Annotated in this window: 96 protein-coding genes and 1 tRNA gene (1 of these 97 running past the window's edge); 45 read left to right on the top strand and 52 right to left on the bottom strand. The window is 43.0% G+C overall.

Annotation, left to right across the window (positions count from 1 at the left end; translation table 11 throughout):
* From D1614_RS15755 to D1614_RS15745, 3 genes are all read right to left on the bottom strand, one after another.
* Window positions 1–3,000 carry the 5' portion of a T9SS type A sorting domain-containing protein gene (locus tag D1614_RS15755; RefSeq protein ID WP_119438924.1) on the bottom strand. It extends 696 nt beyond the left edge of the window, so the window shows 3,000 of its 3,696 coding nt (coding positions 1–3,000); it begins with the start codon at window positions 2,998–3,000; its stop codon lies beyond the left edge, outside the window.
* Window positions 3,001–3,721: 721 nt separating this feature from the next.
* On the bottom strand, window positions 3,722–6,724 hold the full coding sequence (locus tag D1614_RS15750) for an Ig-like domain-containing protein (protein ID WP_119438923.1): 3,003 nt from the start codon (window positions 6,722–6,724) through the stop codon (window positions 3,722–3,724).
* 466 nt (window positions 6,725–7,190) lie between these two features.
* Entirely contained in the window at window positions 7,191–10,112 is a 2,922-nt protein-coding gene (locus D1614_RS15745; RefSeq protein ID WP_119438922.1) for an FAD-binding and (Fe-S)-binding domain-containing protein, read from the bottom strand.
* A 570-nt stretch (window positions 10,113–10,682) separates the two neighbouring features.
* On the opposite strand from D1614_RS15745, the gene D1614_RS15740 reads away from it, so the two are divergent.
* Both D1614_RS15740 and D1614_RS15735 read left to right on the top strand, forming a co-directional pair.
* Window positions 10,683–10,979, top strand: a complete 297-nt coding sequence (locus tag D1614_RS15740) for a LysO family transporter (RefSeq protein ID WP_119438921.1) — start codon at window positions 10,683–10,685, stop codon at window positions 10,977–10,979.
* The gene (locus D1614_RS15735) at window positions 10,969–11,574 is read left to right on the top strand and encodes a LysO family transporter (protein ID WP_119438920.1); all 606 of its coding nucleotides are present in this window, start codon (window positions 10,969–10,971) and stop codon (window positions 11,572–11,574) included. Before D1614_RS15740 ends, D1614_RS15735 begins: the two co-directional genes overlap by 11 nt.
* 7 nt (window positions 11,575–11,581) lie before the next feature.
* Here D1614_RS15735 and D1614_RS15730 read toward each other — a convergent pair whose 3' ends face one another.
* The 5 genes from D1614_RS15730 to acs form a co-directional block, all read right to left on the bottom strand.
* Window positions 11,582–12,715: a hypothetical protein gene (locus D1614_RS15730; RefSeq protein ID WP_119438919.1), complete on the bottom strand. Its 1,134-nt coding sequence runs from the start codon at window positions 12,713–12,715 to the stop codon at window positions 11,582–11,584.
* Window positions 12,716–12,974: 259 nt separating this feature from the next.
* The gene (locus D1614_RS15725) at window positions 12,975–13,718 is read right to left on the bottom strand and encodes an SIR2 family NAD-dependent protein deacylase (RefSeq protein WP_119438918.1); all 744 of its coding nucleotides are present in this window, start codon (window positions 13,716–13,718) and stop codon (window positions 12,975–12,977) included.
* A gap of 34 nt (window positions 13,719–13,752) precedes the next feature.
* On the bottom strand, window positions 13,753–16,458 hold the full coding sequence (locus D1614_RS15720; protein WP_119438917.1) for a bifunctional acetate--CoA ligase family protein/GNAT family N-acetyltransferase: 2,706 nt from the start codon (window positions 16,456–16,458) through the stop codon (window positions 13,753–13,755).
* Between the two features lie 304 nt (window positions 16,459–16,762).
* Window positions 16,763–18,013, bottom strand: a complete 1,251-nt coding sequence (locus D1614_RS15715; protein WP_119438916.1) for an L-lactate MFS transporter — start codon at window positions 18,011–18,013, stop codon at window positions 16,763–16,765.
* A 205-nt stretch (window positions 18,014–18,218) separates the two neighbouring features.
* Entirely contained in the window at window positions 18,219–20,141 is a 1,923-nt protein-coding gene (acs, locus tag D1614_RS15710) for an acetate--CoA ligase (protein WP_119438915.1), read from the bottom strand.
* Window positions 20,142–20,773: 632 nt separating this feature from the next.
* On the opposite strand from acs, the gene D1614_RS15705 reads away from it, so the two are divergent.
* The 5 genes from D1614_RS15705 to D1614_RS15685 all read left to right on the top strand — a co-directional run bounded on the left by D1614_RS15705 (window position 20,774) and on the right by D1614_RS15685 (window position 26,254).
* Window positions 20,774–21,676 (top strand): phosphate acyltransferase, encoded by a 903-nt coding sequence (locus D1614_RS15705; protein WP_119438985.1) that lies wholly within the window; start codon window positions 20,774–20,776, stop codon window positions 21,674–21,676.
* A 1-nt stretch (window position 21,677) separates the two neighbouring features.
* Complete coding sequence (gene buk, locus D1614_RS15700) at window positions 21,678–22,757, top strand: butyrate kinase (RefSeq protein WP_119438914.1); 1,080 nt, start codon at window positions 21,678–21,680, stop codon at window positions 22,755–22,757.
* A 474-nt stretch (window positions 22,758–23,231) separates the two neighbouring features.
* Complete coding sequence (locus D1614_RS15695; RefSeq protein ID WP_147384260.1) at window positions 23,232–24,866, top strand: amidohydrolase family protein; 1,635 nt, start codon at window positions 23,232–23,234, stop codon at window positions 24,864–24,866.
* A gap of 36 nt (window positions 24,867–24,902) precedes the next feature.
* A complete protein-coding gene (locus tag D1614_RS15690) occupies window positions 24,903–25,415 on the top strand; it encodes a holin family protein (protein WP_119438912.1) in 513 nt (170 codons plus the stop codon).
* Entirely contained in the window at window positions 25,412–26,254 is an 843-nt protein-coding gene (locus D1614_RS15685) for an N-acetylmuramoyl-L-alanine amidase (RefSeq protein WP_119438911.1), read from the top strand. The genes D1614_RS15690 and D1614_RS15685 overlap by 4 nt, the downstream gene beginning before the upstream one ends.
* 62 nt (window positions 26,255–26,316) lie before the next feature.
* Here D1614_RS15685 and D1614_RS15680 read toward each other — a convergent pair whose 3' ends face one another.
* Complete coding sequence (locus tag D1614_RS15680; protein ID WP_119438910.1) at window positions 26,317–26,640, bottom strand: hypothetical protein; 324 nt, start codon at window positions 26,638–26,640, stop codon at window positions 26,317–26,319.
* Between the two features lie 10 nt (window positions 26,641–26,650).
* Complete coding sequence (locus D1614_RS15675) at window positions 26,651–27,070, bottom strand: hypothetical protein (protein ID WP_119438984.1); 420 nt, start codon at window positions 27,068–27,070, stop codon at window positions 26,651–26,653.
* A gap of 289 nt (window positions 27,071–27,359) precedes the next feature.
* On the opposite strand from D1614_RS15675, the gene D1614_RS15670 reads away from it, so the two are divergent.
* The 3 genes from D1614_RS15670 to D1614_RS15660 all read left to right on the top strand — a co-directional run bounded on the left by D1614_RS15670 (window position 27,360) and on the right by D1614_RS15660 (window position 30,232).
* Window positions 27,360–28,439, top strand: a complete 1,080-nt coding sequence (locus D1614_RS15670; protein WP_119438909.1) for a mannose-1-phosphate guanylyltransferase — start codon at window positions 27,360–27,362, stop codon at window positions 28,437–28,439.
* A gap of 112 nt (window positions 28,440–28,551) precedes the next feature.
* Window positions 28,552–29,871 carry an L-fucose:H+ symporter permease gene (fucP, locus tag D1614_RS15665; RefSeq protein ID WP_206610045.1) on the top strand — a complete coding sequence of 440 codons (1,320 nt, stop codon included), beginning with the start codon at window positions 28,552–28,554 and terminating at the stop codon, window positions 29,869–29,871.
* Between the two features lie 13 nt (window positions 29,872–29,884).
* Window positions 29,885–30,232: an L-rhamnose mutarotase gene (locus D1614_RS15660; RefSeq protein WP_119438908.1), complete on the top strand. Its 348-nt coding sequence runs from the start codon at window positions 29,885–29,887 to the stop codon at window positions 30,230–30,232.
* Between the two features lie 88 nt (window positions 30,233–30,320).
* On the opposite strand, the gene D1614_RS15655 is transcribed toward D1614_RS15660, so the two are convergent.
* Both D1614_RS15655 and D1614_RS25580 read right to left on the bottom strand, forming a co-directional pair.
* Complete coding sequence (locus tag D1614_RS15655) at window positions 30,321–31,811, bottom strand: OmpP1/FadL family transporter (RefSeq protein WP_119438907.1); 1,491 nt, start codon at window positions 31,809–31,811, stop codon at window positions 30,321–30,323.
* A 48-nt stretch (window positions 31,812–31,859) separates the two neighbouring features.
* Entirely contained in the window at window positions 31,860–33,311 is a 1,452-nt protein-coding gene (locus D1614_RS25580) for a DUF3300 domain-containing protein (protein ID WP_147384258.1), read from the bottom strand.
* Window positions 33,312–33,408: 97 nt separating this feature from the next.
* Here D1614_RS25580 and proS point away from each other — a divergent pair, with 97 nt between their 5' ends.
* Both proS and D1614_RS15630 read left to right on the top strand, forming a co-directional pair.
* Complete coding sequence (proS, locus tag D1614_RS15635) at window positions 33,409–34,884, top strand: proline--tRNA ligase (protein ID WP_119438903.1); 1,476 nt, start codon at window positions 33,409–33,411, stop codon at window positions 34,882–34,884.
* Window positions 34,885–34,979: 95 nt separating this feature from the next.
* Window positions 34,980–35,666: a hypothetical protein gene (locus tag D1614_RS15630; protein ID WP_119438902.1), complete on the top strand. Its 687-nt coding sequence runs from the start codon at window positions 34,980–34,982 to the stop codon at window positions 35,664–35,666.
* A gap of 92 nt (window positions 35,667–35,758) precedes the next feature.
* Here D1614_RS15630 and D1614_RS15625 read toward each other — a convergent pair whose 3' ends face one another.
* Complete coding sequence (locus D1614_RS15625) at window positions 35,759–36,169, bottom strand: hypothetical protein (protein WP_119438901.1); 411 nt, start codon at window positions 36,167–36,169, stop codon at window positions 35,759–35,761.
* 249 nt (window positions 36,170–36,418) lie between these two features.
* Here D1614_RS15625 and pepT point away from each other — a divergent pair, with 249 nt between their 5' ends.
* From pepT to D1614_RS15610, 3 genes are all read left to right on the top strand, one after another.
* Window positions 36,419–37,642: a peptidase T gene (pepT, locus tag D1614_RS15620; RefSeq protein ID WP_119438900.1), complete on the top strand. Its 1,224-nt coding sequence runs from the start codon at window positions 36,419–36,421 to the stop codon at window positions 37,640–37,642.
* Window positions 37,643–37,657: 15 nt separating this feature from the next.
* A complete protein-coding gene (tilS, locus tag D1614_RS15615) occupies window positions 37,658–38,995 on the top strand; it encodes a tRNA lysidine(34) synthetase TilS (RefSeq protein WP_119438899.1) in 1,338 nt (445 codons plus the stop codon).
* Window positions 38,996–39,178: 183 nt separating this feature from the next.
* Window positions 39,179–39,811 (top strand): histidine phosphatase family protein, encoded by a 633-nt coding sequence (locus D1614_RS15610; RefSeq protein ID WP_119438898.1) that lies wholly within the window; start codon window positions 39,179–39,181, stop codon window positions 39,809–39,811.
* Window positions 39,812–39,919: 108 nt separating this feature from the next.
* On the opposite strand, the gene D1614_RS15605 is transcribed toward D1614_RS15610, so the two are convergent.
* The 4 genes from D1614_RS15605 to D1614_RS15590 form a co-directional block, all read right to left on the bottom strand.
* On the bottom strand, window positions 39,920–40,555 hold the full coding sequence (locus tag D1614_RS15605) for a trimeric intracellular cation channel family protein (RefSeq protein WP_119438897.1): 636 nt from the start codon (window positions 40,553–40,555) through the stop codon (window positions 39,920–39,922).
* A gap of 335 nt (window positions 40,556–40,890) precedes the next feature.
* Complete coding sequence (locus D1614_RS15600; protein ID WP_119438896.1) at window positions 40,891–42,360, bottom strand: sialate O-acetylesterase; 1,470 nt, start codon at window positions 42,358–42,360, stop codon at window positions 40,891–40,893.
* Between the two features lie 240 nt (window positions 42,361–42,600).
* The gene (locus tag D1614_RS15595; RefSeq protein ID WP_119438895.1) at window positions 42,601–42,948 is read right to left on the bottom strand and encodes a DUF488 domain-containing protein; all 348 of its coding nucleotides are present in this window, start codon (window positions 42,946–42,948) and stop codon (window positions 42,601–42,603) included.
* A 167-nt stretch (window positions 42,949–43,115) separates the two neighbouring features.
* Entirely contained in the window at window positions 43,116–44,138 is a 1,023-nt protein-coding gene (locus D1614_RS15590) for an META domain-containing protein (RefSeq protein WP_119438894.1), read from the bottom strand.
* A 298-nt stretch (window positions 44,139–44,436) separates the two neighbouring features.
* Here D1614_RS15590 and D1614_RS15585 point away from each other — a divergent pair, with 298 nt between their 5' ends.
* Together D1614_RS15585 and D1614_RS15580 are read left to right on the top strand one after the other, a co-directional pair.
* Window positions 44,437–45,906 (top strand): glycoside hydrolase family 130 protein, encoded by a 1,470-nt coding sequence (locus tag D1614_RS15585; protein ID WP_119438893.1) that lies wholly within the window; start codon window positions 44,437–44,439, stop codon window positions 45,904–45,906.
* Window positions 45,907–45,909: 3 nt separating this feature from the next.
* Complete coding sequence (locus tag D1614_RS15580; RefSeq protein ID WP_119438892.1) at window positions 45,910–46,554, top strand: CPBP family glutamic-type intramembrane protease; 645 nt, start codon at window positions 45,910–45,912, stop codon at window positions 46,552–46,554.
* A gap of 4 nt (window positions 46,555–46,558) precedes the next feature.
* Here D1614_RS15580 and D1614_RS15575 read toward each other — a convergent pair whose 3' ends face one another.
* Window positions 46,559–47,284, bottom strand: a complete 726-nt coding sequence (locus tag D1614_RS15575; protein WP_119438891.1) for a DUF6320 domain-containing protein — start codon at window positions 47,282–47,284, stop codon at window positions 46,559–46,561.
* 9 nt (window positions 47,285–47,293) lie between these two features.
* Entirely contained in the window at window positions 47,294–48,592 is a 1,299-nt protein-coding gene (locus D1614_RS15570; protein WP_119438890.1) for a condensation domain-containing protein, read from the bottom strand.
* Window positions 48,593–48,936: 344 nt separating this feature from the next.
* On the opposite strand from D1614_RS15570, the gene D1614_RS15565 reads away from it, so the two are divergent.
* From D1614_RS15565 to D1614_RS15500, 14 genes are all read left to right on the top strand, one after another.
* Window positions 48,937–50,838 (top strand): PAS domain-containing protein, encoded by a 1,902-nt coding sequence (locus D1614_RS15565; protein ID WP_119438889.1) that lies wholly within the window; start codon window positions 48,937–48,939, stop codon window positions 50,836–50,838.
* A gap of 88 nt (window positions 50,839–50,926) precedes the next feature.
* Window positions 50,927–51,553, top strand: a complete 627-nt coding sequence (locus tag D1614_RS15560) for a response regulator transcription factor (protein WP_119438888.1) — start codon at window positions 50,927–50,929, stop codon at window positions 51,551–51,553.
* A 371-nt stretch (window positions 51,554–51,924) separates the two neighbouring features.
* A complete protein-coding gene (locus tag D1614_RS15555; RefSeq protein ID WP_119438887.1) occupies window positions 51,925–53,148 on the top strand; it encodes a T9SS type B sorting domain-containing protein in 1,224 nt (407 codons plus the stop codon).
* Window positions 53,149–53,206: 58 nt separating this feature from the next.
* Window positions 53,207–54,241 carry a PorP/SprF family type IX secretion system membrane protein gene (locus tag D1614_RS15550; protein ID WP_119438886.1) on the top strand — a complete coding sequence of 345 codons (1,035 nt, stop codon included), beginning with the start codon at window positions 53,207–53,209 and terminating at the stop codon, window positions 54,239–54,241.
* Window positions 54,242–54,313: 72 nt separating this feature from the next.
* Window positions 54,314–55,978 carry a phage tail-like protein gene (locus D1614_RS15545; RefSeq protein ID WP_147384256.1) on the top strand — a complete coding sequence of 555 codons (1,665 nt, stop codon included), beginning with the start codon at window positions 54,314–54,316 and terminating at the stop codon, window positions 55,976–55,978.
* A gap of 434 nt (window positions 55,979–56,412) precedes the next feature.
* Window positions 56,413–57,807 carry a TlpA family protein disulfide reductase gene (locus D1614_RS15535; RefSeq protein ID WP_119438883.1) on the top strand — a complete coding sequence of 465 codons (1,395 nt, stop codon included), beginning with the start codon at window positions 56,413–56,415 and terminating at the stop codon, window positions 57,805–57,807.
* A gap of 102 nt (window positions 57,808–57,909) precedes the next feature.
* On the top strand, window positions 57,910–62,445 hold the full coding sequence (locus D1614_RS15530; RefSeq protein WP_162304524.1) for a phage tail-like protein: 4,536 nt from the start codon (window positions 57,910–57,912) through the stop codon (window positions 62,443–62,445).
* A gap of 17 nt (window positions 62,446–62,462) precedes the next feature.
* A complete protein-coding gene (locus D1614_RS15525; protein WP_119438881.1) occupies window positions 62,463–65,462 on the top strand; it encodes a phage tail-like protein in 3,000 nt (999 codons plus the stop codon).
* Between the two features lie 256 nt (window positions 65,463–65,718).
* Window positions 65,719–66,255, top strand: a complete 537-nt coding sequence (locus tag D1614_RS15520) for a phage tail-like protein (protein ID WP_147384254.1) — start codon at window positions 65,719–65,721, stop codon at window positions 66,253–66,255.
* Between the two features lie 694 nt (window positions 66,256–66,949).
* Window positions 66,950–67,114 carry a hypothetical protein gene (locus D1614_RS25960; protein WP_175579286.1) on the top strand — a complete coding sequence of 55 codons (165 nt, stop codon included), beginning with the start codon at window positions 66,950–66,952 and terminating at the stop codon, window positions 67,112–67,114.
* A gap of 2 nt (window positions 67,115–67,116) precedes the next feature.
* Window positions 67,117–67,314: a general stress protein CsbD gene (locus D1614_RS15515; protein WP_119438879.1), complete on the top strand. Its 198-nt coding sequence runs from the start codon at window positions 67,117–67,119 to the stop codon at window positions 67,312–67,314.
* 36 nt (window positions 67,315–67,350) lie between these two features.
* Window positions 67,351–68,217 carry an SPFH domain-containing protein gene (locus D1614_RS15510; protein ID WP_119438878.1) on the top strand — a complete coding sequence of 289 codons (867 nt, stop codon included), beginning with the start codon at window positions 67,351–67,353 and terminating at the stop codon, window positions 68,215–68,217.
* Window positions 68,214–68,690, top strand: a complete 477-nt coding sequence (locus tag D1614_RS15505; protein WP_119438877.1) for a universal stress protein — start codon at window positions 68,214–68,216, stop codon at window positions 68,688–68,690. Before D1614_RS15510 ends, D1614_RS15505 begins: the two co-directional genes overlap by 4 nt.
* Window positions 68,691–69,121: 431 nt before the next feature.
* Window positions 69,122–69,313 carry a cold-shock protein gene (locus D1614_RS15500; RefSeq protein WP_119438876.1) on the top strand — a complete coding sequence of 64 codons (192 nt, stop codon included), beginning with the start codon at window positions 69,122–69,124 and terminating at the stop codon, window positions 69,311–69,313.
* A 54-nt stretch (window positions 69,314–69,367) separates the two neighbouring features.
* On the opposite strand, the gene D1614_RS15495 is transcribed toward D1614_RS15500, so the two are convergent.
* The 7 genes from D1614_RS15495 to D1614_RS15470 all read right to left on the bottom strand — a co-directional run bounded on the left by D1614_RS15495 (window position 69,368) and on the right by D1614_RS15470 (window position 74,013).
* Entirely contained in the window at window positions 69,368–71,614 is a 2,247-nt protein-coding gene (locus D1614_RS15495) for a glycosyltransferase family 4 protein (protein WP_119438875.1), read from the bottom strand.
* Window positions 71,611–71,826: a hypothetical protein gene (locus D1614_RS15490; RefSeq protein WP_175579285.1), complete on the bottom strand. Its 216-nt coding sequence runs from the start codon at window positions 71,824–71,826 to the stop codon at window positions 71,611–71,613. The genes D1614_RS15495 and D1614_RS15490 overlap by 4 nt, the downstream gene beginning before the upstream one ends.
* A gap of 33 nt (window positions 71,827–71,859) precedes the next feature.
* Window positions 71,860–72,126, bottom strand: a complete 267-nt coding sequence (locus D1614_RS15485; RefSeq protein ID WP_175579284.1) for a hypothetical protein — start codon at window positions 72,124–72,126, stop codon at window positions 71,860–71,862.
* A 106-nt stretch (window positions 72,127–72,232) separates the two neighbouring features.
* The gene (locus tag D1614_RS26375; protein ID WP_262707217.1) at window positions 72,233–72,358 is read right to left on the bottom strand and encodes a hypothetical protein; all 126 of its coding nucleotides are present in this window, start codon (window positions 72,356–72,358) and stop codon (window positions 72,233–72,235) included.
* A 10-nt stretch (window positions 72,359–72,368) separates the two neighbouring features.
* The gene (locus D1614_RS15480; RefSeq protein WP_119438872.1) at window positions 72,369–72,713 is read right to left on the bottom strand and encodes a cupin domain-containing protein; all 345 of its coding nucleotides are present in this window, start codon (window positions 72,711–72,713) and stop codon (window positions 72,369–72,371) included.
* A 158-nt stretch (window positions 72,714–72,871) separates the two neighbouring features.
* A complete protein-coding gene (locus D1614_RS15475) occupies window positions 72,872–73,432 on the bottom strand; it encodes a helix-turn-helix domain-containing protein (protein ID WP_241558118.1) in 561 nt (186 codons plus the stop codon).
* Between the two features lie 507 nt (window positions 73,433–73,939).
* Window positions 73,940–74,013, bottom strand: a tRNA-Pro gene (locus D1614_RS15470).
* A gap of 171 nt (window positions 74,014–74,184) precedes the next feature.
* Here D1614_RS15470 and trxB point away from each other — a divergent pair.
* Entirely contained in the window at window positions 74,185–75,183 is a 999-nt protein-coding gene (trxB, locus tag D1614_RS15465) for a thioredoxin-disulfide reductase (RefSeq protein WP_119438870.1), read from the top strand.
* 54 nt (window positions 75,184–75,237) lie between these two features.
* Here the strand turns inward: trxB and D1614_RS15460 are convergent, their stop codons facing one another.
* Window positions 75,238–76,191 carry a DUF4412 domain-containing protein gene (locus D1614_RS15460; protein WP_119438869.1) on the bottom strand — a complete coding sequence of 318 codons (954 nt, stop codon included), beginning with the start codon at window positions 76,189–76,191 and terminating at the stop codon, window positions 75,238–75,240.
* Window positions 76,192–76,374: 183 nt separating this feature from the next.
* On the opposite strand from D1614_RS15460, the gene rhaB reads away from it, so the two are divergent.
* Window positions 76,375–77,844, top strand: a complete 1,470-nt coding sequence (rhaB, locus tag D1614_RS15455) for a rhamnulokinase (protein WP_119438868.1) — start codon at window positions 76,375–76,377, stop codon at window positions 77,842–77,844.
* 117 nt (window positions 77,845–77,961) lie between these two features.
* On the opposite strand, the gene trhA is transcribed toward rhaB, so the two are convergent.
* Window positions 77,962–78,621, bottom strand: a complete 660-nt coding sequence (gene trhA, locus D1614_RS15450) for a PAQR family membrane homeostasis protein TrhA (RefSeq protein WP_119438867.1) — start codon at window positions 78,619–78,621, stop codon at window positions 77,962–77,964.
* A 225-nt stretch (window positions 78,622–78,846) separates the two neighbouring features.
* On the opposite strand from trhA, the gene D1614_RS15445 reads away from it, so the two are divergent.
* Both D1614_RS15445 and D1614_RS15440 read left to right on the top strand, forming a co-directional pair.
* The gene (locus D1614_RS15445) at window positions 78,847–79,248 is read left to right on the top strand and encodes a hypothetical protein (protein ID WP_147384252.1); all 402 of its coding nucleotides are present in this window, start codon (window positions 78,847–78,849) and stop codon (window positions 79,246–79,248) included.
* Between the two features lie 276 nt (window positions 79,249–79,524).
* The gene (locus D1614_RS15440) at window positions 79,525–80,046 is read left to right on the top strand and encodes an outer membrane beta-barrel protein (protein ID WP_119438982.1); all 522 of its coding nucleotides are present in this window, start codon (window positions 79,525–79,527) and stop codon (window positions 80,044–80,046) included.
* Between the two features lie 73 nt (window positions 80,047–80,119).
* On the opposite strand, the gene D1614_RS15435 is transcribed toward D1614_RS15440, so the two are convergent.
* The 11 genes from D1614_RS15435 to D1614_RS15385 all read right to left on the bottom strand — a co-directional run bounded on the left by D1614_RS15435 (window position 80,120) and on the right by D1614_RS15385 (window position 95,024).
* Window positions 80,120–80,569: a hypothetical protein gene (locus D1614_RS15435; RefSeq protein ID WP_206610044.1), complete on the bottom strand. Its 450-nt coding sequence runs from the start codon at window positions 80,567–80,569 to the stop codon at window positions 80,120–80,122.
* A 123-nt stretch (window positions 80,570–80,692) separates the two neighbouring features.
* Window positions 80,693–81,532, bottom strand: a complete 840-nt coding sequence (locus tag D1614_RS15430; protein ID WP_119438865.1) for an N-acetylmuramoyl-L-alanine amidase-like domain-containing protein — start codon at window positions 81,530–81,532, stop codon at window positions 80,693–80,695.
* Between the two features lie 215 nt (window positions 81,533–81,747).
* Entirely contained in the window at window positions 81,748–82,827 is a 1,080-nt protein-coding gene (locus tag D1614_RS15425; RefSeq protein ID WP_119438864.1) for a VOC family protein, read from the bottom strand.
* 21 nt (window positions 82,828–82,848) lie between these two features.
* Entirely contained in the window at window positions 82,849–83,643 is a 795-nt protein-coding gene (locus tag D1614_RS15420; protein WP_119438863.1) for an SDR family NAD(P)-dependent oxidoreductase, read from the bottom strand.
* Between the two features lie 343 nt (window positions 83,644–83,986).
* Window positions 83,987–85,450: a sodium/proline symporter gene (locus D1614_RS15415; RefSeq protein WP_119438862.1), complete on the bottom strand. Its 1,464-nt coding sequence runs from the start codon at window positions 85,448–85,450 to the stop codon at window positions 83,987–83,989.
* Window positions 85,451–85,763: 313 nt separating this feature from the next.
* Window positions 85,764–86,690, bottom strand: coding sequence for a YitT family protein (locus tag D1614_RS15410; protein WP_119438861.1), 927 nt, complete (start codon window positions 86,688–86,690; stop codon window positions 85,764–85,766).
* A gap of 116 nt (window positions 86,691–86,806) precedes the next feature.
* Window positions 86,807–87,862 carry a cell envelope integrity protein TolA gene (gene tolA / locus D1614_RS15405; protein ID WP_119438860.1) on the bottom strand — a complete coding sequence of 352 codons (1,056 nt, stop codon included), beginning with the start codon at window positions 87,860–87,862 and terminating at the stop codon, window positions 86,807–86,809.
* Window positions 87,863–87,882: 20 nt separating this feature from the next.
* A complete protein-coding gene (locus D1614_RS15400; protein WP_119438859.1) occupies window positions 87,883–88,290 on the bottom strand; it encodes an ExbD/TolR family protein in 408 nt (135 codons plus the stop codon).
* A gap of 10 nt (window positions 88,291–88,300) precedes the next feature.
* The gene (locus tag D1614_RS15395; protein WP_119438858.1) at window positions 88,301–88,993 is read right to left on the bottom strand and encodes a MotA/TolQ/ExbB proton channel family protein; all 693 of its coding nucleotides are present in this window, start codon (window positions 88,991–88,993) and stop codon (window positions 88,301–88,303) included.
* Window positions 88,994–89,143: 150 nt separating this feature from the next.
* On the bottom strand, window positions 89,144–90,523 hold the full coding sequence (nhaD, locus tag D1614_RS15390) for a sodium:proton antiporter NhaD (RefSeq protein WP_119438857.1): 1,380 nt from the start codon (window positions 90,521–90,523) through the stop codon (window positions 89,144–89,146).
* Between the two features lie 148 nt (window positions 90,524–90,671).
* Window positions 90,672–95,024 (bottom strand): translocation/assembly module TamB domain-containing protein, encoded by a 4,353-nt coding sequence (locus tag D1614_RS15385; protein WP_119438856.1) that lies wholly within the window; start codon window positions 95,022–95,024, stop codon window positions 90,672–90,674.
* Window positions 95,025–95,293: 269 nt separating this feature from the next.
* Between D1614_RS15385 and tsaD the strand changes: the two genes are divergently transcribed.
* Window positions 95,294–96,322 (top strand): tRNA (adenosine(37)-N6)-threonylcarbamoyltransferase complex transferase subunit TsaD, encoded by a 1,029-nt coding sequence (gene tsaD, locus D1614_RS15380; protein ID WP_119438855.1) that lies wholly within the window; start codon window positions 95,294–95,296, stop codon window positions 96,320–96,322.
* Window positions 96,323–96,473: 151 nt separating this feature from the next.
* A complete protein-coding gene (gene sfsA, locus D1614_RS15375) occupies window positions 96,474–97,166 on the top strand; it encodes a DNA/RNA nuclease SfsA (RefSeq protein ID WP_119438854.1) in 693 nt (230 codons plus the stop codon).
* 27 nt (window positions 97,167–97,193) lie between these two features.
* Here the strand turns inward: sfsA and D1614_RS15370 are convergent, their stop codons facing one another.
* The gene (locus tag D1614_RS15370; protein ID WP_119438853.1) at window positions 97,194–97,718 is read right to left on the bottom strand and encodes a DUF4251 domain-containing protein; all 525 of its coding nucleotides are present in this window, start codon (window positions 97,716–97,718) and stop codon (window positions 97,194–97,196) included.
* Window positions 97,719–97,984: 266 nt separating this feature from the next.
* On the opposite strand from D1614_RS15370, the gene D1614_RS15365 reads away from it, so the two are divergent.
* The 4 genes from D1614_RS15365 (at window position 97,985) to D1614_RS15350 (ending at window position 100,085) form a co-directional block, all read left to right on the top strand.
* Complete coding sequence (locus tag D1614_RS15365; RefSeq protein ID WP_162304523.1) at window positions 97,985–98,602, top strand: B3/B4 domain-containing protein; 618 nt, start codon at window positions 97,985–97,987, stop codon at window positions 98,600–98,602.
* Window positions 98,603–98,615: 13 nt separating this feature from the next.
* Window positions 98,616–99,173, top strand: a complete 558-nt coding sequence (locus D1614_RS15360; protein WP_119438851.1) for a 1-acyl-sn-glycerol-3-phosphate acyltransferase — start codon at window positions 98,616–98,618, stop codon at window positions 99,171–99,173.
* 138 nt (window positions 99,174–99,311) lie between these two features.
* A complete protein-coding gene (locus D1614_RS15355; RefSeq protein WP_119438850.1) occupies window positions 99,312–99,893 on the top strand; it encodes a superoxide dismutase in 582 nt (193 codons plus the stop codon).
* An 18-nt stretch (window positions 99,894–99,911) separates the two neighbouring features.
* Window positions 99,912–100,085 (top strand): MarR family transcriptional regulator, encoded by a 174-nt coding sequence (locus D1614_RS15350; protein ID WP_119438849.1) that lies wholly within the window; start codon window positions 99,912–99,914, stop codon window positions 100,083–100,085.
* 62 nt (window positions 100,086–100,147) lie between these two features.
* On the opposite strand, the gene D1614_RS15345 is transcribed toward D1614_RS15350, so the two are convergent.
* The 4 genes from D1614_RS15345 to D1614_RS15330 all read right to left on the bottom strand — a co-directional run bounded on the left by D1614_RS15345 (window position 100,148) and on the right by D1614_RS15330 (window position 103,547).
* Complete coding sequence (locus tag D1614_RS15345) at window positions 100,148–100,459, bottom strand: hypothetical protein (protein ID WP_119438848.1); 312 nt, start codon at window positions 100,457–100,459, stop codon at window positions 100,148–100,150.
* Between the two features lie 928 nt (window positions 100,460–101,387).
* On the bottom strand, window positions 101,388–101,915 hold the full coding sequence (locus tag D1614_RS15340; protein WP_147384250.1) for a hypothetical protein: 528 nt from the start codon (window positions 101,913–101,915) through the stop codon (window positions 101,388–101,390).
* A 142-nt stretch (window positions 101,916–102,057) separates the two neighbouring features.
* Complete coding sequence (locus D1614_RS15335) at window positions 102,058–102,417, bottom strand: hypothetical protein (protein ID WP_119438846.1); 360 nt, start codon at window positions 102,415–102,417, stop codon at window positions 102,058–102,060.
* A 146-nt stretch (window positions 102,418–102,563) separates the two neighbouring features.
* Window positions 102,564–103,547: a hypothetical protein gene (locus tag D1614_RS15330; protein WP_119438845.1), complete on the bottom strand. Its 984-nt coding sequence runs from the start codon at window positions 103,545–103,547 to the stop codon at window positions 102,564–102,566.
* A gap of 755 nt (window positions 103,548–104,302) precedes the next feature.
* On the opposite strand from D1614_RS15330, the gene D1614_RS15320 reads away from it, so the two are divergent.
* From D1614_RS15320 to D1614_RS25575, 3 genes are all read left to right on the top strand, one after another.
* The gene (locus tag D1614_RS15320; protein WP_119438843.1) at window positions 104,303–105,037 is read left to right on the top strand and encodes a DUF6261 family protein; all 735 of its coding nucleotides are present in this window, start codon (window positions 104,303–104,305) and stop codon (window positions 105,035–105,037) included.
* A 512-nt stretch (window positions 105,038–105,549) separates the two neighbouring features.
* Entirely contained in the window at window positions 105,550–105,894 is a 345-nt protein-coding gene (locus D1614_RS15315; RefSeq protein ID WP_147384248.1) for a hypothetical protein, read from the top strand.
* 310 nt (window positions 105,895–106,204) lie between these two features.
* Window positions 106,205–106,453, top strand: coding sequence for a hypothetical protein (locus D1614_RS25575; RefSeq protein WP_147384246.1), 249 nt, complete (start codon window positions 106,205–106,207; stop codon window positions 106,451–106,453).
* A 75-nt stretch (window positions 106,454–106,528) separates the two neighbouring features.
* Here the strand turns inward: D1614_RS25575 and D1614_RS15305 are convergent, their stop codons facing one another.
* The 7 genes from D1614_RS15305 to crcB form a co-directional block, all read right to left on the bottom strand.
* Window positions 106,529–106,957 carry a hypothetical protein gene (locus D1614_RS15305; protein WP_119438840.1) on the bottom strand — a complete coding sequence of 143 codons (429 nt, stop codon included), beginning with the start codon at window positions 106,955–106,957 and terminating at the stop codon, window positions 106,529–106,531.
* Between the two features lie 433 nt (window positions 106,958–107,390).
* Window positions 107,391–108,692, bottom strand: a complete 1,302-nt coding sequence (eno, locus tag D1614_RS15300) for a phosphopyruvate hydratase (RefSeq protein WP_119438839.1) — start codon at window positions 108,690–108,692, stop codon at window positions 107,391–107,393.
* A gap of 263 nt (window positions 108,693–108,955) precedes the next feature.
* Window positions 108,956–109,414, bottom strand: a complete 459-nt coding sequence (locus tag D1614_RS15295) for a C-GCAxxG-C-C family protein (protein WP_119438838.1) — start codon at window positions 109,412–109,414, stop codon at window positions 108,956–108,958.
* A gap of 480 nt (window positions 109,415–109,894) precedes the next feature.
* On the bottom strand, window positions 109,895–110,887 hold the full coding sequence (locus D1614_RS15290) for a GGGtGRT protein (RefSeq protein ID WP_119438837.1): 993 nt from the start codon (window positions 110,885–110,887) through the stop codon (window positions 109,895–109,897).
* A 12-nt stretch (window positions 110,888–110,899) separates the two neighbouring features.
* The gene (locus tag D1614_RS15285) at window positions 110,900–111,592 is read right to left on the bottom strand and encodes an iron-sulfur cluster assembly scaffold protein (protein ID WP_119438980.1); all 693 of its coding nucleotides are present in this window, start codon (window positions 111,590–111,592) and stop codon (window positions 110,900–110,902) included.
* Window positions 111,593–112,067: 475 nt separating this feature from the next.
* Window positions 112,068–112,424 carry a DUF190 domain-containing protein gene (locus D1614_RS15280; RefSeq protein WP_119438836.1) on the bottom strand — a complete coding sequence of 119 codons (357 nt, stop codon included), beginning with the start codon at window positions 112,422–112,424 and terminating at the stop codon, window positions 112,068–112,070.
* A 109-nt stretch (window positions 112,425–112,533) separates the two neighbouring features.
* The gene (gene crcB, locus D1614_RS15275; protein ID WP_119438835.1) at window positions 112,534–112,914 is read right to left on the bottom strand and encodes a fluoride efflux transporter CrcB; all 381 of its coding nucleotides are present in this window, start codon (window positions 112,912–112,914) and stop codon (window positions 112,534–112,536) included.
* Window positions 112,915–112,952: 38 nt separating this feature from the next.
* On the opposite strand from crcB, the gene dacB reads away from it, so the two are divergent.
* The gene (gene dacB, locus D1614_RS15270; RefSeq protein WP_119438834.1) at window positions 112,953–114,380 is read left to right on the top strand and encodes a D-alanyl-D-alanine carboxypeptidase/D-alanyl-D-alanine endopeptidase; all 1,428 of its coding nucleotides are present in this window, start codon (window positions 112,953–112,955) and stop codon (window positions 114,378–114,380) included.
* A 64-nt stretch (window positions 114,381–114,444) separates the two neighbouring features.
* On the opposite strand, the gene D1614_RS15265 is transcribed toward dacB, so the two are convergent.
* On the bottom strand, window positions 114,445–115,343 hold an 899-nt coding region (locus D1614_RS15265; RefSeq protein WP_119438833.1), incomplete at its 5' end, for a T9SS type A sorting domain-containing protein.

Below are 115,343 nucleotides of genomic sequence, written 5' to 3'. Positions count from 1 at the left end.
AACTCCATCTAAAGTGCCATCGGGCTTATACCAACTACTCCATCTTATGGTCATTTTTCCTTGAGGATTTGTCTTTTTCTTGTTATAAGTAACATCAAACTGGAACCAGGTTAGTTCGTTATCAGCACCTTTTAATTGACCATTGGAATCTTCGTTTAACAAGTTTCCAGATCCAAAAATAGAACCTCCAGGTATTGGTTTGGCAACAGTTACCATCACAAAATCGTCACCATTGCCATTATAATAAGCACCAGATACTTCAACATATATTTCAAAGCTTTCTGCCTGTGAATTGCCAATGTCGAATTGAACATCAGCACTTGCGATACCTACAGTGCCATCAGTCATATCAACCAATCCAACTGGTAAATTTTTGGCACTTGGGATAGGTGTTTTTTTATCACCTTCAATTGTGTAAAAGGTAACTTTTGCACCACGTAAGTCTCCAGTTGGTGTGTGGCTGTCCTTAAGAACAGTTGCCAATGTGATGGTTCCTGTACTTGAGTTTTCTCCTGTTGTCCATGCCAGTAATGTACCGGTATAGAATCCTGTTTCAGAGTTGTAGGCATCAGCTGACCTTGCTAATATCAGAAATGAAGTTGGCTCGCTTGTACTTCCGTCGTAGTAGTTGGTGGATGGAGAGAATTTGGCAACAAGTTCATATTCTCCCGGCATTTCAGTAATCTTGTGAATTAGTGTTGCCCTGAGTTTTGTAGGATAACCTTCTTCGTCGTATGGAATTGGATAGGCCGGAGCCGAACCAACCGAAACATTATTCAGGAAGAATTCAACCTGACCTGCAAAATCATTTGATTGACAATTGGATTCTATTTCTGCATAGAAAGTGATGTCATCCATGTAACGGGCTGATTCAGCACTGATTTTGGCAACGGTTGTTGTCGGTACATACACGGTTACGGTTGCTGTTGCATTTGCGGAATTGTCACATTCGTCGGTTACGGTTAAGGTAACAGTGTTTTCTCCAATATTATCACAGCTAAATTCTGTTATATCTAATTCCATTAATGGATCAGAATCACAATTATCAGAAGAGCCATTGTCAATATCTTCCGGTGAAATGGTTACCGTTCCATCGGGGCCCAGACGAACTTCGATGTTTTGCGTGGCTACCGTTGGAGGAGTTTCGTCGCCTCCGCTAACCTTATAAACCTGACCGGCAAGTGGGTTTCCACATTTGTCCTGAACCTCAAAAGTGTAAGTGATAGTCCAGTCGCAATCATTTCCTGAAACCACAGCAGTTGATAAGGATACGGATAAATCACCTCCACAATTGTCAGTATAACCACTGACGGCAAGGTCAGAGTCAAATCCTGCGTCTGCTTCTTCCTGCGTGGGTTTGCAGTCGTTTACACCGCTAATGTCTGAAGGAGGAGTACCTGTTGGTGCGGTTAAATCACCACCCTGGTGTTGGTATGTCAGACCTTCCAGCGGATTGTTGCATTCATCAAACACAGTGTAATAATAGGTTACTGTCCAGTCACAATCATTTCCGGTTGTTTTTGTACTGTCAAGCGATGCCGAAACATTCTGTCCGCAATTATCCGTGTAACCAGTAATTGCATTGGTTTCACTCCATGCCGGGACTGTACTTTGAGCATCTGTCATGCAGGCATTGTATTCGGTAGGATCGCTGAATGGTGTTCCTGTTAAGGAAGGTGCTGTTTGGTCACTACCGGAGTAAGAAACAATTGGAGATGGATCAACATGATTCCCCGCATCGTCATAAACATCGTAAGTATAGGTTACTGACCAAGTGCAATTATCGTTATCTGGTGCTTCCTGCGTGATTTTGTCGACATTTACCACACCGCAGTTATCCGAGAAGTAGGCTTTTATTTCGTCGGCAGTCGGCCCGGCAGGCATGTCAGAATAACAAAGATTCATATCGGATTCTCCGGTTGGTAAAGAGCCGTTTGAAACGGGTGCATCATCGTCGGTAACTGTTATGGTAAAGCTACAGGTTGCATCATCGCCTACGCCATTGCTGGCTGTCAGCGTGACGTAGGTAAGACCTTTCTCAAATACGGAACCGCTTCCATCGCCGCTTCCGCTTCCTGTTGTTGCACCTGTAAATTCATAGCTAATGTCAGGTGTTGGGTTTCCGTCAACAGCTACAGCATAACTTACCTGCGTATTGCAAGCATCCGTATCTGTTCCGGTTTGAATGTTCCCGGGGCATGTGGTAAACGAAGGGGGGACTCCAATTGAGACCACGCCATCAATTTCAGCCACAGCGTTATCCTCTGCAGGGTTACTGCAATTATGGGAATCCGGCTTGTTATCTGGAAAAGCATAGGTTAAAACACCAAAACTGAAACTTCCATTTGTTAATGTTCCATCAGAAAATACGGTTAAAGTACCTGCCAGTTCTGTTATTGAATTATCATTAAAATAAAGCACTCCTTCCTGATCTCCATTTATCCCGGAACTTGCCGGAGAAAATGAGTAGGTGAGTCCGGAAGGAAAATTTGAAGCATCAATACATAAATTGGCATAGAAATTTGCATTTGAATTACCTCTGGTTACAGTTACGTCAAACTGAACACTTCCCGAAACTCCGGATTGAAGAATTCCTTGTTGAGTACCGATTGTAATGGTGCCAATCTTTGGAGAGTCGGTAAAATACCAAACAGCAACTTCTTCGCTTACAGTTCCTGTTGCTGTTAGCCGGTAGGATTCGCCCAAATCATAGAACTGGACCTCAAAAAGGTCATCCAGAATATTACCATCCTGATCTGCAAATGTCGTATACATCTCAGGTTGATGGTCGAAAGTTAAATGTTCTACCTTCAACATAACCATTTCATTGGGCTCCCATCCTGTTCCGGTAACTACGACTATTTCTCCCGGATAGTAATCATCTTTATCGGTCGAAATGGTTTGTCCAAAAACAGTGTTAGCCGATAGCAATAAAAATCCCGTAAGCAGCAGCATTAGTGCCGTTCGGGGCGTTCGTAATGTCATGTAGATTTTGTTCATTTTTAGTTTGTTTTGAGTTAAGGTTTTTTGAATTGGAACACATTCATAGTTTGAATGCAGGTTACTGACATTGAAAAATGTCAGTAAAGAGTACTTATAAGAAGTGACGAATTTTTTACTGAAGAAGTAAATGTTAAGTCATGAGGTTTGTTTTAGAATGGCAGCAAATTTCATTTGCGCGCCACCGAAGGAGTGGTACGTCTTTAATCCCTTGTAATTTTTGAATTACATCCAGGCTTACAACAATACAACAGGAAAAACATTGGACGTATTTTTCCATTGGTTCTGCGTTTAAAAAGTAAGTGGTGTTAAAGGAAGAGAAACCCTTATTTTTTATCTTCAATTAACAGTACGTAAATTACGAAATTTTATAATGTGCTGTATTTCAGGTGTGTCCCAATATGAAAAAATAAACATTGTAATAAAAGGCCTGTTTTTACAGTGTCTTTAGATTCTACTATTAGCGGAAAATGCACAAAAAAAGTATTTAGTTTCTAATTTTGAGAATGTATAAAATGAAACTTGTGACTTATTAAAGCCATATCCTTTGTGTTTTTTACAAGGAAGTTTGGGTAGGAGGGTGATAATCAGTAATTAATAGTTCTTGGAAAGAAAATAGACCGCCAGAGATTGCCTGCCGGTCTATTATTCTCGGGATGAATCTATTTCATCCTAACATAACAAACGGTGTTAGATTTAATTTCTGCAACCTAGTGTAAAACTATTGTTTGACCTGTAATAATTTTCCAGTAAGTTGTTTGTCTCCTGCCTTTAGTCTATAGATCAGGGTAGTAGATTGTTGTCCCGACAGGCTCACTTCAAAGGTGTTGATGCCGGCATTCATATGCCCCTGATGTATGATTTTCACTTTTTGTCCCAGCATATTGAATAGTTCCAGGCTTCCATTACTTTCTTCGGGAAGGTTAACTTCAAATTTTACCTGATCGCTGAAAGGATTTGGATAAGCTTTCACCGAGAATTCGGAATTTAGATTCTCTCCAATAGCTGCTGACTTGACCGTCTGGGTAATGGGTGTAGATTTTACAACTTGCGCAATCGTTGCTGATTTAGTAGGTAATCCACATGATTCGGAATTAAGAGAAATACAATCACCGATTTGAACTGTTACCTTGTAGCCCGAACCAGCCGGAATATTGCTAAAAGATGTGTCGCTCTTATTAACTGCAACAATGGAATTTCCGGGGAATACACCCGGAATATCATCTCCGTTCTTATCTTTTATAGTATATGTGGCATCCTTAACCACGTTTGTAATTGTAACACTAAATGTTGAATCATCACAAGCAGGTGGATTATAAACAACTTTTGGCGCTGCCGGAGCCGGATTTATTATCAGGGTATCTGCAGTCCGAGACAGGCTTTTGCACCCAGTTAGGTCATCTACCGCTTCTCCGTATAAAATCAGGGTGTCAGCCACTGTGCTGACCAGGGAAGCGGGGTCTGCAATATTGCCATTGGTCTCGGCATCGTACCACACAATTGAAACACCATCGGGGACGGTAGCTGTAGCCGTTAAAGTTTGTTCTTCTCCTGTTTCACATTCGGTAACATTAACCGGATTGATGGGTGCCGCCGGAGCCGGATTTATTATCAGGGTATCTGCAGTCCGAGACAGGCTTTTACAAGCAGTCAGGTCATCTACTGCCTCTCCATATAAAATAAGGGTATCCGCAATTGTACTGACAAGAGACGCGGGGTCTGCAACATTGCCATTGGTCTCCGCATCGTACCACACAATTGAAACTCCATCGGGAACGGTTGCTGTAGCCGTTAAAGTTTGTTCTTCTCCTGTTTCACATTCGGTAACATTAACCGGATTGGTTGGCGCTGCCGGAGCCGGGTTTATTATCAGGGTATCTGCAGTCCGAGACAGGCTTTTACAAGCAGTCAGGTCATCTACCGCTTCTCCATATAAAATCAGGGTATCAGCAACTGTACTGACAAGGGACGCAGGGTCTGCAACATTGCCATTGGTCTCCGCATCGTACCAAACAATTGAAACTCCATCGGGGACAGTTGCTGTAGCCGTTAGAGTTTGTTCTTCTCCTGTTTCACATTCGGTAACGTTAACCGGATTGATGGGTGCCGACGGAGCCGGATTTATTATCAGGGTATCCGCAGTCCGAGACAGGCTTTTACAAGCAGTCAGGTCATCAACAGCTTCTCCATATAGAATCAGGGTATCTGCAACAGTACTGACCAGGGAAGCAGGGTCTGCAATATTGCCATTGGTCCCGGCATCGTACCACACAATTGAAACACCATCGGGGACGGTAGCTGTAGCCGTCAAGGTTTGTTCTTCTCCTGTTTCACATTCCGTAACATGAATCGGATTGATGGGCGCAACCGGAGCCGGGTTTATAATCAGGGTATCCGGAGTACGATCGAGGCTGGTACATAGCGTTAATTTATTCACGGTTTCACCATATAAAATCAAGGTGTCTGCCACTGTGCTAACCAAGGCGGGTGGGTACACTTCATCGCCACCGGTCGGTGCACTGTACCAAATAATTGTATCGCCATCCGGCACAGTAGCTGTAGCTGTCAAGGTTTGTTCTTCTCCGTTTTCACACACAGTAACAGGAACTGCATCAGTGGGCGCAACGGGGTTATCAAATACTTCAACGCTAACGGTATCATCTTCCAAACAGCCATTGGTATCAGTAAATGTGTAAATCACTTCGAAAGTGCCGACTCCGGCAACGGACGGATCGAGGCTCGCTGTTCCGTCTCCCTTATCTGTAAAGCTTTCTGCTGGTGCATTTGTGCTGAATACTCCCGAAATGCCTTGGTTGGGTTTCGGTGAACCTTCAAACGACATCGCACTGCCATCAAAACACACATCCGATGGATCTGTTAATGTAACTGTAGGGCTCGGATAAACAATTAAGGCAACAGTAGCAACAGAAGACGGATACGGTGGTATTGTGCTGGTGACCTTTGCGTATACATCTTCTTCAGCACTCTTGGTGGTATAACTTTCAGGAATACTAATTAGAGAATCTGTTGCAAAATCTTTATACCATTCAATGTTTACATCGGTTGATTTTGTAACAAGAGTGTCAAGGCTTCTCAAATTAAAGGTGGCTGTGGTACCTCCCGGTACATCAGGACAGCTCTCATAAGAAAAGTTTTTTGCTGTTGGGATCTCGACTGCAATATAATCACCGCCAGGCAACGAAAAACATTTAGACGGGGTTTTGGGACATTGGAAAGCTTCACCTTCACAAAAATTCTTATTTCCGGTTCCCCAGGCAATATAAACATCTGTTAGTGCAATTGCCGTTCCGCATGGCCAGGATAGCGTTTGATTAAATGTTACTCTATTCAAAGGTTGGTTTAGGGTGTCGCCAAAACACTGACTCATAGAATCGAGTGTTCCACGGGGTACTCCAAGATCTAATTCTTTAATTTTAGTGTAAATCGAAACACCTACGCGCGGTGTGTTGGTTGATAGCTCCAAAGTCAAATAAACGATAGCATCTTGGCCGTTTTCACAGACAAAATTTGAATCTAACGGATTTCCAAATTCATCCGATAAATAGGCATTCTCAATCTGTATGTCGTTGGAAGTACAGCCTGACACGCAATCAGCAGGCGTTGTTTGTGCATAAGTGGTCATGGAAGCCGCCATAAATAGTCCCGTAATCAACACTATTATTGCTGCGCGGGATGAACTAAAAATTAGGTAAATTTTTTTCATCTTGTTTGATTTTTTGTTAAAAATGAAGTAAGATACCTAGAGCCCAAACACAGCTTTACCAGACTTTCTATTGGGTAGAGTCTTAAATTGCAGTCGTAAGAACACGGAGTTTGATAATATGAAAGAGGTTAATCTGAGATGCTCTCGACGTGCTTTGCCTTGGAATACACGTTGGATTTTTATGAAGTACGTTCCTGTAAGAAATTATTTACTGAATTTCTTATGCACCAGGTTCAAATAAAAGGTGGAGAATTGAGATGATACCCTATTTTTTATCTTAATTCACCCTATTCAAGTTAAGAATATTTTTCTGTTTATTGAATGTTTACCAGTCCTAATTATAGAAAATGGCGAGGTAATGGAGTAAATACCATTAAAAAGGCGCAAATAATTCTTTTAGGTAGCCTAAAACAACCCCTGGCTGAACCAATCATGGGCCAGCTCCAAGTACTGTATTTACTTCAAATTATGCCAGTGCTTCGTACAACACTTCCACCGGGTGCAATGCTTTTTTGCCAGTGCCGTCTTTTATCTGGTGGCGGCACGAAGTCCCCGGTGCCGAAACAATGGTTTCTGCTTCAGCATTTCGGACGGCCGGAAACAATACCATTTCTCCAATTTTCATCGACAAGTCGTAATGTTCTTTTTCGTAGCCAAACGAACCGGCCATACCACAACATCCCGAAGGAATTTCATCCACCGTGTAGTTGGCTGGCAGGGAAAGCATTCTTTTGGTTGGATCGGTTGAAGCAACGGCTTTTTGCTGGCAGTGCCCGTGGATCAGGATTTTTCTTTCTTCTTGGGAAAAAGCAGTGCTGTCAATGTTCCCTTTTTCTGCTTCTTTTGCAATAAATTCCTCGAAAAGCAGCGAGTTTTCCCCCAGTTTCTCTGCGTCTTTTTGTAAACCGTCTTTTACCAGTTCCGGGTATTCATCGCGGAAAGCAAGAATGGCAGAAGGTTCAATGCCAATAAGTGGTGTTTCCGAAGTGATAATGTCTTTTAGTAGCTTAACATTTTCGCTTGCAATTTTTTGGGCTGTTTTTACCAGGCCTTTCGACAAAAAGGTACGGCCCGATTCTTTGGTTACCGGAATTTTAACTTCGTAGCCAAGTTTAGTTAACAGCAGGATCGCCTTGATACCGATATCGCTTTCGTTGTAGTTGGTAAACTCGTCGTTAAACAGGTAAACCTTTCCTTTGGTAGCTGATTCAGGTTTTGGAATCCCGTTTCCCACCCAGCGGTTGAGCGTAATTTTTGACAAGGACGGAACGCTTCTTTTGGTGGAAAATCCAATGGACTTTTTGAGCAGCGAAGTGTTCATCATTAGGTTGGATATGGGCCGGAAAACCATCGCCAAGCGGTTTAATCTTGGCAGGTAGGCAACAAGCTTCGACCGGAGCGGGATACCGTGAATATCGTAGTAATGTTGCAGGAATTCGGCTTTGAGTTTGGCCATGTCAACATTCGACGGGCATTCACTTTTACAGGCTTTACAGGAAATACACAAATCCAGAATATCATAAATTTCGCGGTGATCAAAAGCCTGCTCTTTTTCGTTGTTGTACAGATATTCGCGTAGAATATTGGCACGGCCCCGCGTACTTTTGTCTTCGTCGCGGGTAGCCATAAAAGTAGGGCAGAGGGTTCCCCCGATTTTCGAAGATTTCCGGCAGTCGCCCGAGCCGTTGCACTTTTCAATACTTCTGAAATAACCGCGGTTGTTTGAAAAATCGAAGCTGGTGTCGTAGTCCGGAATGGCTTTCCCGGGAATTACCCGCAGGTTTTCAGTAATGGGCGGCGTATCCACAATTTTCCCGGGGTTAAAAATATTGTCCGGGTCCCAGGCTTTTTTGACCGACTTGATCAGCTGGTAATTTTTTTCACCCAGCATAAACGGAATAAATTTTCCGCGTGCTCTGCCGTCGCCATGTTCGCCACTCATCGATCCGCGGTATTTCTTCACCAAGGCCGCCACTTCGTTCATTAAAGTGTCGAACAGTTCCACGTCTTTCGGATCCTTGAAATTGATCAAAGGCCTGAAATGTATTTCGCCGGTGGCAATGTGTGCGTAGTAAATGCTGCTGAGCCCGAGTTTTTCCAGTACCTTTTTCAGGTCGGCAATGTATTCCGGTAAATACTCCGGGTGAACGGCGGTATCTTCAATTCCCGGAACACCCTTCCGGTCGCCCGGAACATTGGAAAGCAGTCCGAGGCCTGCCGTTCGCAGCGCCCAAACGCGTTTGATGTTTTCAGCCCCGGTAATCAGCGGGTAATGATATCCAAGCCCGGCTTCTTTTAACTCGTTGGCAAGTTTTTCAGCAGTTGAAGTAAGCTCATCTTCGTTTTCGTACGAAAACTCGATCATCAGCATAGCGCCCGGATCTCCTTGTACGAACCAGCGGTTTTTTCGTTGTTCGATGTTTTGTTTGGCGGCTTGCATCACCGGATCGTCCATTAGCTCGATAGCCGTTGGCTTGTATTTTAGCGCAATCAGGTTTCCGTAAATCGATTCTTCCAGCGTTTCGAAATGCGCACACACCAAACCTCGGTGCTTGGGTGGCAGCGGAATGACATTCAATTTCAGGCGGGTTGAAAAGGCCAGCGTTCCTTCCGATCCTGCCAGCAGTTTACAAAAATTGAAACGTTCTCCTTCCTCGCTAAACACTTCGAAATCCATCAAAACATCGATGGCATAGCCCATGTTTCGCCGGGTAACCCGCGGGTCCGGAAATTTCTCCCTGATTTCGTGCTGGTTTGAAGGATCAGACAGCATTTCAAAAATATTGGTGTAGATGGCCTTTTCCAGCGCATTGGGATTGCCGTTCATTTTTGCCCTGAATTCTTCTTTGCTCAGTGGTTTAAAAGTGGTTTCCGAGCCGTCCGACAAAATAGCATCCACTTCCAGGATGTGTTCGCGCACGCTGCCATACACCAGCGAATGCAGCCCGCAGGAATTGTTTCCAAGCATTCCGCCCACCACACAGCGGTTGGCGGTCGATGTTTCGGGGCCGAATTGCAGCCCGTGCGGGGCCAGAAACTGGTTTAACTCGGCCAGTACCACACCGGGTTCAATAATTACGTATTTTTCTTTTTGGTTGAACTCCAGGATGCGGTTCATGTACTTTGAGATGTCCACTACGATTCCCGAACCAACTACTTGTCCGGCCAGCGAAGTTCCTGCCCCCCTTGGGATGATGGATGTATTGTTTTCGCGCGCAAAAGCGATTATTTTTTTGATATCACCAACCGTTTTGGGTTTGGTTACAGCCAGGGGCATTTCCTTGTACTGCGATGCATCGGTTGAATACAGAACACGTTGTACGTTATCGATAAAAAGGTCGCCGTCGAGTTGGTCCTTTAGTTCGTTAAATTTAGCTGTAGTTGTCATCTCAAAGGTATTTTGAATTGCAAATATATGTAAGATGTCATACAAGTCGCAATTCTTTTTCTGAAATTTAAAAATAGAAAATAAGCGGACAAGAATTTGTTGTATTGATTCTTTTTTTATTCACGGATTGATGTTGAGCCGGAGACTTTCCGTTGGCCGTCTCAAAGGCTGATCGACTTGGATAATGCTGCATTTACTCCTGCCTGGAAAAACGTAATAATCTCCCAAACTATTTCGGGAAAAGGTTACTTCGGACAAATTCCGTAGTTCTTCGAAGTAGTTTTGGAGTGCTTTGCATGGATCACGGAGTTCTCTGAATGACTCTCGACGATCAATGCATCGCCCGTGGAGTTAAATGTTTTGCAATGGCTGATGATTTCTTAACATCGCGACATCTCCGAACAAACTTTGGTGATGAATTTGCAATCTCCGCATTACAATGTTTTTACCGTGGAGTTAAATGCGATGGGCCGTTCCATTAATGCGGTAACCTTGTTTTATCGAACTCTCTTCGTCGATGAACCGGATAATATCTATATTCGGACCGTTTTTCATTTGTAATAAAGTTGTATGGTAACTGTATTGGTGTTAATGACTATTGGTATTTTTCTGGGACGGTTTTTGGGCCGTATTCCCGATCTGCTGAAAGTGGTTGAAAAGTTAATTTCGTATGCCATTTTCCTGCTTTTGTTTTTGCTGGGGATTTCGGTAGGGGTAAACAAAACCATTATTGATAACCTGGATAAAATAGGAATGAAAGCAGTATCCATAACTTTTGGGGCGGTAGCCGGAAGCGTACTGGTATTGTGGGTATTGTACAAAACCCTGTTTTCAACCGACACAAAGGAGGGACAGGATGAAAAATAGTCTTATAATTCTGGCGTTTTTTTCGATAGGTGTTCTGGCGGGCGTTTTCAATTTTTTGCCCGGGTTTATTGTTCAAAACGATTACAGCATGTATGCCCTTTACGCCCTCATGTTTTTGGTGGGTATCAGTATTGGTGCCGACAAAAATTCGTGGAAAGTGATCAAACAGATGAATGTGAAAATTTTGCTGGTGCCTGTGGGTGTTGTGGTTGGTACGCTGGGGGGCACTGCATTAACCGGTCTTATCCTTTCTGATTTGAGCATAAAAGAATCGATGGCTGTTGGCGCAGGTTTTGGCTACTACAGTTTGTCAAGCATTTTTATTACGCAGATTCATGGCGAAACGCTGGGGGTGATTGCCCTTTTATCAAATATTTTGCGCGAGATTTTTACTTTGCTGGCCACCCCGCTGTTGGTGGTGTATTTTGGAAAACTCGCCGGGATCGCATCGGGGGGCGCAACTTCGATGGATACCACCATGCCGGTTATCGTTAAATATTCAGGAAAAGAGTGGGGGGTAATTGCCATCTTCAGTGGGGTGGTTTTAACTATAATCGTACCCTTTTTAGTGAGTTTTATTCTCGAAATTTTATAGCTTTTTGTTACCTGTACTTTCTGAAAAACTGATCGAGTTCGTTGCTAAGCCGGTCGTAAATGGGCCGGGTAAATTCAATAAACAAGTCCTGGTGAGGCGGAAGCGGTATTGCCTTGTTCTGTGTTAGTGCAAACTGTTGGTCGGTTAAAGCCTGTTTGTCGCCCACGTAAATGGCGTAACGGTTTTCCCAGGTAAACGAACCGGGGATAAGCTGGTCGCGCAATAAGTTACCGCTGTTGAAATCGATAATGCGATAGTTCAATCTTCCGCCCGAAATCACTTTGTCGGAGAAGGTTTTGAGCTTTGCCTTGTAGGTTTTGTAAGTTACCCGGGTGGTATCTTTTGTTGCTACTTTTACTTTGTTAACCAGTTCCTCTTCTTTTTCACCACGCACTAAATTTCCAACCGAAAAATCGAAAAACTCCATTTGTACGATAAAATCCGGATGTTTAATTTGAAATCGTTCAGCTTGCTGAGGTGAATAGAAGTTGACAAAACTTCTCTCGGTATATTTGTTATTCAAATATTCAAATACCTGGTTGTAAAAAAATTCAGAACTCAGTTTATAGGTTCTGCTCTGAACAGTGGCGGCTTCCACCACAACCTTGTAAGTGGCCATGTCTTTGGCTGTTTCCATTTCCTGCAAAACATTTTTGTAGCCCGGAATAAACTGGTCAGCCTTAAGAAAATGGTTGAATGCGGTTCGTGCTGCTTCGCGGGTATTTTGTTCCAGAAAATGAATTCCGGCCTGGTATCTCTCTTCCGCTGCTTTTTCGTAAGCCATGTTCAGTTCCGAAGTGTAGGTTTTCGGATCGGCAATCAATTTACGTGTTGCCGGAGTGCTTCTTAACTGATCTGATAAATGATTTACCTGGTGCATAATGTTAACGGCGCGTTCCCATTTGAAGGCAGCATTCGACGAAAGCGCCAGATCCAGTTCTTCCTGCGACCACTCAATGGCCATTGGGTATCCTTCTTTTACAACTGTGGTTGCTTTTCCGTTATCCGGATCCGACTTTAAACGATCAACGGCTTGTGCAACGGCCTGGTAATAGTTGCCCTTTTGCAAGGCTTTTTTACCCGAGGAACACGAAACAAAAAACAGAACGAGCAGTAGTAGAAAGAGATTTTGGTTGTTCATTTTCAATTGTAAAAGTTTAGGCGCAAATATAAACTTTTAAGGTCTTGGACTGGATGGAAGATCACGAATAATCGGTTTTAGGTGCCTTATTTTTGTTAACACCTTTCTTTTTGTTGACAAACAAGCTCAAATACCTGATACGCCCACTCAGTTTATGGGTGTTGTTGTGTGTTTTTCGAATTACAATAACCTTGTAAATGAAGTAAATGATAAAAGTTTAATTGCTCTGTTTTGCGGAAGTACGCTAAAAGAGACGACTTTAAAGGTAAAGTTGTTTTCCCAGTTCGGTCATTATTTGGGCCGCATCGCCCTGTAAAAAGATATCCGTTATTTCGCGGGTGAAGTGTGTTTCTTCAATGTTGATTTCAATAATGGTAGCGCCGTGTTCTTTTGCCTTAACCGGAATATCAGCAGCAGGAAGTACTTCGGCGTTGGTGCCAATGATCAGAAAGACATCTGCTTTGGCGGCCTCCTCAAACGATCGTTTTTTGGCAAAAGCCGGTATGGGTTCGTTAAAAAAAACAATGTCGGGTTTAAGAATTCCTTTGCAAACAAAACACGTTGGAGGTAAGTAGTTCAGATCCGCAAAACTCATGTCGTATTCGGTACTGCAAGCGGTGCAAATCAGTTGAGTGTAGGTGCCGTGTATTTCATACACATGCTTGCTCCCGGCTTTTTGATGCAGGTGATCAATGTTTTGCGTAATAATCGATTCGAGGTACGAACGTTGCTGCATTTGTGCCAGTATCTTGTGGGCTTCGTTCGGGAGGGCATCGCCCAGTTTATCGTAAAATATCTCTTTGATCTTTAACCAGGATTGCAACGGCTTTTTTTGGAAAAATTCGATTTCCAGGAAAATCGGGTCAGTGGTATTCCACAATCCGTTTTCTCCGCGAAAAGGCGGAATTCCACTCGGTACCGAAATGCCTGCACCTGTAAATGCCACAGCATACTTGGCTTTCCGAATGAGCTCGGCCGCCTGTTTCACTTTTTCAATATCCATATTTTTGTTCCCTGTGTACTAAACAAACCGTTTTCTACACATTTTGTTCCTCCTCTTCCAGATTTTTACTGACCGATACGGTGGTGTCTTCGTTAAAACGGATTTTAAAATTCAATTTTCTGAAAACGGATATCATCGGTTTGTTGTCGCGGGTAGTTTCCGCCACCAGTTTTTTTATGCCGCGTCCTTTGGCAACATTCAGGCAATATTTGGTGAGCGTGTAGCCCAATTCTTTCTTTTGCCAGGCGTCGGTTATGAGAATGGCATATTCCATAATTTCCACATCAGGATCGGCAATAAGCCGGCCAACACCAATAATTTCTTTTGTGCCATCGTCTTTTTCGTGTTCGGCAACGATAGCAATTTCACGGTCGTAGTCGATAAAACAAAACTGGGATGCCACTTCGTGCGAGTCGAAATAGAAATCGTACCTAAAGCGGTGGTAGATCGATTCTTTTGAACAGCTTCCGAGTAGCTGAAGCCACATGGGTTCGTCTTCGGGGCGAATCGGTCGCAGTAGTACCGGAGTTTCGTCTTTTAGTTTGCATTCGCAGATTAAACTTTCGGGATACGGGCGTAATACCAGGTGAGAATATTCTTTTACCGGATTTTTTAAAATTTCCTCGTCCACCACGATTCGGGCATCCAGCGCAATAACGTCGGTTGGTGTTACAATCAGCGGGTTGATGTCCAGCTCTTCAATCTCCGGGTAATCGGCAGCCAGGTACGACATGCGGATTAGTACTTCAATCAGCTTGTCGATGTTTTTGGGGCTGTCGCCGCGCCATCCTTTCAACAACGGATAAATTTTTAGGGAACGAAGCATCAGGCGGGCCAGGTGTTCGTTAAGCGGTGGAAATTCAAGCCTCTTGTCTTTGAACAATTCGGCAGTAGTTCCTCCCATTCCAACCAGCATTACTGTGCCGAAAACCGGGTCTTTCTTTGTACCCAGAATCAACTCAATACCGTCTTTCGAATCCACCATTCGTTGAACAGTAACTCCTTCAATTCTTGCATCCGGACGTTTTTGGGTGGCTGTTTTTACCATGTTGCGGAAAGTGGCCCGCACCATTTCGGCATCTTTTATATTCAGCGCTACTCCGCCAACGTCTGATTTATGCGTTATGTCGGGCGAATAAATCTTCAGTACCACCGGGTAGCCTTTTTGTTCGGCAATTTGCACCGCCTCATCTTCGGTGGCAGCCGGGGTGGGGTGGGTGGTATCAATGCCGTAATCGTTGATCAGCATTTTTGAATCGTCCTCGTTCAGAATTTTAGCTTTGGGGAAGACTTCACTCAGGTATTTTTTTCGAAGTTCATTCCGGTCGTATTGAAACGAAACCGGAACTTCCCGCGGCGTTTCATACAACATTTGCTGGTTTTCCGAGTATTCAGAGAGAGTCATAAATGCGCGGATCGCCTGTTCCGGAGTTGCGTAACTGGCAATTCCGGCCTGGTTAAAAATCTGGATTCCATCGCGCATGGCGGTTCCTCCCAGCCATCCGGCCATGATGGACTTGGTTGTTTTTACCGACATTTCAGCAATGGCACGTGCGGTTGCTGTGGGATCTGTCATTGCCTGCGGAGTGAGAAGAACCAGCACCGCGTCCACTTTGCCATCTTCCAAAACAATTTCGGTGGCTCGTGCAAAACGTTCGGGCGTGGCATCTCCCAAAACATCCACCGGGTTACCGTGCGACCAGAAAGGTGGCAAATAATCATTTAGCCGCTGCATGGTTTCATCCGAAAGTTTGACGAGTTTTCCTCCCATCGCGATCAGTGAGTCGGTAGCCATAACACCCGGTCCGCCCGCATTGGTAACAATGGCCAGCCTGTTTCCTTTGGGGATTCGCTTTCTTCCCACCAGGTCGGTAAAATCGAAAATATTGCCAAAGTCAAAAACACGCGCAAGGCCGGCACGGCGGAACACTGCATCGTAAATAGAATCTTCGGAGGCCATGGCACCCGTATGTGAGGCTGCGGCAGCCGCTGATTCGGGGAAACGCCCCGATTTGTATACGATGATCGGTTTCTCGCGCGAGAAAGCCCTGGCGGCCGACATAAAAGTGCGGGCATCGGCAATCGACTCCACATATAGAACAATCGATTTGGTATTCGGGTCTTGCCCAAAATAATCGATAAGGTCGCCAAAACTAACATCCATGGAGTTACCGATGGAAACAAAATTGGAAAAGCCAATATTGGATTCATATGCCCAGTCGAGCACCGAGGTACACAGCGCCCCCGATTGCGAAATAAAAGCCACATGTCCTTTTTTCGGCATACCGGCAGCAAAGCTCACGTTCATGTTCAAACCCGGAACCAGAATGCCCAGACAGTTGGGACCAATGATGCGCATATCGGGAAATTTGGCTTTTTCGGCTTTTACCTGCGCTTCCAGTTTTTTCCCTTCTTCGCCCGATTCCTTGAATCCGGCAGACATAATGATGAGGCCATGGATACCGGCTTCGCCACATTCTCTGACCAGGTTGGGCACCCACTGAGCAGCCGTCATAATTACTGCCAGGTCTGGTGTTTTAGGAAGACTTTTAACATCGGGGTAGCACGGGATTCCAAAAACTGCTTCGCGCTTTGGATTTACCGGGTACACCACCCCGTTGAAACCTCCTCCTACCAGGTTGCGGAGGGTAATTCCTCCAACGCTGTCGGGATTGTTTGAAACACCAATTAAAGCAATTCTCTTGGGCTTAAAAATGCTGTCGAGTTTCTTGATGGCCATGGTCTTAAGTTTTTGGTTGTCGTGACTTGTCTTTCACCTGATTTGGTGCCGAACACCGTTGCTTGTTCTTTGCTATAAATTTCATCAAAAAAAATCATCAAAAAAAATGATCCTTTATTTCTGCTTGATTATCTGTTTTTGTTACAATGTTCTTTTATTCAGAGTGTTGAGTGTGTTGTTGGGTTGGTTTGATAGCCGGAATATGTTTAATAACAACCTGAAATTCAGCTGTTTTATAGCACAAAAAAAAGGAAAATAAAAAGCATCCCGAATCAGAATGCTTTTTATTGGGAAAGACTGTTAGCTATGAAACCGGTTTTTTGACAAAAATGATCATCAGTGTTCCGATTAAAACGGCAATTCCGGATACGGTAAAAGCCATGGCAAAATTATTCAGATCACCCATTTTTCCTCCAAGAATGGGACCCAGTATTCCTCCAACACCATAAGCCAGAAATACAAAGGGGTAGTTTTGTCCCACGTTACGTGCCCCAAAAATATCGGCGGTAATAGTAGGGAATAGTGCAAAGTTTCCACCAAAATTGAATCCGATCAGTGTGGCGCCGATGTATAATAATGCCACATTTCCGGCCATAAAAGAGAACAGGATTACTGTTACACCCTGAATGGCTGTCATCAGTGCAATGGATCTTTTCCTTCCAATTTTGTCGCTGATCATTCCCCAGAGAATTCGGCCCAAACCATTGGCCAGGCAAAAGAATACCGCCATGGCAGTGCCTGAAATGGCGCTTGCGGCCTCTTCACTAATTCCGGATTCCATGAGTGCCTGCATGGGGTAAAGTTTCATTAATCCGATGGACATTAACCCGGCTCCGGCGCTAAAAACAAAGGTCAGAAAAATAAGGTAGAAGGAAGGATTTCGTAGCATTTCGCTGCTAGTAAATTCTTTTGATTCCTTTTCTCCGGAACTTTGCTGCATTTGTTTTTCCTGAAAACCCTCGGGCTTCCAGTCTTTGGGCGGAAATTTCATCCATAAACTTCCAACGACTACCATCAGGGCAAACGCTATCCCGTAAATGGTAAAAGTATTGGAGAGCCCCAGGTTTTCGATCAAATGCCCCCACGAACCAGCTAGCTTTACCCACAACATAGCGCCAAAACCAAAACCGGCCACGGCTAACCCGGTGATCATTCCTTTTTTATCCGGAAACCATCTCATGCCAACGGCAATGGGGACTACATAGGCAAGGCCAATTCCGGCTCCTCCTACCAGGCCGATCAGCAACAGCAAGGCGATAAAGTTTGAACCGCCTGTTAAACCTGCCAGCAGGTAGCCTGCTCCTAAAATTATACCCCCCAGCCAGGTTAGCGTTTGAGGGCCCCAGGCTTTTAATCGTTTGCCGGCAAAGACCATTACAATAGCAAAGGAAGCCAGACCAACGGCAAATACCCATTGGGTATTCTCGCTCGACCAGCCCTCTGATTTTAGCGCGGGTGTAAAAACCGACCAGGCATAAATAGCACCTAAAGCCAGTTGAATAAGTATGGCACCCAGGATCACATAACCACGGTTTAAAACTTTTGGGTTTTTCATTTGGTTGAATTTTTGGTTTTTTTAGGTCGTCCCGAAAAGCCGGGAAAATTCACAAATCCGTCAACTGACGGCTAATTATCATGTTGTAGTGGAAGAAAATGCTGCATGTGAAATTTGGTATTCATGCTCATTTTCGAAAGGTTGCGGTTGATTTTTTAAAAAGAAAAAAGACACCCTCAGGTGAAGGTGTCTTTTGGTATGTCGCTTAGCGTTTTACGGCTACTTTTGCTCCATCTATAATTGCTTCAACAACTCCGGGGTCGAGCAATGTAGAAGTGTCGCCAAGATTGGTAGCATCGCCTTCTCCAATCTTCCGGAGTATCCGGCGCATGATTTTGCCGGATCGGGTTTTGGGAAGGCCACTCACAATTTGTATTTGATCGGGTTTGGCAATGGGCCCGATAAATTTGTTTACGGTTGCGCGAATTTCGTCCTCAATGGAAGCCAGCTCGGCATCGGTCATATCTTCACAAATAACGTAGGCATAAATTCCCGATCCTTTTATGGCGTGCGGATAACCTACCACTGCCGATTCTACCACTTTCGGGTGCTGGTTGATGGCATCTTCCACTTCGGCAGTGCCAATCCTGTGTCCCGAAACGTTGATCACATCATCAATACGGCCAATGATCCGGTAGTAGCCTTCTTCGTCGCGCTTGGCACCGTCGCCGGTGAGGTAATACCCCCGGAAAGATGAAAAATAGGTTTGGTAGCAGCGTTGGTGATCTCCCCAGGTTGTGCGAAGCATGCCAGGCCAAGGGTATTTAATACACAGGATTCCCTCCACGCTGTTTCCTTTTAATTCATTTCCTTCGTGATCCAGCAACACGGGCTGGATTCCGGGCAATGGTAAAGTCGCCAACGAAGGTTTGGTGGGTGTAATTCCGGCAAGAGGAGAGATCATGATTCCGCCGGTTTCGGTTTGCCACCAGGTATCAACAATCGGGCATTTGGATTTTCCCACCAAATCGTGGTACCAACGCCAGGCTTCTTCGTTTATTGGTTCACCAACCGTTCCTAAAACTTTTAACGAGCTAAGATCGTGTTTGGTAACCCATTGATCACCCTGGGCAACCAAAGCCCGAATGGCTGTTGGGGCGGTATAGAATTGATTGATTTTGTACTTATCCACCACGTCCCAGAAACGTCCGGCATCGGGCCAGGTCGGAACTCCTTCGAACATTACCGAGGTTGCGCCGGCCAGCAAGGGGCCGTAAACAATGTACGAGTGTCCGGTAACCCATCCAATGTCAGCTGTACACCAGAAAATGTCACCATCGCTGTATTGAAATACGTTTTTAAAGGTATATTCAGTATACACCATGTAACCGCCGGTGGTGTGAACTACTCCCTTGGGTTTCCCGGTTGACCCGGAAGTATAGAGAATAAACAGCACGTCTTCGGCATCCATGGTTTCGGCTTTGTTTTCTGTCGAAATGTCTTTGATCAGGTCGTGCCACCAAATATCCCGTCCTTCTTCCCAGCTTACATCTTCGCCGGTACGTTTAAAAACCACTGAATATTTTACTGATGGACAGCTTGTCAGTGCTTCGTCAACAATACTTTTTAGCGGAATGGATTTGGCTCCCCTAAATCCTCCGTCGGAGGTGATAACCACCGAAGCTTCCGCGTCGATTACCCTGTCGGCCAGCGCTGTGGCTGAAAAGCCAGCGAAAACGATCGAATGAATGGCGCCAATACGGGCACAGGCCAGCATGGCGATGGCGAGCTCCGGAATCATCGGAAGATACAAAGCCACCCTGTCTCCTTTTTTTACACCCAGCTTTTTCAAGCCATTGGCAAACTGTTTTACTTTGTCGAAAAGTTCTCCGTAAGTAAGCCGGACTTCTTTTTCTGCCGGGTCGTTGGGTTCCCAGATAATAGCCACCTGGTCTTTTCGGGTAAACAGGTTACGTTCAAAAATATTCTCCGTAATGTTCAGTTTCCCGTTTACAAACCAGTTTACATCGGGAGATCCTTCGCCTTCAAATTTGTATTGAAGTACCTGGTCCCATTTTTTCTGCCAGTAGTGGCTTTCAGCAATCTTTCCCCAAAAAGTATCAGGATCGGCCACGCTTTCCTGGTACTTTCTGAAGTATTCTGCTAAACTTGTAATTTTATTTACCATCGTTATAACTTTATAGTTTTTAATGATTTAATTGATTTATGAATACGCAAAATGTTCAGATTAAGATTTTCACATAATTCTTTACAGCAACCGGATAAATTGGAGAAATCAGGTACGTAAGTACCATTATCCGAGTTTTCGAAGAGAGTGGAAAAAAGTCGGTATGGTTGATCAAATCGAATCAAGTAGAAAAGGTTTCAGTTACAACTTTTTTATACGGCTTATCAAGTTAGTACAAAAAATGTTTTCAGAAGAACTATCGGAGCATATTATAAAACAGCTGTTTGCTTTTGAACAATATATAGGGGGTTCTTTGTTGTAATCAGGTTTTGTTCGAAGCCCAAAAGCAAATTTTTCGAACACATAGGTTAATTGTTCTTTTAAATGGAAGATTTGTTTTCAAAAAAAGTGATAAAAATTTCAAGATGCGATTAAAAATTTTTTGCCGCGAAAAGAAGCAAAATAAAACCAGATAGAGCGGATTTGATAATAATGTTTGCCAAAGCGAACTTTTGAAGTATCCATTTGAAAGCTGAAAGGATCAGTTCATGGTATAAAACATAAAAGAGAATGAGAAATACAGGTGCTTTGTGTCAGCGAATTGCACTAATTTTCGGGTAAAAATGGAGAAGATGCAAATACGTAATTTTGAAGATCTGATCAAAGCCGTACAAAAACAGGAAGCCAGAAGGGTAGTAGCTGTTAACGGTATCGACGAGAACACGCTCGAAGCAATGCAGGATGCGGTACAGCTCGGATTTGTAAAGCCCATTGTAACCGGCGACCGTGAAACCATTGAAAAATCGTGTAGCAAGCTGGGGATCGATGTCAGTTCTTACGAAATCATTCATGCATCTGATTTACAGGAAGCCACCGCGAAGGCCGTTGAGTTGGTCCACGAAGGAAAAGCAGATATTCTGATGAAAGGCCTGATTTCGACCGATAAGTTTATGCGTGTCTTGCTTCGAAAAGAATACAACCTGATTCCATCGAAGGGAATGCTGAGTCACATCGCTGTTGTATCGAATCCGAACTACCACAAGCTGCTGTTGTTTAGCGATGCGGCGGTGTTGCCATACCCCGATCTTAAACAGAAACTATTAATTACTAATTACCTGATATGCGCTGCCCGTGCAATGGGAATAGAAAAGCCGAAAGTGGCTGTGATCGCTCCAACCGAGCAGATTATTATCTCTATTCCATCGTGTATGGATGGTGCTACCATTGCAAAAATGTCGGAACACGGGCAGATCGAACACGGAATGGTTGACGGCCCCATGGCGCTCGACGTGGCCATCAACAGCGACGCAGCTGCCATTAAAGGCTTTACTTCGCCGGTGGCAGGTGATGCCGATTGTTTGTTGTTCCCAAACATTGATGCGGCCAACGTGTTTTACAAAACCAATTCGAAACTGGCCAAAGCCGAAATGTCGGGGATTATTGCCGGGGCGAAAGTGCCGGTAGTTGTTTCATCACGGGGCGATAGTAGGAAAACCAAGTTAAACTCTGTTGCGCTGGCATCGTTAATAAGTTAGAATGATTCGGATTCTTGCCATAAATCCAGGTTCCACCTCCACCAAATTTGCTGTTTATTTCGAGCGTGAATGTGTGCTGAATAAAACCATCCGGCATTCGCTCGAACAGTTGATCCATTATAAAAATGTAGAAGACCAGTTTGAATTCAGAAAAGGATTGATCATAGATGCCTTGGTGGAAGAGAAGATTGATGTGGATTCCATCAAGTATATCATAGGGCGCGGTGGTTTGACCTATCCGCTGGAGTCGGGAGTTTACCGGGTGAACAACCTGATGCTTGAGGACCTTCAGCAAGGGGTAATGGGGCACCATGCGAGTAACCTGGGGCCGATGCTGGCCGATTACATTGCGCTTCAGATTCCGGGGGCGAAGGCTTTTATGGCCGATCCGGTTGTAACAGATGAATTGCAGGATATCGCCCGCTTTTCAGGTCATCCGATGCTGGAGCGGCGTTCTATTTTTCATGCATTGAATCAAAAAGCTACGGCACGGATTCACGCTAAAAAAGTGGGCCGGAATTACCGGGATTTAAACCTGATCGTTGCTCATCTGGGGGGAGGAATCTCGGTGGGAGCGCACAAAGGCGGAAGAGTAATTGATGTGAACAATGCACTGGATGGAGAAGGCTGTTTTAGTCCGGAGCGTTCGGGAACTTTGCCGGCGGGGCAGTTGATCGATTTGTGTTTCAGCGGAAAACTGGAACGTGACCAGGTACGAAGAATGGTGCTGGGTGAAGGCGGCTATGTTGCCTACCTCGGAACAAACGATGCGCGGGAAGTCGAGAATCGCGCGAAAGCGGGTGACGAAAAGGCGCGCATTATCCAGGAGACACTTTTTTACCAACTCAGCAAGATGATTGGTGAAATGGCGGTTGTTCTCGAAGGAAATGTAGATGGAATTCTGCTTACCGGCGGCTTGGCTTACAGTAAGGACCTGGTTGAATATGTTCAGAAAAGAACGGCATTTATTGCAGATATTTTTGTTTATCCGGGTGAAGATGAACTCGATGCACTGGCAATGAATGCTTTGCTGGCCGCCCAGGGCGAAGTGGAAGTAAAGGAATATCAAGGCCGGAAATAAATGCGGAAATGAGCAATGAGCTGCGAGTCCTGCGCTTAGCGGATTACGGCCGCTTAGCACCTACCCAGGCAGGTTGCAAAGAGCATCGAGTTACTGTTTATTAGTTACCTGTCATTTTAGGAGATGCAAAAATGCATCAATGTTATAATGCTAGAATAAGCTGCGAGCCGCGAGGAGCAAGTGATTGGTTATTCAATATTGATTATTCTGTCTTCATGCTCACCAATCTCCCTATCAATCCATCAATCTAATTCAATCTACTTCCGTTGTGGGGGTATTTGTATTTTTCGGCATAGTTCACTAAATTGTATAGCGTGATTTAACCGGGGTAAGGCAGTTTTACATTAAATCAACCATTATCATGTGCCCGGTTATCAAAACAAGACGCTTTGCATCTGTTGCAATTTGTATTCTGATTTTCGAGAACAGAATAGCTACACTTTCCGAGTTAAAAAACTTTAAACCCCTCGAGTTATGGCTTCCATAAATCGTTTTGCCGACTTGCATTGTCATCCGCACATGCGGTCGTACAATTGGCTGCATAAAAGCCGCAGACCCGAATCAAAAAGTAAATACAATCCCTGGTGGATCATTCTGCCCAAGAGAAAAGCCGAAGAGAAGGGAAAACGCGCGGCCGCTTATACGCAATGTGATATGGCCAAAATCAGCAACGGACATCTCAAACTGGCTTTTGTCTCGCTTTATCCGCTTGAAAAAGGGTGGGTGACCGGGCGAAAAGATTCAACGGAGGTAGTGGCTAAAAACCTTGAAAAATACCTGGGAGATAATTTGCTGAATGAGGCAGTGAGTACTTTTCTAAACCGTTTTTTACAGTTTATCGGAAATGCCAAAGGAGGCAACCTGGCGGTTCGGGATTTTATTCAGGCCATTTACATGAAGATTCCTTTGCGGAGAATCAACTTTGTACAAAGCAGGAAGTACAATTATTTTGAAGAATTAAAACAGGAGCGAGAGTTTCTGCTGAAAGCAAATGCGACGGAAAGCAGCACTAAACTATATATCCCGTTTTACAAGCGAATTCTTGTCAGTAAAAAGAAAATACTGCAAAAGGAACAGGAAAGCCTTTCTGCAACAGGCGCTTATTACCTGGCTTTGAACGGAAAAAACGTTGAAGAGATTATTGCGCAGGACAAAACAGCATTTGTATTGACTATTGAAGGTGCGAATGTTTTTAACAGTCACGAAGATTTTGAGGCCATCAAAAAAAGGTTAATAGAGGTGAAGAGCTGGGAGCAGCCCGTATTTTTTATCACTTTCACACATCATTTTTTTAATTACCTGGCCGGGCATGCACACAGCATTCCCGATGCCGGAAACTTGTTGTTGGATCAATCGGAAGGCATTACAGAAGGGATTACCGAGAAAGGAATGAAAGTGATAAATTTTCTTCTGGCACTAAACGAAGAAGGGAAATATGATCCGGAAAAACTGGGGCGCAGGATTTTGATTGACGTAAAACACCTGAATGCCAAGGCACGAAAAGCTTACTACGAGAAATTTGTAATCCCCAGTTTTGAAACGGAACATCCAATCGCGGTAATCGCGAGTCATGTGGCCTATTCGGGGGTTGAAACGCTTGATCAGCATATTAAACGAATGACGCTCGAAACCAATGGTGACTTTTCAGAGCGTTACGGGCATCCGTTCAACAATTGGAACATCAATATTTGCGACGAAGATGTGGTCACCATATTCAAATCGGGTGGTGTGATCGGAGTCAACTTCGACCAACGCGTACTGGGACTTTCCAAATCGGATGCAGAAGATGAATCAACGCACGCTTACTACGTTTGGCAGCACATCAAATGTATGATGAAGGCTGTGATACATTCAGCCGATGACAAGCTTCCGGCGAAGAAAAATATTGTAAACACATTTTGCCTGGGAACCGATTTTGATGGTTTTATTGATCCGATCAACAAGTACGCAACAGTGCTTGATTTTGGGCAGCTTGCCAACGACCTGGTCAGGGAGATAAGCAACGATCCTGAAAAAGAAGCGCTTTTGTTTGGTTTGTCTTCCGAAGAATTTGTCAGAAAAGTGTGTTTCGACAATGCCTACGACTTTGTGGTTCGGCACTTTCATTAATCAACAGAAAATTCACTATTAACATAACTAATAAACATGGAACTATTTAAGAAACTTTTTGGAAAAGGGATCACCGAAGTTGTGAGCACTGTAGGTGATGTTGTAGATCGTTTTACATTAACGAAAGAAGAAAAACAGGAGTTTAAACTCGAGATGCAGAGCAGCTTAATGAAGCTGGAAGGTGAGCTGGAAGAGACGTACCGAAAGGAGCTGGATGCGCGGCAGGAAATTATCAAAGCCGAAATGGCACAAGGTGATTTGTATACCAAACGGGCTCGCCCGACGATCGTATATGCCGGTATGTTGTTCATCTTTTTTATTTACGTGCTGGTACCTGTAATTGCTTACATCGGAGGGGCAAAAGAAATGCCTGCCATTGAGCTTCCTCCTGAATTTTGGTGGGCCTGGGGAACCGTAGTAGGAGTGTATGGTGTTGGGCGAACGGCTGAAAAAATGGGCGTTACCAACAAGCTTACTAATTTTATTACCGGCTCGGGTGCCAGCAATGTGACAGGCAAAGTAACAACCAACGTAAATGCAGAAGGATGATCACAATTGAACAACACAAACTGGTAGATACCGATGGAAAGATCAAGATTTCTTTTCAGGAAACACCCAATGTGTCGGGGCCTTTTAATGCGGGCCTGCCTGATACAATTATAATCCATTATACAGCCGGAAGTTCATTAACTTCTTCTGCAAAATGGCTGCAAAATCCGGCGGCAAATGCATCGGCTCATTTGGTACTTGGTAAAACGGGGGAAATCATTCAGCTGGCTCCTTTTAATGTAAGAACCTGGCATGCCGGGCGAAGCACCTGGAAAGGACGATCCGGTCTCAATCAATACAGCATCGGAATTGAAATTGACAATGCCGGGCCGCTGACTCAGACGCCGGAAGGATACCTGACTCATTTTGGCAAGAAAGTCGAGAATAAAGATGTGGTGCTGGCAAAGCATAAGTTCGACAGCAGCGAACGGGGGTGGGAGGCTTATACTCCGCAACAGCTCCAGGTAGTAGAGGAAATTTGTCAGGCTTTAAAAGCGGCTTATGGAATAAAGGAAATTCTGGGACACGACGACATTGCTCCATCACGGAAACGCGATCCCGGACCGGCATTCCCTTTGGAATCGCTTCAGGGCAGGGTGATGTTTGGCCGCAACGAAGACTTGCCCGACGAGCCCGATGACGAAGCTTTGATAGACGCCGCGGTGGTTTTTGCCGACAATCTGAATATACGATCTAATCCCAGTACGAATGCTTCAATGGTTTCGAACCCGCTTTCAAAGGGAACGAAAGTACGGATTCTAAAATCGCAGGGAGGTTGGTCGTATGTAAAAGCCGATATTGAAGGCTGGGTGAGCAATCAATGGCTCCGAAACGTATAGAAAGCCTATTTCCGTTCATAGCATAAAAGCACTTGTCCCGGTTTTCCGGGGTAGGTGCTTTTTTATACCAGGCTAAAAATTTTAGTGACGATCAAACCCAGCAACTTGTTTTTCAACTCGTCGATTTTGATTTTAGCCAACCCAATATTTTTAAGCCCTACCATCTCAATCAGGTCCTTTTTCGCCATCACAAGCCATTCCAGATCACCTTTCGAAAGTTCTCCGTTCAGTACCATTAAAGTCCAGCTTTTTATGTCGGTTTGCAGTGAGTCGATCAGGTTAACGGCGTCTTCTTTTGCCTCGTTTTTAAACTCGTTCACCGTGTTGAGTGCGAGCGAAATTCCTTCGTCTTTCAACTCCTTTAAAAGTTTTTCTAAATCTGCCATTGTTCAAGTTTTAAATATCTGAAGGTTTAATTTTTTTACTTTCCAGTTGTGCTATCTGGTCAAACGCAGGACCGATTATCTTCTTGGCTTCTTCAATAAACACTTTGCTTTGTTGGCCCTGTGTTTTCCATTTTAAGAGAAATCCACCCAAAAGATGGTCGTCTTCGTTGAGCATCTTTTCCCACATTTTTACGGTGATCTCGTTCTTCGGACGATTCTTTTCGTATTCGTAAATCTTCTGAAGACCGGAAGTGAGCTGTAAAACCTCGTCTTTGTGCTGATCAAAATCATCAGTAGCAAGGTCCATCACGCTCAACGCATCCACTTTCAGTGAGGTCGTTTGCACATACGCATATTGGTCGAATTGCGAAATGGTTGCGCAAGCCCAAAATGCGATGAAAAAGCTGAGCAAGAGCAATTGCTTACTCATTCTGTTTAAATGACTTTTCTTTTGCATGTTGTTGATTATTAATTTGATTTAATGGATTCGCTATTCAATTTACGGAAAATAGCTTGGAAATCAATACTCAAATTTTGGGATGACCTTTAAGGTGTTCTGACCACGAAAAACTTAAGCGAAGGGAAAACATGAATAGTTGCATAGTGAAAATGATCTGTTGACAAAAAAATCATTTCAGACAGGGCTTGAATCATCTGTCTTTATTTATGAATTTCATGGAATAAAAGGTATTTTAGCCATCCTCATAATATCTTGAACCATGAACAAACTTTATACATTAATTATGGCCGGAGGTTCCGGAACGCGGTTCTGGCCACGAAGCAAAACTATCCGTCCCAAACAATACCTGAATATTTTTGGAGATGATTCGCTGTTGCAGGACACGATTGGCCGTTTTGCGACCTTCACCGAAAAGGAAAATATTTACATTGTTTCGAGTGCTACGCAGGCAGAAGTTCTGGAGAAACAGGCTTCGATGCTTCCCAAAGAAAACCTGATTTACGAGCCCGTAGGGCGAAATACTTTACCTTGCATTGGGTTGGCGGCGATGTATGCCGAAAAAGACAATCCGGAGGGAATTATGGTGGTTTCACCGTCGGATCACCTGATTCAGAACAACGAGCTTTTTAAAGACACGGTATTGGCTGCCGTGAAAATTGCTGATGAACGCGACGGTATTGTCACGATCGGAATCACGCCTGCTTATCCGGCAACCGGTTACGGTTATGTGCAAACTGCCGAAGATATTACGGGAGAAGAAACGATTCGCCAGTTTAAAGTGGTACGCTTTGTTGAAAAACCCAACGAAGAAGTAGCTTCCGGCTACCTGAAACAAGGCGGCTTTTTCTGGAACAGCGGGTTGTTCGTATTTAAAGTTTCGGTGTTTCTGGATGCTGTTGAAAAATTCGCGCCGGCGCTCTATGCCGATTTGCGAAAAATTCAGGCTGATCTTGGGAAACCGGAATATCCTCAAACCCTCGATACTATTTATCGTGCAGTGCAAAGTATCTCGGTGGATTACGGCATTATGGAACATGCCCAGAACATTTACCTGGTGGAGGGAAATTTCGACTGGAATGACCTAGGAAGCTGGGAGTCGGTTTATTTAACGGATAAAAAAGATGAAAATGGAAATGCCGGAGCCGGTGAAGCTCTTCTGCTGGATACTAAAAACTCGTACGTATATTCCGACGAAGGGTTGATTGCAGTAGTAGGCCTCGAAGATGTGATTGTGGTGAAAGATGGGAATACAACACTGGTTTGCAGGCGGGATAAAGCCGAAGATGTTAAAAAAATTGTGGAGCAGTTAAAAGCCACCGGAAAGGACGAGTTCCTTTAAGGTGCGCTGCAAATATTCGAAAATTAAGAGGAGGGACAGGTTAGTACAGGTTAGTGTTTCGGCTTTGATTTTCAATATTTGCGTTACACAATGAACAAAAACCAATAAAACGATGAATGATCTGAAAAAGGTAGTGGTGGACAAAAAAGTAATTGTCCCCTTTATTTTAATTACCAGTCTTTTTGCACTGTGGGGCTTTGCAAACGATATTACCAACCCCATGGTAGCCGCTTTCAAAACCGTGATGGAAATATCGAACGCCAAGGCGGCAATGGTTCAGTTTGCCTTTTACGGTGGATATGCGACCATGGCAATACCTGCAGCACTAATTATTAAGCGTTATTCCTACAAGCTTGGTATTTTAATTGGCCTGGGTTTGTATGCCGTTGGCGCCTTGTTATTTTACCCGGCAGCCAGGTTCGAGATTTTCGGATTTTTCCTGGTTTCGCTGTACATTCTTACCTTTGGGCTTGCCTTTCTTGAAACAACTGCCAATCCGTATATTTTGTCGATGGGATCGCCCGAAACTGCCACCCGCCGTTTGAACCTGGCACAGTCGTTTAACCCGGTGGGCTCGCTAATGGGAATGATTGTGGCTTCGCAGGTGGTTTTACCCAGCTTGAGATCGGATGCGAGGGATACCGCTGGTAATCTCGTATTTGAAAGCCTTAGCGTGGCAGAAAAGGCAGTTATTCGTACAGAAGATTTGGCAACCATCCGCAACCCGTATGTTATTCTGGGCTTTGTGGTTATTCTGATGTTGGTTGTAATTGCTTTTTCAAAAATGCCGGTTCGGCAAAGTGCTGATCACGAAATTCATGCAAAGGATTCTTTTAAACGTCTGGCTAAAAACAAAATATACCGAGAAGGAGTATTGGCACAGGTTTTCTATGTAGGTGCACAAATTATGTGCTGGACTTTTATCATTCAATATGCTGAAAACCTGGGTTTATCAAAAGCAGAGGCGCAGCGTTACAACATTATTGCGATGGTACTGTTTCTCTCCAGCCGTTTTATAAGTACCGCCTTAATGAAGTATTTGAATGCGCGTTTTATGCTGATGTTATTTGCCATGGGGGGTATGATTACGATAACAGGTGTTATTCTTATCCAGGGAATGCTGGGATTGTATCTGTTGGTAGCTACTTCAGCCTTTATGTCACTTATGTTCCCAACCATTTATGGAATTGCGCTCGAGGATATTGGAGATGATGCAACATTGGGGGCGGCCGGTTTGGTGATGGCCATTGTTGGAGGCGCGTTGTTGCCCATTCTTCAGGCAAGAATTATCGATATTGGCGGAAATGGTTTTGCCGATTTTAAACTGTTTGGGTTTATCCCGGAAGTAAATTTTTCGTTTATTCTACCTTTTATATGCTTTGTTGTTATAGCTGTTTACGGCAGGAGAACCTACAACGCACTCAAAAATTAAGGATTGCCTCTTTATGAAATCCAAAAGATACTGCAAAACACTACAATTGGAGAATGATCCGCAGTTAATGGAGGCGTATAGAAAAGTACATGCTCCAGGGGCCGTCTGGCCCGAGATTACGCAGGGGATGCGCGAAGTGGGTATCATCGATATGGAAATTTATTTGCATGAGCATACGCTTTTTATGATCATGGAAACAGTTATTGATTTTGATCACGACACAGCAATGACTGAATTGGCCTCTAAATCACGACAGGCAGAGTGGGAAGCTTACGTCTCACAATTCCAGAACGCAAGCGATAGTGCCAGTGTCGACGATAAGTGGCATGTAATGGAGAAGATCTACAAAATGGATCTTTAGGCGGCAATGTCCGAGTTCTATACAAGAGATCAATAAAAAAGGGGGTGAAAACACCCCCTTTCTGATTACCACTTAACTGAATTTTTGCCTAAAACCTGAATCCAAGCGTAAGCAAAATATTTTGATTTGTATTATCTCTTTTTACTTGGTAATAGTTGGGTTGAACACTGCCATCTGATATTTTTGACAGGCTGCTGGTATAGGCAACGTTTATTGAGAATGCATTTACCGTGTAACCAAAACCACCCGAAATTACCGAGGTATTATCGGTTAAAGTAGACTGGTCATCCAAAATGCTTTTAAACGGATTGCCATAGTTTTCGTACCCGGCTCTTACCGCAAACTGATTGGTAAGTTTATACTCAGCACCGATTCTCAGGTTCATTACACTGTTAAAGTGGTTACTCATAACAGAGTTCAAATCATTGAAATTGTCCGCTCCGTTGCCACCTCTTCTGAAACGCATGGAACCGTAATCCATATATTCTGCGTCGACACTGATAAGGCCTCTTTTATTGAAAATGACAGCTCCGCTCATGACCACTTTCAGAGGAGTGTTGAAATCATAACTGTAACGGTTTACTCCATAATTAGAGTGATTTTCTTGTAGTTGTGATTCCATACTTAAGGTTGATTGTTCATCAATGTTGTAGAAAGTAGGAGAGTGGAAGGCAAGTCCTAAGCGAACGTTTTGTGCCGGCTTGTAAATAGCCCCAATTTTAAAGTTGAATCCACTGCCATCCATGTAATAATCATCCCAATAGCGGAAAGAATTATTGTCTAGTAATAATTCCTCATACATGGAATTACTTTCATACTGAATATCATGAAACCCGATGGTGGCCCCCAGGTAAAAATTATGATTGAAATTCAGACCCAGATTAAAAACATATTCATCGATGTGTCCTTCCTGCGAATAAGTTTTAAATTGGTCAACTTTTTCTCCATCTAAAAGTATATTTTGGTACTGACCATCGATTTTATTTCCTTCGTTGTCACGAGCATAATCAATCAGGTAAGTATCAAAAGCCAGTTTTGTTGTCCAGTCGCGGTATTGAATAGCTCCGATCTCTTGGTCAAGATAGGAGTGAGCTAAAGCTTCACTATTGGCATAAGCATTAATATCATCTATCCAGGAAACTCCCGACTGACTAAAGTTGGCAAAGGCGTTATTATTAAAATTGGCCAAACGGTTGTAGCCAATACCATAATTTACGCTAACAATTCCTGCTTCCGAACGGTTGGTTTTAAAGGTACCTATCGCTCCAACGTTATTCAAACTGAAGTTTTGGTCGTTATCGGAGAAGGTATTTCCTCCCATTGTCATTTTCGACTTATTGATATAGTACCCGGGAGTTATTACAAACTCGCCCGTTTGGTAAATGGCGCTTCCCGCAGGGTTAATACTCAGCGAAGTGAAATCGCCACCCAGTGCACCAAAAGCATTTCCCATACCAGCCGACCGCGCAGTACCCTGAATCTGGTTATACGACATGCGAAATGCATCGGCAAAATTCTGGGCCATCACAAAACCTGGTAATACAAGTAAGATGGCTATTAAAACGGAATATCGTTTCATGGCATTCGTGTTTTTATGATTCTTTACTTCGAATTACGAGGATCGCAATTATCTACGTCCTCCACTTCTGGAAGATGATCCGGAAGAACTTCTGCTTCCCGAGCTGCTACTTCCTGATGATCTGCTACTGCTTCCTGAACTGCCCGAAGAGTAAGATGATCTGGAAGAAGATGAACTACTACTACCGCGGTAACTACTGCTGCTACTACTACGTGATGGCGTACTGTAGCTGCTTGACTTTGTAGAACCTGAAGATGACGGAGCCCTGTAACTTCTCGAAGAACTTCCACTGCTGGAACTTCTGTTGTAGGTAGAACTGGATCTGTAAGTTCGGTTGTAAGAAGACGAAGAACGCGGAGTGGTATAGCTATTACCGCTATTACCTGATTTAGTATTGCTTACTACTCTTGGTTTCGAATAATCGCTTCTTACACTTGAGCTTGAACTGGGTCTGGTATAAACCCTGTTTTGAGAAGAGCTGCCAGGACGGGTATAACTTTGCGTGCTGGAACTATTCCCACTGCGTACGGAGCTGTTTGTGCTACCAGTGTTTCTTCTTGTATATTCTGAAGATGTACCGCTTCTTCTTCCCTCAGTAAGAACTCCTGATGAGGAGCCTGATTTGAGATCGCGTGTACCTGAATTTCTAACATTTGTACCGGTTGACCTTCTTCCATCAGTAGTGCCGCTTTTCAGATCACCAGATGCAGTGGTTCTTCTGCTTCCTGAAATAGCAGAGGCATCGCGCGAGCCAACACTCCGGGCTACACTTGAACCGGTGGTTGTACGTCTTCCGTATCGGTAATTATCTCTGTTAACTGATACTCCTCCAGGGTAATAACCATCATTCCAATGACCTCCGTGCCAATGGCCACCCCCCCAGTATCCACCTCCGTACCAGGGGTATCCCCAACTGTAATAAGGTGAGTAATAACTCCATGGACTATACCACCAGCTGTTGAAACCCCAGCCCCAACCCCAATTCCAGGATAGAGACCAGGAAGGTCCGTAAGAATAATAAAAGGGATCGTAATAAAACGGGTCGTAATAAGCCCAGCTATCCCAGTAAAACGGATCGTAGAAATACGGGCGATGGAAGCGACGGATGCGATAAGCATAATCGAGTTCATCGCCGTCGTAATAATTGTTGATGACGTATTTCATTTCGTCATCGTTATAATACACGGTGGTGTCGCTGTCCTGCAATTCCATTTGATCCATGTTGTATCGCAAAACGTCAGCATCTTTTTCGGTGCCGTCGAAAATGTAATTGTTCATGGTTGATTCATCGTCATTTCTTTCGATCTGACTAATGATCAAGGCATTTCCTGATTTTTCTGCCGGCTGAACGCTGGGCTCTTCCACTATACTTACCGGAGGAGGTACGTCGCCAGGAGTGAAGTAAATATCATCGGTGTAGGAACTGGAAACGTAACTCCCGGTGGTGCAAGCACCCAGGAAAAGTGCCAAAACCCCTGCTATTGTTAATCTTGATTTCATAACCTATCCTCCCTTTATTTAATGTCAATAATAATTACTTTCTTTGTAAGCTCAAAATTTAAATAACAAAAACAAAATCTGTACCAAAGATTTGATTATGGCTAAGGAACTTACTTCGCGGAGCGAAAATTATTCACAATGGTACCAGGATCTGGTGATAAAAGCGGATCTCGCAGAGAATTCGGCAGTTAGAGGGTGCATGGTAATAAAGCCTTATGGATACGCCATTTGGGAGAAGATGCAGGCTCAACTCGATAAAATGTTCAAAGATACAGGGCACGTGAATGCCTATTTCCCTTTGTTTATCCCAAAATCTTTTTTTAGCAAGGAGGCCGACCACGTGGAAGGTTTTGCAAAAGAGTGTGCCGTTGTAACGCATTATCGTTTGAAGGTTGATGAGGAAAATGGTGGCGTAGTGGTAGACCCGGACGCCAAACTTGAAGAGGAACTAATTGTTCGTCCGACTTCGGAAACCATTATCTGGAATACGTACAAAAACTGGATTCAGTCATACCGCGATCTTCCGATTCTGATCAACCAATGGGCGAACGTAGTACGCTGGGAGATGCGTACCCGCTTGTTTTTGCGTACGGCCGAGTTCCTGTGGCAGGAAGGTCACACAGCCCATGCTACCAAACAGGAAGCGATCGAGGAAACAGAGAAAATTATTAATGTTTATGCCGAATTTGCCGAGAAATACATGGCAGTTCCGGTTGTAAAAGGGTTGAAGTCAGCCAATGAGCGTTTTGCCGGTGCCCTGGAAACGTATTCGATTGAAGCGTTGATGCAGGACGGGAAAGCTTTGCAGTCGGGGACTTCTCACTTTCTTGGGCAGAATTTTGCCAAAGCATTTGATGTAACTTTTGCCAACAAAGAAGGCAAGGAAGAGTATGTTTGGGCTACCTCATGGGGAGTATCCACACGTTTGATGGGAGCTTTGATTATGGCTCACTCTGATGACAACGGATTGGTACTGCCTCCAAAACTGGCACCTTACCAGGTTGTAATTGTTCCGATCTACCGGCAACTGGAGCAGCTCGCTACCATCAGCGAGAAAGTGGATGAGATCATAGACAAGCTGAAAGCAAAAGGCATTTCAGTGAAATACGATAACAGCGACAACCGGAAACCGGGCTGGAAATTTGCCGAGTATGAGTTGAAAGGCGTTCCGGTGCGTTTGGCACTTGGCCCGCGCGACCTGGAAAACGGAACCATCGAAGTGGCCCGCCGTGATACGCTGGAGAAAACCTCTGCACAGCTTGACGGAATAGAGGAATATGTTGAAAAGCTTCTGGAAGATATTCAGGCTAACATTTTCAAAAAGGCCTACGATTACCGGGAAGAGCACATCACCAAAGTTGATTCGTGGGAGGAGTTTAAGGATGTACTGCAAAACAAAGGCGGATTTATTTCTGCTCATTGGGACGGAACTCCTGAAACCGAAGATCAGATCAAAGCAGAAACCAAGGCAACCATTCGTTGTATGCCTTTGGAATTCGAACCCGAAGAGGGAAAATGTGTATACTCGGGTAAACCATCTGGCAGAAGGGTTCTTTTTGCACTCGCATACTAAAAAGAATATACTTAAAAACATAGGGAAGCAGCTGAAAAGCTGCTTTCTTTTTTTGACGGCTTTTGCTATTTTTATCCGTCAAACAACAGGCAAACATGAAAGACAAAGAAATCAGAGCCTCGTTTCTGGAGGCACTGGTAATTAAAACCAGCGTAAAACAGGACGTTTACAACAATACGGTAAACACTTTTACCATAATAAAAAAGGTACTTTCGCAACTCGAAAGGGATTATCACAAAGCCGTTCAGGGGAGGGTGCCGCAGACTTCTTTGCCGTATTATAAAGATCGTGGCCCGTTTGAGGCAGAGTTTAAAGTAGCCGGAGATCTATTGTTTTTCAGTATGCATTCCAATGTTTTTCAGTTTGACGATAAACATCCCGTGTGGAATACTCAATACTTGAAAGACGATCCGATGTGTTCGTATTGCGGGACCATCAATATTTATAATTTTCTGGCCGATTCATTCAAATACGACCGGATGAACGATATTGGCTACCTGGTGGCACGAATTTTTGTCAACAAAGACAACCACTTTTTTGTAGAAGGAAAGAATCAAACAGATGAAGTGGTCAAGGATTTTGCCATCGATACGATTTCCCCGGGAGTACTGCGCCAAATCATCGAAACAGCCATTCAGTTCAGCATTGAATTTGATCTTTTGTTGCCACATTACGACCAGGTAAAAATGGCTACTGTAGAACAGATGAGACAAAAAATGAGTCACTCAAAAATGTCGACAGGAAAGCGGCTGGGCTTTACCTTTAGTTCCGACGATGTTTGAAAGCTTTGTCCAATTTACGTTAACTAAAGCATAATTGGGGGAAACATTAAGAATTCGTTTTGGTACTTTGTCGTTGAGAAGAATAATCGAGCCTAAAACTCTGATAGTATTTTATCAATTGTTGCAAGGATATCTTTCATATCGTTTTCAAAAGTTGCTTTGAAATTTTCCCAGTCTTCCTGCTTGATATTTTTAATTTCATGCATTCGTTTATTGATCGAAGCTTGTTTTACCTCAAATTCATCCAAAGCTGCATTCTGGGCATCGGTTAACTTTTCTCCGTTTTTAATTTTGTCATTCAAATCTCTTACTTTCTGGTTAATATTTGCCAGTTCTTCGTTTGCTTTGGCAAGCAAATCGCAGTGAGCCTGATGAAGTTCTTCACTTATCGTATTTTCAATGACATTCGACTGTTGATCACTTTTCTTTTGAGAGTTGTTACTACAAGCCGAAAGTATCACTATACAAATTCCTGCGATAAAGATCCATTTTAGCTTTTTCATGGTTAATTGAATTTTAGTTGATTTTTATGTTAGCTATTACGTGCTTTAAGTAGGATGGTTGTGGTTTTTAATATGTTTTATAGTTAAGTTTTACAGCATTTTTTAATCCGTTTTACGAAGTATGCCGTCTGACCTTTTTTGCTCAGGATTACTTCATTTACCGGTTGCAGTGAGGGGTGAAAAATAGCCGCTGGTGTTTTTAATTTGTATATTTGAGGCTTACAAAATTCAAGAAAAGATATTAGTGATATGGAAAAAGTAGTGGAACGATTTATCAGCTATGCCCAACAATATACCACCTCCGATCCGGAAAGTACCTCTTACCCAAGTACCAGCCGTCAGCTTGATTTTATGAAAAAGCTGGTGGAAGAACTGAAAGGAATCGGTTTGGAAGAGGTGGAAATGGATCAATACGGTTATGTAACGGCTACCATTCCGGCTAATGGTGTGGATGATTGCCACGTGGTGGGTTTTATTTCTCATGTGGATACCAGCCCTGATTTTGCAGGGGAAAATGTAAAGCCGCAGATCATTGAAAAATACGATGGCTCGCCGGTGAAATTAAAGAACGGTGTGGTGATCGATCCCAAAGATTTTCCTGAAATTCTGAATTACAAAGGACAAGACATCATAACTGCTGATGGAACCACCTTGCTGGGAGCCGACGACAAAGCAGGAGTGGCTGAAATTGTAACGGCTGCCGAAATCATCCGCAATACCAAAAGCTTTAAACACGGAAAGATCAGGATTGCCTTTACTCCCGATGAAGAGATCGGAAAAGGAACCGACCATTTCGACGTGGAAAAGTTTGGGGCCGATTTCGCCTACACCCTAGATGGCGGGGAAATTGGTGAGTTGGAGTTTGAGAACTTCAATGCGGCGGGTGCCAAAATAACAATCAGCGGACGGAGTGTGCATCCCGGAGCGGCCAAAAATAAAATGGTGAATGCATTGCTGGTGGCACACAAACTTGTGGGCATGTTACCGCCTACCCAGCGCCCTGAACATACCGAAAAGTACGAAGGTTTCTTTCATTTGCTATCCTTGAACGGAAATGTGGAAAAAGCTGAACTCCAGTACCTGATCCGTGATCACAGTTCCGAAAAATTTGAGGAAAAGAAAAAACTGCTGAGAGAAGTGGTTCAGCTGATTAACCTTGAATACGGAAAAGAGGTGGTGGATCTGAAAATGGAAGACCAGTATTACAACATGCGGAAGAAGATTGAGCCGGTAATGCACGTGATCGACATTGCAAAAGAAGCAATGAAACTGGCAGATGTAGAACCCAAAATTAAAGCCATTCGCGGCGGTACCGACGGGGCACGTTTGTCGTACGACGGGTTGCCTTGTCCGAATGTGTTTGCTGGCGGGCACAATTTTCACGGCCCCTTTGAATTTGTTCCGGTCGCTTCGATGGTAAAAGCTGTGGAAGTGATTCTGAACATTGCACAATTGGTGGGGAAATACAAATAAGAAAATAAATACGCGGTGCTAAAAAACTTTATTCAAAATATTAAAGAGAAAGGACTGATTGCTCCCGATGAGCGCGTGTTACTGGCAGTTAGTGGCGGTATCGACAGCATGGTTCTTTTACACCTGTTTGAACAATCGGGTTTTGAATACGGAGTGGCGCACTGCAACTTTCGGCTACGTGGTGAGGAGTCGGACGGAGATGAACGTTTTGTAAGGGAATACGTGCAAATGCACGGAATTCCCTCGTTTTTCGAAACCTTCGACACCGAGGAATATGCCCGGATCAGTGGTATTTCCATTGAAATGGCTGCCCGCGAATTGCGTTATGCCTTTTTTGAACGAATCCGGCGGGAGAACAACTACGACAGAATTGTAACCGCTCATCACCAGGACGACCTGATCGAGACGTTTTTCCTGAACCTGTCGCGAAAAACGGGTATAAAAGGGTTGACCGGCATCAAGGAAAAGTCGGGCTACCTGATTCGCCCCCTCTTGCTGGCCGGAAGGGCAGAAATTGAACAATATGCTGCACAAAATTACCTCGACTACCGTGAAGACTCTACCAATAACGAAGTGGTGTACCAGCGTAACTTTTTGCGGCATAAAATTCTTCCATTGTTTAACGAATTGAATCCCGCTTTCAAAAAGAACCTGCTGGCGAGTATCGACAACCTGCGTGATGCCGAACAGGTATACACTTCGGTGTTAAACCGCGATAAGGAAGAAGTGGTGGAAGAAACAAACGATGAAATGCGGATTGACATTGAAAAGCTCCGCACCACAGAGTTTCCTCACTTACTCTTGTTGGAGGTGCTTTCGCCTTTGCATTTTAACCCTTCGGTGATTGATGAGGTGTTTCAAAGCCTCGATGCCGAACCCGGTAAGCAGTTTTTTTCGGCCACACACCGCTTGGTAAAAGATCGTGCATTTTTGTTTGTGGCGCCCATTAAAGAGCCGGGCGAGCAGCTTTACTACATCGAAGAAGCCGATATGGAGTTGTTTGAACCTGTTCAGTTGAGTATTGAAAAAACGGTAGCGGCTGGTTTTAAGATCGTCAAATCTCCCGATGTGGCTTGTATCGACCTTGATACGATTCAGTTTCCGCTACTGATACGAAAGTGGAAACAGGGCGACTATTTCCAGCCACTGGGAATGCAGGGTATGAAAAAGATAAGTGACTTTTTTATCGATCAAAAAATTCCTTTGCACGAAAAGGAAAACACGTGGTTGCTGTGCAGTGGAAAGAAAATTGTCTGGATTATGGGTCACCGCCTTGACGACCGCTTTAAAGTGACAAACAAAACTCAAAAGGTGCTGGTATTCCGGAACCTATCCATAAAGAGTTTGTTTTAGTCGAAACTCCACACTAGATACATACGGCACCATAACTAGTAACTTCCACTGTCCAATATTTTAAACGAGTGTCAGTCAATTTTTCGTAGGTAGGACATAACAAAAACTTGATAATATCTTCACATCGAAACTTTTCCACCACAGAAAAAATAGTTCATCTTCGCGCAGAACTTGAAAAAAAATATGGCTACCGAGATTACCATTATCCGACACGGAGAAACCATCTGGAACGTACAGCAACGCATACAAGGGCAGCGTAACAGTAAGCTGAGCGAGAACGGAATCTTGCAGGCTGAACTGGTGGCAAATGCTCTGGCTAAACGGGAATTCGATATCCTGATCAGCAGCGATTTGGAACGGGCTGTTGAAACAGCAAAAATCATCAACAAACAACTGCATTTACCTTTTGAATATAATGCCAATTTGCGCGAACGCTCTTTTGGCAAGGTCGAAGGAATGAGCTTTGCAGAAATAAACCAGCAATACCCCGTTGAGTTCCATAGCTATAAACAACGCGATCCGAAGTTTGCTTTTTCCGGCGGTGAAAGCATTGAGCAGCTTTTTAAGCGGGTAACAACCGAAATAGAAGTAATAGCCGTTAAATGTATTGATCAAAAGGTGCTACTTGTTTCGCATGGACTTGTGCTCGAAATGATGATGTACAAAACCTTTAACATCCGGCTGAGTCAGCCACGGGTCTTCTCTATCAATAATTCTTCCATTAGTTCGTTTTACATTGATGGCGATCGCTGGTTTTTAAAGGAATGGGGCGTGATTGAACACCTCGTTTCGTTAAATGTATTAAACGAACTTTAGCTTTTAAATTGTGACTTTACTTTTAGTTATAGCATAAATTTTGAAAAAGAAAGGCTGCATTTAATCCTCACTTTTCATCTTTACACGGCACGTAAACAAAGATCCACGTTACAAACGTTCTGGATCCTCATTTTCATTCACAATAATCAACGGTAGCGACCATTTGTAATAAACCGCCAGGATACGCAGCACGATAATCATCAAAACCGGGATAAGCTGGACCAGGATAAAATCGAAGCCCATTTTCCGTAATAACAAGTAGCAAATACCTCCCAGTACGGTTACTGTAGCATAAATTTCTTTTCTGAAAATAACGGGTACTTCGTTGGCAAAAATATCGCGGATAACACCGCCAAACGAACCGGTGATGGTGCCGAGGATAATGCAACTAACGCTACTGAACCCGTGTTGTAGAGCAATCTCCACGCCGGCAATGGTAAAAAGGCCCAGTCCTGCGCTGTCGAAAAGCATGATGGTTTTTCGCAGGTACGACAGTTTTTTCCGAAAGAGGATGGCAAAGATGGTTCCGGCAACAATTACATACAAATATTCAAGTTCGACCAGCCAAAAAGCGGTACGTTTTTCAATCAGCATATCGCGGATAGTACCTCCGCCTACCGAAGTAACAAAGGCCAGGATCAGGATACCAAACGGATCAAGTTTCTTTTTCATGGCGGTGAGCGATCCCGAAATGGCAAAAGCAAAAGTTCCCGCAATGTTTATGTATTGAAGTAGCGTTTCCATATTCTCAACTATTCCATCATTTTTGTCGGTACAATACCTTGTGTAAGTTACCGCGACGGACCTAAAAATCCAAAAAACGGCGAGCGGCAAAAATAATGCTTATTCCATAGAATTTTCACCCTGGTGATTTTTCCCGTTTAAAGCAGGAAAATCATAACCATCAATTGACCTTGCTTTCTTGCCACGGAAGGAGAGAGGCTAAAAACTACGTCTTGTTATAGTGGTATGGAACTTTGGATATGACTTGAGAGTAGGTGGGTAGGAACAGAATAATGGAGAGAGTGCCTGACTTTCGTCGCTTAACGAAGGTCAGGCACCAATAACCGTTCAATCAACTATTTTGATGCTTCTTGCACTTCGGCTCTGGTGGCATCGCTCCAATTGTCGGTACGGAACGAAGAGGCTGGTAGCATATTGGTGTCAAACAAGGTTCCAACAAGCCAGTTACTCCAGCCGTAACGTACTTCAACAGGGGTGGGCACCTGATCACTGGTTACCAGCACGTCTTTCCGGTTTACAATTTTTGCCTGGGCCGGATAGAACACTTTGTCGGGACCTGCGATTTCAAAGCCCTCGAGTTGGGTAGGAGTAAACAAACCCATTTCAGCATGTTTAAAATGAAGCAGCAGACCGCCGTCTTTTTCCTCTTTAGAGTCGTAAGCGGGGCCTGCACAATCAACGCTTTCGTAGCCATAAGTCTGGTTTAACGCAAAGTAGAGCAAGCGTTCGGCCACCTCTTGCTTTTGGGGAGGATGAATGCTGTACTCTTTGCCAATGTCAAGTGTTACCGCCATCCCTGAGTTGGGTATCAAATCGGCCGATTTTAACTGTGCTTCGCGGATGAATGCAGAGTTTGCATTGGTTTCATATGCTTTGTGATCGTTGTACCAATAAGGTGCAATTTGAACATAGTAGAACGGGAAATCGCCAATTCCCCAGCGAGCGCGCCAGTCTTTTACCATTGCAGGGAAAAGTTCGGTATATTTCTCCGGCTCCGTACGATTGGATTCGCCCTGGTACCACAAAGCTCCTTTAATCGTGTAAGGAATCAATGGGTGAATCATGGCATTGTAAAGGGCTGTAGGAATCTGGTTGGTCGATTTAGTGATATCTGTTTGCTCCAGGTCGACTTGCTGGTATTGGCTAATTACCTCTTTGCTGATCCATGCCTGAACGGAACTGCCTCCCCACGATGTATGAATCATTCCCACGGGAACATTCAGTATCTCCTGAAGTTGTTGTCCGAAAAAGTATGCAATAGCGCTGAAATTGCGAACATTGCCTGCATGGGCTTGTTCCCATCCTGTGTATTCCTCCAGGTCGGAAAGTGGTGTTTTGGAGCCTTTACGATTGGCGGTAAATAATCGTAAGTTGGGATTTGCAGCATGGATAATGGCTTTGTTTGCCTCAAAGGTTGGTTCGCCTGGATAGCCGTTGAGCGGCTGTTGCATGTTCGACTGTCCCGAGCAAAGCCAAACCTCCCCAAAGAGAACATTGTCGAGGGTGATGTTGGTATCCGAACTGCTTATTTTTATTACCTGGGGATCGGTTGAATCGTTGGTTTTTACTTCAATCTGCCAATTCCCATCTTTATCGGCTGTTACTTGCAGCGGAGTTGTTAACCAGCTTGCGTCGATGCTTAACTGTTGGTTGGCATCGGCCCAGCCCCACAATACTACAGTTGTGTTTCGTTGCAATACCATGTTTGACGATACAATAGCCGGAAGTTTTACCTTGGCGGTTGTTGCCTGAAAAAACAGCACAGAGAACAAAAGGGTGAAGGTTAGTTGGGTAATTCTTTTCATTCTTATTTAATGTTAGCGTTCTTAATTCAAGCCTTTAAGATCGTACATAAAATGCAATACTGCAAAACATAATAATGAATTGTTGGAAATTATTGGCCGTTATCGCTCGTATTTGGCGCAATTTGAAAACAGTTGCGATATTTCGTCTGCCGGCGGCAGGGGAATTTACTCAGAGACACAAAAAAAGTTGGGAAGTTCCCTGCGCCATCATGAAAAGATTATTTACATAGAAATGAGCGCTTAAAGGCAGTCTAACAAGGCTTTTATTACAAGGGCGTGGTTATGATTTCTGTCTTTTGCTGCATACACCAGTGTTAGCTGGTTGTGTTGCAACTCCAGTTTTTTCAGTTCTTGTAAAGTTTGTGGCTTTTGTTTGAGTTCGCGGGTGTACAAAAGTTTGAATTCTTCCCATCTGGGGATTTCGTGGTTAAACCACTTTCGTAGTTCCACAGAAGGTGCTACCTCTTTCATCCATAAATCCCATTGAGCCTCCTGTTTCTTTAAGCCTCTTGGCCATAGCCGGTCAAAAAAAACACTGAAAACTTCGTCGGGGCTTTTTTGTTCATATGCACGTCTTATCGCAATCATTTCTTATAACATCAGGTTGAAAACATACCGTGGCTGTTGTATTTTCTTATTTCAGTAACAATTGTAATCTGTTTATTCCGAAATGCCTGCGCTAATTTGTTGAGGTTTTGTTTAAAACAGTGGCGGAAATTTGCCATTTCCGGGAAATTTCCGCCAGTGAAATATCACTAATCTACTTTTCTCATAATCATCAAAACTTCTCCTTGCTTATCAAAGAGCGAAAGTTTGAGTTCCGAGATTTTATAGCTGCGAACCTTGGGAAGTAATTGGTTGAATTTGTCAGGAATGTTCATGTCGGCACACATCATCCGGGTGCCTGCCATAACGCCAAATGTCAGCTGGGTGTTGGTTAATTCCGAAATTCTCCCGTGCAGATTATTGCAGCCATCGGTTCCGGCAACTTCCATTTTTGTGCTGTTAATTTCCAGTCGCGGAAAGTCGGTTCCGTTGTCAAGGTATTTACCATCCATCCACTCGGTTACCCATAGGTCGTTTAGCAATACTTTTGGCTCGGTACCTTTCGTAAATTCAAGTAGCTCGTTTCCTGCTGCATCTTTTAGCACAAGCTTGGTATCGAGTGCTGTATAATGAGTGGCCTTGTTCATGGCTTCCATAAAAGCTGTTGCAATGGTCATATCGGGGCACATTTTTTTGGTTTGAGCCAAAGGTCCCATGTTTATTTCGTTATCGGTAATCTGTTGAAGGGTTCCTGTAAAATTGTTGCATCCGTCTGTTCCGCTGATCCGGCCTTCAAGCATATCGATATTGAGTTGCGGAATTGCACCGGCACCACGTATACGCGGTAATTTTATAATCGACCCGTTTATTTTCAGTGCATCCCAATTGCCGTTTAATTTCCATCTGGGGTCTTCTTTTTTCTCGATCACTTCTTCCAGTATATATTTTACTGAAGAAGCATCGGCAGGTACATTTTTCAGTTTTTCTTCCTTTACTCTCAGTTTGTAGACATATCCCGGTTCGTACTCAAAGCCTTCAATTTGAGTATAAAAGTTTTGCCATTCATTGTTGTTAAGTTGTTCTCCTTTTTGAACCTGAAGGCATTTCATTGGGCCTACACCTACGCAGTCAACCTCATAACTGTTTACCCAGTAAATAGATCCATTACCGCTCTTAAGGGTACTACAGGCTGTCAAAAGCAGTATCGCCCCGAATGTGAGAATTTGTTTCATGTCTTTTAATTTTAATTTGTTTCTGTTTTCTTATTTCACGTTTATTCGTCCGCCTTTGGTGATTGGCAATATAAGACTTGTTATGCTAAAACGACAACATTAAAGCAATGAAGATCGATGTTGTGAGCAATGGAGTACGAAAAAAGGACTTTTGGTATTTACACGAGTTGTTACTATGGACTTGATTACCGTATTATGCATTGATCTTAAAACTTATTTCGTAGGATGTTCATGAAATTTACAATTACAATTAATCCACTTTAAACATTACCTTTAAAAAGTTTAACATGAATAATTTATGAAGGTAGCAGTAAACAGGAAGGACATAAAATTTATACCGGATTCATCGAGGGTAATTGCACGGTTTCTTTATACCGGAGATGAAAGGGCGCTAAACACCATTCGCGCAGTGATTGAAATGTCCGAAAACTCGGTATTACAGGTGTTAAGTCCTGTATTGAGAGATTACTCGCTACGGCATAGAAATATCTCCAAAATATTTGAAAAGCATTTTAACAGGGTCGCTCATTTGCTGGAACGCTTAAAGGTTGGGCCTGATTCGCTTAGCATTTCCACAAAAATACTTATTGGCTCCTATTTTACCATGGAGTATTCGATTGAATCCGCTGCATTTTTTAACCCTTCCATTGTCGAACATCCCGATCAGTCGGAAACCGGCCCGGATGAGAAAAGAGTGATATTTAGTTTCAGAGCCACTGGCGAAGGACATATATCGTCCATTGTTTTCCGCACGGGCGTGCTGGATAAAAACAATAATCTTTCCATTGAACCGGTTGGGAAGATGCTGGAAGAAGCGGAGCACATCAGGCGATATGTCTATGAAAAGAAGTCTTTCAAAAAGAAATTAAGCGAGATGAAGGATGTGCATGCGATTATCCCCTCCGACTTAATTCTTGATAGGTTAAAGGATACATTTACTTATGGTGAACTACGCGATTGTATAAAAGAAGCAAGAAAATCGTTGCATCTTACCGCAGAAAAAGAAGCATTATTTAATCAGATTATCTGGTTGGCCTCGTCGCATTACGAACTGGACTTTTCGCTGGATACCAACATCTCTGAACGGGTAATTTTTCCGGTTTCTGCCAACGAGAAAAATGGAATTGAAGATGCGCGCTTCGTAAAATTTGTTGATGATGACGGAAAGATCAGTTATTATGCAACTTATACTGCGTATGACGGTACTACTGTGATGCCCAAAATGATCGACACCACTGATTTTTATCATTTCCGGATTTTGCCGTTGCATGGAGAAATTGCCCAAAACAAAGGGATGGCGCTTTTTCCGCGAAAAGTGAATGGTAAATATGCCATGCTTTGCAGGTTAGATGGATTCAATAATTACATTGCTTTTTCTGATAATATTTCAGTTTGGCGCAACGCAAAATTGCTGCAACAACCTAAATTTCCTTGGGAGTTTATCCAGGTAGGAAATTGCGGCTCGCCCATTGAAACATCCGAAGGCTGGCTGGTGATAACCCATGGGGTGGGCCCGATGCGCGAATATGCGCTCGGGGCATCGTTGTTTGATCTTCAAAACCCGGAGAAAGAGACTGGCCGTTTGAAATCTCCTTTGCTGATGCCCAATGCAGAAGAACGTGAAGGATATGTCCCAAATGTGGTTTATTCCTGTGGTTCGATCATTCATAACGGTGAATTGATTATACCTTATGCCATGTCTGATTATGCATCTACTTATGCAACGGTCAATTTACAAGAACTATTAAATGAATTGAAAAGCTCATGAAAAATGGGTAGTTCTATAGAAACTGACAAGCAGCGGTGGCTTGAGATTGCTGCAGTAGTTGCAACCGGTTTGCTAAAACATGTTTTTATGGACTGGTTAAACCTGCGGGCATTTTATATTGGTGTTGCCTGTATTTTTTGGTCGGTATATATTTACAAAAGATACCGGAAAAACAGGCAGATTCTTCAGCAGTGGGGCTTTCGTAAAAATCATTTTAATCGATCGTTTCTTTTTCTTACACCTTTTGGTTTACTGATGAGTGCAGCCATCGTTTGGTATGGCCTTACTCACAATGCAGTCTTTCTTAACTGGCATATTATTCCCGTTTTTATTTTTTATCCGGTGTGGGGATTGATTCAGCAGTTTTTAATGCTGTCGCTGATTGCCGGAAATTTAGTGTCCATCAGCACAATAAAACGTAGTAAAACTCAGATTATCCTGCTGACCTCTGCGTTATTTGCCTTGGTTCATTACCCCAGCCTCCCGTTAATGGTTTTTGCTTTTTTAATGGAATTGGTGTTTGCATTTGCTTTTTTCAAGTGGCGAAATCTTTGGGCTTTGGGGCTTTACCACGGATGGGTGGCGAGTTTGCTTTTGTTTTTCGTGTTGGGCAGGGATTTATGGAATGAACTGTGGACGGTTTTATGAAATTTCAGATATGAAAAAAGCGTTTCAGATCGGTTGCTTTTTTCAAGCGGTAGTGAATATAGAACAAAGGTAAGCTAACAAACAAAAAGGACACCATCACAATCAGGCTCCATCCAAAAAGCATTGAGCCCCGTGCATAAACGGATACGATTCCTTCGATGCAAATACATAACACCCCTGCTGCAATCATTGAATAAGCGATAATATTTAGCCCTTTCTGCTTTGCTTTACGGATAAAAAATATCAAAAGAAAAACAGTTAAGTATGCTGCCAATATGATGGGAACTCCCAGCTTTATCTCCCAAGCGGTGCCGCCGGCATAAACATCGAACAGCATAAAAAGGCCAGCTGCCGACAAAAAACTGAGGCCGCCCGCGAGTATGATTTTTTTGTGTAAAAATGTGTTCAAAGTAAAATTGACAAATAAAACAAGACATACGGTGGCGGGGTATCTCGACCATGTGATGCTTTGATTTCCAATAAAATCAATAAGCAAGGTGATGATTATAGCAGAAATGAGAATCAGTCCTGATATTTGCCAAAAAATTATCCTTTTTTGACGGCCGGTTAACTGCTGGTATTCTGTGAGCCGTTTTTCTTCTCTCCGTTGTTTCCCCGATCTTATGAAAGTCTTGTTGTCAGTGATAATATCAAGTAGCGGTTCTCCACATAATGAGCAAAAAATAGCATTTTCTTCGGTTTCTACCCCGCAATTCGGACATTGTACCATAACCTTCAATTAATTAGTTTTTAATTCAACCGAAACTTCTTGTTGACGCAAAAATCGCAGAAACTTTTCTTCAAATTCCTCCGAAAGTGTAATGTTGCCAAAACTCAACGTTAGGATATTGCCAAACCCGACCACGCCACAATTAATTTTCAGCATTTTGTTGGGCGGTGGTGGTGTTATTACAAAATAATCGATCAATTGGGCGGTTTCATCAGGTAAATCTACCAACCCGAGGTTGGTAAGTACCCCGCTGTACTGGCTTGTGCCCAGCGAGTAGTATTTCATTCGCAGGATCAAACTTTTAATAAATAACGGTATCCCCCTGATAAACAGTTTTCTTTCGCTTCCCACATTTCTCGCTATATTTTTATTGATCAACTTTTCATCCGTTTCAAGCTTCATCTGGTGGTACACTGTTTTAACTATTTCATCAAAAGAATAATGGCCCAAACGCAAATCAATTTCAGGCAACACAAACAACGAAAAATTCCGCATGGTTTTCGACGGAAAAATGGTTCGCAAGTTTAAAGGAACCTGCACACGAAGCCTTTTTTGTTTCTTATATTTACTGAAGCCATTCAGATCTTCATAGATTTCCTGTAAAACATACAGGTAAACCGAAGTTAGATAAACGGTTAGGCTTACTCCTCTAAATTGGGCCATTTCCTTTATTTGTTTCAGCGGAACCATTGCATAATGCCGGGTGAACCGGGAGCGCGACCTTAACGGATAAGGCAGGTGAAAGGCCTTCGACCGTTTTACCATTGGCGGAATTTCTGCCTTAAAATAGCGGTTGTAGGCATCTTCGTATTCCTCTTCCGAAATCTGATAATCTTTATCGCTGATCCGATATTCAGCAGGTATTTCAGCACCGCATTCAGCCGAATAAAGGATGAGAATAGTTTTGAAAAACTCAAGTGCCCCGGCACCATCTGTTAAAATGTGCGAACATTCAAGACTGATATTGTTCTCCTTTACCAGTATTCGAATTAACAAACTTCCTTTTTGAAATTTCCGGCACAGGGGGCGCTGATCAGGCTCAACGGGAATGTGTTGCGGAAGATGCTCAAGATAATACCAGAAAAAACCTTCCTGAAGTTGAACCCTGAAAAACGGGAACCGTTTTTCAGCCTTCAAAACTGCTTTTCGAAAGGGTTTTATTTTAACCGCTTTTTTCAATATGGCCGTCATCCTGAAAACGGCAGTATTATTTTCGTTGATAATAGCCGGATATATTTTGGCAGCATTATCGAGTGCAAACCAAAATTTGCCCGAATTTGGAACGGTATTTTTGTTGTTAGTGCCCAAATAATAAATCTTAGATTTTAAATTCCCCCTTAGTTGCTCAAATTTATGAATTAATCGCAAACCAGGCTGTCATCTGTAAAGGTGACAATTAAATGTGCGAATGATGTAACTCCTGCCTTGAATTGTGTAATGAATTTGAGGGTATTTTTCTTTCGATGAATACTTGTTGCAGGTATGCCAGAGAATCTGTATTATCTTCCATTCAGTAATTTGTTTTTGTTATTCGTTCGTTGAACTTTTATGGTTATTAAATTAACAAAACCATCTCTTAATTTTTATACCCATCTGTTCTAATTAGGGTGAAGACTTATATTTGCTTTTTTAAAAATTATTTCTCTTAGAGAATGTTAAATATAAACTATCAGCCTACTATACTTATTGTTGATGATAACCCGGAAAATCTGGACATACCCACTATTGTGCCCGATAAACTAAATGCCAAATTAGTTTGTGCCATTTCGGGTGCCGATGCGCTGGCAAAAATAGATGGAGCGGAGCTTGCTTTAGCCATTATTGATATGCGTATGCCCGACATGACGGGCTATGAGCTGGCCCTAAAACTGAATGACGGCAGAGCAAATAACAAAGTACCCGTAATATTTTTAATCGCTGATCATTTTGATCCCGAAGAGGTATTGAAGGGCTATTCTTCAGGTGCTGTTGATTACATCATTAAACCCTTTTCTAAGCAAATACTATTAAGTAAAGTAACTGTTTTTCTAGATCTTTTTAACCAGAAACAGATCATAAGTAGAAATGCAGAACAATTAAAAGAAACCCTTGAAAAGTTGACGAAGGTTAACGAGAAATTAACAGCACACGAACAAAAACAAGAAAGGGAATACTTATATAGTAAAGCATTACTCAAAAGCATACCCGGGATATATTATCTATGCACTTATCCTGAACTAAAGCTGGTTGACTGGAATGAACAGTGTGAAAGCATTTTGGGATATGATGCAAGTGATATGAAAGGAAGCTCTATTTTTGACTTGCTTTTGTTTGAAAGTAAGGAGTTGATAATGAAGGAGATTTGTAGTATTAGTGAGCATAGTCAGACAGTAATTGAAGCATCTTTGAAAACCAAAGATGGTCGTATAATTCCATTTCTGCATTCTTCGGTTAAGTTTGAGAGCGAAGGCCGGCAATACCTGATAGGAATAGGAACCAATATAAGCGAGCGAATACAAGCAGAGCAGGCATTACGTGATAGTGAATGGACATTGACCAAGGCGCAGCAAATCGCCCATGTGGGCAGTTGGGAGTATGATTACCAAACTGACCAAATGAAATGTTCGGATGAGACATTCAGAATCTTCGGATTTCAACCGGGTGAAGTAAAACCATCTCTTAAACTCTTTTATGATATGGTGCATCCGGAAGACTATCAATCATTAATGGAGAGTATTGAGGATGTTAAAAACAAACATATTCCCTTAAGTATTGACCTTCGAATACTATATTCGAATGGAGACCAGGGATTTATACACGAACAGGCAGAAATGACTTTTGACTCAGACGGTGTTCCTGCTAAATGGATTGGAACGGTTCATGATATTACGCAAAGGAAAAAAACCGAAGAAGAGTTGCAAAAGTCTTTGGAGCAACTGCATCAATTGTCGAAACACGTAGAACAAGCCAGAGAGAATGAAAGATTAAACATTGCCAGAGAATTACATGACGATTTGGGGCAGGCGCTTACTGCGGTAAAAATCGATCTGGAAATCATTAAGCAAAATACTTCAGATTCAATAGCAAAAGAAAAACTGCAAGATGTTAAAGTTTTAGTAGGCGATGCAATCCGGACAGTACAAAGGATTACTTCGCAGTTAAGACCCGAAATTATTGATAACCTAGGTTTAGAGGCCGCCATTAGTTGGTACACCGAAGAATTTTCGTTACGCTACGGCATTGAAGTGTTTCTGGATATTGAAAACGGAATTGCCATTTCTAACGATGATGCGCTACCCCTTTTCAGAATTATGCAAGAATCGCTTACTAACATCGCCAGGCACGCTGATGCAACTGAAATCGAAATTGTACTCAGGAAACAAGGTGATTTTATTCATTTTGAAGTAAGAGACAATGGAGTGGGTATCACAGAAGCTGAAGTCAATTCGAAAAAATCGTTTGGAATTATGAGTATGAAAGAAAGAACGGCTTCGTTGGGAGGCACTTTTAGCATTTCGCGTAGAGTTAAATTTGGAAGCAAAATAGTGATTTCATTTCCGATAAATAAGGGATAAAACTTGCTATTACCAAAAGCTTTTGAGGTAAGGAGCAGGATTAGTGCGAGATACGTGAGTCACCATTAAAATAAATAGTTATAGAGGAATGAATATACTAATTTGCGACGACCATAAAATTGTACGCGACGGACTACGAAGAATACTCGAACAATATAAAGAGGTTTGCTTAATTGATGAAGCAGCAAACGGACGCGAAGTACTCAAATTGTTTAGCAAAGGCATTTACGACCTCCTGTTGCTCGACATTTCGTTGCCCGACCAAAGTGGTTTGGATGTACTTCAGACCATAAAATCAAAATGGCCGGCAGTTTATGTGTTAATGTTAAGTATGCATCCGCAGGAACAATACGCCATTCGTGCTCTTACTTACGGTGCTTCGGGCTATCTTACTAAAGATGCTGCCGCCGAAGAACTGCTGCTGGCGGTAAGAGAAATATCAAAAAACGGCAAATATATCTCCCAGTCGCTGGCTCATTGCCTGGCGTTTCAGCTCAACAACGAAAACAACCAGCCAGCACATGAAAAACTATCGGATCGTGAATTTGAAATTATGATTAAAATTGCGGGAGGAAAGTCGTTAAAGGAAATTGGGACTGAACTTTGTATATCAAGCAAAACAGTTAGCACGTACCGGAGTAGGATTATGGAAAAAATGAAACTGGAAAAGAATACTGAACTTGCACGATATTGTATTGAAAATCGTTTAATTTAATAATATAAATTATTGAGTCTTTTTTCCAGGTTTAAGTTCCTGTTATTCTTTTCGTTGGTTTTTTGTCAGAACCCAAGAAAGGCTGGGATTAAAACCTTTGGAAGTTGCAAGATCACATTGGCTTCACTCTCTGTTCTTCCACTAAAACACTTTACTTTGTAAGTTTTCACCTACAATACAATCAGAATTACCCTACAAATATTTCGTCTTTGCCCTACAAACAAATTTCTTATATCTGAGCATTTTTGTATAACTTTTTTTTAAAAGAAGAGTGGTGATGGCCGATGATACAATTGAATGTGAAACCGGCTGCAACAGAAGATGGATAGCTTGTTGTTTACATAAAAAATAAGGACACATAATTTAGCATAATGATAAGGAACCCCAAAATTATCTCCCAAAACAATTTTTCAACTAAGGGTTTAGTATTCCTCTTAATTTGTATCGTATTTTTTGGTTCAGAAGCAGTTTTTGCTACCGATTTAAATGTAACCAAAACCAGCCTTAAAATTAGTAACGATGCCGGGGTAGCAATAAATGGCAGCCTTAAAATTAATAGCAATGTACTGTTTAATAATTCGGGTAATATTTATTGTACTTCAGGCGGTACGCTTGAATTAAATAGTTCTATTCAGGGAAGTGGTAATTTCTATTTGTACGGAGATGAAGATTATTCGGTATCGGGTAGTTCCGCCTTAGTTTCAAACTTGTATTTGTCACGTAAAGGCACAACATATATAAATAGCCGGTTTTTGGTAAGCAATTCACTTCACCTTACTTCGGGGCTGATTGATGTTTTGCCCGGTAGCGAGTTATATGTTGAAAATTTGTCCGCCGATGCCATTTCCTGTTCAGATGATTTAAACTCTGAATCTTATGTGATTGGAACAATCTCAAGGAATGTAAATCCATTTGATACTTATTTTTTCCCGGTGGGAGATAATAATGGTATTCGCTCTTTTTATATTGAAAGCTGTTCTTCATTGGATAAAATAAGTGTGTCGTATTTACCCGATATTGAAACAACCTGGAATGCAGCCCAAACAGAGGTGAGCCTTACTTTGCCTGGAGGATGGCAGGTTGATACCGAAAACGCGACTACTGCTTTTATCCCTGGCATGTCGTTATTCGGTGTTGATGAATCGGAGAAATATTCGCTTAGTGTATTGAATATTTCTGATTTAGAGGTACTCCCGCCTAAATTTGTAATGGATTTTAATTCCGTTTTAACCCGCGATATGCTTTACCTGTCAACCAATACTCCGAATAACAGTGGTTTGCTGGCACTTGGGCAGTTGGGAAAAATAACAAATCCAGGCATTGAAAATGAGGGACCGAAGTTGGTTAATTTTTTGGTGGTTAACGGCACGGCACGAAGTACGTTTGAAGTGCCTGGTATAAATAACTATAAACAAATTACGCTAAAAGTATTCAGTCGGCACGGTAATTTAGTTTACGAAAGCGGTAATTATAAAAACGATTTCGATGCTATTAATTATAAAGAAGGAACCTATTTCTATGAAATGAATTTGGAGAATCTTGAAGGAGAAAAAATATTAATGCGCAACATAATTGAGATCGTCGGACGGAATTAGTCCTTCCTGAATGGGACTATCTTAATAATTGGCAAATGCCAATCATCAGTTTATTATAATGGAGAAGAACAAAAGAATACTGTTTTTTAGTGGAATTATGCTGCTTTGTTGCGGGCTGTTGGTTTCTCAGCAAGCGAAAGCTCAGGATGTCCCTATGCATACACAAGGTCTGTTGCTACAGGAATTCCTAAATCCTGCATATAACTCTTTTAAAGAGAATGTATCGATAAGTTTGTATAACAGAGCACAGTGGGGCAATAAATTCAGGTATAGTCCCGAAACATATGTGGGTAATATTTTCCTTCCGATTAGAAAGACCAGACTCGGGGCAAACATAAAGGTAATTGTTGAAGATATTGGTTTGCGTAATACTACAGAGTTTAATGCAGGCTTTTGCCATAACATTAGTATCTCTGAGAAAATCCACTTAGCTTTGGGCTATAGCGTGGGATTTTTGCAAAGTTCGTTTAATGAAAACGAAATAATCTGCTATCCCGATGAAGATTTAAGTTTTTTGTTAGCCCAGTCTGATTTAAATAGAGTGTACCCAACAACCTCGGTTGGTTTATATCTTTATTCTGATATTTGGCATTTAGGGCTAAGTTCGATGACCGCCAGTTTCGGGAAAGATAAAGATGATTCTCAATATTTTCCCGGGTTTGATTTTGCCTTGGGAACAAAGTTCAAATTATCTCCATCGATTGAGTTCCGCCCAGAGTTTATTCTGAAATACTACAATGAAAAGTCGTATTCTTCAAACAATGGTGTAATTGTTAAAACAGCAACTGTGCCGATGGTTTACGACCTTGCAGCAAATTTTATCTTACGCGACAAAGTGTGGCTGGGTACCAGCCATCGTTTTGGGCAGGCACAAACGTTCATCCTCGATTTGAAAGTATTAAACAATATGAAAGTGGGCTACATCTTCGAATTGGGTATTGGCGATGGTTTAAATCAGTTCAACTCGCACGGATTACGTCTGGCTTACGAAATAATGAACCTAAAAAGTCATAAAAAAGAAGTTAAGTCTGAATCTACTGCGAGTAGAATAAACTCAGCAAAATATAAAAGCACTGCTTCAATTGCGTTCTGATAAATCTGACGAAGCATTGAGGAAATTATTATTGAAAAACAAATAAAAGAAACATAACTAAAAATAACCGTTGTGAAAAAAGTTTACCTGATATTGATAATTTGTACTCTGGGGATACCGCTTAACCTATTTGCACAGGATGGTGGTGTTAGCATTGGAAAAGGAGGAGTTGATGCAGAACGGAGTGCGATTTTGGAATTAGTGTCGAAAAGCAAAGGTTTTTTGGCTCCACGTATGACAAGTGCCGAACGAGAGGCAATTGTTGCCCCAGTCAATGGCTTGTTGGTTTACGATTCTTCAGAAGATTGCTACTACTGTTATGCTTCCGGAAAATGGAGCCATATTGGAGATGTGCAAATAAGTATAGGCACTTCCTATCCTGTCAAGGCGCAGGAAGGTGATTTTTCCTTTAATCCTGAAACCAGACTTTTATATGTAAAGTCAAGTACTTCCTGGGAGCAAGTAGGTTCTAAGAAACCTGAGTTGAAATTGGAAGGTTCTGTTTTATCGGTACGGGAACAAGATAGTGAAAGTAGCAGTTCGGTTAATCTTGCCGAATGGCTTGATCGTTATATTGATGCCTCACTTGTAAATCTTACTGCACAATATGTAAAATCTACCAACGGTGGTGTTTTGGTTGCAGGAGAATCGATTCAAACTGCTTTGGGAAAACTAGAGAAGAATCTGGAAGATGTTAGTATTAACGGAGGTGAGGCAAATACAATTATTAACTCGAATAAAACGCATATTGCCGACAATTCGCAGGCAATAAAAGATACCGCCTCGCAAATACGTGCCGACATGAACAGCAACAGTGCAGGTATCGAAGCAACATTTACCAGTTTGGAAACAAAGCTGGAAGCCGACAGCACATTAACAAGAAACTTGATTGAAAGCAATACAACAAATATTACGATCAATACTTCAGCTATTGCCGACAATTCGCAGGCAATAAAAGATACCGCCTCGCAAATACGTGCCGACATGAACAGCAACAGTGCAGGTATCGAAGCAACATTTACCAGTTTGGAAACAAAGCTGGAAGCCGACAGCACATTAACAAGAAACTTGATTGAAAGCAATACAACAAATATTACGATCAATACTTCAGCTATTGCCGACAATTCGCAGGCAATAAAAGATACCGCCTCGCAAATACGTGCCGACATGAACAGCAACAGTGCGGGTATCGAAGCAGCATTTACCAGTTTGGAGACAAAACTGGAAGCCGACAGCACATTAACAAGAAACTTGATTGAAAGCAATACAACAAATATTACGATCAATACTTCAGCTATTTCTGATCTTGAAAACGAAAAGCTGGCAAAAGCAGCAATTTTTAATGGAGATGTTACCGGAACCTACAATGCAACAGTGATTGCAAACGATGCGGTAAATTCGGCTAAAATTGATGACGGGACAATTGTTGCCGCAGACTTGAACCAGATGGCTGCCACAAATGGGCAGGTATTAAGCTGGAATGGCACCACAAGTACATGGGAGGCCACAAGTGTTGCAGCTAGATCGTATACTCAAAAGTTTGAAGAAGACGATTCAGTTCCTACAACACACTCGTTAGCTAAAACTGCAATTGTAAACGATGCGAGTAATAGTTGCAGTGTTGCACTAAACGGAGAAACTCTTGATCCGACAAGTTACACGTTTACCACAAGCACTTTAAAACTTTTAGTTCCTGTATATACTTACGATAAAGTGACGGTTACCTATTGCTATTAATAAGCAGAATAAAGAATACAAACTGGATAATTTTAAAAATACAAACGTGATCAATCCAATCTCGAACGAATAAATTAGGGCTTATGAAGATATGGTAAAGTAAAACATTACCGACAAATATCAAAAATGCAACTTCAGGAACGTCTATTCTCTTTTTACATCTGGTTAGTTGTACTAATGGTATTTTTTGTAGTGTTTTTAATGGTCCTGTCCGTTCGTTTTTTATGCACTGAAATAAATTCGTCCATGGTAAAGCAAGGCTAACATCAATTGTAAAAGCTGAAATTCGAAGGGCAAACGATGGGAATGGTTGAAATAGAAGCTTTGACAGGACAACAAGATTAAGTAAAAAGGAAAGCGTAACTGAATTAATAGTTGAATCAAAGGCGACAAAATTGTATGTGATTTCAGAGCCAACAGAAAATAGAAACAAAATGAAGCGACTTTACTACTTATTCATCATTCTGCTTCCAGTTATGCAAACAATGGCTCAGGAGCCTGTTACTGGTCGGTTTACAGCCTGTCCCAACCAATCAGTTTCCTTGTCGGTTTATAATGGGTTTAAGCGGGAAATAGTAGAAACGGTAAACACCGACAGCTTTGGCAACTTTAATTTTAAATATCCCGCCAACTATTCGGGAATGGGCTATCTGTTGTTTAACGAACAGCAGGGATTTAATTTTATATTACATAACGGTGGAATTCATATTACAGGAATAAGTGCCGGTAATCCCGATAGTATTAATTTTAAAAATAGCCCCGTGAATACCCAGCTTTACCGCTTTTTATACGAGCAGCAAATTCGGGAAAGTGCATTGGGTGCATGGAAGTATCTTGAAAAATTATACACCGTGATACCTCTGCTGAAGACTCAAAATAAAGCACGAGGGATAAAAAATGAAATAGACATACTCGAAAAACAGAGCCTGGATTTTATTCAACAACAAGAAGCAGGAACTTACCTGGCCTGGTATCTTCCTTTGTATACGCTTATTAACGATATGCGGGTGTCCATTCACAATTATCCGGAACGTATATCGTCGCATATCAGTCAATTTAGAAATACCGACTTGAGTAACCCTTTGTTTTATAACAGCGGCTTGTTTCCCGAACTCTTGCAGCAACATTTTTTTATGCTCGAAAATATGGGTGTGCCACTCGATTCGGTTTATGTAGAAATGAATAATTCAACCGATTATATTATTAGTAGTTTAATTGACAGAAATCCTGAGCTACTTGACCAGACAAGCCTGTTTTTGTTCAACCTCTTCGAGCAAAGAAGCCTTTTTACATCTGCCGAACATTTAAGCCTCGAAATGCTGAATCAAAACAGTTGCTCTATTTCACCCAAAACCAGCAACAGGTTCGAATCCTACCGAAAAATGAAAATCGGCAATAAGGCACCTGATATTATTTTTGGCCCCGGTATCGATTTATCCGATAATGAAACGGAGCCAAACAATCAGGAGGAATGTTTAAGCCGGGTTCCAAATAAATATAAACTATTAGTTTTTATTGCATCGTGGTGTCCCAATTGCCAGCAGGAGTTAATAAAACTGTCCGCCATGTATCCGAAACTAAAAGAAAATGATGTTGAATTTGTATTTATTTGGCTCGACAAAAATACCCTCGATTTTAAAGGATACGCTAAGGCGCTGCCCTGGATTAACTATTGCGATTACCTGGAGTGGAATAGCAAGCCGGCTATTGATTACCATGTATTTGGAACACCAACAATGTATTTACTGGGTGAAAACCTCGAAATAATAAGCAAAGTAATAAATGCCGGCCACTTGGAAGTTCTTATAAAACAGATGACAAGCAAGTAGCAATAATAACATGAAACGAGCAGATATAAGTTTCCATATAAAAGGAAGGAGATGATAAGCGAGTTTCACATGACGCAAAATAAAATAAGGAATTGTAACCATATGAAAAAAATAATCTTCTTTTTAGTTTTATTACTTGGCTTGCAGCATGTTTTTGCACAGGTAACAGCTATTCGGAGAGTGCGGATAGCCAACGCTACTAGTGCATTTGGAGAGAACCTTAGTACAGGTACGCTAGTTTATGATGTTGCTACTCAAAATATTTACCAGGCCACCGATAAAATTATCGATACTTTTACCATAACTACAGCACTTACAGCCGGTAAGCTCGCTTTTTTTAGTGACGGATATTCGCTCGATGCCAATGACGGCTCGCAGAAAGATGCCGTTTATGTAGATGCCGATGGCGATATCGGCATCGGAACTACCAGCCCAAATGCTGCCGCAGTATTAGATGTCAGCAGCACAAGCAAAGGCATGGTGTTTCCCCGCTTGTCTTCAACGGCAATTAGCCTACCGGTTGCAGGTATGGTTATTTTTAATACCGATATTAATTGCCTAAGCTTTTACGATGGAAACGATTGGAAAAGCCTGTGTTCAAATACCGCTCCTGTTGCCAGCAATGTAACACAAAAAGGTACAGCCCAGGTGAATGAAATACTTACTTGTAGCTATACGTATATCGATAATGAAGACGATATTGAGGCGAATACCGCCTTTCAATGGTATCGCTCTGATAATTCTGATGGTTCGTTGCCAACTGTTATTAGTGGCGCAACGGATATTAGCTATACTTTAACCGGGAGTGACATTGGCAAATACATCGGCTCTGTTGTTATTCCGATCGCAAAGAGTGGAATTTTGGTAGGTAGCCCGGTTGTTGCAAGTACCTTTACAGGGCCGGTTTTAGACATTCCTCCCCTTGCCAACGATGTTACTCAAAGCGGTATTGCTCAGGTGGGGGAAACCCTCACGGGTAGCTATAATTACTTTGACAGCGATGGCGATATTGAAGGCAATTCAATACTTAAATGGTACCGTTCCGACAGTCCTGATGGCTCGTCGCCAAACCTTATTAGCGGTACAACGGGCATTAACTATACCTTAACAAACAGCGACATTGGCAAATATATAGGTTTTGCAGTTGTTCCTGTTGCCAAAACCGGAACTTCGCAGGGCAATGAGGTGGTTGTAAGTACCTTCTCAGGGCCGGTTGCTGATAATGCTCCTGTAGCCAGAAATGTTACACAAAGTGGTACTGCTGCTGCAGGCGAAACTCTAACAGGTAGCTACACCTACTTCGATGCGAATAATGATCCTGAAGGTACTTCAGTTTATAAATGGTTTCGCTCTGAGGGTTCCGATGGGGCGTCACCAACTCTAATTAGCGGAGCAAACGGCATTAGTTATACCCTCACAAACAGCGATATTGGCAAATGTATAGGTTTTTCTGTTACCCCTTTTGCAGGTACCGGAACGTTGTCTGGTGCCGAGGTGGTGGCAAACCCTTTTGCCGGACCGGTTGCTGACAATGCTCCTGTAGCAGATAATGTTACACAAATTGGTACGCCTCAGGTGAGCCAAACCCTGATATGTACCTATTCTTATAGCGATGCCGACGGAGATCCCGAGGGCACATCCGCCTTTCAGTGGTATCGTTCCAGTACTTCCAGCGGTTCTTCGGCTACTGCTATTAGTGGTGCAACAGCCAGCAGCTATACTTTAACCAACAACGACATTGGTCAGTATGTAGGAGCTTCCGTTAGGCCTGTTGCCAGCAGCGGGACTTTACTCGGTAGCGTTGTTGTTGCAAATACTTTTTCCGGGCCGGTTTTAGATAATCCTCCTGTTGTAACGAATGTGTCACAAAATGGTGTTCCTACTGTAGGTGAAATACTTACTGGTAGCTATACTTATTACGATGCGAATGACGATACCGAAGGCTCTTCTATCTTAAAATGGTATCGTTCCGACAGCTCTGATGGTTCGTTGCCTACTCTAATTAGCGGCGTAAATGGCAGTAGTTATACCTTAAGTAATAGCGATATTGGTAAATACATCGGTTTTTCGGTTACCCCGGAAGCAAATTCAGGACTCTCACCTGGAAGCGAGGTTAAAGTTACCTCCTTTTTCGGACCGGTAGCCGATAATCCTCCAATGGCTCAAAATGTGACACAAACAGGAGATGCTATCGTAGGCGCAACTCTAACCGCTAGCTATAACTATTATGATGCGAATAACGATGAAGAAGGTAGCTCTATCTATAGATGGTATCGTTCCGATGGTTATACCACTACCGTCATTAGTGGTGAAACTAACCGAACCTACACTTTAAGTAACAGCGACATTGACAAAATGGTATATTTTTCCATTACTCCGGTTGCCATTAGTGGAACCTTGCAGGGAAGCGAAGTTGTAGCCTCGCCCGTTGCTGGTCCTGTAGCTGATAATCCACCTGTCGCCAGTAATGTAACACAAAGCGGAAGTTTAGCTGTAAGTTCAAAACTAACAGGTAGCTACACATACTCCGATGCAAACAACGATGCCGAAGGTGCGACAACTTTCCGCTGGTACTATTCCGATAATTCCGATGGTTCGTCGCCAACTCCCATTATCGGAGAAACGAGTAAAAGCCTAACCATAACTAATGAATACATTGGTAAATACATAGGTTTTGCCGTTACTCCTGCCGCCAACAGCGGTACTTTATTGGGTGGCGAGACAATAACAAGCACCTTTGCCGGGCCTGTTTTCAACGTTGCCCCGGTTGCCGGTAACATAACACAAAGTGGTCCGGCAAAAGAATATTATACCCTCACAGGAAATTACACCTATTTCGATGCCAATAACGACCCTGAAGGTACTTCTGCTTATCAGTGGTATCAGTCTGATAATTCTGATGGTTCGTCGCCTACACCTATTAGCGGAGCAACGGCCACTAGTTATACCTTACGGAACAGCGATGTTGGCAAATACATTGGATTTTCTGTTACTCCTGTTGCCAGCAGCGGAACATTAATCGGTAGCCATGCAGCCAGTCCTGTTTTTGCCGGGCCGGTTTCTACGAATACTCCACCTGTTGCTACCAATGTAACACAAAATGGCAGGGCAAAAGTTAATTACATCCTTACCGGAGACTATACCTACACCGATGTGGACAATGAACCTGAAGGTGCTTCTGTTTATAAGTGGTATCGTTCTGATAATTCCGATGGCTCGTCGCCCGTCCTTATTAGCGGAGCAACGGGAATAACATATACTTTAACAAGTAGCGATTTTGGTAAATACATTGGTTTCGAAGTTACTCCGGTGGCAACTGCTGGTCTTCCTGGAAGTGCTGTCCGGGTTGCTGCCTTTTCCGGGCCTGTTATTGATAATTCTCCTCCTGTTGCCAGCAATTTAAGAATGATTGGTTTGCCCAAGGTGGGGACAATGTTTTTAGGTTTGTATGACTACTACGATGAAGATGGAGATGCTGAAGTTCTATTTTCAAACTATAAATGGTACCGTTCTGATAGTCCCGATGGTTCTTCGCCAACCGTTATCAGTGGCCAAACACTCAATACTTATAACATAAATAGCAGTGATATAGGGAAATACATTGGTTTTTCCGTTCAGCCTGTGGCAAGTACAGGTGTTTCTCCGGGCACAGAAGTTATGCTCGACTTTTTTATGGGGCCGGTTACCGGAAGCGGAAACCTTGCACCTGTTGCCAGTGAAGTAAACCAATTTGGTACGGCAAAAGTAAATTATGAACTGGGAGGGGAATATTTATATTCTGATGCAGAAGGAGATATGCAAGGTGCTTCTATTTATCAATGGTATCGTTCTGATAGCTCCAATGGTTCTTTACCAACTCTTATTAGTGGTGCAACCGGATTTACTTATTTTTTAACCAGTAGCGATATTGGCAAATATATAGGTTTTGCAGTGATACCGGTGGCTTCCAGTGGTACTACTCATGGAACCGAAGTTAAAGCTGCCACTTTTACTGGCCCGATTACCGCGAATCTTGCACCCGACGGAGTTACTCAGGTAGTTGAGGTAACCAGCGCCACAGGAAGGGTGTGGATGGACCGCAACCTGGGTGCCAGCCGGGTTGCTACCAGTAGTACCGATGCGCAAGCCTACGGCGACTTGTACCAGTGGGGGCGCGGTATTGATGGGCACCAGTTACTTGCCAGTAATACTACTACCAGTGCTTCAGACAGCGATGACCCCGGGCATGGCGACTTTATTAATAACGGATACAATTGGCGCAATCCACCCAACCACTATCTATGGCTGGGCTCTAATGGCACCAACAATCCATGCCCCAATGGTTTTCACGTGCCCACCTCGGACGAGTGGGAGGATGAGATGGCTACTTGGTCTGGAAAGAATTCCTTAGGGGCTTTTGCTTCGCCACTAAAACTGACAACAGCAGGCCGTCGCGACCCCCAATATTTTGGTCTCACAGTGGATGTTGGCTCCGAAGGTAACTATTGGTCCAGGACGATTGTTACCCCAGATAATGTTGAACATGGAGGTTATAACATGGAAAATAAAGCCAAGTACCTGCGTTATTCCTCCGGCGCAAGCATAATGTACGAATGGTATCGCTCGTATGGTCATTCCGTACGTTGTATTAAGGATTGAATATTTATATCAATTATATGAAAAAAGTACTACTCATTATAGTCGTATTGCTAGGTTTGCAGCATACTTATGCACAAGTAACGCCAATAGAGGCGGTGCGTATCGCCAATGCTTCCACTCCATTTACAAGTAACCTTAGCGTAGGTACATTAATTTATAATGTGGCTACCCATAAGGTGTACCGGGCTACCGATAAGATTGTTGGTACAACGAATATTACCACTGCACTTGCGGAGCGAAAACTGGTCGCTTTTGGAAGTGCGCATTCGCTGGATGCCAGCAACGGCTCTTCGACCGATGCCCTTTATGTGGATGCCGATGGCGATGTGGGAGTTGGAACTACCAGCCCCGACGCTTCTGCAATATTCGATGTTAGCAGCACAAGCAAAGGATTTATGGTTCCCCGCGTTTCAACCAAAGCCATTAGCAATCCGGTAAGGGGAATGGTTATTTACAGTCCCGAAATTGATTGTCTTTGTTTTTACGATGGAAGCGGCTGGGTTGATCTATGTTCCGGTTCGTCGTTAAACCTGCCTCCTGTTGCCGGTAGTGTAACACAAAGCGGCATAACCATGGTTGGCAAAATAATGACAGGTAGCTATGCCTACACCGATGATAATGGCGACCCGGAGGGCTCAAGCACTTTTCAGTGGTATCGTTCCACAGGTTCCGATGGTTCGTCGGCAACTGCGATAAGCGGCGCAACGGGCATAAACTATACCTTAAGCAACAACGACATAGGTAAATACATTGGTTTTGCTGTTGTTCCAGTGGCCCGCAGCGGAAGTTCGCCGGGCAGAGAGCATAAAGCGTCCATCTTTTCCGGACAAGTTCTGGATAATGCCCCCCTTGCGACAAATGTAACTCAAAGTGGTATGGCTACCCTGGGGAATACTCTTACCGGCAACTACACTTACTACGATGCTAATGGCGATCAGGAAGGAGCTTCTACCTTTCAGTGGTACTATGCTACCGGTTCTGATGGTTCGTCGGCAACGGCGATAAGCGGTGCAACGGGCCGAAGTTATGCTTTAAGCAACGTCGATCTTGGTAAATTCGTAGGTTTTGCTGTTACGTCGGTTGCCCGTACCGGTACTTTATTGGGCAGCGAGGTAAAGGTGCTTCCTTTTTCAGGGCCGGTTACCGATAATGCACCAGTTGCTACAAATGTAGCCCAAAGCGGCACTGCCAAAGTAGGTGAAACTCTTACAGGTAGCTACAGCTACTTCGATGCCGATGGCGATGCGCAGGGAACTACTACCTTTAAATGGTACCGATCAGCCAGTTCCAACGGTTCATCGGCTACAGTCATAAGCGGCGCAACGGGCATCAGTTATACACTTAGCAACAGTGATTTTGGTAAATATATCGGTTTTGCCGTTACCCCTGTTGCGGTCGAAGGTGTTTCGCCGGGTATCGAAGTGAAAGCCGCTACCTTTGTCGGCTTGGTTACTGATGATGCACCAGTAGCCAGCAATGTAACCCAAAGCGGTATAGCCAAAGTAGGCAGCACCCTTACCGGAAACTACACTTATTCCGATGCCAATAACGATCCTCAGGGAACTTCTGTTTTTAAATGGTACCGTTCAGCCAGTTCCAGTGGTTCGTCGGCCACTGTCATAAGCGGCACAACGGGTAGTAGCTACGTATTAAGCAACAGCGATTTTGGTAAATACATCGGTTTTGCCGTTATCCCTGTTGCCATTACAGGTACTTCGTTGGGTAGCGAAGTTAAAGTTGCAGCCTTCGCGGGACCGGTTACCGACGAGGCGCCTGTCGCTTCTAACGTAACCCAAAGCGGTATAAGCAAGGTAGGCTCTACCCTTACCGGAAACTACACTTACTCTGATGTCGATGGGAATGCCGAAGGTGTTTCTGTCTTTAAGTGGTATCGTTCTGCGAGTTCCAATGGTTCTTCAGCAACAATAATAAGCGGCGCAACGGGCCGTAATTATACTTTAAGAAGCAGCGATATTGGCCAATACATAGGATTTTCGGTTACTCCGGTTGCAAGCGCCGGTACTTTGATAGGCAACGAGGTAAAGGTTGTAACATTTTCGGGGCCGGTTACCGATGATGCTCCGGTAGCCAGCAATGTAACCCAAACAGGTAGTTTGAGTGTCGGATCTGTTCTTACGGGTAGCTATAGCTACAGCGATGCCAATGGCGATGCTCAGGGTGCATCTACTTTTAAATGGTATCGTGCCACCAGTGCAGCCGGAGCTGGTGCTGCTGCCATCAGCGGGGCAACGGGTAGTACTTACACCTTGACCAGTGCTGACGTGGGGAAATACATCGGTTTTGCGGTCACTCCAGTGGCAACTACAGGCGCTCTGCTTGGTAGCGAGGTGAAAGCCTCTGCCTTTGCAGGGCCGGTAATATATTTGTATGCCCCCGATGGTACTCTTGTGGTTGAGGTAAGGAGTGCCACCGGAAGAATATGGATGGACCGAAACCTGGGTGCCAACCGGGCTGCTACCAGCAGTACCGACACAGAAGCCATTGGCGATTTATACCAGTGGGGGCGTGGCCCCGACGGACACCAGAAGATTACCAGTAGTAGTACTAATACCCTTAGCAACAGCGATACACCGGGGCATAACAAATTTATTACTACAACTACTTCTCCTCGCGATTGGCGCATACCTCAGAACGAGAACCTATGGCAGGGCAGCAATGGGATAAACAATCCGTGTCCCAGTGGGTATCACGTACCCACCAAGGCTGAGTGGGAGGCTGAAATAAATAGCTGGTCAACTAAAAATACTGCAGGCGCATACGCGTCGAAGCTCAAATTACCTTTACCATATTGGAGAACCAATGTTGGTGGCGGTGTAAGTAATAATCGATTTGGCACTTGGACGTATTGGTCAGCGGACCGAATATATCGAAGCGACGTGCATGGAAATGGAAATTATTATTTTGGACTTCAAATGACTATGAACGAAACAAGTGCTTTCGTTGGAGACGGACCTGATAACTCTGAAGGAATTGCCGTCCGTTGCATTAAGGACTGACCAGGACCTATACTAAATACCTTTTTGTGGTAACGTTTGTAACGCTAAACCATTGGAGTATATTAACTGATAAGTTTGATAGAACATTTTTTATAAAATAGAGAGCAAAGAATCAATGTGATTTTTCTTTTTATCTCACTACTAATAACGAATAATAAATCCATGAAATGAGCATGATTCCGGAAAACGCCAATCGGAATGAATATTTTCCAATCATGCGAATTCCATTCAATAAATAAAAATAAATTATATACGAATGAAAAAGTTACTATTCATTTTAATACTATTGCTGGGTTTGCAGCAGGCTTTTGCTCAGGTAACGCCCATTCGGGCAGTGCGTATCGCCGATGCTTCCTCTTCATTTATAACCAACCTTAGCGTAGGAACGCTAATTTATAATGTGGGTAACCACATGCTGTACCAGGCCACCAGTGAAATTACCGGTACATATAGTATTGCCACCGCACTTGCGGGGGGAAAGCTTGCTGTTTTTGGTGACGGGCATTCGCTCGATGCCGACAACGGCTCGGTGACTGATGCCCTTTATATTGATGCCGAGGGCGATGTTGGTGTTGGAACAGTCAGCCCCAATACTTCAGCTATATTAGAGATTAACAGTACAAGCAAAGGTTTTCTTGTCCCCCGCTTGTCAACCACAGCAATTGACACTCCGGCAGCGGGGATGGTTGTTTTTAGTACCGATATTGATTGTCTTTGTTTTTACAATGGAAGCGGATGGATAGACTTGTGTACGGGTTTGGATTTAGATCTTTCTTCGACTTCAGGCAATTAAAAAGCGGTGCTTCCAGAGTGGAGAAATATTGATACAAGCGAAGATATGTTAGTTTCGTGATATAATATGATGAAGAATATATGGATACTGGAAAGGTCATTTATTTATCGGATACAATTGACAAAATAGTTTTGGACTGGTTGTTCTGCGACTGAATGATTAGAGAAAGTAATGATGACTGTCACCGGCTCGTTATTGTTGAAAAGTTAAGTTTGAAAAACAAAAGCTTGCCCTGATGAATTTCATCGCGGATAATAATATGAGAATATCCATGATTCGTTAAAAGAGGCTAGCCCGAAATTTGAATTGTATTTTAAGAAATATACAGTGGATAAATCAAAAAAAAGTGATTTTATAATAAACGAAATATTGATAAACCGTTAGCGTGCCTGTATGGATAAACACTGTCAATACAGGCCTTTCAATTATCGAACGGAACATCTCCTGTTATACTCATAACAAATTGGCCCACGTTTGATGCAATACTCCAATCACCACGAATAGAAACCCGAAATGTTTCTTGTTACTTTTGCCTCAATACTAAACAGAATTACGGTTACATCCCTGAATATCTTCTAAATAATGTGTGAATCATGTAACTCTTATTTAGAATTGTGTAACATTAACATAATCACTCTGAAGTAACTTTATTCCGACAAATAATCTCAACAATGAGATATCGTTATAGAAAGTCATGAAAAATTCACTTTACATTATTGCCGGGCTACTGGTACTTCTTTGGACAATAGTAACTTTTGGGTTTTATTCATTCAGAACACTCGACATTCTGCTGCCAATAGCAGCTTTTATTGTATTGCTGTCGAGAATTCTTTTTAACAAAAAATCACAAAAGAAATAACAATGGAAACAAAATTTGATATGAATGAATGGAGAAGAATAAAGGAGCGACTTAAAAAGAAGTATCCTGTACTTACTGATGTTGATTTGTCCTGGGGGCTCACTTCAAGAGATGGTTTGTTAGAAATGATTTCAGCCAAATTGGGTAAAACGAAGAAAGAACTAATAGATGAAATTGACTCATTGGAGTATTCTTCCTAATTGGAGCTAGTTAAATAATAAAATAAAACCATTAAAATGAATTATTTGTATTTGATTCTTCCTGTCGTAATTTTTTTGCTGTTAGGCATTCGAATTGTTAGGCCGACACACCGCGGTTTAATCGAGCGGCTTGGAAAGTATAAAAAACTTGCTAATCCCGGATTTCACTGGATTATCCCGGTTATCGACCGGCTGTTCCTGGTGAATGTAACCGAGCAAATGGTAGATGCCGAACCGCAGGAAATCATCACTAACGACAACCTGAATGCCAGTGTGGACGCACAGGTTTATTTCAGGGTAAAATCTGACGAAGAGAGCGTAAAAGGCTCCATCTACAATGTAAACAATTACAATTGGCAGATTGTAAACCTGGCCCGCACCACCTTGCGTAATATTATTGGTACCCTCACACTAAAATCGGCCAACAGCGAACGGGGGAAAATTAATTCCGGACTATACAAAACCCTGCACGAAGAAACCAAAAACTGGGGAATTGAAATCGTACGGACCGAGCTGAAAGAAATCGACCCGCCGCGTGATGTGCAGGACACCATGAACAAAGTGGTAAAAGCCGAAAATGAAAAAATTGCAGCCATCGATTCTGCCACCGCTGCCGAAACGGTTGCCGATGGAGTAAAACGAGCCAAAATTAAAGAAGCTGAAGGTTACAAGCAATCGAAAATTTTACATGCCGAAGGAGAAGCAGAGGCCATAAAACTGGTAAATGAAGCTGCCGATAAATATTTTATTGGAAATGCTCAGTTACTGCGAAAACTGGAAGCGCTGGAAGCATCGCTCGGAAATAATGCCAAAATAGTTATCCCTACAGGTTCTGATTTGGTAAATATTATTGGGGAGATGGCCGGGATTGTGCCTTTGGAAAGGAAACAAAAGGAGAAATGAAAAAAGTATTGATTGCACTGGACTTTGATCCAAGTGCTCAGAAGATAGCAGAAACAGGTTTTTCATTTGCCCAAAGAATGAAGGCTGAAGTTACCTTGTTTCATGTGTTGGCAAATCCGCAGCATTACAAGTTAACTGAGCACGTTACTATTATGGGGTTTGCCGGGCGTTTGAATACCAATGAAGAATTATCGGAGAAAGCGCTGGAGCCCCAAAAAATATCACAGCTATTTCTCGATAAATCGAAACATTATTTAGGAGATAATCACATTCAAACGCTAATAGGTGACGGTGACTGCTCTGAAGCTATTTTAAAAGCGGCCAATAAAATTGGAGCCGAAGTCATAGTAATGGGGTCACATAGCCGGAAGTGGTTTGAAAATACAACCATGGGGAGCGTTACAGAAAAAGTTTTACAAAATACGACCATTCCGGTATTGATTGTCCCAACAAAGAAGCAAAGTAAGTCTTGATTCCAACAGTATTAATAGTCTGCCTTTAGCGGGTAAAATCATAAATCAAAACGAAATGGAACTAGTTAAGCGCTTAGGAATCAGGATGGACCATTCACAGCCAACATAATGGAACTATCGAATGATAATATAACAACGGTCAGATAAGAATCAATCCCGGCCTTCCCCGAGCAGTTACAAAAACTGAGAATGAACGAAAGACTGATGTACAATAAGTTACAAAATCATAAGACCACATTTCCCTGGTTATTCTGTTCCGCAGGAAACAGCTTTAATTTGTTAGCAACATTAATTTTTTGAATAATGGGGAGTACATGGGTGAATTATGAAATTACGGACCAGATTTTGTATTAAAAAACAATCTTTATTTACCGATTGAGTATAAATTCATCAATAAATTTTAACTTGCTTACAATTAATAATTTAATACAATGAAAAAAGGAACAGTAAAATTCTATAATGAATCCAAAGGTTTTGGGTTTATTAAAGACTCCGAATCTTCGAAAGAATATTTCGTTCATTCTACCGGATTAAAAGATAATATCGGGGAAAATGATGAAGTAACTTTTGATTTGGAAGAAGGAAAAAAAGGATTAAATGCAGTGAATGTTAAACTTGCTTAGTTTACAACGATTACAATCATTTATATTTTTATCCCGCTAATCGCGGGATTTTTTTTATACTAATCTTAAATCTGATTTATGAAATTCTTCGTAAGCCTGTAAAACTGTCAAATGCGAAATTAAATAGGCAAGCGAACTTTCTGCACCCTGGTTCCGGTTAACGCCATACCTTTCGAAACCATCGCAACAACCTTTGGTTTCGAAATCATACAAACTCATCCGCAAATCATTTTCACCCAGAAACCACAAAAAGGAGGTGTACAGTTTATTCAGGAAATCTTTGTCTTTTGTCACAAAATAGGCTTCGTGGTACATTAAAACCATCGCCATTGCATCTATAGGTTGTTGAGCAAAGAGCGAGCGTTCGCCTTCTTTCTTGTACCATTTTTCATTGCCAATTACCGATAGATAATTGTCTTTTAATGTATGTTGTGTCAGAAAGTTCATTGAGTCGATAGCCGTTTGCGTAACTTTATCATCATTCAGTATTTTGGCTGAATGCAACAATGCCAAAGGAAGAATTCCGTTGTCGTAAGCGAGTAACGATTCAAACCAATTCCACCCGGGACTCTGATTTTCGGTGTAATGTTTGATTAATACATTCGCCAGGTTTCTCAATCTTTCGGTCATCGAATCGTCGGATGGATTGCTTCTCAGGTAATAACAAATTCCGATCATAGTATTGGCAATTCCCCGGATGGATTTTAAACTTTCAAAATTGGGAGCTGCATTGAAAAATATAAGCTTTCCTGTTTGATAATAAGCATCGTTTGGTGCATTCGCGAGCAAATAACCCAGGGCCCAGATTGTCCTGCCAAATGAATCTTCGGAACCAATTTCATCCAAAAAATTACGGTTAAAACTCAGGAAATTACGGAATGTGCCGTCAGCGTTTTGCATGTAATGAATGTAGCTTAGGTAAATCGGCGATAACTCGAGTGCCCGCATATCTTTCATTTGCTTGTACGCCATCAAAACCATCAGTAAGGCGCGCGAGTTATCATCCAGACAATAGCCTTCTTTTAAATTGGGAATGCCAAATTTGGCATGCTGAATGATGCCGGTGTCATCGGTGAGCCGGTTAATATGCGCAAGGGAAAAGGGGGGAAGGATGAGTAAATCTGGTTCGGTTTCCTTCTTTGCAGGAACGGGACGCTCATCCTTCACAATTTTTTCGGCAAGCGCAACATATTTTTCGCCGGTTTTTGGCCAGGTAATATTTCTGCCATATTCCGCCGCTTTGTTTTTTAACTTCACTTGTTCTTCGGGTTTATCAAGGAGTTCAGTTAATGTGTTTGCAAGGTCGTCCGAATCATTAAACTGAAATAACTTTCCTCTCCCGTGAGCCAACAATTCCGCCGCATGCCAATAGGGGGTTGAAAGCACAGCGGCGCCAACGCCAACGGCATACGAAAGGGTTCCGCTGGTAATCTGGGCTTCGTTCAAATAAGGTGTTATGTATATATCGCAGGCATATAAATACTTGAACAAATCCTGTTCGTCAATAAATTCATTTAAAAAAACAACGTGATTTTCAAGGTGCAGGTTTTTCACCAAACGAAGAAGAAAAATCCGGTATTCTTCTCCTGAATGCCGGAGTACATTCGGATGGGTTTTCCCCAAAACAATGTAAATAACTTCAGGGTATTTCTTTACCACTTCAGGCAAGGCTTTAATTACGGTTTCAATACCCTTGCTTCGGCCAATAAAGCCAAAAGTAAGCAGCACTTTCTTTTTCTCAAGTTTAAACTCCTTTTTCGATTTTTCGGGGCTAAAATGAATGTCCGGTACACCATGTTCAATCAATGCGATTTTTTCTTTGGGTACATCGTAAATTGTTGTGAGAAACTCAATTGCCTTATGACTCATCACGACTATTTTGCATGCCATTTTGCAGATTTCCTTCAATACTGCTTTCTCGTTGTACGAAGGCGTTTTAAGAATGGTATGGAGCGTAACAATGAGCGGAATTTCAAGCCGGTGAAGTAACGGAAGGATATATACGCCGCTTTGGCCACCAAATATTCCAAATTCGTGCTGGAGGATACAAACATCGGCACCACTAAGATTTATGTACTTTACGGCTTTCAAATAATCTTCCTGATGATCTTGCCGGATGGTAACTTTTACTTCTTCGGGATATTTGTATGTGAGCTCGTTGTCGTTTAATGCAACCACAAAACCTTCATTTGTTTGTTCATGTTGCTCGTTTTGCCGTAACATCGATTTGAACAGGTTGTTCGTAAAGGTTCCGATACCACATTCGCGGGGCGGGTAAGTTGCAATATAAGTGATCTTCATTTATTGATGATTATGTTTAAGGAAGTTAATAAGCCAATATCCTTTATTTCGGGAGGAAGGAGTTCCCGTTCAAAATAAACCAAATCTTTATGACTGGGGTTTTCCTGTATTTTGCAATAATAAATCCGGTCAACATATCGTCTGACAACCAGATTTTGGTTCGGATTAACCTTCGCCCGCACCACTTCGCCTTCTTTAAACTTGTTTTCCATGATTAATCTCTTCCGCTTTCTGTTTTGTTCTACTTAAATATCTACCGGCAGTGAAATGGTAATTGGCCTTAACACAGTATGTTTTTTTTGCAGTTCAGCATTTGCCGGATCGTCAATGATTGACTGTAATTTTTCCATGTCCGTAACTTCAATTACCAATGCAATCGAATTGGGATCATTAGCATCTCGATATGTTTTGAAACTGCTAATCGCGGGGGCAAAAACCCTTTTCCGGTCCTCATGCCCTTTAAGCCATGTATCAAAGTCTCCTACCTTATGTCGTGCTACAATTGTTGTCATTATATTATCTATTTAGTTTTTCCTGCCTACTCTAATCGGTTTTCGGCCTTCCCGCTATAAAGCTGCTTCCAGTCTTAACTATTCTGATATATATGAATACAACAGGTTAAATTATACCTGAATCTCTTTTACCGGCTTTTTTGGCTGCCTTAGCTGCCCGTTTTTCTTTTATTGTCATAACAGCTTCCTTCTTCTCGTTTTTCCGTTCTTTTCCTTCTTTACTTTTTGCCATGATATTTATTTTAAATTGTGTTTCCTTCGTATCCGCTTTTAATCACTGTTGAGATCATTTTGAACCGACCATTTGCTTTTACAATATTTGAAGTGTGGGCGGGGATAATTATGCCTTCTCCAGTATGAAGCAAGTTGGGCTGATCATCGATTACAACTACTGCCATTCCTTCAATAATTTGAATGAAGGTATCGAACGGAGAAATTTTTTCTGCCAGCGCTTCTCCGGTATCAATGGCAACAACGCATATATTTCCGGTGGTCTTCCGAATAATGGTTTTGCTCACCACCGAATTGGGTACATATTCAATAATTTCGATGAGGATATGGATTTTTGATTTTTCTATTTCTTTCATTTCCAATAATCTATAGTATGAAAGTTAAATCAAAGATACTCCTGCCCAATTTTGAAAGTGTTACACAATTGATGTTTTAATTTACATCATTCACACATTTCAAAAAAAAATGTAAACTGTTCTTTCGTATTCGGGAATGACTGACAGGTTAGAGTTGTTCACACATCTTCAAGCGTTTCGCGACGTTTGTTTTTCAGTTTCTTGAAATGAGTAGGGGTAAGTCCTGTGTATTTTTTAAACTGATTGGAAAGATGAGCCACACTGCTGTAGTGCATTTTGAAAGCGATTTCTGAAAGATTCAGCTCATCATAAACAATTAATTCTTTTACCCTTTCAATTTTGTGAGTCAGGTAAAACTTTTCAATGGTAATGCCTTTCACTTCTGAAAAAAGGTTGGCAAGGTAAGTATAATCGTAATTGAGTTTCTCGCTGAGGTAGTCCGAAAGATTTACCTTGATTTGATCTTCGGTATAGTGAACCAATTCGATTATGGCACTTTTTATCTTTTCAACAAGGACACTTTTTTTATTGTCCATTAAAACCAATCCGGCTTTTTTCAAATCTGTTTTTAACCGCTCCAGTTGTCCCGGCAGAACATCTCCGATTATATCGGCTTCACCAATCCTTACATAAACATATTGCAGACCGAGTTTTTCGAGTTCAGCTTTCACCACCATCTGGCAGCGAATACAAACCATATTTTTAATGTATAACTTCAAATCAAGTTTGTTTAAACAAGCTAAAGGTAAGTTATTAAAGTTACGTAACCTTTGATTTATTGTTTATCCCTTTATCAATGCTCCGCTGCTGAACTCTATTGCTACATGAACAGATGCTTATATCCAAGTAATCTGAATTACCAATCAGGAAATAATCACTCCGACCCAGACCAGAAACCACCTCAGAATAAGCACATTTTTTTCAGTACCTGTTTATAATCCTTCGTCGTTTGCTCCAGCATTTCAATTTCAGCAGTTAAAATTTCCAGTAGTTTTTGTTGTGATAAATTTTTTCTCATAACACTAAACTCCAGCAACTTTCCCATCCGAAGGATATTGGGTAACAGAACAGCTTATTCAAAATCACACGGCATTTAATTATTTTCTGAAGGATGATCTGAATGATGAGTTTATTGAAAAGGTGTTTTCAGAAAGATTGTTTCAAATATGCTTCAACCACAAAATAAAAAAGGAGTTAGTATGTACACTAACTCCTTTAATTTTATGTCGGGATGACAAGATTTGAACTTGCGACCCCTCGCCCCCCAGACGAGTGCGCTACCAGGCTGCGCTACATCCCGAAACTTGTGGGTGCAAATGTAATGCTACAATTTATTTTTACAAAGCCTTTTTTCATTTTCCGGGAAAAAAGTTCGAATAGAATTCATTGATCGCATATGTTTAGAATCAATAGAATTTATTGGGTCTGAATTGCTTTGTTTTGTATTTTTGACGACTAAAAAAATAGCACTATGTTTAAACCACTTGATATCAACGAGAATTCAGAAAAGAAGACAAATGTAGCGGGCGATGCCGAACGTGTAAAGTGTTTGGTAATCGGTTCCGGTCCTGCCGGCTATACGGCAGCTATTTATGCCGCTAGAGCTAATTTATCGCCTGTAATGTATGAAGGGCTTCAACCTGGAGGACAGTTGACTACCACCACCGAAGTTGAAAATTACCCGGGCTATCCGGAAGGAGTAACCGGTCCGGTGATGATGGAAGACCTGAAAAAGCAGGCACAACGCTTTGGAACGGATGTTCGCTGGGGAATGGCTACCAGTGTGGATTTCTCCGGAGACATTCACAAGGTTTGGATCGACGACTCGAAGTTGATTGAAGCCGAAACGGTTATTATTGCAACCGGTGCAACCGCCAAGTACCTTGGCCTGGAAGACGAGAAGAAATACGCCGGTGGCGGCGTTTCAGCCTGTGCTACCTGCGACGGATTTTTCTACCGGGGTAAAGACGTGGCAGTTGTTGGGGGAGGAGATACCGCAGCTGAAGAAGCCATGTACCTGGCCGGCCTTTGCAACAAGGTGTATATGATTGTTCGCCGCGACGAACTTCGCGCTTCCAAGGTAATGGCCGAGCGCGCCATGAAAACGCCGAATATCGAGATCCTCTGGAAACATCAAACCAAAGGCTTGTTTGGCAACGGAGTAGTAGAAGGAGCAACGCTGGTAAAAAACCAGGGTGAAAAAGACGAAGAGGAAGTAAACATAAAAATCGATGGTTTCTTTTTGGCCATCGGGCACAAACCCAATTCGGATATTTTTAAAGAATACCTGGATACCGATGAGGTGGGCTATATTAAAACCGTTCCCGGAACATCGAAAACCAAGGTTCCCGGGGTGTTTGCCTGTGGCGATGTGCAGGACCCGGTTTACAGACAGGCAGTTACTGCTGCCGGTTCGGGGTGTATGGCAGCCATTGATGCTGAACGATATTTATCAGAAAAACACGGATAAAAGTAAAAGAGGCTGTTTATTAAAACAGCCTCTTTTACTTTTAAGCAGCACCTGCTATTCCTTTTCTTCCTGTGGAAGGGTAAACGACCCCAGGTTGGTTATTTGGTAATCAGAAAAGGTGATCTTCCGGTTCGAATTCTTATCCACTTTTGTTACCGTCATTAAACTGGTGTCTCCGGTGTTTTTGTCGGTCGATTTTGATTCCATTACATAACCGCCGGACAGTAAGCCATTGGCATACAGGCTGGTTTTGAATAAAGTGCTGAAAAAGTCCTGTGTGCTTACTTTTAATTCATCGGTCAACCATATTTCGGCATCGGTTTCATCATCGTTGTAAACATATTGTTCGCATTTGTAGCCGGCTATGGTTTTGGTTTTGCCTGTTTTTTTGATGTTCGGATTGGCCAGGTAATCTTCTTCCGGTTCTGTCGCGTCCTCGTCTTCAAGGTAAGTTTCTCCAATCGACTCAAAGAAAGAACCGATTCCGTAAACAATGCCTGATTTTTCCTTGCTGTTTAAAACAATCATGGCTCCGTTTTCAGAGTCGATGATAAACAATCCATTGTCGTTTTCGCTAACATCACCCGAAATGGCTTCGTAGGAAATACTTTTGGTCTCCGGATCAAGCATCGTCAGAAATTCGCCGGTGCTTGGTTTGTTTTTCGATTTGTCGTAGGTTTCAATGTGCATCTGAATCAGAAAGGGAAACGAATAGCTGGTGTTGTAAGGAACGGGTGTACCCGACAAGCCGGCACCTTTCAGCAGGTTTTGCATAAAAGCTTGCTGCTTCTTTTCTGTAGAAGAGGAGTCCTCTTCATCTGAACTAATGGATTCTTCTACCTTGTCAAGGCTTTCATCCATTTTCTGATCCACTTTGTCCTCCACTCTCTTTTCGATTTTCTGCTGAGCTTTTTCTTTTAGTCTGTCGAGGAATTTCTGGGCATGGGCCACTTCGGCCATTCCAAATGATAATAGAATAATTAAAACAATGCGTGCAAGTGATTTCATTATGTTTATTTTGAAAGATTATTAAAACCAAAATTCGGGATAAATCTGATATGAGTCAATCCCTGCGAATAGATTTATTGATCAATAAGCAAACTTTTTGTCCCGGCATCAAGATACCACAGGATACCCGGAGACCAAAGAAATGCTTATTTTGCAGAAGGATAAATTGAACCTGAATCTACAATGAGTAAAAAACATTTTCTGGCCTTTGACCTCGGAGCATCGAGTGGGAGAGCAATATTGGGAACACTGGAGAAAGGAAACCTGGAACTTCAGGAAATACATCGGTTTAAAAATCAAATGATTCGTATACATGGCAGCTACTACTGGAATATTTACAGCCTGTTTGATGAATTGAAGACCGGTCTGAAAAAATGTGTCAACGAATACAAAATACAACCCGACTCCATCGGGATCGATACCTGGGGAGTTGATTACTCGCTGGTTTCTGCATCGGGCCAATTGGTGGGCCTGCCTTTTGCCTATCGCGACCACCGCACTGATCATGCGATGGAAGAATTTTTCGGGGTAATGCCGAAAGAGGAAACTTATTTACTGTCAGGCATTCAGTTTATGCAGTTTAATACCTTGTTTCAGCTGTTTGCTTCGAACAAGGAAAGCCACTCCCGGCTAAACATTGCCAAAAGCCTGCTTTTTACGCCCGATACACTCAACTACCTGTTTACCGGGGTTAAAAAGAATGAATATACCATTGCCAGCACTTCGCAGATGCTGAAACCCGGAAAAGCGGAATGGGAAGAAAAGCTGGTTAAAGCCTGTGGAATTTCAAAAGAACTATTGGGAACGATTGTCCAGCCGGGCGAAGTGATCGGTACCATTTTGGCAGAAATACAGGAAGACACCGGAAGTGCCGAAATACCGTGTATTGCGGTTGCTTCGCACGATACGGCTTCGGCCATTGCTTCAGTGCCTGCTGAGGACGGAAACTGGGCGTACCTGAGTTCGGGAACCTGGTCGCTGCTGGGAATCGAAAGTCCGACTCCGCTGGTATCGGAAGAAACGCTTCGGATGAACTTTACCAACGAAGGCGGTGTGGATGGTACAACACGTTTCCTGAAAAACATTATGGGAATGTGGCTGATCCAGGAATGCAAGCGTATTTGGGACGAGGAAAAGGAAATGGACTGGCAGGAGATTGTTGACCTGACCTGCGAGGCTGAGCATTTTAAATGCCTGATTAACCCGGATGATCCGGTATTTTTGAACCCGGGAAACATGCCCAAAGCCATTCAGGAATTTTGTGCAAGAACAGGGCAGGTAGTTCCCCAAACAAAGGGCGAAGTAGCGCGTTGTATTTACGACAGCCTGGTTTTAAAATACAAATATACCATTCACCAGGTGGAATCGGTCACCGGAAATAAAATCGAAAAACTTCATATCATTGGCGGTGGTGCGCGCAATGAAATGCTGAACCAGCTAACCGCCGACGCCACCGGAATACCGGTTTGGGCGGGCCCAACGGAAGCTACAGCCATTGGCAACCTGATGATACAGGCAAAAGCGCTGGGTGAGGTTTCTTCTTTATCTGAAATCAGAACGATCGTTAAACGTTCGTTTGAACCACAGGAATATGTACCGGCAGCTAACCTTGATTGGGAAGCTGCTTATGAGAAGTTTTTGAAATTAACGTAGTTTTTAATGTTAACCCCTCAACTTTATAAATCAAAAAAGATTGAACACAGCTTGATAAAAGATTGATACAGTTTGAGTCAATCCTTTTAGGTGTGTCCCGGAATTTGGTGATTTGCTTTAATTGAGGCTGTATAAAACAGAGAAGAAATGCATAATGCTTCCGGCCAGTACAAACAGGTGCCATATTCCGTGGCCATATTTCAGGTTGCGCCATGCGTAGAAAATAACACCTACTGAGTAACATCCGCCGCCTGCAAACAAAAATACAATACTTGAAGTGGGAAGGTTTCTGACCATTGGCACTACTGCCATCAAAAACATCCAGCCCATAGCCAGGTAAATCCCAACCATCAGTTTTCTGAAACGGGTAAGGTAAATGGAACGAATGACAACACCAATAATGGCCAGCGCCCAGATAATGCCAAACAAAGTCCAGCCGAGCGCCCCTCGTATGGTGGTCAAGACAAAAGGGGTGTAAGTTCCGGCTATCAGTAAAAATATGGCAGCATGGTCGAAGCGCACAAACAGGTTTTTAAGCTTTTCTTTTGTAAAACTATGGTACAAAGTCGAAGCCAGGTAAAGAAGCACCAGGGTAGAACCAAAAATGCTGAAACTTACCACATGCCAGGCAGTCCCTTTAATGGCTGCAAACACCACTAAAAGCACAAGTGCCGCAATGCTCAGCAAAGTTCCTATTCCGTGGGTTATGCTGTTGAAAATTTCTTCTCCCAGTGTCAGAGTTCTGTATCCTTCCTCAGATTTTCTATACTTCGCCATGAATTCTTCTTTTTGATAGAACGAAAAATGATAAACGAATGTATGCAAAAATTACCACCACTGTTCGTATAGGCATCTGATCCAAATAAATATTAAGGCTAATTTGTTATACCTCAATTTTTTTGATGAACTGCTGCGACTACTATTTAGAATGATTTTTTATGTTCGCAAAGGAGTTTTCAGGAAGCGATAAAGGGGGAGGTGGATAAAGCATAAATTGTATCTTTGAAAAAAAATCAAGACATGGATCTTCCACAGGTAACCAATCAAAATGTAGATGTGCTGCTAAGCAGGGCGGAAATAGTACAACAAACTGCCGAGCAAATTATGAAAGACTTTGGCATGTTTGGAGTGGAGATCACTTTCTCGGGCGATACCGAGCATGCTTACGAAGAGCTGCACCATCAGCTCATTCATCAAATTGCCACTTTGGTTGAAAGGAACTACGATTTACTGCTTTCCGTGCTTTACCAGGTCGATATTACCGATCGCGAAATCCAGAAAGCCCAGCAGGAACTCCCGCATTATTCCCACCTGGAGATTATCGCCCACCAGGTAATCGTACGCGATTTGAAGAAAGTTCTGCTTCGCCGGTATTTCAAAATGAAAGAAAATGATATCCGATAAATAATTGGCGTGTAATCATATACCGTTTTATTCGAATGTCGCCCTTCATTTTTATTTAAATGAACATAAACAATCCTTTTCTCATCCGTGTTATTATGCCTGTTAAAATCAACTAACAGGAAAACTATTCAATACACCAACGCTTAAAATTTATTGTTAATGCCTAAATGAGAGGCCGCACTATGGTTGTGTCTCTTCAGGGATTTTACACGGTAATTTGTTATGCAAAATGCAGAGTATAAATAATAAATGTTAATCAATTTAATCTGGAAAATTATGAAAAAGAGAATTTTATTTTTTGTGATGGTTTGTTTAGTAAGTTTTGCATCGGTAGCACAGGCACCTCTTGAAAAGGGAGCGATGCAGATTAATACGGGTATTGGTTTGTCGAGTTGGGGATTGCCGGTTTACGGCGGTCTGGAGTATGGCATTGGCAACAATATTTCGGTGGGTGGAGAGCTTTCGTACAGGAGCAAGTCGGAATCTTACAGTTCCAGCAAGTGGAAAACCAGCTATACTTCCATTTCAGGCTTGGCAAACTATCACTTCAACGAAGTATTGAACATTCCTTCGCAGTTTGACTTTTATGCCGGTTTATCGCTGGGGTATTCCGTTTTCAATTCGAAATACGATGGCCCTGGTGGTGATTATTACAGCGGAAGCGGTTCTTCTGGCTTGTATTTGAATGCCCAGGTAGGTGGCAGGTATTTCTTTTCCGATAAAATTGGGGTGAACCTTGAGTTAGGAGGCGGAAACGTTTTCTCTGGCGGTAAAGTAGGAGTTACTATTCTGTTGTAATCCATTGTTGATGAGATACAAAAAGAGGCTGTTCTAAATGAACAGCCTCTTTCTTTTGTATTCGCTTTTTATGCTAATAATTGAATACGTAGCGAATGTTGAGCCCAAATCCACCGGCATGAAAGTCGGTTTCTTCTACAAGGCTAAGTTCGGGCCTCCAGTCAACACTTAAGGAAATAGGGATGGAATTGAATTTGTATTCCAGACCAATCTCACCGGCAGCACCCAACCAAAACGGGTCGTCAAAAACGGCGTAAGGTCCTACGCCCAGGTACCAGTTAAAAGCTTCGTCGGTGATAGGGCGGTAAATAAAGTCCCATATTAAATCCACTCCCATGCCATCGCCAAAAGAAACGTCGGCATGAATACGGCTAAATTTTCCGGTACTAAAAATCCCGTCGATCGCCACATTCCCTCCGGAAACATCGCCGAAACGAACCCCTAGTTCCTGTGCATTTCCAACAATAACACTCCCTACAATAATACTTAATGCAAGTAAAGTCCTTTTGATTGTTTTCTTCATAGCTTCAAAATTTATTATAACTACTGCAAATTACTTAATTCAGTTTAATCTATTTAACTAAAGTCTTTGAAAAATTCCAATGTTTCAGGTTTATTTAGTTTTGATTAAGGCAAAAAGCAGCCATTAGGGCCTTGCAACCATTATGCCGGTATTGCTTTTTCCTCCCTTTAGATACTCGGAGAGCGGCTCTTCCGAAATCACCACTTTCATCAGTTTTGAAGACGCGTGCATCAGGTGTATTCGTCCGTTTACTTTTATCAAAATACCCACGTGTGTCATGTCAAGCCCTTTTACGGAGGTAGTAATGCCAATAATATCTCCGCTTTTTAGCTGGTCTTCCACTTCTTCCACTTTTTCAACCGGAACATAATACATCGTTCTTTGGCTGATAGCCGCTTCAATAGCTTTCATTTCCTCTATCCACGCGCTATTTTGTTTGAGTTGTTTGTAGCTGTCGGGGTGCGTACTCATAAAATCTACCTGAAGTGGAAAAGGAGTGTTACAAACCTGTTGAGTTACATCTTTAATCGCTCCGTTTTGAGCGTTCTCGTAAATCCAATCGCTGAAATAGTGCAAACGCGAAGGGTATTCCTCAATTTTTCCGTGGCGGTACCTTAGTTGCTGCAATTCGTTGGTAAAGTTTTCAAAGGTGGGTTGGCCGCTTTTTATCGTTCGGGCAATGGCAAGACAGTTCTCGGCAAAAGTGGTACAATCCAGTTCGCGCAGGTTAATGATCAATTCTTCTTTTTCCGATTCCAAGGTGTGGGCCACATAAGGCGTATTCAGAAACTGCATGCCGGTGGCAACTACCAACTCGGCTGTCGACGCCTCTTTTTTTGTTTTGAGCGCCTCAAAAACATTTTCAAGCACTTGCTTGTCGGCTTTTTCATATTTAACCGGGTCTGCTGCCAAAAGCTTTCCGCTTAGCAGGCAAAACAGAATGAGAACCAGGGTATTTTGCATCTTGTTAAAATTGTCAGTTTGTTATTCGTGCTTTGTATATCCGATGCTAAAAATAACAATTTTGGCGCTTCTGAATGGTTTCAGAGACAGGAAGATGTAAAAAACGGAAAACAGTGTTCAGTTACATGTACGATAAAGCGGTTGTGATCCGCTAAGCGCTTTCCTCCGGTATTGATTGTTGGATAGTAAAAGAGCCAACCAGCCTCAAAAGATGTTTACTTTTTCTGGCGGTCTTTCACTCGCATAAACCGGAACAGCTTTAACACGTAGTCGGGCAGCGGGTGATGGCCCCGTTTCCGGAAATCGATGTACCAGCCTATTTTTTTGAGAATCGGAATTTTATGGGTTTCTACAAATTCGATCAAAGTTCCTTCCGGAGCCTGGATGTAGGCAAAGTTACCGGCGGCTTCTCCCATGTCGAACGACTCCATCGCTTTGGCGCTGTCGACGGTAAAAGGATGCCCCAGTTTTTTTGCCTTTTCACGGAAAGCATCCATTCCGTTGATATCAAAACAGAGGTGGATAAATCCGGGATCGCCCCAGATTCTGCCTTCGTAAATGTCACGTGGTTCGTAATCTTGTGCTTCTACCAGTTCGATAACCGATTGGCCGAAAAACGGACTGAATGCCCCCTGCTTTACATCGGAATGTTTGAGCAGTACACGGCGGAATGTTTTATCGCCTCCGGGCAATCCTTTGAAGTCTTCAAACTGTCCGGTTTTATCGTAAACAATCTGATCGTAGCTTAATATATCCTGGTAAACGGGGAGGCTTTCCTCCATGTTCTTAACACCGATAATGGCTCCGATTACCCCGCCACTCACTGATTTTTCCTTTTTCCTGAAAACTTCCTTTTTGGTTTTGAACTCCCAGATATTCTGGTAAATGTCTTTCAGAAAGAAATGATCGTTACCCGACGGATCTTTGGTGATTGGGGTTAAAATATTGAGTTTCGATGCTTTGAACTTGTCGTAAGCCGCCTGAATGTCAGCCGTTTTTATTTTGCCGATGTTAATTCCCAAGTCGCCCAGGTTGAGGTCGAAAGGGCAGGGGGTGGGTTTTTTCCCGGTGTGCTGCCAAATTTCAAATCCGCCTCCTCCCTGCATGTTCAATGCAAGAACGGCATGTCTTTTCCGGGGTTTGCCATCGGTGTGAGCCAGCATTAACTCTGCAGTTGCCTCTTCTTCAAACATCCTGATGTCCATCGCAAAATGCTTGCGGTACCATTTCCATGCTTCGTGAAAATTTTCAACCCCAACTCCTAACTGTTGTATGCCATTAATCTGCTCCTTCATACTCTGACTTCCATTTAAATATCACATCGGTTTTACACGCGACGCAAGATAGTAATATAATCGCGGCAAAAACCTGCGAATGTAAACCATTATAATTTCCTTGTTACCTACCAGTATCTCTTTCTTTTCCCTTTTTAATCCTTTGCAAATGATTTTTGCACATTGATCAGCGGGCATTCCTCCGGCCTGGTTTTCGTCGAGCTTGCCGTGTGCCTCGCCCGAGCTGTTCACCGCATTTACCGAGATATTTGTACTGATAAATCCCGGGATGATCATTGAAACGCGGATGTTGTTTTGCTTATTCTCGGCTAAAAGGCTTTCAAAAAAACCATGCAAGGCCTGTTTGGATGCCGAATACGACGAGCGGTACGGGAATCCGAATTTACCAACGATGCTTGATGTGGCTGCAATGTGGCCGTCGCCTTTGGCAATCATACCCGGTAAAACCAGTTTGGTAAGGGCGATGGTGCCAAAATAATTCACTTCAAAAATTTTCCGGTCTACGTGTAGCGGCGTTTCGCTTACCAGTGCGCGCTGACTGATTCCTCCAAAATGGTACAAAGCATCGGGAACAAGGCCTTTTGCATTTACTTTTTGATACGCGGTTTCAATGGTGGGTATGTTTCCCAAGTCAAAAGAAACCGGGTAAGTGGTGCTCCCGTTGCCAGTGCAAAGAGAGGCAACCTCTTCCAACGCGGCTTCGTTTCTGCCCGAAAGAATGAGTGTGCATTTTTCTTTTGAAAGTGCCAGTGCAACTTCTTTTCCGATCCCCGAAGTAGCTCCGGTCACCCATATTGTTTTCCCTGAAAAATCCATAGTATTTTAGCCGAGGCACGAAGATAACAGTTTATTTACGGGCTTAAAACAATTTTTTCGGAATTAACTTTGAGAAATCAGTATTGTAGGAGCTATTAACAAATTGAGGGTATAGGTTCTTTCGCTTCTTCGTCGGCTGACGAATTCGCTCAGAATGACAAAGGGCTAGTTTGAGACAGGCTTCAAGGATAGGTGGTTTGGCGGCACAGCCGCCAAACCACCTATCCTTGAAGCGGACACCTCCTAAAGCCAGTCATTCCGATTCGTCGATTGACGGATCGGAATCTTTTCATAACTAGTCGAGTAATCGTTTTATGAACTACTTTTCGGGTAATTCCACGTATTAAGATTTTCCGGTTTGCCTGGTCTCTTTTTGTTCCGGAAATAAAAGGCTGAACACCACTGCCAACGAAAAGGCGAGCACATAACTTGCCAGACGTTCTGATATACCGGTGACATCAACCAGCCAGGTTTTCCACACTACCGCGGTGATGGTGCCGGTGACGAGGCTGGCAAATACGCCGGCCCTCGATAATCTTTTCCAGAAAACCAGTAACACAATGGCGGGACCGAACGATGCTCCGATTCCACTCCAGGCATAAGACACCAGGCCGTAAACCGTGTCTTCCATGGTTATTGCCAGCAGAAATCCCACCAAGCCGACTCCCAGCGTGAGCAGCTTGTTAAGGTTGAGCATTCTTTTTTCGCTGATTTTCTTTTTGGTAACATGCAGGTAAAAGTCTTCGGTCATCGATGACGAAACCACCATCAGCTGCGAGGAGGCAGTGGACATCATGGCAGAAACAGCACCGGATAAAAGGATTCCGGCCAGGATGGGGTTCAACAAAGTCATCACCATAACAGGCATTATTTTTTCGGCATCGTTACTTACCGACGCGGCTGCTTCGCCCAATAAGCCGGCTTGTACCAGTTTGTAACCAATAATCCCGATCAGAAAAGCACCGATATAGGCCAGCAAAGTCCAGAAAATAGCCAGCCACCGGCTTTGTTGGGTTTCTTTTTGGCTGCGCATGGCCATCATCCGGGTAAGGAGCTGCGGTTGCCCGGTATAACCAAAGGCCCAGCTTAACCCGTTCAGAATAAGCAAACCTCCGGTAGCCTGTTTTACCGTACCGGCATTGAGCGGAACGGTGTAGCTGGCCTGCGTAATGGCGCTGGCAATGTCGATGTTGTTGGTGGCCGCAATGCCGAGCGCAATAATGGGCAAAACAACACAGGTAATGACCATTAGAATGGCCTGAAAAGCATCGGTAGCCACCACGGTAATAAAACCGCCGAGCATGGTATACAAAGTTACTAGCGACGAGCCGATTACCATTCCCCAGAAAGGATCGATACGAAAGGTGTCGTTAAAGATTTTTCCGGCACCGCTAAATTGTGCCGCTATGTACAAAACAAAAAAGAAGATAATGATCAGCGACGAAAGAACCCCAAAACTTCGCTGTGTGCCTTTGAACTTTGCAGAGAACAACCCGGGAACGGTTAATGCCCCGGTTTTTTCGGTGAGTTTTTGCAGCGGTTGTGCCAGAAAAGTCCACAAAAATAAAATGCCCGAAACACAGCCCAAAGCCACCCAAATAGCGGCCATTCCTTCGGAATAGGCAAGCCCGGTTAGGCCCAGCAGCAACCAGGCTGATTCTCCGGTAGCTCTTTCCGACAGAGCCAGCGAGAACCCGGAAATCTTTTTTCCGCCTATGACAAAATCGTTGTTGGTTTTAGAACGTCGTGCCGAATAGGCTACAATGGCTATCAGTACAAGCAGGTAGGCCACAAAGACAATAATCATACATTTTCTTTTTGTGCGTGCTTTTAAAGGTAAGAAGAAAATCACTACTGAACGTGGAATACACTAAAAGTTGGGCTTACTCTCCGTAAGATTGTTCCTTAAAACGTCAGCAGATAAAGCTTGAAAGACTGTTTGGTGATTCCGTGTCTGTCAGACAAAACCTGAAAAAATGATTTGTGAACTCATGTCTGTCAGACAAACCATGAAAAACTGTTCGGTCATTCCGTGTCTGTCAGACAAGCCATGAAAAACTGTTTGGTCAGCGCTCGTCAGCCAGACGATGCATAAAAATCCGTAGAATAAGTTTTGGTAATTACCCGCTTAGTTTCTGATTCAGGTTCTGAAAGCCTTCACCCAGAATTTCCTTGGTATCCATGATGGTGATAAAGGCATCGGGATCGATTTTACTGATGTATTCTTCCAGAATGGCCACTTCGCGACGACTTACCACCGTGTAAATTATCTCTTTGTCTTCGTCGGTGTACATGCCTTTTCCTTTAAAATAAGTGCCACCACGTTCGAGGTCGTTCAGCAGTTTATCTTTTATAAGCGCATGTTGTTTCGAAATAATAAAAAGCGCCTTGTTGTAGTCGGCTCCTTCCAGTGTTATGTCGATCACTTTCCCGGTTATGAAAATCACTACCCATGAATACAGGGGGATGGCCCAGTCGCCAAAGGCCAGCAAGCCAAAAAGAACGATCACCGAGTCGACATAGATCATAAGGCGGCCCAGTTGTAAACGCGTGTATTTGGCAATAATCATGGCAATAATATCCGATCCGCCCGAGGTAGCTCTCGATTTAAAAATCAGTCCCAACCCAAATCCGGCCAGCACGCCTCCAAATACGCACGACAAAAGCACGTCGTTTACCAGCGGTACATCGGCAGCAACCGGACGCATCCAGGTGATCACATCGTTAAATGTGGCGGTGAGTATCGAGCCCATAATGGTTTTTACGCCAAAGCGCGGCCCCAGAATTTTTATTCCGGCAATAATCAGCGGGATATCCAGCAATAAGGCAAACAAACCCACGGGGATACCGTCGGGCCAGAAAGAAAATACGCCCTTGGTGAGGTAGTGAACCACGATGGAAATACCGTAAACACCTCCCGGAACGATTTTATGCGGTGTAATAAAGAATACAAAAGAGGAGGCCAGAATAAAAGAGCCAATAACAATAAACAAATAGTGTTTGAACCAGAGTTTACTAAAAATCTTGTCTTTTGTCAGAAATGCCATGATCTGAAAATTTTTTGCAAATGACTAAAAAAGCACGGGCATAAACATTGATGATTGTCAGAAATTATACATAATGTGTTCTCTGTGCTTCGAGTACAAAGGAAATGATTTTAACGCTAATCGAGTACGAAACGGTAGGATATTGTTCCCTGCTGGAAAGCGGGTGCACTTTCGCTTACATTGAAGCGTGCTTTTAGCGCTGCCTGTTTGGCTTCGTTCCAGAATTTCTGGTCCATAATGGTTGTGCCTCTGACACCCGCTTCGGCGCTGGTTACTTTCCCGGTTTTGTCTACCGTAACTTTCACCACCACTACTCCGGCATCGTTGCCCGGGTATTGAGGTTTCGGCAGGGAAATGGCCGACCGGCCCGATAAACTGAATGAAATACCAGAGCCCTGGTTACCAGAACCGCTGCCACCCTGGCCGTAGTTCCCCGCATTCGGATCGCCGGTGGGCACACCCTGGTTACCTCCGGGGAATGTAACTCCCTGGCTTTTTCCGTCACCGCTTCCGGTACCGCCGGTTCCGTTGCCGCTTTTGGCAAAAGCTCCCTGCGTACGCGAGTTTATTTCGTTTATTTTGCGTTGCTCTTCTTCCAGACGTTTCCGTTCTGCTTCCTCTTTGGCTTTGCGTTCTGCTTCCGCTTTCGCTTTTGCCTGTGCCTCGGCTTTAGCCTTGGCATCTGCCTCTGCTTTTCTCTTTGCTTCTGCGTCTGCCAATGCTTTTCTTTCGGCTTCTTCAGCCTGTTGTTTGCGGCGTTCTTCGGCTAACTGCTCTTGTCTTTTACGCTCTTCCTCCTTTTTTTTCTTTTCAGCGGCTTCAATTGCCACTGTTTTCTCGTAATCCTGAGTCATGGCCACTTCTTTGGCAGGCTGCGGATTCGACTTTGGAGCAGGCGGTGGAGTAGTGGCCGGCGGAGGCGTTGCCTTTTGTTCTTCGCGCTTGGGCGGAGCAGGCGTAGGTGTCGGTTGTTTCTGCCGTGCCGGAGCCGGTTCGCGGTCGCCCAAACCATTTTCAGAATTACCAAAGTTTACCAGAATACCTTCCTCGCCCGGCAATGGTAGCGGGGTAAAGAATCCAAGGAATAGCAATAACATGAGCACAATCACGTGAAATACGATGGTGCCGATGATTCCTTTTTTGCGTTCGCTATAGTATTCTGTTTCCTTCATGTTCTGATGCAATGCCAATATTATTCGGGCGCGGTTGCCAGTATCATTTTATACTTGTTCCGGCGGGCAATGTTCATAATTTTTACCACTTCGTTTACCGGCACACTTTGGTCGGCATGAAGTGAAATGAAAATATCGTCGTTGCCTGTGCCAAACTTGTTGCGCAGAAAAGGCTCAATTTCGTTGAATGCTACTCTGTTCAGTTTATTATCGTCGTTGATGTAATATTTTATGTCTTTTGTGATCGAAATGGTCGTGATCGGCTTGGCGGATGTTTGATTGCTGCTTTGGGGCAAGAGCAGTTTCAACGCATTGGGCGCAATCAAGGTGGACGTGACCATAAAGAATATCAGCAAAAGAAACACAATGTCGGTCATCGACGACATGCTGAATGCTGCATTTACTTTATTTCGTTTTTTTAATGCCATTGAAATTGAATTATACCGGTTCGTTCAACAGATCCATAAATTCAGAAGTGGTAGCTTCCATTTTGAAAACCACTTTTTCTACGTTTGAAACCAGAATGTTGTAGGCAAAGTAAGCGATGATACCCACAATAAGACCGGCAACCGTAGTTACCATGGCCTGGTAAATACCGGTCGACAGCAAAGTAACATCGATGTTGTTTCCGGCATTCGACATGTCGTAAAAAGCCTGGATCATCCCCATTACCGTTCCGAGGAACCCGATCATGGGCGCACCCCCTGCAACCGAAGCCAGTACCGGAAGTCCTTTTTCCAGTTTGGAAATTTCCAGGTTACCAACGTTTTCGATGGCTGCGTTTACGTCGGTTAGCGGACGGCCAATCCGGCTGATTCCTTTTTCCAGCATGCGCGATGCAGGATTGGTGTTGCTGCGGCAAAGCGCAATGGCCGCGTCGATTTTCCCGGTTGAGATATAAACTTTGATTTTGTCAAGCAGTCCCGAATCAAATTTTCCGGCTTTTTTGATGGCAAAATAGCGGTCGAAAAAGATATAAACCGCCACCACTGAAAGCGCCAGGATCGGTATCATAATCCAGCCACCTTTCAGTGCCAGATCAATAAACTTGGTGGAAATTCCTTCCGGTTCGGTAACAGCAGCTTCCACGCCTTGCGGAAGATCAGTTTGGATCATCAATAGATTCAACATATTTTCTTACTAATGTTTTACAATTCTTATCAATAGAAACGGGGTATAATCTTAATTATTATACCCCGCAAAAGTACGTAATATTTTAAATGCTTTCCGAGTCGCAATTGCTCATAAGAACGGAGTTATGAACAATCGGATTTTAATTCGCTACAATCCGAATTCGATGTAGTAGAAAGCAGCACCTGCCAGATAGCCTACCAAAGCCAGCCACGATATTTTTTTCAGGTACCAGATAAAGTCGATTCTTTCGAGTCCCATTGCAGCAACACCGGCTGCCGAACCAATGATGAGCATGCTGCCTCCGGTTCCGGCAGTGTATGCCAGGAATTCCCAGAATGCACCATCCTGCACAAAGAACGCGTCGTAACCGGTTACTCCAAGCTCGTGTACCGGGTACATACCCATTGCTCCTGCAACCAAAGGCACGTTATCAACCACTGAGGAAAGTACACCGATTGCCAGGTCGATCAGGAAGATATTACCCAGTTGTTCATCCAGGTATTTGGCCAGGATGTTCAGGTGACCCGCCGATTGCAAAGCAGCAACGGCCGAAAGTATACCCAGGAAGAACAGCACGGTTGGTACGTCAACACGGCGCAGAATGGCTGTTACTTTTAGTTTGTTCCTAACTTCTTTGGGCTTGTCTTTGTGCTTAATTTCGCTCACTACCCACAAAACTCCCAGCGAAAGCAACATGCCCATGTAGGGAGGAAGGTGGGTCAGGGTTTTGAAAACCGGCACAAACAACAGGCCTCCAACTCCCAGTATCAAAAACAGTATGCCTTCTCCTTTTGAAATATGATTTTCTTCCTCTTCTTCAACGGTCGGACGGGTTACGTTTCCTTTCATCGTAAACGACAGAATAGCCAGCGGAACCACCATGCAAACAAGACTGGGGAGAAATACGCCCATGATAATTTTTGCAGCGGTTATCTGCCCGCCAATCCAAAGCATAATGGTTGTTACATCTCCAATGGGCGACCAGGCGCCACCCGCGTTGGCTGCAAGTACCACCATACTGGCAAAAAACCAGCGGGTTTGCTTGTCGTCGATCAGCTTGCGCAACAATGCTACCAAAACAATGGTCGTGGTTAGGTTATCGAGCAGTGCAGACATGAAGAAAGTCAAAAAGCTGAGGATCCAGAGCAGTTTTACCTTATTGGTAGTCTTAATCTTATCTGTGATAATCTTAAAACCTTCGTGCTGGTCAACCATTTCAACAATGGTCATTGCACCCAATAAGAAGAACAGGATCTCGGATATCTCTCCCAAATGGTGAATGATTTCATAGTCTACAATAAATTCATGAATGGCATGAAGACCATGAACTTCGGGGTTTTCGGCAAGAAATGTACTCCAGGACGGGCTGAACCCGAGGTGAATAATCGATTCTCCACCAAGGATATAGGCCACCCAGCAAAGGGTACCGATGATTAAGGCTGAAGCTGCTTTATCAACCTTTAACGGATGTTCCAGAGCAATTGCCGTATAGCCCAGAACAAAGATCACAACCATTAATACAAACATAGTTTTGATTTTATGAGATTAAGTTTTGTCTTTCTTTTCAAGACCACAAAATTATTTTTTGATATGGATATTTAAAGGAATTTTGTCAGGAATTTATGAACCTTCCAACTAATAATCAGAAATATACTTGTTTCTGGCTTCCTTTTAATCACTTTTTGGTTCTGAAAAGGCTGGTCACTTTTTTATACAAATCGTTGATGGTATTGTATTCTTCGGTGAACGAAAGCCCAATTCCCTGGGTATAAGGCGCTGTTTCGTAAAATAAATTATTGTTGGAGCGGCTGTAAGCCTTGAGTTGAATTTTGCCGCTGGGTACCAGTTTTACATTAATTTCAAAATCGCCCACAATCTGGCTGTTGTTGGTGCTGTACTGGTTGGCGTTATTGCCAATGTTCCCGTTTAGCGTAACACGGTCGTTAAAGATTTGTGTGCTTAATGCCAGTTCAATCTCGTCATCGCTTACCTGGTTGCCGGGGCGGTAGTTAACCCCCACATCCCAGTGCTCGTTGATTTGCGACAACCAGTTACTCAGCTGGTTCGAGAACAGTTCGCTGGCAGTAGATCCGAGCATGTTGTTGTTTTGAGCTTCGTAGGTTCCCCGCAGGTATTCCGGGGTAAAAAATTTCCCCATCACGATCAGCGAAAGTATTTGTTTGTTTAGCTCTTCTTCGGTGTTGAAGAATTGCTGCAGGTCGTCCTTGGTCCGTTCTTCGGCGTTGGGAAAATTAATTCCGAAGTTAATGGTGGGGTTGGAAAGTTCGTCTTCCAGGTGAATGATGCATTCTACCTGTATCCGCTGGTTTTGCGCCGTGTTGGTGATGTCGTTCATAAACAGGTCGTAAAGCGAGGCTTTCAACTTGTAAATCGCTTTCAGGTCGATGTTGGCATTATACGGGTCGCCCGACCAGGCAATGGAGCCTCCCGGTTCGATGGTGAAACGCTTGTTGATAACATTTTGCAGCGTAAAAAGATAATCTCCGCGGGTGGGCTTGTAATTTCCCGACAGGAAAATGTCGCCGTCTTCGTTCATTTCGAAAACCAAAAGCCCTTCGCCCTGGGCCTTAATAACGTCTCCGATTCTTGAATTGTAAATAAGCTGAACTTTGGCATCCGAGGTAGCTTCCACCGATAAACTGAGGCTTAATTTGCTTTCTTCCTCCGGTTGTTTCTTGTAGAACTCTGACTCTTTAACCTGATTCGGAATCACAAATTCGATGAAATCGTACTTTTCTACTTCGCTCTCGCTTTCCATCGATATGTTTACATCAGTGCCGGCCAAAGAAGTCATAGAGCCCGAAAGTCTAACCGTTTTTCCTTTGCCGGTAATATCGAGCCGGCCACGGGCAATGGCCACTCCGTAAAATTTTTCATTGTCGCGGGGACCGGTGTTCAGAGCCCTGATGCGGTTGGTGGTGGCATGCAAATCGTAGAGCATGTTCCCAAAGTTCTCATGAACAATGGTGCCGAAGAATTTTCCCTGGTTTCCCTGACTGTCGTAGGCGGTTAAGTTGTCAAAAAGAATGGTATCGTTGCGGAAATAAACACTGTCGTTAAACGTGTACGGAACCTGGGTGGCAACAATTGTAACACCCGCATTTATCCCCATTAGTGCGCCATTTATCAGGATCTTATCGGCTGTACCACCGATGTTTACTTTGCCCGAACCATAACCTTCGAAGTTGGAAAAACTCTCGCCCATAAAAGTTTCCAGAACGATCAATGAAACACTGTCGAAACTGGCATCAAAATTCAGCCCCTGGGTGGCGGGAAGGTAAGTTCCGAAAGCATCAAGCTGAAGTTTTCCCTGCTTCATAACCCTTAGCCGCGAGTCTATTTTCGACTGGTTGCTGTTCCACTGACTGATCAGGGAAACGTCGCCCATCAGCTGGTCTTTGTAGTAAAAATCGTTGATCGACAGGTCGGAAAGTACCGCAGGTTTATCCAAAATGTTGGCAAAACCAAAGGTTCCGTTGGCTATTCCTCTTATTTCCAGGTCTTTTTTTGTGTAAACGTTGAGGTTGGAGAGGTCGATGTTTTTTAAACGGAGGTTTAGCAAATCGGGATGTCCTTTGTGGGAGTGTCCGTCAATGGCAATTTCCTGGTTTCGGTTGTAGATTAGAAAGTCGTTCACCAAAAGAGATGAAGAATCGATCGTAACCGTGTACGGCGAAATGTTCCAGATCGTATCAGCGATAAAAATCCTGGACGGCTGGCCTTCCACCACCACATGCAGGTTATCGGTACTATCAGATTTTGAAAAAAGTGTGCGTGTTTTTAGCGTTCCGCTGTAGGTTAGCTCGTCGTAATTGCTCCACGAAATGGTATTGGTCAGTTCATCGTGTGCCAGCTCCGAGTCGATCCTGAAATTATACAGCTGAATCTGGTTGTTCAGGCGGATTTCGCCAAATCTGAACTTGGAAGTGTAAGCCTCGTCGATGGTCTTGTTTCCGATAAAAATATCGCGGGCAAGAATTCCCTTGTAGCGAACTCCGGGGATACTTCCTTCCAGATCAATTTCTTTGTTGTCGGAATCAAATTTTCCGTACAGCAAAAAGGGCGTATCCATTTTTAGTCCAGGAGCGAAAATATTTGCCAGCGGATTGATGTCTTTTATGTTGATGTTAAACCCGAAATTATTGGATGACCCGTTTCCTTCTTCGGTTGCTTCATAGGACGGAATATAACGCTGAATGGTTTGCTGTACCGCATAAACGATGTTTCTGAAATGGTAGTTTCCTCCAATATCGATGTCCATAAAGTCCGATTGAAAGACCAGCGAATCGACACCGTCTTTTTTAGCGGTTTTTAGACTCAGTCCACCCAGGTCGAATGAGCCGTTTTTGTTTTTGTAGTACCCTTCGTTTACGTTTATAATTCCCTCCAGATTGTCTAAGGTGTTGCCGGTAAAGTTGGCATTCATGTTAAACGAAATCTCGGCATCCGGGAATCTCCGGAAAAGGTTTAAGCCCGCCGGATGTGCTTTGTTTAACTGGAGCGTAAAGTCGAATTCCGGCATTTGGGGGTTCAGGTCAACCTGGCCAAGGAATGAAAACTGCAGGTTTGAGTCGTTCATAACCAGCAAGCCATCAAACATTTTATCCACCAGTATTCCGTCGAACTCAATATCGTTGTAAGGGTAATTGTTGATTTCAATGGTTTTTATATCGCCTTTGAAAATACCTGAAGCCGATTCGTCGTATTTGTTGTACTTCCCGTCAACCGAACCGTTGAAAGTTAGTTTTCCAAAACTTTCTTCCCTGAGTAGTTTTCCCAGTTGAAAATTGCTGGTGGCAATGTTTCCCCGGTAGTAAACCGAACCTTCCTTTTCGGGTGCTACCAGGATATCGGTGGTCAGGGTTCCCACTTTACTTTGGAGGGTTCCAAAAGTGACAAAATCATCAAGAAAGCCGCTGAAGTTTCCTTTGAAGTTTAAAATGCCCGCCTGGTAAAAGCTGCCCGGAAATTGCAAATAATCAAAATTGGCTGATTTCGGCAGATGAATATTTGATAAATCGTTAAAGGTGGTGGACGATTCTTTTACATCAATAAAAAGGTACATGTCGTCGGGGTTAAGCAAATCGTTGATGTAAAAGTCGATGTCTCCTTGGGTGTTTTGCCCGGTACTAAACCGGATGTTTTTTCCTTTAAGGTCGTTGATGTCGCCAAAAATCTGTCCCGACAAGTTCACCATTTGGTCCATCCCCTTTAATGCCGGAATAATTTGCCCGAGTTCCAGAAAGCTTATGCTGGATTCCGGAATTTGAAAATCGACCTGCAAGGGAGTTGCCACCGAATCGCTTACCGACGGCAGGTCCAGGACCAGGGACGCACCGAATATTTGAGAACTCCGGCTTTCAAAATTCCAGTTGGAGAGTTCCAGTTTATGCGGTGCGAAACTAACACGGGCATTTAGGTTTTTAACCTGGATATTCTGGTTCGAATTCAGTTTTAGCTGATTTACCTGGAAAGTGGTTAAGCCATCCCTGCTTTTGAAATTCGTCACATCCAGGTTCAGGTCGTCCACCGCCAATGTCTTGTTTTTATCCGTAACATTGTCGGCATACTGAACATGAAGCGTATTGAAATGAAAGGTTTTGCACTTGATAAACCAATCACCATGCGTGTTTTTGGTGGAATCATCAAAGGCATCGAGCAGAAAACTGAAATTGTAAAGATCAGCTGAATCGCGCGACAGGTTTACCTGGTTGCCTGTAAAACGAAGTTCGTCGATGCTGATAAAATGCTTTCTGAAGCGGAGGGTGTCCACCTTTGCTGTGATTTCTTCGGCAAAAAGAAGTGTGTCGCTTTTTTGATCTTCAATTAAAATATCTTCGAGGTGAATAGAGCGAAAAAAGCGAATGTTAACATGCCCCACGCTGATTTTGGCGTTAAGCCGTTCGGATAAAACAGTGGCAATTCGCTGGGTAAGCCGGGTTTGTATCCTGCTGTTTTGTAATGCAAGATATCCGCTTATCGGCAGTGCCAGTAACACTGAAACCACGATGATGAATATTTTCCAGCCTTTTTTAATAATTTTGCAATTTTTAAACGAACATACCCTTTTTCGGACGATAAATTCATTGCGAATTTATTCTTTTATGAACGAATCGTTTTTAATAACGCAAAGATATAAACCGAGGGCGTTTGTTCGTGTTTTATTAGAACGTAAAAAGAGAAATTACAGATATTTAAAGACTGTGTAAAATATTTGTAAAACGGGGGAAAGTTTAAACGTTGATACCGGAGTCAGCAAAAAGTACAATTTAACAAATGGAAAATAAAGGAATTACAATATTGGGTATTGAGTCTTCGTGCGACGATACCTCGGCTGCGGTTATTCGCGACGGAGTGATTTTATCGAACGTGGTGGCCAGCCAAAAAGTACACGAAGAATACGGGGGAGTGGTGCCCGAACTGGCTTCGCGTGCTCATCAGCAAAATATTATCCCGGTGGTGGAACTGGCCATCAAACGGTCAGGTATCGACCGGTCTGAGGTTTCTGCTGTTGCTTTTACACGGGGGCCGGGTTTGTTAGGTTCGCTCTTGGTTGGAACTTCGTTTGCCAAAGGTTTTTCGCTGGCAATGAATGTTCCGCTGATCGAGGTAAATCACCTGCAGGGGCACGTGCTGGCCTTGTTTATCAAAGAAAACGGGATGGAATTCAACCCTCCCAAATTTCCGTTCCTGTGTTTGCTGGTATCGGGCGGAAATTCGCAGATTATCCTGGTACGCGATTACCTCGACATGGAAGTGATCGGGCAAACCATTGACGATGCAGCCGGCGAGGCTTTTGACAAATGTGCCAAAGTTATGGGACTTCCTTACCCGGGAGGCCCTCATGTTGACAAGCTGGCAAAAGAAGGCAACCCACTGCGTTTTGAGTTTAGCCGCCCGCGAATACCGGGGCTCGACTACAGCTTCAGCGGCCTGAAAACCAATTTTCTGTACTTCTTGCGGGATGAACTAAAGAAGAACGAGCATTTTGTGGAAGAAAACAAGGCGGATTTGTGTGCCTCTCTTCAATATACCATTATTGAAATACTGCTGGGCAAACTAAAAAAGGCAGCCAAAGAAACGGGGGTGAGGGAAATAACCGTTGCCGGTGGCGTTTCTGCCAACTCGGGTTTGCGAAGTGCCCTGGTTGAGAATGCCAAAAAGCACCGTTGGAACCTGATCATCCCAAAGTTTGAATACACCATGGACAATGCTGCGATGATCGCCATAACCGGTTATTACAAGTTTTTGAAACAGGAATTTGTCGGACAAAACACGGTTCCGTTTGCCCGGACTCAGTTGTAAAGAACTGAGATGTTGAAGGACAGAGGGACTGAGTCAATGCTTTAATGCGGAAGTGCTTAAATGCTTCCTCAGCATATAGCTGTGAACTGCAAGCTTTTATCCTGAACTTAACTTTGAACTCTCAACGCTGAACTTTAAACTACTTTCTGCCATGCTATTCAAGACAAAACTGGTACACGGAACACTGATAAAGCGTTACAAACGCTTTCTGGCAGATGTGAAGCTGGATGATGGTTCGGTGGTGACGGCACATTGTACCAACTCCGGAACCATGAAAAGCTGCCTGGAAGAAGGGGCCGAAGTTTATCTTTCGCCGGCAAGCGACCCGAAACGCAAGACCCGTTTTACCTGGGAAATGATCAAAATAAATGACAGTTGGGTAGGGATAAATACATCGAACCCAAACTTGCTGGCCTATGAAGCCATTTCTGCAGGAGAGATTCCGGGGCTTGAAGGTTATACAAAAGTTCAGCGGGAAGTAACGTTTAGCGACTCGCGCTTTGATATTTTTGCCGGGAACGATACCGAAAAATGCTTTGTGGAAGTAAAGAATGTTTCGCTGAAAGAAGGGGAGTACGCTTTGTTTCCCGATGCGGTAACAACCCGCGGCCAAAAGCACCTGAAGACGTTGCTGGAAGTAAAAAGGCAGGGGATGCGGGCAGTGATGCTGTACATTGTTCAGCGCACTGACGTTGCTATTTTTGCTCCGGCAGCGGACATCGATCCGGATTATGCAGCAGCATTAAAAGAGGCTGTAAACGCCGGGGTGGAAGTTATTCCGATGCAGGCTTTGGTTACACCCGATGAAATACGGTTGGTACGGAAACTTCCGTTTGAAATATAAAAAAAGGAATCCCAATGGATTCCTTTTCTATTTTTCTTTCTTGTCTTTTTCAATTTCTGTAATTTCTCCCTGGTAGGATATGTGCGCCCTGTCGGTGCTGTTTACACTTAGTGTGGCCGAGCCGGAAGATGCAATGGTGAAGGTAAACTGCATAAAATCGCTTTTGTTTTTTACATTGAAATTCACAATCCAGCCTCCTTTTTTCCAATCCTGAATGTTGTAGCTGTCAATTTCTCCTTTAAAATCAAGCGGAGAGTTGGTGCTTCCATATTCTGCTTTGTAGGCTCTTCCGAAAAATGGGAGATAAGATTCAATCTTGTCAGAAAGTAAATCTACCCGGTAATCGGTAACCAGCGTTTTGCTCGGACCATTGGACGGCAACATCCTGTCGGCATTAAATCTCCAGGTTTTATCCGAGATCAGTTGCTTAACTTTCTCTTTCTTTTCTGCTTCTATTTTCGCCTTTTTTTCTTTTCGTGTCAACTCCTTCTCCTGGGCCTGTAAGACGAAAGATGCCCCAAGAATTAAAACAATTAGAATTACGTGTTTCATGATCTTTCTCTTTTAAATTGTTATTATCGTGTAAGTTAAATAAGTGTTTATTGATAGTTCGTCCCAATAAAACAAATTTGGTACCAAAACCGCTCACCTGTTTATTCGTTTAATGTTAAAAAAAGTTATGGCTTTTTCGTTGAATAATAATCATGAAAGTCGAACCAGAATATTAGTTTTGAGCATTATTTTATCAGACAGAAATCACAAATGTTCTTATGCCTGCAATTAGCATTTCAACAGAATTAGCGTTAAAAGTTCCTGGATTGAAACTATCGTGTATTGAATGCGATGTTCGTACTTCGGAAAAAAATGAAGAATTGTGGCGCCGGATTGAAGCTAAAATTCTGGATCTTCAATCGCAGCTGAAAATAGAAGACATTAGCCAGATACCTTCCATTACATCCTCGCGAAAAGCCTACAAAGCCTGTGGAAAAGATCCGGCACGTTATCGTTTGTCGGCCGAGGCATTGTTGAGAAGGGTGGTAAACCGCGGAGAATTGTACCAGGTAAATAACGTGGTTGATTGCCTGAACCTGGTTTCGATCTCTACCGGATTTTCGATAGGGGGCTACGATGCAGAGAAGATTGAGGGGAAGATTGTTTTTGGCATTGGAGCCGAAGATGAACCTTACGAGGGAATCGGAAGGGGCGTGCTGAACATTGAATACATGCCGGTTTTCAGGGATGACCGCGGTGCTTTCGGTACACCTACCAGCGACTCGGTACGAACGAGCGTTACCGCAGATACCAAGCGTTTTCTGATGATAATTATTGACTATGCATCCTCGGAGATCCTTTCCGAAGCAACGGTTTTGGCCCAAAAATTATTGGAAGAATACGCGGATGCATGTAATTTTGAAATTAAGACGGTTGAGAACTAACAAGTAAAATGAAATGAAGAGATTTAGCAAATTTATAATGAAACTGATGGGGTGGAAGGGAGTTTACGAAGGAATTCCTGACGTTCCGAAATGTATAATAATAGGGGTGCCGCACACCAGTGCCTGGGATTTTGTTATTTCGTGGTTGTATTATACTTCTGCCGGAAAAAAAGCAAATGTGCTGGTCAAAAAGGAATTCTTTTTTTGGCCTTTTGGCTATTTTGTGAGAAAAATGGGAGGACTTCCGATCGACCGTTCCCGCGGGGCCAACGTGATTCGCCAAACCATTCAGCTGATAAACGAACACGATTACGTGCACCTGGCGCTAACACCCGAAGGAACAAGAGCTTTTACAAAAAAGTGGAAAGCCGGTTTTCATATAATTGCCCGGGAAACGGGTATTCCGGTTTACCTGGGGAGTTTCGACTGGGGCAGTAAAACCATTTCCACCGGTGAGCGAATGGAGCTTACCGACGATGCCACGGCCGACATCAACCGAATGAAAGATTACTACCGCGAAAAAGGCATTAAAGGAAAATTTCCTGAGAATTTTTGCACCGAACACCAGTAGAAATTCGATAAAAAGCTTTGTGTGATTAAGTGTCGAAGGTTATTTGTAATTCTTCCAAATTACCTCCTTCCAAAATCCTTTTCCTCAATAATACGTTATACCTTTACATAAAATCAACAACTTTTAAATTTTATAATTATGGCTTTTAGTTTACCAGAACTTCCATATGCAGCGAATGCATTGGAACCGGTGATTAGTGAGAATACAATCAACTTTCATTACGGGAAACATCATCAGGCGTATGTAACCAATGTAAACAACCTGGTTGCAGGAACCGAATTTGAAAACGCCAGCCTGGAAGAAATTATCCTGAAGGCAGAAGGCGGAATTTTCAACAACGGCGCGCAGGTGTGGAACCACACGTTCTATTTCATGCAGTTTAGTCCCGACGGCTGCAAAGAGCCAAAGGATGAACTCAAGGCTGCCATCGATGCCAAATTTGGATCGTTTGATGCCTTTAAAGAAGCTTTTTCGAAAGCTGCGGCCACTTTGTTTGGCTCGGGTTGGGCCTGGTTGGTGGTGAACGCTGTAGGTGAACTGGAAATTGTACAAACCAGCAACGCCGGCAACCCTTTGCGCGATGGAAAAAAACCACTGCTTACCTGCGATGTATGGGAGCATGCTTATTACCTCGACAAGCAAAACGCCCGTCCGAAATACATTGAAGATTTCTGGAAAATAGTGGACTGGAAAGTGATTTCCGAAAGATTCGAAAACTAATCCTGAAAAAGTAGCGCTATGAGTGAAGAAAAAGTACTGGCAGCCATGAAAGCTGCGGGAAAACCAATGAGTGCAGGCCAGATTGCCGAAGCGGCCGGAATTGACCGGAAAGACGTTGACAAAGCAATGAAAGTACTGAAAGCCGAAGAGAAAATTATTTCTCCGAAGCGTTGTTACTGGGAACCAAAATAGCTTTTACGCAACTGAATACAGGCTGTCTTTTAAGGCAGCCTTTTTTGTGGCCGCAAGCAGCCTTATTTCTTCCTGTTTTTGCGTTTGAACCCGATATAGACCGCTATAAGCACAAGCGGAAGTACAATAAACACAATGATATTGAAAAGATCGAGTTCGAGCGGTTCGGGTTTTCCGTACGGAACTCCCGAGGGGGCCTGGGCCATCGATTGAACAGCGACAAGCAGGAAGGCAGCCGGTAAGAAATAGTTTCGTAGCATATTGGTAGTTGTTACATTGTTTTCACTACCAGTAAAGCAAATGGGCGGTGTGGTTTGTTCATTTGGTGGTTTGTTGCAAAAGCGGGCTAGCCGGGCGGAAAATAAAACATTCATGATTCCAATAGTCAATAACAGAGATGGAAATTCATTTTAGTTGCCGCGTATTTACCCTCTCTCCTGTCTCTCCATTTCGCGAAGGGAAAGACGATTTGCCTCTGAAAACAACAACACACGTTTACAAAATGAAAGTATTATTTGTTGATGGACAATCGTCCTTCCTTGCTTGCAGGGAAGGATAAGAGGATGGGTATGAAATGTGATCAGATATGGTTTGACTTTTAGTAAGTAAAGCCCTTGTGGACGCGGATTCCTGCCTGCTGCAGGCGGGTGTAATCCGTGCCTCAACCAACGGCTGAAAGTTGTATTTAGGTTGCTTCCCGATAGTTATGGTAGGCGCGAGCGGGGGAGTATATCTTTCCAGCCGTGGTGTTCCGGAATGTTTCGCCCCGATGGGGCTTAGTATCTCTCCTCTGGATTTTCCTATACATATTACCGCAACGCTGTTGCTCAAAAAAAACAGCTGCAGCGCAGCAATATATTTATAGAAAAAAGAGATAAGAAAAACAGCCGAGCTGCAGCGCAGCGATATAAATTTAATGGCCGAAAAGGTTACTTGCTGGCTTCCTGTTTCAATCCTTACGGATAGCATAGGGTGCTTCCCGATAGTTATGGTAGGCGCGAGCGGGGGAGTATATCTTTCCAGCAGTGGTGTTCCGGGATGTTTCGCCCCGATGGGGCTTACTATCTCTCCTCTGGATTTTCCTATACATATTACCGCAACGCTGTTGCTCAAAAAAAACAGCTGCGGCGCAGCAGAATATTTATAGAAAAAAGAGATACAAAAAAACAGCCGAGCTGCAGCGCAGCGATATAAATTTAATGGCCGAAAAGGTTACTTGCTGGCTTCCTGTTTTAATCCTTACGGATAGCATAGGTTGCTTCCCGATAGTTATCGGGAGGTGCGAGCGGTGCCTTGTTGTGTTTAGTATTTTTCAAACTTTAAATGCTCATTTAGATGGTATTTTCTTTTCACTACTACGCAATCCAAGGCTTTGTATAAATCTGCTATGGCAGAATTGGCTTCTTCGGCATAGACCCCTTTATTTTTAAAACAGGGTGACGTAATTATAAAATAATCTGCTGTCTCTCCATAATAAACAGGGATGCAATGGGAGAGGTATTGCTGCGACTTAATGAATCTCGACAATTCATTTTTACGACTGATCGGATATAAATTCAAGATCAATGAAGGATTCACCCTTTCCTGCCCAATGCTGTTCATGTTCTCAAATTCTCTGTTCGGGTGGTAATATTTAACAATGGCTTCCGGGGTAGGCGTATGTTTGGGAATGTCATCCTCCGAGAAGTTTTCTTTGATAATTTGGCATTCCCATCCGTCGGGTACAAGCTCGCAAAAAACGTTTGTTTTACATTCGGTTGTATCCTGACCTTGGCTTAGCATTGTCAGCAACACCAAGGTTAGCATTAAAATAAAGGGTATTGGTTTCATATGTTTAGCATTTGAGTGAATCGCTGTAAATTTTTCTACCTCGCCGGCGCGGACTCCTGCCTGCTGCAGGCGGGTGCAATCCGTACCTCAGCCAATGACTGAAAGTTGTATTTATTACTCCTTAGGGATGGCGCACTGGTTGCTAATCGGCGGGGGCGAGGTCGTTTAGAATTATTTCAAGTCTTTCGTTTTGTTTCCCATTTAAATAATTTATGTGAATGTTGGAAATTAGAGCTTTAGAACCAATAAACGGAATTGAGTCTTTATAATCAAAGAGTATGGTATCTGCATTCATTTTAAAATTGCCAGTGTAAATTCTTTTGTTTCTTACTCCTCCTGATATATATTCAAATGTGCTGTCAGGATATAAATTGAGCCAAATCCATCCAATAGGTGCTTCTCTTTGAGCCACCAGAATAGGATTTTCTTTATCGCTTGTCTTTTGGTTGTTACAAGAACTTAATAATCCTACTATTAATAATATCAGTATTTTGGCTTTCATTTAAGATTATCCATAATCTGTGCCTCAGCCAACGGCTGAAAGTTGTATTTATCCAACGTTACGGATGGTGCACCTGTTGCTAATTGGCGCGAGTGCGGGCCGCGGCTGGCACACCATCAAACCCCGCTATGCAATATGGCACTGTGTTAGCTGTAGTTGTTTTCTTTTCTTAAGTCAAAGTAATATTTTATAAATAAATTTCTAAAAACATAAAACTTATATTCAATGATTTTTACTTTTTTACTGTCATGTACTTTTGATTCATAGTCATGCTTGCGTAATAAGAATCCTGTGTTATAAAGAAAAGGAAAGATACACCAGAAAATGAAATGTGTCGTTGTATATCTAAGAGCTGAACTATAACCTCCGTGAGGAACATAATCCCATTCTTTTAAATCAGTGTCATATGGGAAAACATCATAAATTACAGACATTGGCTCGCCATGTACAAAATTGGAGAGGTGATTGTAATAGTAATCTTTTTTTAAAGGTTCTAATATATCTACAAAGTCTTTATTGAAGTTTACACTATCTAAAGCATTATTAATTATTTCTCGTATTTTACTTGGTTTTATGTATTGCTCATAAAGCTTTCTGATTTGTCTATCATTAATCTTTCCATCAACATCATACGCTTTACTGTATTTTAAACAAAACTCTTTATCTCCAAGAAAGGCATTAAGGATATCAGCGACCTCGATGTAACCTCGAATGAGTATTTGTACTTGATAACAAAACCCACTTAAAACTAATTTCCGAATGCTTTTTAAAAAATTGTTTTGAATTGATAACAAATACAGGAAAACTAAAGTAGGGGAGCGATTTTCATTTTCATGATTCCAAGTAATTATTTCTTTCTTATTGGCTATAGATTCTTCTACGGTTATAAATAAATTTGAATTAATATTTGAAAATAATTCTAAAAAGAATAGTTCTCCGTTTAGTTTCTCTTTTATTTCATTTTGATTGCTTAAATCAAACTTGTCAAATGCTTCATTATGAATTCCTAATTCATCTAATATGTATTCAAAATTAGATGAATCAGCCGATATTCTAAAATCTTCTTTTTTATCGTATTGAGAACATATTTTAGAAAAATCCTTTAGAATATATTCTTTAATAAATTTCATCTTTTTTGTAGTATTTGTTCACAATTACAGGTAATGTATATGCATATCTACCACATTCATTTCGCTACTATCGATCCATGATCTAAGGGTGGCAAATCTCTCGCTGCTGTTCGTTCCGGGTGTCACCTAAAGTGGAGCCACTAATTTAACAAAAGAATTGTTTCGGTGGTGCCCGGAGTAAAACTTTACGAAAACAGGAATCGGGGGCTAAAGCCCCTTGGGGCCGAGGTTTACTTAACCCCGGCATTAATGCCGGGGTCAAAACGGAGAGCTTTGTTGGCGGGCTTTAGCCCAAACCCGTCGTTTTCACTGGACAAAAGCCCACCCATCAATTTTTCATGGCTTGGTGAGTTACCATGCACCGGAAAATCATTTTTTCATCGCGTGGTGATTTCCCATACACTGAAAAACCAATTTTTCATCGCGTGGTGATTCACCATTGACAGGAAAATCATTTTTTCGCCCCGTGGTAAGTCACCATTCATCAAAAAATCAATTTTTTGCCTCGTGGTAAGTCACCAAGCCTTGTCCAACCATTTTTTCAGGGCGTGGCGATTCACCACCGACTTCCGGAAACCGCAGTGTAGCGGTGGCTGTGCATGAAACCCGGAAAATAAGATGCTCAGCAACATGTTGTATAATGTTGTGTTATTCAGTTGATTAGTGTAATTTGAGTTGCGATAAAAGTTATCAGGCACCCAAAATCATGTCGTACGAATGTGTTACGGTGCTAATGTTAAACCAAAATTTAAAGTATGTCTATTCAAACGTTAATTGCAAACAGTCGCACCACCGAGGTTGACGGTGTTGCCACACAACTTATCAGGGGCTACGATGGCAGCACCCTGAATTTCGACCCCAATATGGAACACATATTTGGTGAACTGAAACCGGCTGAGGTTCTGCTAAACGCCGGAATACGCCGGATGAAAGAAAAGAGCGAAGCCAAGGCTTTCGACGAGACCCGCGACGATAAAATCGACGCTTTCTACTACCTGCTGCTGAGTTTTTCGCATCACCCCGACGAGGCGATCCAAACAGCGGCGCTCTACCTGCTCGACATATTTAACAATTACGGCCTCGAAATAAAAGTGGAAAGCCTGACACGCGAAAGTTCGCTGATTAATTCGCTGCTGGCCGACCTGGCTAAACCCAAAGCTGTGACCAACATCGCGCTTCTTCCGCAATGCGACACCTATGTGGCTGCACTGCAAGCGGCACAGGCCGATTTCGAAGCCAACCGCCTGGGCTACGAGGAAGCACAGGCCGAAGAAGGTACGCTCGAAAACGCCACCTTACTGAAACGACAAGTGGTGGAACTGGTAAACAAAAAGCTGGTACCTTACCTCAATGTGATGGAACAGATTAACAACGCCACCTACGGCGCTTATGCCCGCACGGTGGCCGAAATTATTGCCGCCAACAACGAGGTAGTGAAAAAACGAAAAAACAAAACCGATGTAGAAGAAGAAATTGCACCAGGGGTGTGAGTTTTTGGGGATTATTTTAAGTGGCACTCCTGCGGGGGTGCCTTTTTTTTTGACCGTCACACAGCACCTTTTCATTTGTTCGTATGCTGTCATCCTTCGCCACAGGAACTAATCTTTAAAACATTGCTGGCGTGGGTTCCCGCCTTTCGCGGGCGGAGAGTGTATCTTTCCAGTCGTGGTGTTCCGGAATGTTTCGCCCCGATGGGGCTTAGTATTTCTCATCCGGAATTTCCTACACATATTACCGCAACGCTGTTGCTTAAAAAAACAGCTGCGGCGCAGCAAAACATTTATAGAAAAAAGAGAAACAAAAAACAGCTGAGCTGCAGCGCAGCGATATAAATTTAATTGCAGAGAAAGTTACTTGCTGGAACCTCTTTCAATTCTATTGGATGGCAAACCGGTGCGGGCGGGGAGTATATCTTTCCAGCCGTGGTGTTCCGGAATGTTTCGCCCCGCTGGGGCTTAGTATCTCTCCGCTGGAATTTCCTACACATATTACCGCAACGCTGTTGCTCAAAAAAACAGCTGCGGCGCAGCAAAATATTTCTAGAAAAAAGAGATACAAAAAAACAGCCGAGCTGCAGCGCAGCGATATAAATTTAATTGCAGAGAAAGTTACTTGCTGGAACCTCTTTCAATTCTATTGGATGGCAAACCGGTGCGGGCGGGGAGTATATCTTTCCAGCCGTGGTGTTCCGGAATGTTTCGCCCCGCTGGGGCTTAGTATCTCTCCGCTGGAATTTCCTACACATATTACCGCAACGCTGTTGCTCAAAAAAACAGCTGCGGCGCAGCAAAATATTTCTAGAAAAAAGAGATCCAAAAAACAGCTGAGCTGCAGCGCAGCGATATAAGTTTAATCGCCGGAAAAGTTACTTGCTGGCAGCCTCTTTCAATTCTATTGGATGGCAAACCGGCGCGGGCGGGGAGTATGTCTTTCCGGTGGTGGTGTTCGGGAATGTTTCGCCCCGCTGGGGCTTATTATTTCTCATCCGGAATTTCCTACACATATTACCGCAACGCTGTTGCTCAAAAAAAAGGCTGCGGCGCAGCAAAATATTTATAGAATAAAGAGATACAAAAAAACAGCCGAGCTGCAGCGCAGCGATATAAATTTAATGGCTGAAAAGGTTACTTGCTGGCAGCCTCTTTCAATTCTATCGGATGGCAAACCGGCACGGGCGGGGAGAATATCTTTCCGGTGGTGGTGTTCGGGAATGTTTCGCCCCGATGGGGCTTACTATCTCTCCTCTGGAATTTCCTACACATATTGCCGCAACGCTGTTGCTTAAAAAAACAGCTGCGGCGCAGCAGAATATTTATAGAAAAAAGAGATACAAAAAAACAGCCGAGCTGCAGCGCAGCGATATAAATTTAATGGCCGAAAAAGTTACCTCTCGTAGACAATATTAATTTTGGAAAAGCTTTCAATTCGTAAATAACTACACTCGTTTCTTACCCCTAAGTCGCTGCCTGCAGGGGCTTTTTTTACTTTATTCTTATAAATGTACTTCCTATGCCATCATAACTATTGTCAGAAATTGTTAATGTATCATTTGAGATAACAGCTACTATTCCCTTCAAGACAATGTTTTGATTTTGATAACTCTCTGAAAGATTGATGTATTTTTCTAATTCTCCAGAATAAATCGATTTCTTCAGAGACAATTCATAGGTACACTTTAAAATTACATTGTCATCCTCTGTCAATGTAAATTTGGAATCATTTGTCAATTTTATTCGGATTGATTTTCCTGTTGATTCAGGAGTTTCGTGAATATTGAAATCCATTCCTCCGTCTGTTCTTGTCCAATTCCACTCTCCAATTATAATATAATCTGAACGGTCAATTACTTCATTTTTGTCACAGCTAAAAATAAGAAAGAGAAGAAAAGGTATGATAAGAAGTTTGTTCATAGTTATTGGTTTTCTAACAAGATGAAATTTGCTTCCTTTTAGTTGCGTTAATGTGTAATATTTTCATTGTTGGAATTTTATTTATCCTGGGAAAAGCCCCCGGATTTTTAGGTCATTTCAGAATGTTGGTAAAACAAGTTCTCGCAAAGGCGCAAAAGAAGCGCAGAGGCCGCAGAGTACTCACTATCCGTTTCTGTTTTTGCGTTCTTTTGCCTAAGCCTTGGCGTACTTTGCGTGAAAGTTGCTTTTGGCCCCTTCAAAAAGAATAAGTTAAGATGGATACTCCTACCCGGGATTTGTTTCTATTTTTTAATGCAGAATATCCAATAGCCAATTTTCCGGATTTTGTTGGATATTTTTAAAAATTGATTTTCATAAAAAAACCGCTCCATCGGCTGACGGAACGGTTTCTGAATATCGTTAAGAAATACGCTTACTTCTTGTAGATTTTTTTGTATCCGTAGATAGCGCTATCGCCCAGTTCTTCTTCGATACGAAGCAGCTGGTTGTATTTAGCCATACGGTCGGAACGGCTCAAAGAACCTGTTTTGATCTGACCCGAGTTGGTTGCCACAGCAATGTCGGCAATGGTTGAATCTTCGGTTTCGCCCGAGCGGTGCGAAGTTACCGAAGTATAACCGGCGCGGTGTGCCATTTCAATCGCATCCAGTGTTTCGGTTAAAGTACCAATCTGGTTAACTTTGATCAGGATAGAGTTGGCAGCATTCAGTTCGATACCTTTTTGCAGGTATTCAACGTTGGTTACGAACAAGTCGTCGCCCACCAACTGGCATTTGTGGCCAATGGCAGCGTTCAGTTGTACCCATCCGTCCCAGTCGCCTTCGTGGCAACCGTCTTCAATCGAGTCGATCGGGAATTTTTCCACCAATTCGGCCAGGAAAGCAACCTGCTCTTCGCGTGAACGTTTGGCACCGCCTGCGCCTTCGAATTTGCTGTAATCGTACACACCGTCAGAATAGAATTCTGAAGCAGCACAGTCGAGCGCGATCGAAACATCGCCACCGTCTTCGGCACGGCCCGGTTTGTAACCTGCCAGTTCAATGGCTTTGATAATGCTGTTCAAGGCATCTTCAGTACCATCCAGTGCCGGCGCAAAACCACCTTCGTCGCCTACAGCAGTAGACAGATTGCGATCGTGCAATACTTTTTTCAACGAATGGAAAACTTCAGCACCCATGCGCAAACCTTCGCGGAAAGAAGGAGCACCGATCGGACGGATCATGAATTCCTGGAACGCAATAGGAGCGTCGGAGTGAGAACCACCGTTGATGATGTTCATCATCGGAACAGGCAGTGTTTTTGCGTTGGCTCCGCCAATGTAACGGTACAATGGAAGCTCTGAATATTCGGCTGCTGCTTTTGCTACTGCCAAAGAAACACCCAACATAGCGTTGGCGCCCAGGTTCGATTTTGTTTTGGTACCATCCAGTTCGAGCAATTTACGGTCGATGGCAACCTGGTCTGTTGCATCCATACCAACCAGCTCTTTGCAAATAATTGTATTTACATTTTCAACTGCTTTCAATACACCTTTTCCAAGGTAACGGCCTTTGTCGCCATCGCGCAATTCGAGCGCTTCGTTTTCACCGGTTGACGCACCTGATGGAACGGCCGCACGACCGAATGCACCACTTTCGAGTAGTACTTCAACTTCAACGGTTGGGTTACCGCGTGAGTCTAAAATTTCTCTTGCTTTTACGTCGCTAATTAACATCGTGAGTAGTTTTTTATTAATTACTGAACTATTCGATTTATTTATAAATTTCAGAAAAGTAAACGCGTCAGCTCCTAAATTGTTTCAAGCATTGAGCGAGATTAATGGAGAATTAACGCTGATTCAGGCCGTCGGTTTATTTTGAACGAAAGGTAGTGTTTTTCGTACAGGTTTGCAATGTTGCCTGTGCGTGCTATACAATGTGTTAATACTGAGGAAAGGAGAGGGGCTTTACTCTTTTTAATACAGTTTTGGCGGAAAGATTACACTCCGATTTTCTGACTTTCCTTTAAAATGTCGAAAACAAGCCCGGTGGCATCGCCCACAAGCTGCCGGCAAATAAGCTTGTGGTGCTGGCGGTCTTTTACCTGTTGTTCGGAGGCGTGTTTAATCAGCAATTGTTTGCAGTTGGAGGTGCCATGAACTTCGCTTACCCGTTTGTTTAGTTCGCGTACTTTTTTGTAGCTGTTGAGCTTTGTTTCCATGTCGTTCGGGATTTCATTTCCAAAGGCCAGCCCCAGTACCATAAAGCCCCCTGTTACGGCTCCGCAGGTTTCGCGCAGGCGTCCCATTCCTCCGCCAAACGTGGACGAAATGAGCTTAGCTGTGGTTTTATCTAAATCGAAATCATCGGCAAAAGCCAGTAATACTGATTGCGAGCAGGCGTAACCTTCGTCAAAGAGCTTTTGCGCGTTCTGAATATATGCTTCTTTGTTTGGCATTTTTAGCGTATGTTTAAAATGAGAAGTTGCAAAACTATATATTTTCCTCAAATTTCAGCTACAACATTTAAATTCTCCCTCCTCAAGCCGGAGTGGCTCTTCATTTTGGCTTGAACCAAAACGAAGCAAAAGTTCAAGGCTGCTTTTGCTCTTCGCACTTTATCTTCACAACGCCTAACTTCGGTCGGGTGATCTCCTCGTTTCCTCGGAGCTTCCCGTTCTCCGTAAGACTTTGTTTCGATTCAGCACTCGACCAAAAGAGGCCGGCTGACGAACGAACGTTATTAAAAAGTTGTATGGTTTGCAGCCCGCAAATCCGTCCTCAGAAAAATGTTTTAATTAATCGTACAGTATTAACGTCACTGGAATTTTAATATGATGCGAAGTTGGTGAGATATTCTTCCCATTTTCAGCGAATAAAAAAGCCCTGCCAGGAAACCTGACAGAGCTTGATATATATCGAATGGTTTTTTAGCGATATTAAGCCTGGCTGATTGCAACAGCTACAGCTACAGAAGCACCCACCATTGGGTTGTTACCCATTCCGATCAATCCCATCATCTCAACGTGAGCCGGAACCGAAGAAGAACCTGCGAACTGTGCATCAGAGTGCATACGACCCATGGTGTCTGTCATACCGTAAGAAGCAGGACCGGCAGCCATGTTATCAGGGTGCAAAGTACGGCCAGTACCGCCGCCCGACGCTACCGAGAAGTATTTTTTACCTTGCTCAATGCATTCTTTTTTGTAAGTACCTGCAACAGGGTGCTGGAAACGGGTTGGGTTGGTTGAGTTACCGGTAATCGATACATCCACACCTTCGCTGTGAAGAATGGCAACACCTTCGCGTACATCGTTGGCACCGTAGCAGTTTACTTTTGCACGGTCACCGGCAGAGTAGGCTTTGCGCTGTACTTCTTTCAATTCGCCTGTAGCAAAATCGAAATCAGTTTGAACGTAGGTAAAACCGTTGATACGGGCGATAATTTTTGCAGCGTCTTTTCCCAATCCGTTCAGGATAACACGCAATGGCTCTTTACGAACACGGTTAGCCGATTTTGCAATACCAATGGCACCTTCAGCAGCAGCGAATGATTCGTGTCCTGCCAGGAAAGCGAAACATTTTGTTTCTTCTTTCAATAACATAGCCGCCAGGTTACCGTGACCTAAACCTACTTTACGGTCGTCGGCAACCGATCCCGGAATACAGAACGACTGTAAACCTTCGCCTAAAGTAGCGGCAATGTCAGCAGCAGCAGTTTGTCCACGTTTAATGGCAACAGCAGCACCTACAATGTATGACCACATGGCGTTTTCGAATGCGATAGGCTGAATACCTTTAACAATTTCGTAAACATCCACACCTTTGTCATCACATATTTTCTTGGCCTCTTCGATAGAAGAAATGCCGTTTGCGTTTAAGAATGCATCAATTTGTTTGATTCTTCTGTCGTAACTTTCAAATAATGGCATAATAAATTTCTCCTATTCTTTACGTGGGTCAATAACTTTAACTGCATCGTCGATACGGCCATATTTTCCGGAAGCTTTTTGTACTGCTTCGTTGGCGTCCATACCTGTTTTGATCATATCCATCATACGACCAAGGTTTACAAACTCATAACCGATAATCTCGCTGTCTGCATCCAAACCGATTTTTGTAATGTAACCTTCAGCCATTTCAAGGTAACGAGGACCTTTGGCTGTAGTTCCGTACAAAGTACCGGTTACACCACGAAGACCTTTTCCTAAATCTTCAAGACCTGCGCCAATTGGAAGACCACCTTCAGAGAAAGCACTTTGTGTACGACCGTATACAATTTGTAAGAAAAGCTCGCGCATGGCAGTGTTGATTGCGTCGCAAACAAGGTCAGTATTCAAGGCTTCCAGGATAGTTTTTCCGGGAAGAATTTCAGAAGCCATAGCAGCTGAGTGAGTCATACCGGTACAACCGATTGTTTCAACCAATGCTTCTTCAATAATACCGTCTTTAACATTCAAGGTAAGTTTACATGCACCTTGTTGCGGAGCACACCAACCTACACCGTGGGTTAAACCCGAAATGTCTGAAACTTGTTTGGCTTTTACCCATTTTCCTTCTTCCGGAATTGGAGCCGGGCCATGATTTGCACCTTGTGCAACACAAATCATACCTTCAACTTCGTGTGTAAAACTCATATTAATATTTATTTTCTGGTTTTTTTGCTTGAAACAGATGAAGCTGCGTTTGAAAACCACGAATCTTTCATCTGCCTGAATGCGGCGTGAAAATATAAAATATTAGTCCATTACTGCCTGAAGGATTGCTTATTGAAGTCTGTAAAAACTTTATTAACATTTAGTTAAAATATTGAAATAAAGGATGTTGAGGTGTTTTATTTTGGGTGTGTGCTTGTAATTCGCTGAACTTCATTGAGCAGATGCTACTTAAGTGAAAGTACGACCCGTCTTGTTTTGAATGATTATAAATTCAGTAAAACGATGATTTTGTCGTTCAAAGTTATCTGGTCGAACTATCCCGGAGCAAGCTCGAAATTACGGAGGCAGTATTTACGTAATTATGGCGCTGTTTTGTGTTCAGCAATCCTGTGAATTCTCTTCGGTTCGCAGCGGAGGGTTTTATTTTTCGTGGATAAAATGCAGGTCGTAGTGCTTATTTGTACTTTTCCCCTTTTTCGTAGCGGACCACACTCAATTCCTGGAAAGTTACCAGTCCGCCGCGTTTGCTGGCCTCCATAATTTTGTTCACCTTTTCAGAAAACTGATCGAGCTTCTCAATGTTGTCGATGATTTCGATGATCACCGGCAAATCGTTAGATAACGCAAAGATTTTCATGGTGTGAATCGAGTGGCTGGCTCCGTACGACATAATGCCTTTGTAAACGGTTGCACCTGCCAAACCTGAATTTCGTGCTTCAAAAACAATTTCCTCGAACAGCACCCTTCCGTTGATTTTGTCGGATTCTCCTACATAGACTTTAAGAATCCCGGTTTTTTCAGAAATATTCATAGTTGTATGATTTAGATGGATGTCTTATCAATTCGGTTTACCGATTTTGTATAAAACAGGTTTCAGCTTAGACTGAAATTTTAGAATAGAAAACAGGGGAACTTTGTTTCTAAAAAATAACTTTTACCAGGATCATCCCAAGATACACTGCCAGCAATCCAAAAACCAAACTGCCTCCAACGTTCCAGATAAACTGCCCGTAAACACCGTCTTTCAGCATCATTAAATTGTTGTAGGCAAACGACGAGAAGGTGGTAAAACCCCCGCAAATTCCTACTGCCAGAAACATTCTCCATTCGGCACTCAGCAGGTTTCCTTTTTGTGCCAGGGCAAAAACGATCCCGATAATAAAACTGCCCGCGATGTTGGCAATAAAGGTTCCCCAGGGGAAAGTGCTCGATAAACCTTTTTCAACAAACAGCTGAACCAAATAGCGCAGTACGCTTCCGATAAATCCTCCGGTTCCGACAATTAAAATGGTTCGCAGCATATTATTAGCTATTTTTGAGCTTTTCAAAAGTAATAAAAATGATGGTACGCATTTTCCTCCTTTCAATATTTGGGTTTTTATTCCTGAATGGTTTGGCCCAAAATCAGTTCTCAAACGCGGTTTCTGAATTATTAAAAAAGCCGGAGTACAAGAATGCTTCGGTAGGTATGCAAGTTGTGGAACTGGAATCGCAAAAAGAGATTTACAACCTGAATGCGAATCAATTACTGGTTCCGGCTTCCACTATAAAACTTGTAACCACCGCTACGGCTCTTGAGCTGCTGGGCGACGATTATGAGTTTAAAACCATTATTGGTTACGAAGGAAATATCAACAAGCAAGGGGAGTTAAAAGGCGACCTGGTGTTAAAAGGAGGAGCAGATCCGGCGTTGGGATCGGAGTATTTCCAGGACCATTATTTCAGGTTTCTGCAAAACTGGGTGCAAAAAATATCGGATGCCGGGATTAAACGTGTAAACGGCAACCTGGTACTGGATGCGTCGGTATATGATTCGGAAAAGGTACCGGCTACCTGGATTTGGGAAGATTTGGGGAATTATTACGGTGCAGGTGCCGATGCATTTACGGTTTACGACAACCTGTTCCGGATTACCTTCCGGTCGCCCAAAGAAATAGGAGCGCCAACACAGGTGATCATGACGCAGCCCAAAGTACCCGGGATTGAATTTAGCAACGAGGTTGTTTCGTCGGAAGTGAACCGCGACAATGCCTATGTTTTTGGTAGCCCGCTCGATAAAAACAGGGTGATTAGAGGCAGCATTCCAGCCAACCGGAAAGCTTTTACCATCAGGGCTTCAATGCCCGATCCTTCGGGCGTACTGGCAAACGATTTGACCGTAGCACTGGCCGAAGCCGGAATATTTATTGAGGGGAAAGTGGAGTTTCGGAAAACAGACGACAAACATTTTCAGAAGATTTATATGCAATTGTCTCCAAAATTGGCGGACATTGTTGAGGTACTAAACCACGAAAGTGTAAATCTTTTCTCAGAGCATCTTCTGAAGCAGTTGGCAGTTGAAAAGAATGGATTGGGGAACCGGGATGCCGGGATTGACATTGTAACGGATTTTTGGAAGAAGCAGGGATTGGATACCGAAAGTTTGCTGATGGAAGATGGAAGCGGTTTGTCGCATTTCAATGTGGTATCGCCTCATTTTTTTATTGAATTGCTGACATTTATGGCTGATAACAAATCGTTCGTGGCTTCTCTGCCATCTCCCGGAAACGGCACCATGTATTTGTTTGATAAGAACCTTTTTCCCGGTAATTCATTGCAGGCCAAAAGCGGATCGATGACCCGGGTACGTTGCTACTCAGGTTATTTGGTAGCCGATTCCGGGAAGAAATTGGTGTTCTCCATCATGTTCAACCATTTTCATGGCTCGCATTTCTCGCTTGTGAAGGAAATCGAAAAATTACTGCTGACCTTAAAGCAGGAAAACTGATAAGATACGTGCATAAAAAAAACAGGAACCCGTTTTGGATTCCTGTTTTTTTATTTCAGAGATTTTATTTCTTATTCAGAATGAGTTTTCGCACATAAACCTGATTTTCGGCCCTGACGTTGACAAGGTACATTCCTGAAACCTGGTCAGACAGGTTAAAGTCGATTCGCTCGCCTGCCAGGTAGGTTTTCTGCAGAATCCGTTTTCCTCCCATGTCGCTAACCATCAGTTCAATGTCTCCGCTTAGCTGGGCATCAAATTCCAGTGTAACCAGGCCTTTCGACGGGTTGGGATACATATTCAGGCTTAGCCCGCTCGTTGGGATGTCAATTACACTTACCGGGAAATCGAGCGCACAAACCACAAAGGTATCGCTTGCCGAAGCCATCGAAGGATCGGTGGCGGTAATAACCAGTGTCACACAGCCGGTATCTGCAATAGCAGGCATGGCCACCAGTGTATCGTTGGCAAAACTGATCCAGGCGGGTAGGGAAGTGCCGTCTTCCATGGATAGTTCCAGGGAAAGCATATCGTTGTCCGGATCCCCAAAGGTTTCTTTCAGCGAAACGCTTAAGGTGCGGTCGGCAATCACTTCCTGGTCAGCTACCATAGTAAGAAGCACCGGAGCCTGGTTGGTGTCATTAATGATCACCACAAACGTTTGGGAAACAGAGGCGCCTTCGCTGTCAGTAAGCGTTACGGTAATGGTGTCGCTTCCGCTAGCCAAAGCCGGGATGTCGAGAAGCAGTTCCCCCTCAGAATCGGGAGAAGTGTACATTACACTGATGTTTTCAACTACTGCCGGGTTAACCCCGCTTGCTGTTACGGTGAGATCCTGGTCGGCACAATCGGCACCAAAAGAGATTCCCGACAAAGCAACGGTCAACTGCGGAACCTGCCCGGTGGTGTCGATATCCGCAATCGGATCGAGGGTTGGATTGGCATTTTGAGAACTTACAATCA

The sequence above is a fragment of the Maribellus luteus genome (assembly GCF_003576475.1).
GTDB lineage: Bacteria > Bacteroidota > Bacteroidia > Bacteroidales > Prolixibacteraceae > Draconibacterium > Draconibacterium luteum.
The sequence above is the reverse complement of the archived record's forward strand: the minus strand, read 5'-3'. Positions and strand labels throughout refer to the sequence as shown.

Bases quoted from the DNA above. Each gene is read 5' to 3' on its own strand.
- D1614_RS15750 (WP_119438923.1), bottom strand. From the start codon at position 6,724: ATGAAAAAAATTTACCTAATTTTTAGTTCATCCCGCGCAGCAATAATA.
- D1614_RS15745 (WP_119438922.1), bottom strand. From the start codon at position 10,112: ATGACAACTACAGCTAAATTTAACGAACTAAAGGACCAACTCGACGGC.
- D1614_RS15740 (WP_119438921.1), top strand. From the start codon at position 10,683: ATGGTAACTGTATTGGTGTTAATGACTATTGGTATTTTTCTGGGACGG.
- D1614_RS15735 (WP_119438920.1), top strand. From the start codon at position 10,969: ATGAAAAATAGTCTTATAATTCTGGCGTTTTTTTCGATAGGTGTTCTG.
- D1614_RS15730 (WP_119438919.1), bottom strand. From the start codon at position 12,715: ATGAACAACCAAAATCTCTTTCTACTACTGCTCGTTCTGTTTTTTGTT.
- D1614_RS15725 (WP_119438918.1), bottom strand. From the start codon at position 13,718: ATGGATATTGAAAAAGTGAAACAGGCGGCCGAGCTCATTCGGAAAGCC.
- D1614_RS15720 (WP_119438917.1), bottom strand. From the start codon at position 16,458: ATGGCCATCAAGAAACTCGACAGCATTTTTAAGCCCAAGAGAATTGCT.
- D1614_RS15715 (WP_119438916.1), bottom strand. From the start codon at position 18,013: ATGAAAAACCCAAAAGTTTTAAACCGTGGTTATGTGATCCTGGGTGCC.
- acs (WP_119438915.1), bottom strand. From the start codon at position 20,141: ATGGTAAATAAAATTACAAGTTTAGCAGAATACTTCAGAAAGTACCAG.
- D1614_RS15705 (WP_119438985.1), top strand. From the start codon at position 20,774: ATGCAAATACGTAATTTTGAAGATCTGATCAAAGCCGTACAAAAACAG.
- buk (WP_119438914.1), top strand. From the start codon at position 21,678: ATGATTCGGATTCTTGCCATAAATCCAGGTTCCACCTCCACCAAATTT.
- D1614_RS15695 (WP_147384260.1), top strand. From the start codon at position 23,232: ATGGCTTCCATAAATCGTTTTGCCGACTTGCATTGTCATCCGCACATG.
- D1614_RS15690 (WP_119438912.1), top strand. From the start codon at position 24,903: ATGGAACTATTTAAGAAACTTTTTGGAAAAGGGATCACCGAAGTTGTG.
- D1614_RS15685 (WP_119438911.1), top strand. From the start codon at position 25,412: ATGATCACAATTGAACAACACAAACTGGTAGATACCGATGGAAAGATC.
- D1614_RS15680 (WP_119438910.1), bottom strand. From the start codon at position 26,640: ATGGCAGATTTAGAAAAACTTTTAAAGGAGTTGAAAGACGAAGGAATT.
- D1614_RS15675 (WP_119438984.1), bottom strand. From the start codon at position 27,070: ATGAGTAAGCAATTGCTCTTGCTCAGCTTTTTCATCGCATTTTGGGCT.
- D1614_RS15670 (WP_119438909.1), top strand. From the start codon at position 27,360: ATGAACAAACTTTATACATTAATTATGGCCGGAGGTTCCGGAACGCGG.
- fucP (WP_206610045.1), top strand. From the start codon at position 28,552: ATGAATGATCTGAAAAAGGTAGTGGTGGACAAAAAAGTAATTGTCCCC.
- D1614_RS15660 (WP_119438908.1), top strand. From the start codon at position 29,885: ATGAAATCCAAAAGATACTGCAAAACACTACAATTGGAGAATGATCCG.
- D1614_RS15655 (WP_119438907.1), bottom strand. From the start codon at position 31,811: ATGAAACGATATTCCGTTTTAATAGCCATCTTACTTGTATTACCAGGT.
- D1614_RS25580 (WP_147384258.1), bottom strand. From the start codon at position 33,311: ATGAAATCAAGATTAACAATAGCAGGGGTTTTGGCACTTTTCCTGGGT.
- proS (WP_119438903.1), top strand. From the start codon at position 33,409: ATGGCTAAGGAACTTACTTCGCGGAGCGAAAATTATTCACAATGGTAC.
- D1614_RS15630 (WP_119438902.1), top strand. From the start codon at position 34,980: ATGAAAGACAAAGAAATCAGAGCCTCGTTTCTGGAGGCACTGGTAATT.
- D1614_RS15625 (WP_119438901.1), bottom strand. From the start codon at position 36,169: ATGAAAAAGCTAAAATGGATCTTTATCGCAGGAATTTGTATAGTGATA.
- pepT (WP_119438900.1), top strand. From the start codon at position 36,419: ATGGAAAAAGTAGTGGAACGATTTATCAGCTATGCCCAACAATATACC.
- D1614_RS15610 (WP_119438898.1), top strand. From the start codon at position 39,179: ATGGCTACCGAGATTACCATTATCCGACACGGAGAAACCATCTGGAAC.
- D1614_RS15605 (WP_119438897.1), bottom strand. From the start codon at position 40,555: ATGGAAACGCTACTTCAATACATAAACATTGCGGGAACTTTTGCTTTT.
- D1614_RS15600 (WP_119438896.1), bottom strand. From the start codon at position 42,360: ATGAAAAGAATTACCCAACTAACCTTCACCCTTTTGTTCTCTGTGCTG.
- D1614_RS15595 (WP_119438895.1), bottom strand. From the start codon at position 42,948: ATGATTGCGATAAGACGTGCATATGAACAAAAAAGCCCCGACGAAGTT.
- D1614_RS15590 (WP_119438894.1), bottom strand. From the start codon at position 44,138: ATGAAACAAATTCTCACATTCGGGGCGATACTGCTTTTGACAGCCTGT.
- D1614_RS15585 (WP_119438893.1), top strand. From the start codon at position 44,437: ATGAAGGTAGCAGTAAACAGGAAGGACATAAAATTTATACCGGATTCA.
- D1614_RS15580 (WP_119438892.1), top strand. From the start codon at position 45,910: ATGGGTAGTTCTATAGAAACTGACAAGCAGCGGTGGCTTGAGATTGCT.
- D1614_RS15575 (WP_119438891.1), bottom strand. From the start codon at position 47,284: ATGGTACAATGTCCGAATTGCGGGGTAGAAACCGAAGAAAATGCTATT.
- D1614_RS15565 (WP_119438889.1), top strand. From the start codon at position 48,937: ATGTTAAATATAAACTATCAGCCTACTATACTTATTGTTGATGATAAC.
- D1614_RS15560 (WP_119438888.1), top strand. From the start codon at position 50,927: ATGAATATACTAATTTGCGACGACCATAAAATTGTACGCGACGGACTA.
- D1614_RS15555 (WP_119438887.1), top strand. From the start codon at position 51,925: ATGATAAGGAACCCCAAAATTATCTCCCAAAACAATTTTTCAACTAAG.
- D1614_RS15550 (WP_119438886.1), top strand. From the start codon at position 53,207: ATGGAGAAGAACAAAAGAATACTGTTTTTTAGTGGAATTATGCTGCTT.
- D1614_RS15535 (WP_119438883.1), top strand. From the start codon at position 56,413: ATGAAGCGACTTTACTACTTATTCATCATTCTGCTTCCAGTTATGCAA.
- D1614_RS15530 (WP_162304524.1), top strand. From the start codon at position 57,910: ATGAAAAAAATAATCTTCTTTTTAGTTTTATTACTTGGCTTGCAGCAT.
- D1614_RS15525 (WP_119438881.1), top strand. From the start codon at position 62,463: ATGAAAAAAGTACTACTCATTATAGTCGTATTGCTAGGTTTGCAGCAT.
- D1614_RS15520 (WP_147384254.1), top strand. From the start codon at position 65,719: ATGAAAAAGTTACTATTCATTTTAATACTATTGCTGGGTTTGCAGCAG.
- D1614_RS25960 (WP_175579286.1), top strand. From the start codon at position 66,950: ATGAAAAATTCACTTTACATTATTGCCGGGCTACTGGTACTTCTTTGG.
- D1614_RS15515 (WP_119438879.1), top strand. From the start codon at position 67,117: ATGGAAACAAAATTTGATATGAATGAATGGAGAAGAATAAAGGAGCGA.
- D1614_RS15510 (WP_119438878.1), top strand. From the start codon at position 67,351: ATGAATTATTTGTATTTGATTCTTCCTGTCGTAATTTTTTTGCTGTTA.
- D1614_RS15505 (WP_119438877.1), top strand. From the start codon at position 68,214: ATGAAAAAAGTATTGATTGCACTGGACTTTGATCCAAGTGCTCAGAAG.
- D1614_RS15500 (WP_119438876.1), top strand. From the start codon at position 69,122: ATGAAAAAAGGAACAGTAAAATTCTATAATGAATCCAAAGGTTTTGGG.
- D1614_RS15495 (WP_119438875.1), bottom strand. From the start codon at position 71,614: ATGAAGATCACTTATATTGCAACTTACCCGCCCCGCGAATGTGGTATC.
- D1614_RS15490 (WP_175579285.1), bottom strand. From the start codon at position 71,826: ATGGAAAACAAGTTTAAAGAAGGCGAAGTGGTGCGGGCGAAGGTTAAT.
- D1614_RS15485 (WP_175579284.1), bottom strand. From the start codon at position 72,126: ATGACAACAATTGTAGCACGACATAAGGTAGGAGACTTTGATACATGG.
- D1614_RS26375 (WP_262707217.1), bottom strand. From the start codon at position 72,358: ATGGCAAAAAGTAAAGAAGGAAAAGAACGGAAAAACGAGAAGAAGGAA.
- D1614_RS15480 (WP_119438872.1), bottom strand. From the start codon at position 72,713: ATGAAAGAAATAGAAAAATCAAAAATCCATATCCTCATCGAAATTATT.
- trxB (WP_119438870.1), top strand. From the start codon at position 74,185: ATGTTTAAACCACTTGATATCAACGAGAATTCAGAAAAGAAGACAAAT.
- D1614_RS15460 (WP_119438869.1), bottom strand. From the start codon at position 76,191: ATGAAATCACTTGCACGCATTGTTTTAATTATTCTATTATCATTTGGA.
- rhaB (WP_119438868.1), top strand. From the start codon at position 76,375: ATGAGTAAAAAACATTTTCTGGCCTTTGACCTCGGAGCATCGAGTGGG.
- trhA (WP_119438867.1), bottom strand. From the start codon at position 78,621: ATGGCGAAGTATAGAAAATCTGAGGAAGGATACAGAACTCTGACACTG.
- D1614_RS15440 (WP_119438982.1), top strand. From the start codon at position 79,525: ATGAAAAAGAGAATTTTATTTTTTGTGATGGTTTGTTTAGTAAGTTTT.
- D1614_RS15435 (WP_206610044.1), bottom strand. From the start codon at position 80,569: ATGAAGAAAACAATCAAAAGGACTTTACTTGCATTAAGTATTATTGTA.
- D1614_RS15430 (WP_119438865.1), bottom strand. From the start codon at position 81,532: ATGCAAAATACCCTGGTTCTCATTCTGTTTTGCCTGCTAAGCGGAAAG.
- D1614_RS15425 (WP_119438864.1), bottom strand. From the start codon at position 82,827: ATGAAGGAGCAGATTAATGGCATACAACAGTTAGGAGTTGGGGTTGAA.
- D1614_RS15420 (WP_119438863.1), bottom strand. From the start codon at position 83,643: ATGGATTTTTCAGGGAAAACAATATGGGTGACCGGAGCTACTTCGGGG.
- D1614_RS15415 (WP_119438862.1), bottom strand. From the start codon at position 85,450: ATGATTATTGTCTTTGTGGCCTACCTGCTTGTACTGATAGCCATTGTA.
- D1614_RS15410 (WP_119438861.1), bottom strand. From the start codon at position 86,690: ATGGCATTTCTGACAAAAGACAAGATTTTTAGTAAACTCTGGTTCAAA.
- tolA (WP_119438860.1), bottom strand. From the start codon at position 87,862: ATGAAGGAAACAGAATACTATAGCGAACGCAAAAAAGGAATCATCGGC.
- D1614_RS15400 (WP_119438859.1), bottom strand. From the start codon at position 88,290: ATGGCATTAAAAAAACGAAATAAAGTAAATGCAGCATTCAGCATGTCG.
- D1614_RS15395 (WP_119438858.1), bottom strand. From the start codon at position 88,993: ATGTTGAATCTATTGATGATCCAAACTGATCTTCCGCAAGGCGTGGAA.
- nhaD (WP_119438857.1), bottom strand. From the start codon at position 90,523: ATGTTTGTATTAATGGTTGTGATCTTTGTTCTGGGCTATACGGCAATT.
- tsaD (WP_119438855.1), top strand. From the start codon at position 95,294: ATGGAAAATAAAGGAATTACAATATTGGGTATTGAGTCTTCGTGCGAC.
- sfsA (WP_119438854.1), top strand. From the start codon at position 96,474: ATGCTATTCAAGACAAAACTGGTACACGGAACACTGATAAAGCGTTAC.
- D1614_RS15370 (WP_119438853.1), bottom strand. From the start codon at position 97,718: ATGAAACACGTAATTCTAATTGTTTTAATTCTTGGGGCATCTTTCGTC.
- D1614_RS15360 (WP_119438851.1), top strand. From the start codon at position 98,616: ATGAAGAGATTTAGCAAATTTATAATGAAACTGATGGGGTGGAAGGGA.
- D1614_RS15355 (WP_119438850.1), top strand. From the start codon at position 99,312: ATGGCTTTTAGTTTACCAGAACTTCCATATGCAGCGAATGCATTGGAA.
- D1614_RS15350 (WP_119438849.1), top strand. From the start codon at position 99,912: ATGAGTGAAGAAAAAGTACTGGCAGCCATGAAAGCTGCGGGAAAACCA.
- D1614_RS15345 (WP_119438848.1), bottom strand. From the start codon at position 100,459: ATGAATGTTTTATTTTCCGCCCGGCTAGCCCGCTTTTGCAACAAACCA.
- D1614_RS15340 (WP_147384250.1), bottom strand. From the start codon at position 101,915: ATGAAACCAATACCCTTTATTTTAATGCTAACCTTGGTGTTGCTGACA.
- D1614_RS15335 (WP_119438846.1), bottom strand. From the start codon at position 102,417: ATGAAAGCCAAAATACTGATATTATTAATAGTAGGATTATTAAGTTCT.
- D1614_RS15330 (WP_119438845.1), bottom strand. From the start codon at position 103,547: ATGAAATTTATTAAAGAATATATTCTAAAGGATTTTTCTAAAATATGT.
- D1614_RS15320 (WP_119438843.1), top strand. From the start codon at position 104,303: ATGTCTATTCAAACGTTAATTGCAAACAGTCGCACCACCGAGGTTGAC.
- D1614_RS25575 (WP_147384246.1), top strand. From the start codon at position 106,205: ATGGCAAACCGGCACGGGCGGGGAGAATATCTTTCCGGTGGTGGTGTT.
- D1614_RS15305 (WP_119438840.1), bottom strand. From the start codon at position 106,957: ATGAACAAACTTCTTATCATACCTTTTCTTCTCTTTCTTATTTTTAGC.
- eno (WP_119438839.1), bottom strand. From the start codon at position 108,692: ATGTTAATTAGCGACGTAAAAGCAAGAGAAATTTTAGACTCACGCGGT.
- D1614_RS15295 (WP_119438838.1), bottom strand. From the start codon at position 109,414: ATGCCAAACAAAGAAGCATATATTCAGAACGCGCAAAAGCTCTTTGAC.
- D1614_RS15290 (WP_119438837.1), bottom strand. From the start codon at position 110,887: ATGCCATTATTTGAAAGTTACGACAGAAGAATCAAACAAATTGATGCA.
- D1614_RS15285 (WP_119438980.1), bottom strand. From the start codon at position 111,592: ATGAGTTTTACACACGAAGTTGAAGGTATGATTTGTGTTGCACAAGGT.
- D1614_RS15280 (WP_119438836.1), bottom strand. From the start codon at position 112,424: ATGAATATTTCTGAAAAAACCGGGATTCTTAAAGTCTATGTAGGAGAA.
- crcB (WP_119438835.1), bottom strand. From the start codon at position 112,914: ATGCTGCGAACCATTTTAATTGTCGGAACCGGAGGATTTATCGGAAGC.
- dacB (WP_119438834.1), top strand. From the start codon at position 112,953: ATGATGGTACGCATTTTCCTCCTTTCAATATTTGGGTTTTTATTCCTG.